Origin of the sequence: Microbacterium terrae, assembly GCF_017831975.1 — a bacterium.
Lineage (GTDB): Bacteria > Actinomycetota > Actinomycetes > Actinomycetales > Microbacteriaceae > Microbacterium > Microbacterium terrae.
Map to the genome: position 1 here is coordinate 1,133,429 of NZ_JAFDSS010000001.1, position 113,468 is coordinate 1,246,896.

Annotated in this window: 104 protein-coding genes and 3 tRNA genes (2 of these 107 running past the window's edge); 80 read left to right on the forward strand and 27 right to left on the reverse strand. The window is 70.7% G+C overall.

Features of this window, described 5'->3' with window-relative positions:
* Together JOD63_RS05210 and JOD63_RS05215 are read right to left on the reverse strand one after the other, a co-directional pair.
* Positions 1–964, reverse strand: the 5' portion of a protein-coding gene (locus JOD63_RS05210; protein WP_045276315.1) for an MFS transporter. The gene continues 263 nt to the left of window position 1, outside the view; the window shows 964 of its 1,227 coding nt (coding positions 1–964); the start codon lies at positions 962–964; its stop codon lies beyond the left edge, outside the window.
* On the reverse strand, positions 961–1,395 hold the full coding sequence (locus JOD63_RS05215; protein ID WP_045276314.1) for a MarR family winged helix-turn-helix transcriptional regulator: 435 nt from the start codon (positions 1,393–1,395) through the stop codon (positions 961–963). The genes JOD63_RS05210 and JOD63_RS05215 overlap by 4 nt, the downstream gene beginning before the upstream one ends.
* A 189-nt stretch (positions 1,396–1,584) precedes the next feature.
* Between JOD63_RS05215 and JOD63_RS05220 the strand changes: the two genes are divergently transcribed.
* The 9 genes from JOD63_RS05220 to JOD63_RS05260 are packed head-to-tail and all read left to right on the forward strand — an operon-like array spanning position 1,585 to position 10,137.
* On the forward strand, positions 1,585–2,787 hold the full coding sequence (locus JOD63_RS05220; RefSeq protein WP_045276345.1) for a substrate-binding domain-containing protein: 1,203 nt from the start codon (positions 1,585–1,587) through the stop codon (positions 2,785–2,787).
* 20 nt (positions 2,788–2,807) lie between these two features.
* Positions 2,808–3,608 (forward strand): ABC transporter ATP-binding protein, encoded by an 801-nt coding sequence (locus JOD63_RS05225; protein WP_045276313.1) that lies wholly within the window; start codon positions 2,808–2,810, stop codon positions 3,606–3,608.
* Positions 3,605–4,321 (forward strand): ABC transporter ATP-binding protein, encoded by a 717-nt coding sequence (locus JOD63_RS05230; protein WP_045276312.1) that lies wholly within the window; start codon positions 3,605–3,607, stop codon positions 4,319–4,321. Before JOD63_RS05225 ends, JOD63_RS05230 begins: the two co-directional genes overlap by 4 nt.
* Positions 4,318–5,193, forward strand: coding sequence for a branched-chain amino acid ABC transporter permease (locus JOD63_RS05235; RefSeq protein WP_045276311.1), 876 nt, complete (start codon positions 4,318–4,320; stop codon positions 5,191–5,193). The genes JOD63_RS05230 and JOD63_RS05235 overlap by 4 nt, the downstream gene beginning before the upstream one ends.
* Position 5,194: 1 nt before the next feature.
* Positions 5,195–6,295, forward strand: a complete 1,101-nt coding sequence (locus JOD63_RS05240; RefSeq protein WP_045276310.1) for a branched-chain amino acid ABC transporter permease — start codon at positions 5,195–5,197, stop codon at positions 6,293–6,295.
* The gene (locus JOD63_RS05245; protein WP_045276309.1) at positions 6,292–7,809 is read left to right on the forward strand and encodes a class I adenylate-forming enzyme family protein; all 1,518 of its coding nucleotides are present in this window, start codon (positions 6,292–6,294) and stop codon (positions 7,807–7,809) included. Before JOD63_RS05240 ends, JOD63_RS05245 begins: the two co-directional genes overlap by 4 nt.
* Positions 7,806–8,483: a TetR/AcrR family transcriptional regulator gene (locus JOD63_RS05250; protein ID WP_045276308.1), complete on the forward strand. Its 678-nt coding sequence runs from the start codon at positions 7,806–7,808 to the stop codon at positions 8,481–8,483. Before JOD63_RS05245 ends, JOD63_RS05250 begins: the two co-directional genes overlap by 4 nt.
* Entirely contained in the window at positions 8,480–9,232 is a 753-nt protein-coding gene (locus JOD63_RS05255) for a 3-hydroxybutyrate dehydrogenase (protein ID WP_045276307.1), read from the forward strand. Before JOD63_RS05250 ends, JOD63_RS05255 begins: the two co-directional genes overlap by 4 nt.
* On the forward strand, positions 9,229–10,137 hold the full coding sequence (locus JOD63_RS05260) for an alpha/beta fold hydrolase (protein WP_045276344.1): 909 nt from the start codon (positions 9,229–9,231) through the stop codon (positions 10,135–10,137). Before JOD63_RS05255 ends, JOD63_RS05260 begins: the two co-directional genes overlap by 4 nt.
* Positions 10,138–10,173: 36 nt before the next feature.
* On the opposite strand, the gene JOD63_RS05265 is transcribed toward JOD63_RS05260, so the two are convergent.
* Positions 10,174–10,962 carry an IclR family transcriptional regulator gene (locus JOD63_RS05265; protein WP_045276306.1) on the reverse strand — a complete coding sequence of 263 codons (789 nt, stop codon included), beginning with the start codon at positions 10,960–10,962 and terminating at the stop codon, positions 10,174–10,176.
* 104 nt (positions 10,963–11,066) lie between these two features.
* On the opposite strand from JOD63_RS05265, the gene JOD63_RS05270 reads away from it, so the two are divergent.
* From JOD63_RS05270 to JOD63_RS05280, 3 genes are read left to right on the forward strand one after another with little or no spacing between them, the layout of a single operon-like run.
* Positions 11,067–11,855 (forward strand): CoA transferase subunit A, encoded by a 789-nt coding sequence (locus JOD63_RS05270; protein ID WP_045276305.1) that lies wholly within the window; start codon positions 11,067–11,069, stop codon positions 11,853–11,855.
* A gap of 1 nt (position 11,856) precedes the next feature.
* Positions 11,857–12,513: a 3-oxoacid CoA-transferase subunit B gene (locus tag JOD63_RS05275; RefSeq protein WP_211088058.1), complete on the forward strand. Its 657-nt coding sequence runs from the start codon at positions 11,857–11,859 to the stop codon at positions 12,511–12,513.
* A complete protein-coding gene (locus tag JOD63_RS05280; RefSeq protein ID WP_045276304.1) occupies positions 12,510–13,694 on the forward strand; it encodes an acetyl-CoA C-acetyltransferase in 1,185 nt (394 codons plus the stop codon). The genes JOD63_RS05275 and JOD63_RS05280 overlap by 4 nt, the downstream gene beginning before the upstream one ends.
* 22 nt (positions 13,695–13,716) lie before the next feature.
* Here JOD63_RS05280 and JOD63_RS05285 read toward each other — a convergent pair whose 3' ends face one another.
* Positions 13,717–13,971 (reverse strand): hypothetical protein, encoded by a 255-nt coding sequence (locus tag JOD63_RS05285; protein ID WP_045276303.1) that lies wholly within the window; start codon positions 13,969–13,971, stop codon positions 13,717–13,719.
* Between the two features lie 81 nt (positions 13,972–14,052).
* Here JOD63_RS05285 and JOD63_RS05290 point away from each other — a divergent pair, with 81 nt between their 5' ends.
* From JOD63_RS05290 to JOD63_RS05320, 7 genes are all read left to right on the forward strand, one after another.
* Entirely contained in the window at positions 14,053–15,522 is a 1,470-nt protein-coding gene (locus JOD63_RS05290; RefSeq protein WP_169748413.1) for an alpha,alpha-trehalose-phosphate synthase (UDP-forming), read from the forward strand.
* A gap of 5 nt (positions 15,523–15,527) precedes the next feature.
* Entirely contained in the window at positions 15,528–16,316 is a 789-nt protein-coding gene (otsB, locus tag JOD63_RS05295) for a trehalose-phosphatase (protein WP_045276341.1), read from the forward strand.
* 26 nt (positions 16,317–16,342) lie between these two features.
* Complete coding sequence (ilvD, locus tag JOD63_RS05300) at positions 16,343–18,049, forward strand: dihydroxy-acid dehydratase (protein ID WP_045276302.1); 1,707 nt, start codon at positions 16,343–16,345, stop codon at positions 18,047–18,049.
* A 49-nt stretch (positions 18,050–18,098) separates the two neighbouring features.
* Complete coding sequence (locus JOD63_RS05305; protein ID WP_045276301.1) at positions 18,099–19,901, forward strand: acetolactate synthase large subunit; 1,803 nt, start codon at positions 18,099–18,101, stop codon at positions 19,899–19,901.
* A 4-nt stretch (positions 19,902–19,905) separates the two neighbouring features.
* A complete protein-coding gene (ilvN, locus tag JOD63_RS05310; RefSeq protein ID WP_045276300.1) occupies positions 19,906–20,415 on the forward strand; it encodes an acetolactate synthase small subunit in 510 nt (169 codons plus the stop codon).
* Positions 20,416–20,458: 43 nt separating this feature from the next.
* On the forward strand, positions 20,459–21,484 hold the full coding sequence (ilvC, locus tag JOD63_RS05315; RefSeq protein WP_045276299.1) for a ketol-acid reductoisomerase: 1,026 nt from the start codon (positions 20,459–20,461) through the stop codon (positions 21,482–21,484).
* 88 nt (positions 21,485–21,572) lie between these two features.
* Complete coding sequence (locus tag JOD63_RS05320; protein ID WP_045276298.1) at positions 21,573–22,289, forward strand: copper homeostasis protein CutC; 717 nt, start codon at positions 21,573–21,575, stop codon at positions 22,287–22,289.
* Positions 22,290–22,304: 15 nt separating this feature from the next.
* On the opposite strand, the gene JOD63_RS05325 is transcribed toward JOD63_RS05320, so the two are convergent.
* Complete coding sequence (locus JOD63_RS05325; RefSeq protein ID WP_045276297.1) at positions 22,305–26,498, reverse strand: nSTAND1 domain-containing NTPase; 4,194 nt, start codon at positions 26,496–26,498, stop codon at positions 22,305–22,307.
* Between the two features lie 34 nt (positions 26,499–26,532).
* Between JOD63_RS05325 and JOD63_RS05330 the strand changes: the two genes are divergently transcribed.
* The 3 genes from JOD63_RS05330 (at position 26,533) to JOD63_RS05340 (ending at position 30,683) form a co-directional block, all read left to right on the forward strand.
* Complete coding sequence (locus tag JOD63_RS05330) at positions 26,533–26,955, forward strand: hypothetical protein (RefSeq protein WP_169748412.1); 423 nt, start codon at positions 26,533–26,535, stop codon at positions 26,953–26,955.
* Between the two features lie 86 nt (positions 26,956–27,041).
* On the forward strand, positions 27,042–27,251 hold the full coding sequence (locus JOD63_RS05335) for a hypothetical protein (protein WP_052682540.1): 210 nt from the start codon (positions 27,042–27,044) through the stop codon (positions 27,249–27,251).
* A 111-nt stretch (positions 27,252–27,362) separates the two neighbouring features.
* A complete protein-coding gene (locus JOD63_RS05340; RefSeq protein WP_052682539.1) occupies positions 27,363–30,683 on the forward strand; it encodes a lamin tail domain-containing protein in 3,321 nt (1,106 codons plus the stop codon).
* Here JOD63_RS05340 and JOD63_RS05345 read toward each other — a convergent pair.
* Positions 30,629–34,858 (reverse strand): nSTAND1 domain-containing NTPase, encoded by a 4,230-nt coding sequence (locus JOD63_RS05345; RefSeq protein ID WP_052682538.1) that lies wholly within the window; start codon positions 34,856–34,858, stop codon positions 30,629–30,631. The two genes, JOD63_RS05340 and JOD63_RS05345, sit on opposite strands and share 55 nt — an antisense overlap.
* Positions 34,859–34,999: 141 nt before the next feature.
* Here JOD63_RS05345 and JOD63_RS05350 point away from each other — a divergent pair, with 141 nt between their 5' ends.
* The 4 genes from JOD63_RS05350 (at position 35,000) to serA (ending at position 37,878) form a co-directional block, all read left to right on the forward strand.
* Entirely contained in the window at positions 35,000–35,206 is a 207-nt protein-coding gene (locus JOD63_RS05350) for a hypothetical protein (protein WP_045276295.1), read from the forward strand.
* Positions 35,207–35,236: 30 nt separating this feature from the next.
* A complete protein-coding gene (locus JOD63_RS05355) occupies positions 35,237–35,767 on the forward strand; it encodes a hypothetical protein (protein WP_045276294.1) in 531 nt (176 codons plus the stop codon).
* Complete coding sequence (locus JOD63_RS05360) at positions 35,764–36,141, forward strand: bacitracin resistance protein (protein WP_245618023.1); 378 nt, start codon at positions 35,764–35,766, stop codon at positions 36,139–36,141. Before JOD63_RS05355 ends, JOD63_RS05360 begins: the two co-directional genes overlap by 4 nt.
* A gap of 132 nt (positions 36,142–36,273) precedes the next feature.
* Positions 36,274–37,878 carry a phosphoglycerate dehydrogenase gene (gene serA, locus JOD63_RS05365; protein ID WP_045276292.1) on the forward strand — a complete coding sequence of 535 codons (1,605 nt, stop codon included), beginning with the start codon at positions 36,274–36,276 and terminating at the stop codon, positions 37,876–37,878.
* A 6-nt stretch (positions 37,879–37,884) separates the two neighbouring features.
* On the opposite strand, the gene JOD63_RS05370 is transcribed toward serA, so the two are convergent.
* Positions 37,885–38,430: a TetR/AcrR family transcriptional regulator gene (locus JOD63_RS05370; RefSeq protein WP_045276291.1), complete on the reverse strand. Its 546-nt coding sequence runs from the start codon at positions 38,428–38,430 to the stop codon at positions 37,885–37,887.
* Between the two features lie 76 nt (positions 38,431–38,506).
* Here JOD63_RS05370 and JOD63_RS05375 point away from each other — a divergent pair, with 76 nt between their 5' ends.
* The 5 genes from JOD63_RS05375 to JOD63_RS05395 all read left to right on the forward strand — a co-directional run bounded on the left by JOD63_RS05375 (position 38,507) and on the right by JOD63_RS05395 (position 44,463).
* Positions 38,507–40,057: an MFS transporter gene (locus tag JOD63_RS05375; RefSeq protein WP_045276290.1), complete on the forward strand. Its 1,551-nt coding sequence runs from the start codon at positions 38,507–38,509 to the stop codon at positions 40,055–40,057.
* Between the two features lie 40 nt (positions 40,058–40,097).
* On the forward strand, positions 40,098–41,165 hold the full coding sequence (locus tag JOD63_RS05380; RefSeq protein WP_045276289.1) for a 3-isopropylmalate dehydrogenase: 1,068 nt from the start codon (positions 40,098–40,100) through the stop codon (positions 41,163–41,165).
* Between the two features lie 49 nt (positions 41,166–41,214).
* Positions 41,215–42,318, forward strand: coding sequence for a branched-chain amino acid aminotransferase (locus JOD63_RS05385; RefSeq protein ID WP_045276288.1), 1,104 nt, complete (start codon positions 41,215–41,217; stop codon positions 42,316–42,318).
* Positions 42,319–42,410: 92 nt separating this feature from the next.
* Complete coding sequence (locus JOD63_RS05390; RefSeq protein WP_045276287.1) at positions 42,411–43,181, forward strand: fumarylacetoacetate hydrolase family protein; 771 nt, start codon at positions 42,411–42,413, stop codon at positions 43,179–43,181.
* A 7-nt stretch (positions 43,182–43,188) separates the two neighbouring features.
* Complete coding sequence (locus tag JOD63_RS05395; protein WP_045276286.1) at positions 43,189–44,463, forward strand: MFS transporter; 1,275 nt, start codon at positions 43,189–43,191, stop codon at positions 44,461–44,463.
* 23 nt (positions 44,464–44,486) lie between these two features.
* On the opposite strand, the gene JOD63_RS05400 is transcribed toward JOD63_RS05395, so the two are convergent.
* Positions 44,487–45,548, reverse strand: coding sequence for an aminotransferase class V-fold PLP-dependent enzyme (locus JOD63_RS05400; RefSeq protein WP_045276285.1), 1,062 nt, complete (start codon positions 45,546–45,548; stop codon positions 44,487–44,489).
* A gap of 81 nt (positions 45,549–45,629) precedes the next feature.
* Between JOD63_RS05400 and JOD63_RS05405 the strand changes: the two genes are divergently transcribed.
* From JOD63_RS05405 to JOD63_RS05425, 5 genes are all read left to right on the forward strand, one after another.
* Entirely contained in the window at positions 45,630–46,580 is a 951-nt protein-coding gene (locus JOD63_RS05405) for a LysR family transcriptional regulator (protein ID WP_245618022.1), read from the forward strand.
* Positions 46,581–46,591: 11 nt separating this feature from the next.
* Positions 46,592–48,106, forward strand: coding sequence for a glutamate--tRNA ligase (gltX, locus tag JOD63_RS05410; protein WP_045276283.1), 1,515 nt, complete (start codon positions 46,592–46,594; stop codon positions 48,104–48,106).
* Positions 48,107–48,174: 68 nt separating this feature from the next.
* A tRNA-Gln gene (locus JOD63_RS05415) sits at positions 48,175–48,246 on the forward strand.
* 155 nt (positions 48,247–48,401) lie between these two features.
* A complete protein-coding gene (locus JOD63_RS05420; RefSeq protein ID WP_045276282.1) occupies positions 48,402–48,599 on the forward strand; it encodes a hypothetical protein in 198 nt (65 codons plus the stop codon).
* Positions 48,600–48,798: 199 nt separating this feature from the next.
* Complete coding sequence (locus tag JOD63_RS05425) at positions 48,799–49,512, forward strand: GAF and ANTAR domain-containing protein (protein WP_307803162.1); 714 nt, start codon at positions 48,799–48,801, stop codon at positions 49,510–49,512.
* On the opposite strand, the gene JOD63_RS05430 is transcribed toward JOD63_RS05425, so the two are convergent.
* Positions 49,487–50,647 (reverse strand): fatty acid desaturase family protein, encoded by a 1,161-nt coding sequence (locus JOD63_RS05430; RefSeq protein ID WP_084613594.1) that lies wholly within the window; start codon positions 50,645–50,647, stop codon positions 49,487–49,489. The genes JOD63_RS05425 and JOD63_RS05430 overlap by 26 nt on opposite strands.
* Before the next feature lie 269 nt (positions 50,648–50,916).
* On the opposite strand from JOD63_RS05430, the gene JOD63_RS05435 reads away from it, so the two are divergent.
* From JOD63_RS05435 to JOD63_RS05445, 3 genes are all read left to right on the forward strand, one after another.
* Positions 50,917–51,408 carry a hypothetical protein gene (locus JOD63_RS05435; protein ID WP_045276336.1) on the forward strand — a complete coding sequence of 164 codons (492 nt, stop codon included), beginning with the start codon at positions 50,917–50,919 and terminating at the stop codon, positions 51,406–51,408.
* Between the two features lie 8 nt (positions 51,409–51,416).
* Complete coding sequence (locus tag JOD63_RS05440) at positions 51,417–51,959, forward strand: HIRAN domain-containing protein (RefSeq protein ID WP_211088059.1); 543 nt, start codon at positions 51,417–51,419, stop codon at positions 51,957–51,959.
* A gap of 72 nt (positions 51,960–52,031) precedes the next feature.
* Positions 52,032–52,868: a hypothetical protein gene (locus JOD63_RS05445; protein ID WP_045276281.1), complete on the forward strand. Its 837-nt coding sequence runs from the start codon at positions 52,032–52,034 to the stop codon at positions 52,866–52,868.
* Here the strand turns inward: JOD63_RS05445 and JOD63_RS05450 are convergent.
* Complete coding sequence (locus JOD63_RS05450) at positions 52,799–53,728, reverse strand: aminoglycoside phosphotransferase family protein (RefSeq protein WP_245244297.1); 930 nt, start codon at positions 53,726–53,728, stop codon at positions 52,799–52,801. The two genes, JOD63_RS05445 and JOD63_RS05450, sit on opposite strands and share 70 nt — an antisense overlap.
* 100 nt (positions 53,729–53,828) lie before the next feature.
* On the opposite strand from JOD63_RS05450, the gene JOD63_RS05455 reads away from it, so the two are divergent.
* From JOD63_RS05455 to JOD63_RS05470, 4 genes are read left to right on the forward strand one after another with little or no spacing between them, the layout of a single operon-like run.
* On the forward strand, positions 53,829–54,608 hold the full coding sequence (locus JOD63_RS05455; protein ID WP_045276279.1) for a DeoR/GlpR family DNA-binding transcription regulator: 780 nt from the start codon (positions 53,829–53,831) through the stop codon (positions 54,606–54,608).
* On the forward strand, positions 54,605–55,546 hold the full coding sequence (locus JOD63_RS05460; protein ID WP_045276278.1) for a 1-phosphofructokinase family hexose kinase: 942 nt from the start codon (positions 54,605–54,607) through the stop codon (positions 55,544–55,546). The genes JOD63_RS05455 and JOD63_RS05460 overlap by 4 nt, the downstream gene beginning before the upstream one ends.
* A 28-nt stretch (positions 55,547–55,574) precedes the next feature.
* Positions 55,575–57,611 (forward strand): PTS fructose transporter subunit IIABC, encoded by a 2,037-nt coding sequence (locus JOD63_RS05465; protein WP_045276277.1) that lies wholly within the window; start codon positions 55,575–55,577, stop codon positions 57,609–57,611.
* 4 nt (positions 57,612–57,615) lie between these two features.
* Positions 57,616–57,750 (forward strand): HPr family phosphocarrier protein, encoded by a 135-nt coding sequence (locus tag JOD63_RS05470; protein WP_407664972.1) that lies wholly within the window; start codon positions 57,616–57,618, stop codon positions 57,748–57,750.
* Positions 57,751–57,803: 53 nt separating this feature from the next.
* On the opposite strand, the gene JOD63_RS05475 is transcribed toward JOD63_RS05470, so the two are convergent.
* Positions 57,804–58,439 (reverse strand): MBL fold metallo-hydrolase, encoded by a 636-nt coding sequence (locus tag JOD63_RS05475; RefSeq protein WP_045276276.1) that lies wholly within the window; start codon positions 58,437–58,439, stop codon positions 57,804–57,806.
* Positions 58,440–58,547: 108 nt separating this feature from the next.
* Here JOD63_RS05475 and JOD63_RS05480 point away from each other — a divergent pair.
* Together JOD63_RS05480 and JOD63_RS05485 are read left to right on the forward strand one after the other, a co-directional pair.
* A tRNA-Glu gene (locus tag JOD63_RS05480) sits at positions 58,548–58,623 on the forward strand.
* Positions 58,624–58,677: 54 nt separating this feature from the next.
* A tRNA-Glu gene (locus tag JOD63_RS05485) sits at positions 58,678–58,750 on the forward strand.
* 56 nt (positions 58,751–58,806) lie between these two features.
* Here JOD63_RS05485 and JOD63_RS05490 read toward each other — a convergent pair.
* Together JOD63_RS05490 and JOD63_RS05495 are read right to left on the reverse strand one after the other, a co-directional pair.
* On the reverse strand, positions 58,807–59,931 hold the full coding sequence (locus JOD63_RS05490; protein WP_045276275.1) for a DUF4349 domain-containing protein: 1,125 nt from the start codon (positions 59,929–59,931) through the stop codon (positions 58,807–58,809).
* The gene (locus JOD63_RS05495; protein WP_045276274.1) at positions 59,928–60,485 is read right to left on the reverse strand and encodes an RNA polymerase sigma factor; all 558 of its coding nucleotides are present in this window, start codon (positions 60,483–60,485) and stop codon (positions 59,928–59,930) included. Before JOD63_RS05495 ends, JOD63_RS05490 begins: the two co-directional genes overlap by 4 nt.
* Before the next feature lie 323 nt (positions 60,486–60,808).
* Here JOD63_RS05495 and JOD63_RS05500 point away from each other — a divergent pair, with 323 nt between their 5' ends.
* From JOD63_RS05500 to JOD63_RS05530, 7 genes are all read left to right on the forward strand, one after another.
* Positions 60,809–61,855 carry a TerC family protein gene (locus tag JOD63_RS05500; RefSeq protein WP_045276273.1) on the forward strand — a complete coding sequence of 349 codons (1,047 nt, stop codon included), beginning with the start codon at positions 60,809–60,811 and terminating at the stop codon, positions 61,853–61,855.
* A 156-nt stretch (positions 61,856–62,011) separates the two neighbouring features.
* The gene (gene leuC / locus JOD63_RS05505; RefSeq protein WP_045276272.1) at positions 62,012–63,469 is read left to right on the forward strand and encodes a 3-isopropylmalate dehydratase large subunit; all 1,458 of its coding nucleotides are present in this window, start codon (positions 62,012–62,014) and stop codon (positions 63,467–63,469) included.
* Between the two features lies 1 nt (position 63,470).
* On the forward strand, positions 63,471–64,082 hold the full coding sequence (leuD, locus tag JOD63_RS05510) for a 3-isopropylmalate dehydratase small subunit (protein WP_045276271.1): 612 nt from the start codon (positions 63,471–63,473) through the stop codon (positions 64,080–64,082).
* Between the two features lie 71 nt (positions 64,083–64,153).
* Positions 64,154–65,524 carry a UDP-N-acetylglucosamine 1-carboxyvinyltransferase gene (murA, locus tag JOD63_RS05515; RefSeq protein WP_045276270.1) on the forward strand — a complete coding sequence of 457 codons (1,371 nt, stop codon included), beginning with the start codon at positions 64,154–64,156 and terminating at the stop codon, positions 65,522–65,524.
* Complete coding sequence (locus JOD63_RS05520) at positions 65,521–66,291, forward strand: lysophospholipid acyltransferase family protein (protein WP_045276334.1); 771 nt, start codon at positions 65,521–65,523, stop codon at positions 66,289–66,291. Before murA ends, JOD63_RS05520 begins: the two co-directional genes overlap by 4 nt.
* Positions 66,281–67,417, forward strand: a complete 1,137-nt coding sequence (locus tag JOD63_RS05525; protein ID WP_045276269.1) for an NAD(P)H-dependent glycerol-3-phosphate dehydrogenase — start codon at positions 66,281–66,283, stop codon at positions 67,415–67,417. The genes JOD63_RS05520 and JOD63_RS05525 overlap by 11 nt, the downstream gene beginning before the upstream one ends.
* Positions 67,317–68,405 carry a D-alanine--D-alanine ligase family protein gene (locus JOD63_RS05530; RefSeq protein ID WP_084613592.1) on the forward strand — a complete coding sequence of 363 codons (1,089 nt, stop codon included), beginning with the start codon at positions 67,317–67,319 and terminating at the stop codon, positions 68,403–68,405. The genes JOD63_RS05525 and JOD63_RS05530 overlap by 101 nt, the downstream gene beginning before the upstream one ends.
* A 33-nt stretch (positions 68,406–68,438) precedes the next feature.
* Here the strand turns inward: JOD63_RS05530 and JOD63_RS05535 are convergent, their stop codons facing one another.
* A complete protein-coding gene (locus tag JOD63_RS05535; RefSeq protein WP_045276267.1) occupies positions 68,439–68,930 on the reverse strand; it encodes a DUF3515 family protein in 492 nt (163 codons plus the stop codon).
* A gap of 22 nt (positions 68,931–68,952) precedes the next feature.
* Here JOD63_RS05535 and thiL point away from each other — a divergent pair, with 22 nt between their 5' ends.
* Positions 68,953–69,945, forward strand: coding sequence for a thiamine-phosphate kinase (thiL, locus tag JOD63_RS05540; protein ID WP_045276266.1), 993 nt, complete (start codon positions 68,953–68,955; stop codon positions 69,943–69,945).
* Positions 69,946–69,990: 45 nt separating this feature from the next.
* Positions 69,991–71,412: a serine hydrolase domain-containing protein gene (locus JOD63_RS05545; protein WP_052682537.1), complete on the forward strand. Its 1,422-nt coding sequence runs from the start codon at positions 69,991–69,993 to the stop codon at positions 71,410–71,412.
* On the opposite strand, the gene rsmD is transcribed toward JOD63_RS05545, so the two are convergent.
* Positions 71,361–71,933, reverse strand: a complete 573-nt coding sequence (rsmD, locus tag JOD63_RS05550; RefSeq protein WP_045276265.1) for a 16S rRNA (guanine(966)-N(2))-methyltransferase RsmD — start codon at positions 71,931–71,933, stop codon at positions 71,361–71,363. The two genes, JOD63_RS05545 and rsmD, sit on opposite strands and share 52 nt — an antisense overlap.
* A gap of 54 nt (positions 71,934–71,987) precedes the next feature.
* On the opposite strand from rsmD, the gene JOD63_RS05555 reads away from it, so the two are divergent.
* The 6 genes from JOD63_RS05555 (at position 71,988) to mutM (ending at position 77,155) form a co-directional block, all read left to right on the forward strand.
* Entirely contained in the window at positions 71,988–74,150 is a 2,163-nt protein-coding gene (locus JOD63_RS05555) for an ATP-dependent DNA helicase RecG (protein ID WP_045276264.1), read from the forward strand.
* 25 nt (positions 74,151–74,175) lie between these two features.
* Positions 74,176–74,673 (forward strand): pantetheine-phosphate adenylyltransferase, encoded by a 498-nt coding sequence (coaD, locus tag JOD63_RS05560; RefSeq protein ID WP_045276263.1) that lies wholly within the window; start codon positions 74,176–74,178, stop codon positions 74,671–74,673.
* Between the two features lie 63 nt (positions 74,674–74,736).
* Entirely contained in the window at positions 74,737–75,291 is a 555-nt protein-coding gene (locus JOD63_RS05565; protein WP_045276262.1) for a YceD family protein, read from the forward strand.
* Between the two features lie 2 nt (positions 75,292–75,293).
* Positions 75,294–75,503 (forward strand): 50S ribosomal protein L32, encoded by a 210-nt coding sequence (gene rpmF / locus JOD63_RS05570; RefSeq protein ID WP_045276261.1) that lies wholly within the window; start codon positions 75,294–75,296, stop codon positions 75,501–75,503.
* A 16-nt stretch (positions 75,504–75,519) separates the two neighbouring features.
* Entirely contained in the window at positions 75,520–76,221 is a 702-nt protein-coding gene (gene rnc / locus JOD63_RS05575) for a ribonuclease III (RefSeq protein ID WP_211088060.1), read from the forward strand.
* Positions 76,214–77,155 carry a bifunctional DNA-formamidopyrimidine glycosylase/DNA-(apurinic or apyrimidinic site) lyase gene (mutM, locus tag JOD63_RS05580; RefSeq protein ID WP_045276260.1) on the forward strand — a complete coding sequence of 314 codons (942 nt, stop codon included), beginning with the start codon at positions 76,214–76,216 and terminating at the stop codon, positions 77,153–77,155. The genes rnc and mutM overlap by 8 nt, the downstream gene beginning before the upstream one ends.
* 21 nt (positions 77,156–77,176) lie before the next feature.
* On the opposite strand, the gene JOD63_RS05585 is transcribed toward mutM, so the two are convergent.
* The 3 genes from JOD63_RS05585 to JOD63_RS05595 form a co-directional block, all read right to left on the reverse strand.
* Positions 77,177–78,277, reverse strand: coding sequence for a GNAT family N-acetyltransferase (locus JOD63_RS05585; protein WP_045276259.1), 1,101 nt, complete (start codon positions 78,275–78,277; stop codon positions 77,177–77,179).
* Entirely contained in the window at positions 78,274–79,350 is a 1,077-nt protein-coding gene (locus tag JOD63_RS05590; RefSeq protein WP_045276258.1) for a GNAT family N-acetyltransferase, read from the reverse strand. The genes JOD63_RS05585 and JOD63_RS05590 overlap by 4 nt, the downstream gene beginning before the upstream one ends.
* A gap of 148 nt (positions 79,351–79,498) precedes the next feature.
* Entirely contained in the window at positions 79,499–79,744 is a 246-nt protein-coding gene (locus tag JOD63_RS05595; protein WP_045276257.1) for a hypothetical protein, read from the reverse strand.
* Between the two features lie 505 nt (positions 79,745–80,249).
* Here JOD63_RS05595 and smc point away from each other — a divergent pair.
* The 3 genes from smc to JOD63_RS05610 all read left to right on the forward strand — a co-directional run bounded on the left by smc (position 80,250) and on the right by JOD63_RS05610 (position 85,228).
* Positions 80,250–83,768: a chromosome segregation protein SMC gene (smc, locus tag JOD63_RS05600; RefSeq protein WP_045276256.1), complete on the forward strand. Its 3,519-nt coding sequence runs from the start codon at positions 80,250–80,252 to the stop codon at positions 83,766–83,768.
* 20 nt (positions 83,769–83,788) lie between these two features.
* Positions 83,789–84,658: a signal recognition particle-docking protein FtsY gene (gene ftsY, locus JOD63_RS05605; RefSeq protein ID WP_045276255.1), complete on the forward strand. Its 870-nt coding sequence runs from the start codon at positions 83,789–83,791 to the stop codon at positions 84,656–84,658.
* A 69-nt stretch (positions 84,659–84,727) separates the two neighbouring features.
* Entirely contained in the window at positions 84,728–85,228 is a 501-nt protein-coding gene (locus JOD63_RS05610; protein WP_045276254.1) for a DUF2004 domain-containing protein, read from the forward strand.
* A 46-nt stretch (positions 85,229–85,274) separates the two neighbouring features.
* Here the strand turns inward: JOD63_RS05610 and lipA are convergent, their stop codons facing one another.
* Together lipA and lipB are read right to left on the reverse strand one after the other, a co-directional pair.
* Entirely contained in the window at positions 85,275–86,297 is a 1,023-nt protein-coding gene (gene lipA / locus JOD63_RS05615) for a lipoyl synthase (protein ID WP_045276253.1), read from the reverse strand.
* The gene (gene lipB, locus JOD63_RS05620; protein ID WP_045276252.1) at positions 86,294–86,944 is read right to left on the reverse strand and encodes a lipoyl(octanoyl) transferase LipB; all 651 of its coding nucleotides are present in this window, start codon (positions 86,942–86,944) and stop codon (positions 86,294–86,296) included. The genes lipA and lipB overlap by 4 nt, the downstream gene beginning before the upstream one ends.
* An 89-nt stretch (positions 86,945–87,033) precedes the next feature.
* Here lipB and JOD63_RS05625 point away from each other — a divergent pair, with 89 nt between their 5' ends.
* The 4 genes from JOD63_RS05625 to ffh all read left to right on the forward strand — a co-directional run bounded on the left by JOD63_RS05625 (position 87,034) and on the right by ffh (position 90,989).
* Entirely contained in the window at positions 87,034–88,020 is a 987-nt protein-coding gene (locus tag JOD63_RS05625) for a TetR family transcriptional regulator (protein WP_045276251.1), read from the forward strand.
* 216 nt (positions 88,021–88,236) lie between these two features.
* Positions 88,237–88,842 carry a hypothetical protein gene (locus JOD63_RS05630; RefSeq protein WP_045276250.1) on the forward strand — a complete coding sequence of 202 codons (606 nt, stop codon included), beginning with the start codon at positions 88,237–88,239 and terminating at the stop codon, positions 88,840–88,842.
* Positions 88,839–89,333 carry an RNA polymerase sigma factor gene (locus JOD63_RS05635; RefSeq protein ID WP_045276331.1) on the forward strand — a complete coding sequence of 165 codons (495 nt, stop codon included), beginning with the start codon at positions 88,839–88,841 and terminating at the stop codon, positions 89,331–89,333. The genes JOD63_RS05630 and JOD63_RS05635 overlap by 4 nt, the downstream gene beginning before the upstream one ends.
* A 99-nt stretch (positions 89,334–89,432) precedes the next feature.
* Positions 89,433–90,989 carry a signal recognition particle protein gene (gene ffh, locus JOD63_RS05640; protein WP_045276249.1) on the forward strand — a complete coding sequence of 519 codons (1,557 nt, stop codon included), beginning with the start codon at positions 89,433–89,435 and terminating at the stop codon, positions 90,987–90,989.
* Positions 90,990–91,011: 22 nt separating this feature from the next.
* Here the strand turns inward: ffh and JOD63_RS05645 are convergent, their stop codons facing one another.
* Complete coding sequence (locus JOD63_RS05645) at positions 91,012–92,175, reverse strand: glutamate--cysteine ligase (protein ID WP_045276248.1); 1,164 nt, start codon at positions 92,173–92,175, stop codon at positions 91,012–91,014.
* A 193-nt stretch (positions 92,176–92,368) separates the two neighbouring features.
* Between JOD63_RS05645 and rpsP the strand changes: the two genes are divergently transcribed.
* From rpsP to JOD63_RS05665, 4 genes are all read left to right on the forward strand, one after another.
* Positions 92,369–92,791, forward strand: coding sequence for a 30S ribosomal protein S16 (gene rpsP, locus JOD63_RS05650; RefSeq protein ID WP_045276247.1), 423 nt, complete (start codon positions 92,369–92,371; stop codon positions 92,789–92,791).
* Positions 92,792–92,795: 4 nt separating this feature from the next.
* On the forward strand, positions 92,796–93,026 hold the full coding sequence (locus JOD63_RS05655; protein ID WP_045276246.1) for an RNA-binding protein: 231 nt from the start codon (positions 92,796–92,798) through the stop codon (positions 93,024–93,026).
* Position 93,027: 1 nt separating this feature from the next.
* Positions 93,028–93,708, forward strand: a complete 681-nt coding sequence (gene rimM / locus JOD63_RS05660; protein WP_084613588.1) for a ribosome maturation factor RimM — start codon at positions 93,028–93,030, stop codon at positions 93,706–93,708.
* 98 nt (positions 93,709–93,806) lie between these two features.
* Complete coding sequence (locus tag JOD63_RS05665; RefSeq protein WP_045276245.1) at positions 93,807–97,883, forward strand: bifunctional nitrate reductase/sulfite reductase flavoprotein subunit alpha; 4,077 nt, start codon at positions 93,807–93,809, stop codon at positions 97,881–97,883.
* Between the two features lie 128 nt (positions 97,884–98,011).
* Here the strand turns inward: JOD63_RS05665 and JOD63_RS05670 are convergent, their stop codons facing one another.
* Complete coding sequence (locus JOD63_RS05670) at positions 98,012–99,439, reverse strand: MFS transporter (protein WP_045276244.1); 1,428 nt, start codon at positions 99,437–99,439, stop codon at positions 98,012–98,014.
* A 170-nt stretch (positions 99,440–99,609) separates the two neighbouring features.
* On the opposite strand from JOD63_RS05670, the gene trmD reads away from it, so the two are divergent.
* Positions 99,610–100,296 carry a tRNA (guanosine(37)-N1)-methyltransferase TrmD gene (gene trmD / locus JOD63_RS05675; protein WP_045276243.1) on the forward strand — a complete coding sequence of 229 codons (687 nt, stop codon included), beginning with the start codon at positions 99,610–99,612 and terminating at the stop codon, positions 100,294–100,296.
* A gap of 24 nt (positions 100,297–100,320) precedes the next feature.
* On the opposite strand, the gene JOD63_RS05680 is transcribed toward trmD, so the two are convergent.
* From JOD63_RS05680 to nirB, 4 genes are read right to left on the reverse strand one after another with little or no spacing between them, the layout of a single operon-like run.
* Complete coding sequence (locus JOD63_RS05680) at positions 100,321–101,469, reverse strand: uroporphyrinogen-III synthase (RefSeq protein WP_045276242.1); 1,149 nt, start codon at positions 101,467–101,469, stop codon at positions 100,321–100,323.
* Positions 101,466–102,698: a uroporphyrinogen-III C-methyltransferase gene (cobA, locus tag JOD63_RS05685; RefSeq protein ID WP_045276241.1), complete on the reverse strand. Its 1,233-nt coding sequence runs from the start codon at positions 102,696–102,698 to the stop codon at positions 101,466–101,468. Before cobA ends, JOD63_RS05680 begins: the two co-directional genes overlap by 4 nt.
* On the reverse strand, positions 102,695–103,090 hold the full coding sequence (gene nirD / locus JOD63_RS05690) for a nitrite reductase small subunit NirD (protein ID WP_045276240.1): 396 nt from the start codon (positions 103,088–103,090) through the stop codon (positions 102,695–102,697). Before nirD ends, cobA begins: the two co-directional genes overlap by 4 nt.
* Positions 103,087–105,678 carry a nitrite reductase large subunit NirB gene (gene nirB, locus JOD63_RS05695; RefSeq protein WP_245243877.1) on the reverse strand — a complete coding sequence of 864 codons (2,592 nt, stop codon included), beginning with the start codon at positions 105,676–105,678 and terminating at the stop codon, positions 103,087–103,089. Before nirB ends, nirD begins: the two co-directional genes overlap by 4 nt.
* A 272-nt stretch (positions 105,679–105,950) precedes the next feature.
* Between nirB and glgX the strand changes: the two genes are divergently transcribed.
* On the forward strand, positions 105,951–108,179 hold the full coding sequence (gene glgX / locus JOD63_RS05700) for a glycogen debranching protein GlgX (RefSeq protein ID WP_045276239.1): 2,229 nt from the start codon (positions 105,951–105,953) through the stop codon (positions 108,177–108,179).
* A gap of 12 nt (positions 108,180–108,191) precedes the next feature.
* Here glgX and map read toward each other — a convergent pair whose 3' ends face one another.
* Positions 108,192–108,974, reverse strand: a complete 783-nt coding sequence (gene map, locus JOD63_RS05705) for a type I methionyl aminopeptidase (protein ID WP_045276328.1) — start codon at positions 108,972–108,974, stop codon at positions 108,192–108,194.
* A gap of 116 nt (positions 108,975–109,090) precedes the next feature.
* Between map and JOD63_RS05710 the strand changes: the two genes are divergently transcribed.
* The 7 genes from JOD63_RS05710 to JOD63_RS05740 form a co-directional block, all read left to right on the forward strand.
* Entirely contained in the window at positions 109,091–109,597 is a 507-nt protein-coding gene (locus JOD63_RS05710; protein ID WP_045276238.1) for an MFS transporter permease, read from the forward strand.
* A gap of 168 nt (positions 109,598–109,765) precedes the next feature.
* On the forward strand, positions 109,766–110,113 hold the full coding sequence (gene rplS / locus JOD63_RS05715) for a 50S ribosomal protein L19 (RefSeq protein WP_045276327.1): 348 nt from the start codon (positions 109,766–109,768) through the stop codon (positions 110,111–110,113).
* A gap of 132 nt (positions 110,114–110,245) precedes the next feature.
* Positions 110,246–111,025, forward strand: a complete 780-nt coding sequence (gene lepB, locus JOD63_RS05720; protein ID WP_045276237.1) for a signal peptidase I — start codon at positions 110,246–110,248, stop codon at positions 111,023–111,025.
* Positions 111,022–111,681 carry a ribonuclease HII gene (locus tag JOD63_RS05725; RefSeq protein ID WP_045276236.1) on the forward strand — a complete coding sequence of 220 codons (660 nt, stop codon included), beginning with the start codon at positions 111,022–111,024 and terminating at the stop codon, positions 111,679–111,681. Before lepB ends, JOD63_RS05725 begins: the two co-directional genes overlap by 4 nt.
* Positions 111,682–111,732: 51 nt before the next feature.
* Positions 111,733–112,056 (forward strand): DUF2469 family protein, encoded by a 324-nt coding sequence (locus JOD63_RS05730; RefSeq protein ID WP_045276235.1) that lies wholly within the window; start codon positions 111,733–111,735, stop codon positions 112,054–112,056.
* 111 nt (positions 112,057–112,167) lie between these two features.
* Complete coding sequence (locus JOD63_RS05735; RefSeq protein ID WP_045276234.1) at positions 112,168–112,536, forward strand: YraN family protein; 369 nt, start codon at positions 112,168–112,170, stop codon at positions 112,534–112,536.
* Positions 112,533–113,468: the 5' portion of a YifB family Mg chelatase-like AAA ATPase gene (locus tag JOD63_RS05740; RefSeq protein ID WP_045276233.1), read on the forward strand. Its footprint extends 591 nt past the window's final position; only the first 936 of its 1,527 coding nucleotides appear in the window; it begins with the start codon at positions 112,533–112,535; its stop codon lies beyond the right edge, outside the window. The genes JOD63_RS05735 and JOD63_RS05740 overlap by 4 nt, the downstream gene beginning before the upstream one ends.

A 113,468-nucleotide genomic window follows, 5' to 3' on the forward strand; every position in this document is an offset into this window, starting at 1 on the left:
TGACCGACTCGGTCAGCACGGTGTTCATCACGCCGAGCAGCAGTCCGCCCACGACGATGAAGGCGACGAGCGCGGCAGGAGACCACACGAAGACGCCGGCGGCGATCAGGTCGGCCGCGAGCAGCGGCAGGACCGCGATCATCACGCCGGTGCGGGTGAAGCGGCGCAGGAGCAGTGGCGCCACCCACACGCTCGTGACGGCGAGCGCGACGCCCCATCCGAAGAACGTGAGGCCGATGCCGAGCGCGCCGAAGCCGAGGGGGAACGGCGAGAACGCCAGGAGCACGAAGAAGCCGATGTTGTAGAACAGCGCGGTGATCGCGAGGATCGCGAGCGTCGGGTGCCGCAGCGCACGCAGCGGCGCCGACAGCGGCGTGGGCGTGCGCTTCTCGTTCGGTGTGCGCAGCAGCACCAGCACCGCGACGAAGGCGATCGCCATGAGCGCGACGACGCCGAAGAAGGGGCCGCGCCAGCTCACCTCGCCGAGGATGCCGCCGAGCAGCGGGCCGATGGCGATGCCGAGTCCGAGCGCGGCCTCGTAGAGCACGATCGCCGCGCCGCTTCCGCCGCTCGCGGCGCCGACGATGGTCGCGAGCGCCGTCGAGATGAAGAGCGCGTTGCCGAGCCCCCACCCCGCGCGGAACCCGATGATCGCGTCGACCGAGCCGCTGAGCGCGCAGAGCAGGGCGAACACCACGATCAGCGCGAGTCCGATGAGCAGGGTGGCCTTCGCTCCGATGCGGCTCGAGATCCAGCTCGTGACGAGCATCGCGAGACCGGTCACGAGCAGGTAGCTCGTGAAGAGCAGCTCGGTCTGCACCGCGCTCGCCTCGAGCGACTCGGCGATCGCGGGCAGGATCGGGTCGACGAGACCGATCCCCATGAAGGCGACGACGCACGCGAAAGCGACGGCCCACACCTGCGAGGGTTGACGCCAGACGCTCGCACCCGTGGCCGCGCTCACTCGGCCACCTCCACGACGAGGGAGGTCTTGCGCGCGAGGACTCCGGCCGTGATGCGCAGCGCATCCCACTCAGTCGGTTCGAGGTCGTCGAAATGGGGCGAGAGCGCGGCGGTCAGTCGGAGCAGCCAGGTCTGCAGGGCCTCGAGGCCGAGGGGCGTCGCTGCGACCACGGAGGCGCGCGAGTCGGCGGCATCCGTCGCCTTCTCGACGAGCCCCGCCGCATGCATCTGCCGGACGAGGCGCGTCATGCCGGGCTGGGTCACCCGGCTGAGGCGCGCGAGCTCGCCGACGCGCAGCGCGCCGTGATCGCGGAGGATCGTGAGGGTGCGCCATTGCGCGGCGGGGGTGTCGCTCGTCGTCTCGAGCGCGGCGATGCGCGTGAGCGCGTGCGCGGCGACGATCAGGGTCTCGATGTCTTCGTCATGTGTCACGCGAAGAACATACCAGAGATATATATCATCGGTATCGAATCTGCCTCGATCGCGATTCGGTAACGAAACGCGTGTGCGACCGCGTCGACTTGACCAGACCGGCTCGGACTTCCTACATTGCAAATACCTGAATCAGATTTCAGGTTTTCCTTCCGGACACACGACCTTCCAATGGTGAAAGGCACGCGCATGCGGGTTACGAAGAAGTTGCTCCTGGGGTCCGTGGTCGCCACGGCCGCCCTCGTCCTGGCGGCGTGCGCGCCGCAGACCGACGCCCCGAGCGGGGGCGACTCCGGCGACGCCGGGCCCGCAGAGATCACTGTGGGAGTCGTCACGAGCGAGACGGGTCCGCTCGCCGGCTACGGCAAGCAGTACCTCGACGCCTTCCGGGCAGGCCTCGACTACGTCACCGACGGCACCGGCGAGGTGGGCGGAACCGCGATCACCGTCGAGTACCGCGATGACGCCGGCGACCCCGACAAGGCGGTCACCGTGGTCAAGGAGCTCATCGGCTCAGGCGTGAACATCATCGCCGGCACGGCATCGTCGGGCGTCGCGCTCGCCGTCGCCGAGCAGGCGGAGCAGAACGAGGTGCTCTACATCGCGGGCCCGGCGGCAGCCGACGCGATCACCGGCATTAACGACTACACGTTCCGCTCCGGACGCCAGAGTGCGCAGGACGTCGCTACCGCCGGAACCTTCCTCGACGACATCGAGGGCAAGAAGATCACCGTGTTCGCACAGGACACGGCGTTCGGACAGGGCAACGCCGCCGCCGTCGAGGCGATCCTCGGCGCGCAGGGCGCGACCGTCGACTCCGTGCTCGTCGCCGAAGACGTGACCGAGTTCACGCCGTTCGCGCAGCAGGTGCTCACCGGTGCCCCCGACCTGGTGTTCGTGGCGTGGGCCGGCGCGACCTCGGGAGCGATGTGGCAGGCGATGAGCCAGCAGGGCGTGCTCGACGCGATCCCCGTCGTCACCGGTCTCGGCGACGCCGCCACGTTCGGCGCCTACGGCGAGGCATCCGAGAAGATCGACTTCCTCAACCACTACTTCCCGGGCGCAGCCGACAACGAGGTGAACACCGCGATGATCGAGGCGATCGAGGCGGCTGGCGGCACGGCAGACCTGTTCAGCCCCGACGGCTTCAACGCGGCGATCATGATCGCCCACGCGGTCGAAGAGGGCCAGGGCGACGTCGATGCCATGGTCTCGGCCCTCGAGGGGTTCGAGTTCGAGGGTCCGAAGGGCACCATGACGGTGCGTGAAGGCGACCACGCGCTCCTGCAGGAGATGTACCAGGCGAAGCTCGTCGCCGACGGCGACTCGTTCGTGGCCGAGTTGGTCGACACCGTCGACGCCGACGCCGTCGCGCCGGCCGAGGCCCAGTGATCGGGCCGGTCTGACACACGATGAGCACCCCTCTCCCGTCCGCGCCCGAGGAACGGACCGCGCGCGGCGCGCGCCTGACGATCGACGGCCTCGGCCTGCGGATCGGCGGCGCGACCATCCTGAAGGACGTCGCCCTCGATGTCGCCGCGGGCTCGCTCGTGGGCGTCATCGGGCCGAACGGCGCCGGCAAGACCACGCTCTTCAACGCGGTCTCCGGGCTCGTCCGGCCGACGTCCGGGCGCATCGCCCTCGACGGACGCGACGTCACGACGGCGTCCGTGCCCGCACGGGCGCGGGCGGGACTGGGGCGCACCTTCCAGACCTCGAGCCTGTTCCCGCGCCTGAGCGTGCTCGAGAACGTCCGCCTGGCCGCACAGGTCGGCTACGGCGGCTCGGCGTCGCTGCTGCGGTTCCCCTCGCGGACGGATGCCGCCACCGAGGCGGCGCTCGCGCACCTCGACGCCGTGGGTCTCACCCACAAGGCGGCGACCGCCGCCGGCGACATCTCGCACGGCGACAAGCGCAAGCTCGAGATCGCGGTGCTGCTGGCGACGGATGCCCGCATCGTGCTCCTCGACGAGCCGATGGCGGGAGTCGCCTCCGGCGACGTCGCCGGCCTCGTCGAGAACATCCGCGCGATGCAGCGTGAGAAGGGATGCACCGTGCTCATGGTCGAGCACCACATCGACGTGCTCATGGGACTGGTCGAGAAGGTCGCCGTGATGTACTTCGGCAGCATCATCGCCTACGACACCCCGCAGCGCGTGATGGACGACCCGATCGTGCAGAGTGCGTACCTGGGCACCGGGACTGCGGCATGAGCGCGAAAGAGCCGATCCTGAGCATCGGCGGGCTCCGCTGCTCGATCGCAGGCCAGCAGGTGGTCGAAGACGTGACGTTCGATGTGCCCGCGACGGGCATCACCGCGGTACTCGGCCGCAACGGCGTGGGCAAGACCTCGACGCTGCGGGGCATCCTGGGCCTCATCGCGAGGCGGGGCGAAGTGATCTTCGCGGGCGAGCGTATCGATGCGCTTCCGACTCACCGCATCGTCCGCCGCGGTGTCGGCTACGTGCCCGAGGACCGGGAAGTGTTCGCGCGGCTCACCGTCGCCGAGAACCTCGCACTCGCCGAACGGCAGCGCAAACCGCGCCGTGACTTCGTCGATGCGCTCTTCCCCGACCTCGTGGCGCGCCGCGACCAGGCCGCCGGCACGCTTTCGGGCGGTCAGCAGCAGATGGTGTCGGTCGCGCGCGCCCTCCTCAACGACAACCGGCTGCTTCTGGTCGACGAGCCGACGAAGGGACTGGCGCCCAAGATCGTGACCGAAGTGGCCGATGCCCTCGCCGAGGCGTCGAAGACCGTGCCCATCCTGCTCGTGGAGCAGAACCTCGAGGTCGTGCGCCGCCTCGCCGACGAGGCGGTCGTGATCGGCGGCGGTCGCGTCGTGCACACCGGGAAGGCCGCCGACATCCTCGCCGACGACGATCTCACCCGGCGCCTCCTCGGCGTCCACGCGGAGGCCCACCGATGAGCACCCTCGTCCTCACCCTGATCATCGGCGTCGGTCTCGGCGCCCTGTACTTCCTCGTCGCGAGCGGCCTGAGCCTCATCTACGGGCTCATGCACGTGCTCAACTTCGCGCACGGCGCATTCCTCACCCTGAGCGCCTTCATCGGCTGGACTGTCGCGCAGGCGCTCGGCACCGACTCCTGGTGGTCGTTCCTGCTGTCGATCCTCGTCGGTGCGGCGGTGGGAGCGGTGTTCGCGACACTCACCGAGCTCGTCCTCATCCGGCCGCTGTACGAGCGGCACATCGAGCAGGTGCTCGTGACGGTCGGACTCTCGTTCGCCGCGGTCGCCCTGTTCGAGGGGATCTGGGGCACCGACCCCATCCACGTGTCGGGTCCGCAGTGGCTCACCCAGACGACCGATGTGCTGGGGGCGAACGTGCCCAACCGCTATTGGGTGCTCATCGTCGCCGCTGCGCTCGTGCTGATGGGGCTCGTGCTGTTCCTCCAGAAGACGCGCTACGGCATGATCATCCGTGCGGGGGTGGAGAACCGCGCGATGGTGACGGCGCTCGGCATCGACGTGCGACGCTCGTTCACCCTGGTTTTCGCGATCGGCGGGGCGGCCGCCGGCATCGGCGGGGTGCTCGCCATGCACGCCAGCACATACGTGTCGGCCCATCTCGGTGCCACCCTGCTGATCTTCGCGTTCATCGTGACCGTCGTCGGAGGCCTCGGCTCGCTCACGGGTGCGGCCATCGCCTCGGTGCTCGTCGCCGTGCTCCAGCAGGTGGCGAACACCTACCTCAACGGCACCGGCGACTTCATCGTCGTGATCCTCCTCGCCCTGGTGCTGCTGCTGCGGCCCTCCGGTCTCCTCGGGAAGAAGGCCTGACATGAAGCGCTTCGTCCCCGCCGGTCTCGGCATCGCCCTCGTGGTCTTCCTGGCGCTGCTGCCGATGCTGAACATCTCTCTTCCCGGCATCCTGCCGACGCCCACCTATCAGCCCGGCACCCTGGCACTGCTGTCGCTGTGCATGGTGTTCGCCGCGCTCGCGCTGTCGTACAACCTGCTGCTCGGCTCTGCCGGGATGCTCTCGTTCGGGCATGCGCTGTACTTCGGGGCGGGCGCCTACGGTCTCGGCATCGCGCTCGAGCACTTCGGGGTGCCGCTCTGGCCCGGTGTGCTCATCGCCCTCCTCGGCGGCATGGTCATCGCCGTCGTCACCGGCGCGGTGTCGATGCGCGTCTCGGGCATCCCGTTCGCGATGGTGACGCTCGCCTTCGCCCAGGCGGGCTCCGTGCTCGTCCGGCGCAACTCGCAGGTCACCGGCGGCGAGGAGGGGCTGAGCCTCGACACCTCGCAGGTGCCTGACGCGCTCGTCGGGGTCGTGAACACCCGCAACCTGTACTGGCTCACCCTCGCGGTGCTCGTCGTGGTCTACCTCGTCACCCTGTGGGTCGATCGGTCGCGCCTCGGCCACCTCGTCCGTGCGACGCGGGAGAACGAGCAGCGCGTGCAGGTGCTGGGGCTCCACCCGTACCGCGTGCGGCTGGTCGTCTTCGTGATCGCCGGCGTGCTCGCGAGCCTGGCAGGAATCGCGTACATGCTGCTGCAGTCCGGCACCGTGCCGCGCGCGGTATCGGCGGATCTCACGATCACCATCCTCGTGATGGTGGTGCTCGGTGGCGTCGGGTTCCGGTGGGGTGCCATCGTTGGCGGTGTGCTCTACACGCTCCTCGATCAGCGACTCACGGTGCTCGCGGGCTCCGAGGCCGTCGCCGGTCTTCCCGAGCTGCTCCGCGTGCCGCTGTCGGAGCCGCTCTTCATCCTCGGAGTGCTCTTCATCGTGGTGGTCATGTTCCTCCCCGGCGGCATCGCCGGGACCATCGACGCCTGGATGCGCCGCCGCCGCGGCGATCGCGCCCACGGGGCTCTGGATAGCCTCGACGACGTCGCCGTGCAGACGGATGCTCCGATCGAGGTGCGCACATGACGGCGGAGTTCGCCCTCGACGACGAGCCGCACACGGTCGGACGGTGGCTCACCGACCGGGCCGAGGGGAGCCCCGGGAGGATCGCGGTGGACGACCGCGGCGTCACCACCGACTACGCCGCGCTCGCGGCGCGGGCGGTCGAGCTCGCCGAGGGACTTCGCGCGGCGGGCTACGGCCCCGGCCACCGCATCGCCACGGTCTCGGGCAATTCCACCGACCACGTGGTGGCGTTCTTCGCGTGCGCGATGACAGGGGTCGCGTTCGTACCCCTGTCGTGGCGGCTCACGCCGCGCGAACTCGCCGACCTGCTCGTGCGAGCAGCTCCCGCCCTCGTACTCGTCGAGGACGACTACGCCGCGCTCGCCGGTGAGGCGCTGCCGGCCTGCAGCCCTGTCCCGACCGTGGCCGTCCTCGGCACGACGGGGGTCGAGGCATCCGTGCCGCGTGCGGCACAGCCGGTCGCCACCCGGCACGTGCGCGACGACGACCCGCTGCTGGTGATCTTCACATCGGGGAGCGAAGCGGCGCCGAAGGGCGTCGTGCTGACCCACGCGAACTGCTTCTGGAACAACCTCGCCCTCGCCCAGGCGCAGCCCCTCACCGCAGACGACGTGGTGCTGGCCATGCTGCCGCAGTTCCACGTCGCGGCCTGGAACTGCCAGCCGCTGCTCGCGTGGTGGACCGGCGCGGCCGTTGTGCTCGAGCGCACGTTCCAGCCCGAGCGCGCCCTGCAGCTCATCGAGGAGCGGGGCGTGACGGCGATGATGGGCGTGCCGACCCAGTACGCGCTGCTGGCCGCCGACCGGCGCTGGCCCGACGCCGACCTGGGTTCGCTCCGGGTCGCGCTCGTGGGCGGGGCCACCACCCCCGACGACGTGAGCGCGGCGTGGGAGCGGCGCGGCGTCGCCCTCACGCAGGGCTATGGGCTGACCGAGGCTGCGCCGAACGTGCTGTACCGCGGTCGTCCGTACCCGCACGTGACGACGGCGGTCGTGGAGCCCGATACGGGGCTGGCGCTCGAGGGGGAGGCGACGGGCGAGCTGTGGGTGCGGGGGCCGAGCGTGTTCGCCGGCTACCTCGGCGACGACGCCGCGACCGTGCGCGCGATGCGGGACGGGTGGCTGCGCACCGGTGACCTGGTGCACCGATCGGCCGACGGCCGGCACCGGGTGGTCGACCGGCTGAAGGACATCTTCATCTCGGGCGGCGAGAACGTCGCGCCCGCTGAGGTCGAGGCAGCACTCATGCTGCATCCGCTCATCGAGGCGGCCGCGGTCGTGGGCGCGCCCGACCCGGTCTGGGGCGAACGCGGCGTCGCCTTCGTCGTCGCCGCCCCGGGCGCACCGGTGTCGGTCGACGAGGTGCTGGCGCACGCGCGTCACAACCTCGCGGGGTACAAGGTGCCCGTGCACGTGGAGTTCGTCGAGGCGCTGCCGCGCTCGACGTTCGAGAAGCTCGCCCGATCGCGCCTGCGCGACCGGGCTCGCCGACTGAGGGAAGGGGTGACGGCATGAACGCCGAGGATCTGCTGGACGACGATGCCCCGCCGGTGTCGCCGGCGACAGGACGCCCACTCACCAAGCGCGGCGAGGCGACCCGCCGACGCCTGCTCGAGGCCGCCGAGGCGGTGTTCGCCGCCCAGGGCTACCACGAGGCATCCATCGTCAAGATCACCGAGGGTGCCGGCATCGGCCTCGGCACGTTCTACCTGTACTTCGACAGCAAGCAGTCGATCTTCGAGGCGCTCGTGCTCGACCTGAACCGTCGCGTCCGCCACTCGATGACCGAGGCGATGGTCGGCGCGGGGTCGCGGATCGAGGCCGAGCGCGCCGGATTCGCCGGCTTCTTCCGCTTCACCGCGCAGCATCCTGCGCTGTACCGCGTCGTGCGCGAGGCCGAGTTCGTCTCGCCCGAGGTCCTGCGGCTGCACTACACCCGCATCGTCGAGGGATACGAGGCCGGTCTCCGCTCCGCCCAGGACAGCGGCGACGTCGACCGGGCGCTCGACCCCGAGACGACCGCCTGGGCCCTCATGGGCATGGGTGAGCTCATCGGCATGCGGTTCCTCCTGTGGGAGCGCGGCGCCGACGGCCGGCCGCCCGCGCAGCTCGACCCGCGCGTGTTCGCGGGGATGACCCGCATCATCGACAACGCGCTCGCGCCGCGGGCCGAGGAGGACGACGCATGACCGATCAGGATCTCGCGGGGCGCCGTGCGCTCGTCACCGGCGGGGCGAGCGGCATCGGACGCGCCTGCGCTCACGAGTTCGCCGGTCGCGGCGCGCACGTGATCGTCGCGGACCTGAACGCGGATGCCGCGACCGCGGCGGCGTCCGAGATCGGCGGCGAGCCCTGGGTGGTCGACCTGTCCGACACCGCGGCGCTCGACGACCTCACGCTCGACGTCGACATCCTGGTCAACAATGCGGGCATCCAGCGCGTCGCGCCCATCCCCGAGTACGACCCCGACACCTTCCGGCTGCTGCTGCGGCTGATGCTCGAGTCGCCGTTCCTCCTCATCCGGGCCGCGCTGCCGAGCATGTACGAGCGCGGGTGGGGACGGGTCATCAACATCTCCAGTGCGCACGGGCTGCGTGCGAGCGCGTTCAAATCGGCCTACGTCGCGGCCAAGCACGGGCTCGAGGGACTCTCGAAGGTCACGGCGCTCGAGGGCGGCGCCCACGGGGTGACGAGCAACTGCATCAACCCCGCCTACGTGCGCACGCCGCTCGTTGAGAAGCAGATCGCCGATCAGGCGCTCGTGCACGGCATCCCCGAAGACGAGGTCGTCGAGAGGATCATGCTGACCGAGACGGCGGTGAAGCGCCTCGTCGAGGCCGACGAGGTCGCCTCGCTCGCCGGGTGGCTCGCCTCGGACAAGGCCGGCATGGTGACGGGGGCGTCCTACACGATGGACGGGGGATGGACCGCGCGATGACGACCCACGACTACCGCACGATCGATGTCGCCGTCGCGGGCGGCGACCTGCGGGTGGCGGTCTGGGATCCGACGGATGCCCGCACCGACGACGCCCTGCTCATCCACGGGGTCACCAGCTCGCACCTGGCCTGGCCGTTCGTGGTCGGCAGGCTCCCCGGCGTGCGGGCGATCGCGCCCGACCTGCGCGGGCGCGGGGCGAGCAGCGCGTTGGCGGGCCCCGCAGGGATGGCCGCGCACGCCGACGATCTGGCGGCCGCGCTCGACGCCCTCGGGATCGCGCGCGTCACCGTGGTCGGCCACTCCATGGGCGCGTTCGTCGCTGTGGTGTTCGCTCACCGGCACCCGGAGCGTGTGTCGCGGCTGGTGCTCGTCGACGGCGGTCTGCCCCTCGATGTGCCCCAGGGGGTCGACACCGATGCGCTGGTGGCGGGCATCCTGGGGCCGACCGCAGCGCGGCTGTCGATGCGGTTCGCGAACACGGGGGAGTACCTCGACTTCTGGCGAGCGCATCCGGCGTTCGCCGAGGCGTGGACGCCCGAGCTCGAGCGCTACCTCGCCTACGACCTCGTCGACGACGGTGCGGGGTCGCTCCGCCCGGCGACCAGCTACCGCACGACCGCGGAGGACACCGTCGACATGAACGCGGGCGCCGCGCTGCCGGAGGCGCTCGGAGCACTGGCGCATCCGACACGCCTGATGACTGTTCCGCGCGGGCTGCAGGACGAGCCTCCCGGACTGTACGCGCCGGCGCACCTCGAGCGCATGCTGGCCGCCCACCCGTCCGTCGTCCACCAGCGCGTCGACGGGCTCAACCACTACACGGTCGTGATGTCGGATGCCGGTGCCGACGTGGTGGCAGCCGTCGTGCGGGAAGAGCTCGATCGCGCCGCACTCCTCGCGTAGCCGGCGCATCCGACGCCGCTCCCGGGAGCCGGGGTTTCAACGTGCGGCGGCGATGCGGGTCGTCAACTGGTGGGCGTGAGCGAGCAGCGTGCGCCCGAGCTCGGGCAGACGGTCGGGGCCGAAGCGGAACTCCACGCCGGTGAGGCTCAGTGCCCACTGCGGGTGGCCTTCGCGGGTGAACACGGCGGCGCCCATTCCCCAGCTGCCCTCGACGATGAGGCCCGGGTTGGTGGCGTAGCCGCGCGCCTGGGTCTCGGCGAGTCGTCTGCGCAGTCGCGCCTCGCCGTGCGCGGCACCCCAGCGCTCGCCCAGCCCCGGGTGGCGGTCGAAGTAGGCGTCCACATCGTGGGGTGGCAGGAAGGCGAGGATCGCCAGCCCGGCGGACGCCACGCCGAGAGGGAAGCGCACCCCCTCGGACAGCACGAAGGAGCGGATGGGGAAGCTTCCCTCCTCGCGCAGGAGGCACACCGTCTCGTCACCGCGCCGCACCGAGAGGAACGCGCTCTCCTCGGTGCGCACGGCGAGTGAGCGGACGATGTCGCGCGCGATCGCCGTGATGTCGTAGCGGGACGCGGCCACTTGGCCGAGCAGATACAGCTCGGGCCCCGGCATCCACGTCGCCGTCTTCTCGTCGAGATCGACCAGCCCCTCCTGGCGGAGTGCGGTCAGGAGGCGGTGCACGGTGGGGCGCGTGAGATCCGACCGTCGTGCCGCCTCGGCGACGGTGAGCCCGCCGTCGCCCGCCGCGGTGACGAGCCGGAGCAGGAGCGCCGCGCGCGCCACCGACTGGGCCCCGGGAACGCTGCGCTTCGCGATGCTGTCCACGATATGGACGCTACGACGTCACTCATCCACATCGCAAGAGCGGACTGCGCGCCGACCCACGACCGGCGCAGGATGGACCTGAACACACGAGCGAAGGAGCATGCGTGATCGACAAGACCTGGGGGTCGGCAGCAGAGGCCGTCGCCGACATCCCCGACGGGGCATCGCTCGCGGTCGGCGGGTTCGGCCTGTCTGGCAACCCCATCGCCCTCATCGAGGCGCTGCTCGCTCAGGGCACTGCCGACCTCAGCGTCGTGAGCAACAACTGCGGCGTCGACGACTGGGGCCTCGGTGTGCTCCTCGGCGCCCGGCGCATCCGCAAGATGACCTCGTCGTACGTCGGCGAGAACAAGGAGTTCGAGCGGCAGTTCCTCTCGGGCGAACTCGAGCTCGAGCTCACCCCGCAGGGCACGCTCGCCGAGAAGCTGCGCGCCGGGGGCGCGGGGATCGCGGCCTTCTACACCCAGACGGGAGTGGGCACCCAGGTCGCCGAAGGCGGACTGCCGCGGCGCTACGCGCCCGACGGTACGGTCGCCGTCGCATCACCGGTGAAGGACGTCCGCAGCTTCGCGCCGACGGGCGAGCCGCGCGACTACGTGCTCGAAGAGGCGATCGTCACCGACTTCGCCCTCGTCCACGCCCTGCGCGGCGACCGCCACGGCAACCTCGTCTTCAACAAGGCGGCACGCAACTTCAACCCGCTCGCGGCCATGGCGGGGCGCATCTGCATCGCCCAGGTCGAGGAGCTCGTCGAACCCGGTGAGCTCGACCCCGACGGCATCCACCTGCCCGGAATCTACGTCCACCGTGTGGTGGAGGTCGGCACCGGCATCGAGAAGCGCATCGAGCGGCGCACCGTGCGTGCGGCGACGACGGACGGAAGCGAGGCCTGACATGGCGCTGGACCGCACGCAGATGGCCGAACGCGCGGCGCGCGAGCTCGCCGACGGCGCGTACGTCAACCTCGGCATCGGGCTGCCCACGCTCGTGCCCAATCATGTGCCCGACGGGGTGACCGTGGTGCTGCAGTCCGAGAACGGGATCCTCGGCGTCGGACCGTACCCGACCGAGGCGAATGTCGATCCCGACCTCATCAACGCCGGCAAGGAGACCGTCACCACGCTCGACGGCGCCGCGTACTTCGATTCGGCGACGAGCTTCGGCATGATCCGCGGCGGCAAGATCGACGCGGCGATCCTCGGTGCGATGCAGGTGTCGGCCGGGGGAGACCTCGCGAACTGGATGATCCCCGGCAAGATGGTGAAGGGGCCGGGTGGTGCGATGGACCTCGTGCACGGCGCCGCGAAGGTGATCGTGCTCATGGAGCACGTCGCGAAGGACGGCTCGGCGAAGATCGTCGACACCTGCTCGCTGCCGCTCACCGGACGCGGCGTGGTCGACCGCATCATCACCGACCTCGCGGTGATCGACGTCACCGCCGACGGCCTCGTCCTCGTCGAGGTGGCGCCCGGCGTCACCGTCGACGAGGTGGTCGCCGCAACCGAACCGCCGCTCATCGTGGCCGAAGAACTCAAGGGAACGACAGCATGAACTCCGACGACATCGTCATCGTCGCGGCGGCCCGCACGCCGCAGGGCAGGCTCAAGGGGCAGCTCGCCCCGCTCACCGCGGTGCAGCTCGGGAGCATCGCGATCCGCGGTGCGCTCGAGAAGGGCGGCATCCCCGCCGACGCCGTCGACGCGGTGCTCGTCGGCCAGGTGCTCGCCGCCGGCTCCGGACAGAACCCGGCGCGCCAGGCGGCCGTCGGTGCCGGCATCCCGTGGAGCGTGCACGCGGGATCCGTCAACAAGGTGTGCCTCTCCGGTCTCACTGCGATCATCGACGGCGCACGGATGCTGCGCACCGGCGACGCGACGGTCGTCGTCGCCGCCGGCATGGAGTCGATGACCCGGGCGCCGCACCTGCTCACCGGATCGCGTGCCGGCTGGACGTACGGCTCGGTCGAGGTGCTCGACCACATGGCCTACGACGGCCTGACCGACGCCTACGACGCCGAGTCGATGGGTGCGTCGACGGAGCGGCACAACGACCGCTTCGGCATCAGCCGCGCGGCGCAGGACGCTGTGGCGGCGAGGTCGCATCAGCGGGCTGCGGCCGCGCAGGAGGCCGGGGTGTTCGACGCCGAGATCGTACCCGTCGGGATCCCGCAGCGAAAAGGCGACCCGGTGGTCGTCACGGCCGACGAGGGAGTCCGCCCCGACACGACGGTGGACACGCTCGCGGCGCTCCGACCCGCATTCGCCGAGGGAGGGTCGATCACGGCCGGCAACTCGTCGCAGATCTCCGACGGCGCATCAGCGGTCGTGCTGACCACCCGCAGCCACGCCGATGAGAACGGCTGGCCTGTGCTGGCCGTCGTCGGCTCCTCCGGTCAGGTCGCCGGCCCCGACAACTCGCTCCACGCCCAGCCGGCGCGGGCCATCGAGAAGGCGCTAGCCAAGCAGGGGATCAGCGTGGACGCCCTCGACGTCGTCGAGATCAACGAGGCGTTCGGAGCCGTCGTCGCCCGCTCGCAGGCCGAGCTCGGACTCGACGACGACGTGGTCAATCCGCACGGCGGCGGAATCGCCATCGGCCACCCGATCGGCGCATCCGGAAACCGCCTCGTCGTGCACGCGGTGCACGAGCTCGTCCGCCGGGGCGGCGGCACGGCCGCCGTGGCGCTGTGCGGCGGGGGAGGTCAGGGCGACGCGCTCATCCTGACCCGCTGACCCGCGGGCGACGCATCCGTCTCTAACGGCGGATGCGTCGCTTCAGCAGCTTCTCCTCGCTCCCGTGGATGGGGGAGTCGGTGTCGATGACGCGTCCGCGCGAGGCGTTGCGCACGTCGACGATGGCGCCGATGGCGAGGGCGAGCGTGATGCCCCAGCTCAGCCAGCCGAGCGCGGCGCGCCACGTGAACGGCGCGTCGTCGCGGAGTCCGCGGAGAAGCGTCAGCCCTCCGGTGATCGCGGTGAGGATGCCGGTGCCGAAGACATACGAGCGCATTCGTCCACGCTAGCGCGGACGGCCGCGATTCGTCTCGCGCTAGCCTGGGGTTGCCTCGTCCCCGCCACCGTCAGGAGCCCCGTGACCCAGGCTGAACTCGTCGTCGTAGCGAATCGACTCCCTGTCGACAGGGTGGTCGGGCCGGAAGGCGAGCTTTCGTGGCGCCGGTCGCCCGGCGGCCTGGTCACCGCGCTCGAGCCCGTCATGCGTCGTGCGGACGGCGCGTGGGTCGGCTGGCCCGGCCAGGCCGACATCGACGTCGATCCGTTCGAGTTCGAGGGCACCTACCTCGTTCCGGTGCGCCTCAGCGCCGAAGAGGTCGAGCTCTACTACGAGGGCATGTCGAACGACACCTTCTGGCCGCTGTACCACGACGTCATCTCCGAGCCGCGCTATCGGCGCGTGTGGTGGGACGCGTACGTGAAGGTCAACCGCCGATTCGCCGAGGCCGCGGCCGCGGCGGCGGCACCGGGTGCCACGGTCTGGGTGCAGGACTACCAGCTGCAGCTCGTGCCGCAGATGCTCCGCGAGCGCCGGCCCGACCTGACGATCGGCTACTTCCACCACATTCCCTTCCCCGCATACGGCCTGTACTCGCAGCTGCCGTGGCGCCGTCAGGTGCTCGAGGGACTGCTCGGCGCCGACGTGATCGGGTTCCAGCGGGTGGCGGATGCCGGCAACTTCGCCCGCGCGGTGAGGCGCCAGCTGCGCTACCCGACCAAGGCCAGCGGGATCACCGTCCCGAACCCCGACGGCACCACCCGCAACGCCCTCGCCAAGGCGTTCCCGATCTCGATCGACACGGCGTCGTACGTCGAGCTCGCCGAGCGCGAAGACATCCGAGCCCGCGCCCAGGAGATCCGCGAGAGCCTCGGCAACCCGAAGAAGATCCTGCTCGGCGTCGACCGGCTCGACTACACCAAGGGCATCCGCCACCGCATGAAGGCGTTCGGCGAGCTGCTCGCCGACGGGCGCGTCGACGTGGAGGACGTCACGCTCGTGCAGGTCGCGAGCCCGAGCCGGGAGCGCGTCGACGCGTACATGCAGCTGCGCGACGAGATCGAGCTCACCGTCGGGCGGATCAACGGCGACCACGACACGATGGGGCACACCGCGATCCGCTACCTGCATCAGGCCTATCCGCGCGAGGAGATGGTCGCCCTCTTCCTCGCGGCCGACGTGATGCTCGTGACGGCCCTGCGCGACGGCATGAATCTCGTCGCCAAGGAGTACGTCGCCTCGCGCATCGACAACCGCGGCGTGCTGGTGCTGAGCGAGTTCGCGGGGGCGGCCGACGAGCTGCCGAGCGCGGTGCGCATCAACCCCCACGACATCGACGGCATGAAAGACGCCATCATGCGGGCCATCGAGATGCCCGCCGCCGAGCAGGGGCGCCGCATGCGGGCCCTGCGCAAGAAGGTGCGCGAGAACGACGTCGCGACGTGGTCGCAGTCGTTCCTGCGGGCGATGGACCACGCCCAGACTCTGAACCACGCCAAGAGCGTCAACACCGGCACCATCCGGATCATCCCGAGCGAGGAGCAGCCGTGACCGGCATCACCGAGACCGAGGCCATCGCACGCGTCGCGGACACCGGCATCCTCCTCGTCGCCCTCGACTTCGACGGCACGCTCTCGCCCCTCGTCGACGAGCCGATGCAGGCGCGGATGCTGCCGGAGGCGCGCACGGCGCTCGACGCCCTCCTCGCCGCGCCCGACACGATCGTCGCACTGGTGTCGGGCCGCAGCCTCGGCGACCTGCGCGTCATCGCCGAGCACGACGACGCCTCGCCGATCCTGCTCGCGGGCTCGCATGGCGCCGAATTCTGGATCCCGGGCGAAGGCGACGTCACGCACGCCGATGCCCCGGAGGACGCGCGCCTGCGCGACGAGCTGCGCGCCCACGCCGAGGCGGCGACGGCGCACCTCGACGGCGTCTGGATCGAGCCCAAGACCTTCGGGTTCGGCGTCCACACGCGCAAGCTCTCACCCGCCGATGCGGAGGAGGCGAACCGCCTCGTCGACACGCTCGTGGCCGCCGAGGCACCGCACTGGCGCCGCCGCACCGGCCACAACATCATCGAGTACGCGTTCCGCCACGAAGGCAAGGACTCGGCTGTGGCCGAGCTGCGCGAGCGGGTCGGTGCGACTGCCGTCCTGTTCGCCGGCGACGACGTCACCGACGAGGACGCGCTGCGCAGCCTCGGACCGGCTGATCTCGGCGTGCTCGTGGGCGACCGCGACAGCGCGGCGTCGGTCAAGGTGGCCGACATCGCCGCCCTCGCAGAACTCCTCGAGCGACTCGCCGGGGCGCGCTCGGCACGGGCGTCATCGGCGGGGGAGTGACCCTCGCGCGGGAGTAGGCTCAAGGAATGCCACAGCCCGATAACGCCATCGACATCAAGCCCCGCAGTCGCGTCGTCACAGACGGCATCGAAGCCACGACATCCCGCGGGATGCTCCGGGCGGTCGGCATGGGCGACGAGGACTGGGACAAGCCGCAGATCGGCATCGCGTCGAGCTGGAACGAGATCACCCCCTGCAACCTGAGCCTCGACCGCCTGGCGCAGGGTGCGAAGGAGGGCGTGCACGCCGGCGGCGGCTACCCGCTGCAGTTCGGCACCATCTCCGTCTCCGACGGCATCTCGATGGGCCACGAGGGCATGCACTTCTCGCTCGTCAGCCGCGAGGTCATCGCCGACTCGGTCGAGACCGTGATCATGGCCGAGCGCCTCGACGGCTCGGTGCTCCTGGCCGGCTGCGACAAGTCGATCCCCGGCATGCTCATGGCCTCCGCCCGCCTCGACCTGTCGAGCGTCTTCCTCTACGCCGGGTCGATCGCACCGGGCTGGGTGAAGCTCAGCGACGGAACCGAGAAGGACGTCACGATCATCGACTCGTTCGAGGCGGTCGGCGCGTGCCTCGCGGGCAAGATGAGCGAGGCAGACCTCAAGCGCATCGAGTGCGCGATCGCCCCGGGCGAGGGCGCGTGCGGCGGCATGTACACCGCCAACACGATGGCCTCCGTCGCCGAGGCCCTCGGGCTCTCGCTTCCGGGGTCGGCCGCGCCGCCCTCGGCCGACCGCCGCCGCGACTACTTCGCCCACCGCTCGGGCGAGGCGGTGGTGAACCTGCTCAAGCTCGGCATCACGACGCGCGACATCCTCACCAAGGAGGCGTTCGAGAACGCCATCGCCCTCGCCATGGCGCTCGGCGGCTCGACCAACGTCGTGCTGCACCTGCTCGCGATCGCCCGCGAGGCGGACATCGACCTGACCCTCCACGACTTCAACCGCATCGGCGACAAGGTGCCGCACGTGGCCGACATGAAGCCGTTCGGCAAGTTCGTCATGAACGACGTCGACCGCCACGGCGGCATCCCGGTGATCATGAAGGCGATGCTCGACGAAGGCCTGCTCCACGGCGACGCGCTGACGGTCACGGGCAAGACGCTCGCCGAGAACCTCGCGGACCTCGATCCCGACCCGGTCGACGGCACCGTCATCCACACCTTCGACGACCCGATCCACGCGAAGGGCGGCATCACGATCCTCCACGGCTCGATCGCCCCCGAGGGCGCCGTGGTGAAGTCGGCCGGCTTCGATGCCGACGTGTTCGAGGGCCCTGCCCGCGTGTTCGAGCGCGAGCGCGCGGCCATGGATGCGCTCGAGGCCGGTGAGATCGCCGCGGGCGACGTCGTGGTGATCCGCTACGAGGGTCCCAAGGGCGGACCGGGTATGCGCGAGATGCTCGCGATCACGGCGGCCATCAAGGGCGCTGGGCTCGGAAAAGATGTACTACTCTTGACGGACGGCAGATTCTCAGGCGGCACAACCGGCCTGTGCATCGGCCACATAGCACCCGAAGCGGTGGACGCTGGTCCCATCGCCTTCGTGCGCGATGGTGATCTGATACGGGTCGATATCGCGGCTCGCACTCTCGACCTACTCGTCGATGACGCAGAGCTCGACTCCCGCCGCTCTGGCTGGGAGCCGCTTCCCCCGCGCTATACCCGTGGCGTCCTTGCCAAGTACTCCCGACTCGTGCGCTCCGCTGCAGAGGGCGCCACGACCGGCTGAGTCCGCGGCATCCGACTTCCTTCCGAACGACTCCCGAGGAATCACCACCATGCCCGCTGAAACCGCTGCCGCCCTGCCGCGGCCGCCCGCCCGCACCGCATCCGCGCCCGTGCTCACGGGTGCACAGGCGGTCGTCCGCTCGCTCGAACTGCTCGGCGTGACCGATGTGTTCGGCCTGCCGGGCGGCGCGATCCTGCCCGTGTACGACCCGCTGATGGATTCGACCGACCTCCGGCACATCCTGGTGCGCCACGAACAGGGCGCCGGTCACGCCGCCGAGGGCTATGCCGCCGCCTCCAACAAGGTCGGCGTCGCCATCGCCACCTCCGGCCCGGGCGCGACGAACCTCGTCACCGCCATCGCCGACGCCTACATGGACTCGGTGCCGATCGTCTGCATCACCGGCCAGGTCTTCTCTAACCTCATGGGGACGGATGCCTTCCAGGAGGCCGACATCGTCGGCATCACGATGCCGATCACGAAGCACTCCTTCCTGGTGAAGGACGCCGCCGAGATCCCCGCCGCGATCGCCGCGGCGTTCGAGATCGCCGGCACCGGCCGTCCCGGTCCCGTGCTCGTCGACATCACCAAGGACGCCCAGCAGGCCGAGGTGCCGTTCGTGTGGCCGCCGAAGATCGACCTGCCAGGCTACCGTCCCGTCACCAAGGCCCACGGCAAGCAGATCCAGGCTGCGGCGCAGCTGATCGCCGAGGCCAAGAAGCCCGTGCTGTACGTGGGTGGCGGCGTGATCCGTGCGCAGGCGTCGCCCGAGCTGCTCCAGCTCGCCGAGGCCACCGGCGCACCGGTCGTGACCACGCTCATGGCCCGCGGCGCGTTCCCCGACTCGCACCCGCAGCACCTCGGCATGCCCGGCATGCATGGCACCGTCCCCGCGGTGCTCGCGCTGCAGGAGGCCGACCTGCTGGTTTCGCTCGGCGCCCGCTTCGACGACCGGGTGACCGGCAAGGCGGCGCTGTTCGCCCCGCACGCGCAGGTCGTGCACGTCGACATCGACCCCGCCGAGATCTCGAAGATCCGCACGGCCGACGTGCCGATCGTGGGTGACCTCAAGGAGGTGCTCGTCGACCTCGAGGTGGCGTTCCGTGCGGCATCCGCCGAGGCGAAGCCCGACACGGCGGAGTGGTGGTCGTTCCTCGACGGCCTCCGTGACGAGTTCCCGCTCGGCTACACCCAGCCGACCGACGGGCTCATGTCGCCGCAGTACGTGATCCAGCGCATCGGCGAGCTGACCGGCCCCGAGGGCGTATACGCCGCGGGCGTCGGCCAGCACCAGATGTGGGCTGCGCAGTTCATCAAGTACGAGCGTCCGAACGCGTGGCTGAACTCGGGCGGCGCGGGCACGATGGGCTACTCGGTCCCGGCCGCCATGGGCGCGAAGGTCGCCGAGCCCGACCGCCACGTGTGGGCGATCGACGGCGACGGCTGCTTCCAGATGACCAATCAGGAGCTCGCCACCTGCGCGATCAACAACATCCCGATCAAGGTCGCGATCATCAACAACTCGTCGCTGGGCATGGTTCGCCAGTGGCAGACCCTCTTCTACGACGGTCGCTATTCGCACACGAACCTCAACACCGGCCACGGCACCGTGCGCATCCCCGACTTCGTGAAGCTCGCGGAGGCGTACGGCTGCCTCGCGATCCGCGTCGAGAAGGAGGAGGACGTGGATGCCGCGATCACGAAGGCGCTCGAGACGAACGACCGCCCGGTCGTGATCGACTTCGTCGTGAGCGCCGACGCGATGGTGTGGCCGATGGTTCCGCAGGGCGTCAGCAACAGCTTCGTCCAGTACGCGCGCGACCACGCGCCGGCGTTCGAGCAGGAGGACTGACGCCATGTCGACACACGTGCTGAGCCTCCTCGTCGAGGACAAGCCGGGTCTGCTGACCCGTGTGGCCGGGCTCTTCGCCCGCCGCGGCTTCAACATCAACTCGCTCGCCGTGGGCGTCACCGAGGTGCCGGGTCTCTCGCGCATCACGGTGGTCGTCGATGTCGAGGAGCTCCCGCTCGAGCAGGTGACGAAGCAGCTCAACAAGCTCGTCAACGTGCTCAAGATCGTCGAGCTCGACTTCAGCACCTCGGTGCAGCGCGAGCACATGCTCGTGAAGGTGCGCGCCGACAACACCACGCGGTCGAACGTGCTCGAGGTCGTGAACCTGTTCCGCGCCTCGGTCGTGGACTACGCCCCCGACTCGATCGTCGCGGAGATCACCGGCGACACCGGCAAGATCGACGCGTTCCTTCGCGCACTCGAGCCGTTCGGCATCAAGGAGCTCGCCCAGTCGGGCCTGCTCGCCATCGGCCGCGGCAGCAAGAGCATCACCGAGCGCGTCCTGCGCGGCTGACCGATACAACCCCAGACCAGCGATACACAAGGAGAACACGAAGATGGCTGAGATCTTCTACGACGACGATGCCGACCTGAGCATCGTCCAGGGCAAGAAGGTGGCGATCGTGGGCTACGGCTCGCAGGGCCACGCACACGCACAGAACCTGCGCGACTCGGGCGTCGAGGTCGTCATCGCCCTCAAGGACGGCTCGAAGTCGACCGAGAAGGCGCAGGAGGACGGCTTCGAGGTGAAGTCCGTCGCCGACGCCACCGCGTGGGCCGACCTGATCATGATCCTCGCGCCCGACCAGCACCAGCGCGGCATCTACAGCGACCACATCCAGCCGAACCTCGCGCCGGGCAAGACCCTCGCGTTCGCGCACGGGTTCAACATCCGCTTCGGCTACATCGACGCCCCCGAGGGTGTCGACGTGATCCTCGTCGCCCCGAAGGCGCCCGGTCACACGGTGCGTCGCGAGTACGTCGCCGGCCGCGGCATCCCCGACATCATCGCCGTCGAGCGCGACGCGTCGGGCTCGGCCTGGGCGACCGCGCTGTCGTACGCCAAGGCCATCGGCGGCACGCGTGCGGGCGTCATCAAGACGACGTTCACCGAAGAGACCGAGACCGACCTGTTCGGCGAGCAGGCCGTGCTCTGCGGCGGCGTCTCGCAGCTCGTCCAGTACGGCTTCGAGACCCTCACCGAGGCCGGCTACCAGCCGCAGATCGCCTACTTCGAGGTGCTCCACGAGCTGAAGCTCATCGTCGACCTCATGTGGGAGGGCGGCATCGCCAAGCAGCGCTGGTCGGTCTCCGACACCGCCGAGTACGGCGACTACGTCTCGGGCCCGCGCGTGATCGACCCGCACGTCAAGGAGAACATGCAGGCGGTTCTCGGCGACATCCAGTCGGGTGCCTTCGCGGAGCGCTTCATCGGCGACCAGGACAACGGTGCCGTCGAGTTCCAGGAGCTGCGTGCCAAGGCTGCGGCCCACCCGATCGAGGCCGTGGGCAAGGACCTGCGCGCACTGTTCGCGTGGAAGCAGCAGGACGCCGACTACGTCGAGGGCTCTGCCGCGCGCTGACCTTCGTCGTTCCCGGACGCCCGGTTCCCTCGCGGGGGCCGGGCGTCCGGCGTTCCGGGGGTGCTCCCTGCCGCTCTAGGCTGGGCGGATGCACCGAGAGATCGCCGTCGAGATCGCCGTCCAGGATGCTGCTGGGGCGCGGATCGCCGTCGGAGCGGGCGCCGACCGGCTCGAGCTCTGCCAGGGGCTCGAGATGGGCGGGATCACGCCGTCGCTCGGCATCCTGGAAGCGACTCTGGCAGCGGTCGATCCGGCGATCGTCCACGTGCTCATCCGGCCCCGGGGCGGAGGGTTCGCGTACGACTCCGACGAGATCGCGGTCGTGGCGGCGGACATCCGCGCAGCCGTCGCCCGTGGTGCGGGCGGCGTGGTGGTCGGGGCGCTCGACTCCGCAGGCGGGGTCGACGTCGAGGCCGTGCGCCGGTGGCAGGACGCGGCGGGGGAGTCATCGGTCACCTTTCACCGCGCCATCGACGCGGCAGCCGACCCCTCAGCCGTCTTCGACGCGCTCGTCACTGCCGGTGTCACCCGTGTTCTCACGAGCGGCGGCGCACCCCGATCGATCGACGGCCTCGCCGCGCTCGCGGGTTTCGCCGCGCAGGGCGGGATCGAGGTCATGGCGGGCGGTGGCGTGCGGCCGGAAGACGTCGGGGCGCTCCGCGCCGCGGGGGTCGACTCGGTGCACCTGTCGGCGCGCACGCGGGTCGGTCATTCAGCAGTCTCCGGCCCAGGTGGCGGCGCCCCCGGCCACGACGCGACAGATGCGGCGATCGTGGCCGCAGCCGTGGCCGCCGCACGGGGCTGACCGCCCTGCGACGGCTCAGGGGAGCACGTCGGCGCAGGTCGGCGTCTGCGGCTCGTCCCCGAAGTAGGTGCGCCACTCGAGTTCGGTGAGTTCCCTCCCGGCGATGCGGCATGCGGCGATGCGGAGAGCGAAGGGCGAGAGGTCCCAGAGCAGGACCCCGGTCTCGGATGGGGTCACCATGCTCTCGCCGTCGGGGCTGAGGAAGGCGGCCGGCACCGTGGGACGGTCGACATGCCCGACCTCGATGTCGCTCCCGAGCTTGCGTCCTCCTTCGAGGTCGTAGAGCGCGGCCTCCTTGCCGTAGGTCGTCAGGAGCAGCGTCCTGCCGTCGGCGGAGACCTCCATGTAGTCCGGAGCGGTGGAGGACCGCGCGAACGCGGAGACGGGAGCGAGATCAGCGGTGCTGCGGACCAGCCGCGACGCACTGGCGCTGACCAGCTCGTCGCCGGGGACGGCGACGACGAACACGTCGCCTTCCAGGCCGCTCGCCATCTCCCTTCCGGTCTCGCGGTCGTACACGACGGTCACCATGCCGACGCGTGTCTCGTCCCACCACGTGACGGCGTAGCGCCCGCCGTCGGAGAGCTCCGAGACCGACGCACCGCGCTCGAACAGATCGGAGTCGAACGGCCCGATCGTCGCACCCGCGACGGCGCCCGTGGTCGGATCGATCGGGGTGATCGTGGAGCGACCGATCGCGAAGGCGTGCGGACCGGCGCCGCCGTCGTGCACCCAGAACTCGTGTTCCGCGTCCGCGGCGCGCTCGACGCTCCAGGAGGCGCCCGTCGCCGCATCCTGGAGCGTCACACCGCCCTCCTCGGTGCCGTTCGCGATGACGCCGTCGTCGGCCCAGTACCAGTCCCCGGGACCGGAGACGGCGGCATCGGAGGCGATATCCCAGCGGTATCGGGTCGCCCTCTCTCCGTCGCGAGCGTCCGCGATCGACTGCGTGATGATCTGGGTGCCGCCCATGCCGAAGCCGTGCATCGGGACCTGTCCGTCGGCGATCGGGGTCGTGATCGACGGCGCGCCGTCCATCCGCCAGCGCTGGATGGACGGGTCGCTCCGGGCGATCGTGATGACGATCTCGTTCGTGTCGGGCAGGGCGTCGACCGCCCCCAGCCAGTCGCTGAGCACCGGGAACGGCTCACCGGTCACCACGCCGTCCGCCATGCGGAGCTTCACCGCGCCCTCGGTCCACGACGCGCAGACCAGGGCGGTGGCGTCGTCGACGGGCGCGGCGAGATCGCAGCGCACATCCTTTCCCTCCCGTCTCCAGCCGAGGCCGGGGGCGTCCGGAATCCAGCGGCCCACGGAGTCCCATCCGAGGACGAGGAGGCCGCCCGTCCCGTCGGGAACCAGCTGGAACGAGGTGGACTCCTCCTCGGCGACCTCGATCGTCTCGACACGCTCCAGGGTCTCGGGGTCGTAGACGGCGAGGCCGGTGCCGGTTCCGATGTAGACCCGTCCGTCGAGGAAGGCGACGCTGTTGTAGTGCCCCGACTTGCCGGCGTACGCAGCTGGGTCGCGCGGCGTCGGCGTCGTGACGGTGCCGGTCCGGACGTCGACGGCGATCGGATCCGCCTCGACCGTGTGGACGAGGTAGAGCGTGTCGCCGTCATCGCTGAAGGCCGGGAACTCGCCGGTGCGGCTGTCGAGGTCGAGCGTGTCTCCGATCCCCGCGCCCGTCTTGAGGTCGATGAACGTGAGCATGTTCGCGCAGCACGTCTCCGAGTCGTCCGCGTCACGCAGCCGTGGTGTCTGCACCACCGCCGTGTCGCCGTCGGGCGAGATCGCGACGTTGCGACCGTATTCGGTGGGCAGTTCCGGAAGGTCGACGGCCAGCGGCGGTGAGAGCGATCCGTCGTCGACGCCCATGACGCGCACGCGTGCGGGAGGGCGTGGTCCGGATGCGGGCAGTGCGAAGTCCTCGACCACCAGCATCGTGCGTGTGCCCGGGATCAGCCGGGCGTACGTCATCGAGGCCTCGGGGAGCACGATGCGGGAGGCGAGTCCATCGGACGCCGTCACCGCCCCGAGGAGCGCCGATCGACCGCGAGAGTCGTCGGGCCAGCGGCGGGCGACCTCGGCGGCCAGGAGCGCCGACACCTCCCGATCGGAGGTGGGCAGAGACATCGCGGTCGCCGTGAGTGCTTCGATGCGCTGGTCCTCGGCGGCTTCGGCGGCGCCTCTGCCCTGAACCAGTGCGGCGCCACCGGCGATCAGGGCGACGACGGCGAGCGAGGCGGCGACGGCCAGCGCGCCGCGCAGCACCCGGTTGCGCGTGCGCTCGAGGTCGGCCCTGTCACGCAGATCCCGCACCTCTGCCTCCTCGTGGGCGACTGAGGCCTCCACGAACGCGCGCTCCCGCGGCGTCAGTTCGGAGGAGGGTCCGTCGCGCCAGGGCGCCAAGGCCGAGAGGCGGGATCCGCGAAGCAGGTCGTCGTCAGACCGGCCGCCCCGCTCCCACGCCACGGCACCGGCTTCGATGACCCGGAGCGACTCGGCGCGCGACGCATCCTCCTGCAGCCACTGGTCGAGACGCGGCCAGGCCTGCGCGACGGCTTCGTGCGCGACCATGACGGTGTCGTCAGCGACGGTCAGGATCCGTTCGCGCACGAGGAGCTCGACGACGCGGCGCCGCGCGGGATCGCCGAGGATCGGCGCGGTCGCCACCTCACGGCGGTCGGCCATGCCGTCGGGCCGACGTTCGAGCAGCCGCTGCATGAGCGCGCGGCACACCGCCTGGTCGGCGGGGCCGAGTTCGCGGTAGACGCGCTCGGCAGAGAGGGCGATCGCCCCCGCGATCCCACCCGCAGCCTCGTATCCGGCGACCGTGAGGGTGGCCCCCTCTCTCCGCCGCCAGGTCTCACGCATCGCGTGAGAGAGGTGCGGGAGGGTCGAGGCGCGGTCGCCGGAATCGCGGAGGGCGAGCTCGGTGAGTCCGGGCTCGACGCGCAGTCCGGCCCGGTGCGCGGGCTCCTCGACGGCTTCGCGCCACGACTCGGCCGACATCGGACCCAGGAGGAACACCCCGCGACCCACGCTGTCGCCGATGAGCGGCAGCGCGCGCAGCGCATCGAGATCGCCCGAGCGGATCGTGACGACGACCGATCGGCCGTCGTGGATGGCCGCCGCGATGACGCGGTCGAGCTCGCCGGCATCGGCGTCTGCCGCGAAGGCCTCTTCGGCCTGGTCGATGACGAGGATCGCAGCGCTCGCCCGGTCGACACCCGTTCCGGGCCGCGCGATCGTCACGTCTCGTCCACGGGCGCGCAGCGCAGGAACCACACCCGCGAGCACGAGCGACGACTTGCCGGAGCCGGAGGGACCGGCCACGACGACGAGAGCACCGGGGCGGACGCGTTCGGCGAGAGCCTCCTCCTCGTCGGCGCGGCCGCAGAAGAACTCGTGGTCGTCGGGGCCGAACGCACGCAGGCCCGGGTACGGGCAGTCCTCGCTGGTCGGAGCCGAGACGACGGGCGGATCCAGAGTGGAGTCGCGCCGCAGGATCGCCGTCTCGAGCTCCCGCAGCCGATCACCGGGCTCGATGCCGAGCTCGTCGGCCAATCGCGCCTTCGCGGCGCGGATCACGGCGAGCGCCTCGGCCTGCCGCTCGGTGCGATAGTTGGCCAGCGCCAGGATCGCCCATCGGTCCTCGCGCAGCGGCTCGGCGCGCACCAGGCGCTCCGCTTCGGGGATCATCACGGAGTGCTCGCCGATGTGCAGACGCTCGTCGAGGAGCTCCTCCTCGGCGTCGGCGCGCAGCGACGCGAGGCGCTCCGCCTCGGCGAGACCCGGCTCCCAGGAGCCGAGATCGGGGTAGGCGGTGCCGCGCCAGAGGGAGAGCGCGCGGCGATAGGCATCGACCGACCGGTCGTGCTCTGCGCACAGGGCATGCCCGCGTGCCTCCGACACGAGGCGCTCGAATCGGACGGCGTCGATCGTCTCGCCGTCGAGGGCGAGGCGGTAGTCGGTCGCGACGGTCTCGACGGCATCGCGCCCCAGGCGGGTGCGGATACGGGCGACGGAGTTGCGCACCTGCTGCTGCCAGGTCGCCGGAGGTGTGTCGCCCCACCACGCCTCGGCGATCTCGTCCGGAGTCATGCTCGTGCCACGGCGGACGATGAGCGCCGACAGCACCGCGCGCTCGCGCGGGCCGAGACGCAGCTCGCCCGTGTCCATGGGCCCCAGCACCCGGATGGTCATGAGGTCAGTGTGCGAGCGCCTGCAGGCGGCGTCAATGGTGTCGCTCGCGCGCGGATATCGCCCGGATATCGGGCGAGACCGTCGGGATATCGGCGCGCGCAACGGTGGATCCATCGCCGGCGGTCAGCGCCGACCGAACAGGAGGCTGGACATGAACATCTCGCACTCGGGGCGGCCTGCCCCGCTTCACTTCGCCGCAGCCCTGATCGTCGCAGCCTTCGTGCTCGCGGGTTGTCAGACGGTCGGGGCCGGCGCCCCGGCCAGGACGTCGAACCCGGCACCGGGCGCCGGGACGATGAGACCGGCCGCGATCGATCCCGTCGTGCCGGCCGACCGGATCGCCGAGCAGCTGGAGCGGGAACGGTCCGCCCGCGGCTTCGAGGACGGGTGCCGCCAGTACGTGCTGATCGAGCACGCCGATTGGCGTGTGCTCTGCGTCGACGGCGCAGACGACTGAGCCCACCGCATGTATCTGCACCGCGCCGCCGCTCTCTCACTAACCACGAGTCGCCCACCGGCGATCGACACGAGGAAGGAAAGGCCATGGATCTGCACCAGACGACCGTGGCCGCGCGTCTGAACGAAGCTCGGGCGGCGGCCCTGGACCGCGAGATCGCGATGCTCGCCAGCATCGCCGACCGCGGCGCGACGCTCACTCCCGAGCGGCCCGCCGTGACGGCGATCGAGCGCATCGGGGTGTGGCTGCGGCGGCGCATCGCACCGCCTGCAGGCCGCATCCGGTTCTCGCACTGATCAGTCCCACGCGCCCGGCACGAGCATTCCAATCGTGCCGGGCGCTCACTGTTCACCCGCTCCTGCGGCGCCCGTCGCCGCCGGTTCACCTCGCCGGGGAACGCTCGAGCCGTGCGCGTCGCGACCCGCCGGGCGGGGATCATCGGGTCGGTGCTGGGATGCCTCCTCGTGGGGGTCGCCGCACCACCAGGGTCCGGCGCAGAGCGTCACTCCGGAGCCGTCGAGGCGGTGACCACTGCGGCCACCGCCTCTGTGGTCGTCTCCGAGATCACGAACGGCGGACCGGGCGGAGCATCCGACGCCTTCTTCGAACTGCGCAACGACGGTGACGAGCCCGTCTCGCTCACCGGCTGGGCGCTGTACCGCTGCGATGAGGCAGGACTCCGCGCACCGCGCACGGCTCCCGAGATCGACCTGACCGATGTCGTGCTCACCCCCGGCGGGGTGCTCACGGTCGGCTGGTCCGGCGGTGCCCGGGCAGCGGAGGCGTCGTTCGCGCGCCCGCTCTCGTCGACCGGGTTCGGCCTGATTCTTCTCGATCCTTCGGGTGCGACCGCCGACGCGGTGGCGGTGTATCCGGATGCTCCCGCCACGACGCAGAGCGAGTGCGGCGAGGAATCCAACCTGCCCGTCGCCCTCGCCTGGGCGCTCGACGAGAGTTGGCAGCGCGCGTCGAGCGGATGGGTGCGAGCGCGAGCCACGCCGGGGTCGCCACGACTGGGCGCGCCGACCGTCGCCCTGGACGCGGCGGTGCGCATCGAGGAGGTGGCGGCGGCGGGACCGGCAGGCCACGGCGACGACGTGATCGAACTGCGCAACACGACAGGCAGCGAGCAGCCCCTCACCGGCTGGCGCCTGTACCGCTGCACGGCAGCGGGCGTGGCGGATGCCGCGTCGCTGCAGCACGTCTTCGGTGCCGGCGACACACTCGCGGCGGGCGCGCGGCTCGTGATCGGCGGCCCCGGATTCTCGGATGATGCGGACGTGCGAACCGACACGTCGCTCGCGGACCTCGTCTCGGGCGTGCTGCTCGTGGATGCCGACGGGCGTCGAGTCGATGGCGTGTCCGTGTCGTCGCTCGGCGACACCGCGTGTCAGCGCGGACACGACAAGCTGCCGGCGACCCTCGACTACCGCACCGGCGAGAGCTGGCAGCGCACCACGGCCGGCGGGTGGGTCGTCGGGCCGCGCACCCCCGGAGATGCGAACATCGAGCAGTCGTCGGCGATCGATCGGGTCTCGAGCGGCGGTACGGCCTCGGTCGTGGTGACCGAGATCGCCGCAGATCCCGAGGTGCCGGGTCAACGTCGCCGCAACCTCGTCGAACTCGGCAACGTCGGCGACGACGCCGTCGACATCTCGGGGTGGCGGGTGATCGCCTGCGGGCGCGACGGCTTCCGGCGCTTCGACGATCTCGCCACCGTCCCCGCGGGGACCGTGCTCGATGCGGGCGACGCCTGGCTGCTGACACTCGCCGGAACGCCCGATGCCGGCGCGGCGGATGCGACCTTCCCCGAGGCCCTCGAGATGGCGGGCGCCGGTGTCTGGGTGGAGGATGCCGTCGGCCGGCGCAGGGACGGGGTCGGCATCTACCACCGAAACGAGATGGACGGCAGCGTCGATCGCGAGAGTCCCTGCACGAACGGGCTCGCGCTGCCGACATTCGGCGTAGACCGGCTCCGCGGCGAGACGTACCAGCGCACCGCATCGACCGGCGACGACACCCGCGACTTCCGGGCAGCGCCCGCGTCGCCCGGCGTGCTGACTCATCTCGCGCCCGTCGACGTGGGGCTGCTGGCCGCAGGCGCCGGGCGCGGAGACGGGGACGTCACGGGTTACACGGCGGTGCTGACGGCCGGATCCGCGCGGGTCGACGGTGTGGCGGACGTAGGTGATGCCGCGATCGAGTGGGCGTACACGGGTGCCTCCGCGGCACCCCTGTCGTCGCGGCGGGGAGTGGACGAGACGGCCTGGTCCGTCGAAGGACCGCCCGCGGCGTCCGACGACGGGTACGCCCTGCCGTACCTCCGCTTCGGCGTGCGCGCCGAGGCATCGGACCCGCTCACCTGGACCGGCCGCACGACCGGTCGCACCGCCCTGCGGCTGTCGGTGTGGAGTCCGGCGCGTGCCGCCTGGCGGGAACTCGACTCCGGCACCGGGACGGGGGCGGGGGATGCCGCCGTGGTGACGCTGACCGGGGCGCTGCGCGGCGGCGAGACGCCCGACGGCGTCGCCGAGATCCTGGTGCAGGTGGTGCCGTCGGATCCGTCCGCGATGACGGATGCCTCGGGGCTCGCCGATCCGGCCGACTACGACCTCGCGATCAGCCACCTCAGCGACACGCAGTACTACACCGAGGCGTACCCCGAGGTGTACGCGGCGCAGGTCGGGTGGATCGCGGCCAATTCGGCAGCCGGGAGGATCGCATTCTCGGTGCACACCGGAGACCTCGTGCAGAACTGGGTGGATCCCGATCAACGCGAGGAACGGGCGCGCCGCGAGTACGAGACGGCCTCGCAGATGCAGGCGGTGCTCGATGACGCCGGGGTCGCGAACAGCGTGCTGCCCGGCAACCACGACAACAAGCGCGGGGTCACGAACGAGCTGTTCAACGAGTTCTTCCCGCCGTCGCGGTACCGCGGCGAACGCTGGTACGGCGGCTCGATCGCCCCCGGCGACAACAGCGCGAACTGGTCGCGCTTCTCCGCAGCCGGCGCGGACTTCGTCGTCGTGTCGCTGCCGTACGCGTACGGCGAGGACGAGGTCGTCTGGGCGGAGGACGTGGTGCGCGCGCATCCCGATGCGAACGTGATCATCGCCACCCACGAGCACCTCACACCGCACGGCGGCGGCGTGGATGCGGAGCGGTCGACGACGTCGCGCTGGGTGTCGCACGGCGACCTGCTGTGGGAGCGGGTGGTCGCGCCGCACCGGAACGTCTTCCTCGTGCTGTCGGGTCACTTCCACGGTGTGGGGACGATCGTCACCGAAGACGCCGGCGGGATCGCCGGGCACACGGTGGTCGAGGCGCTCGCCGACTATCAGGAGTTCCGCACCCACACCGGAGAACGGGCGACGGGCTTCCAGCGACTGCTCCAGCTCGACCTGGCCGGCGGCGCCCTGGCCGTCGACACGCTCTCGGTGCCGCTCGAGGCATCCGCCAGCCACCCGTACGACTACGGGCAGTTCGTCGCCGACGACGGCGACCCGGCAGTGCTCTCGAACGAGCGACCGTGGAACGTCGTCGCAGCGGGGGTCCAGGGGCGTTACACGGCCGAGGACGACGCCTTCGCGGTCGACGTGGCGCTGCAGCACGAGAAGACGGTCGCGACGCAGTCGGTCACCGTCGATCACGGCACGCGGGACGAGGACGCAGATCAGCCCAGGACATCGGCGCAGGTGTCGACGCGCTTCCCGAGATCGCCGAGGTAGGTCGACCACTCGGCATCCGTCATGTCGCGCCCGGCGATGCGGCATGCGGCGGCGAAGTGCGCGTCGGGCTCGAGACTCATCGTCGCGGTGCCGAACCGCGTCGGGAGCAGGATCGCGCCCGCATCGGGCAGGAGCACGGGAGTACCGACATCCGATGCCCAGATCCGGCCGCCGAGTTGACGCTGCGATCGGACGTCGAAGAGCCCGACTTCGCCCCGTCCGCCCCACGACATGAGGATCTCTCCGGCGTCGTCGCCGCTGAGCATCTGCACCCCCGCGGCGTTGGCGACGGGACCGTTCGGCTCGAGGTCCTCCGCTGCCCGGCGCGTCACGCTGTAGTTGTCGGCCGTGTAGACGGTGCCGTCCGGCGTGATCCAGGCGGCATGGGCGGCATCCCGCGTCTCGGCGAGGAGATCTCCCGTCGCGGCGTCGTACAGCATCGTGCGCAGCGGCGGCTGCTCGGGACCCCACTGCTGAGCGAGCAGCTTGGTGCCGTCTGGCGACTCGAGGACCGTGAACGGCTCGCGTTCGCGCTCGAGCTGAATCGGCGCGGCGACCTCCCTGAACGAGCGGGGATCGAGCGTGTGGATCACCCCCGCCTGGGTGGTCACGTAGGCATGATCGCCGCGCGAACCGGGGTAGAACTCGTAGGCGGCCTCCGGCAGGTCGGGGTAGGTGACGGAGCCGTCGGCGAGCGAGATCACCGCCGCGCGCCACGTCTCCTCCTTCGTCTCATCGTCGATCGCCACCTGCCAGCCCAGCAGCCGGTCGAGATCGATGAACCGCACGTCGAAGATCGGATCGGCGGGCGGGGATGCGAGATCCTCCGGAACCCGGAAGGTGACGGCCCCGGAATCGAGGTCCCACACGCGGTAGGAGTGCTGCGCGAACGGGTCGTCGATGACGTCCTCACGCGCCTGCAGCACCACGCGACCTCCGTCGGTGTCGAGGGCGCCACCGGGAACGTTCCAGGGGATCCAGTCGTCGAGCATCGGCTCGGCGACTGTGCCGCCGCCGTCCACGCGCAGGGTGCCGACGACCGGCGCGATCGCCGTGAGCATGAGCAGGTCGGGCGTGCCGGACCGAAAGGCCAGGTCGCCGGCCCCGCTCGTCTCGTTCTCGAAGGGCGGGGCGATCTGGTCACCGGTCGTCAGCGACCAGCGCTGCACCATGCCGACTTCATCGCCGCACGCGGCGGTGTCCCAGCGGGACGACACGGCGATCCGGCTGCATTCCCAGTGACGCTGGAACCGGCGCTCCCAGAGGAGTGCCCCGTCCGGATCGAGGGCGCCGATCCCGACCGAACCGACGCCGAAGACCGATCCGTCCTCGGCCACCTTCAGCCCGGTGTCGAATCGACCCTCGGGCACGCTCACCCGACGGACTTCTTCGAGCGTGACCGGGTCGAGAGTGAGGACGGCACCGTCTGGGATGCCGACGATGATCTCGCCCTCGGGCGAGAATGCGGACGCCGCGATGGTCTGCTCGCCGGTGGTCACCGGACCCGTGACGACGCGCCGGCGGACCTCGCCGCGCTCCCGGTCGACCACGATGACCTCACCCTGCGTCGCCCATGTCGCGCGGTGCCCGTCTGCGCTCACCTCGACCGTCTCGGCGACCGTGCCATCGACGCGAACCCCCTCGCCGAGAGCATCGCCGGTGCTCGGGTCGAAGAACATCATCAGCTCGGCGTCGTCGTCGAGGGTCTCGCTCCCTCGCCCGTAGTGCTGGAGCACGCCGACCGTGCTGCCGTCCTCGCTCACACGGACCCACGGCCGGATCGACTGATCGGTTTCGGGGAGGTCGGTGCGGAGGTCGCGCACGACGACGCCGGTCGTCAGATCGCGGACCCGCAGGTTGACCTGACCCTCCACCGTGACGATCTCATCGGTGCCCGGGATCGGCCACATGCCCACCCGTTCCGGCGCGCCGTCGAGAGGAACCGAGCCGAGGTACGACCCCGCTTCGACGACGGTCGCCATGAGCGCGAAGCGCGTGCGTTGATCCGTGGGCCATCGGCGATACGCCTCTGCCGCCATGAGCGCGGCCATCGCGCGCTCGGTCGAGCGCAGCCCCGTGGCGGCCGCCGTGATCGCCTCGATCTGCCGATCGAGCGCTGCGGCGCCCGCTTCGCGCGCCTGCACCGCGGCGACACCGCCCAGCGCGACGGCCGCGACCAGCAGCACGCCGGCGCCAGTCAGGAGGGCGCGGAGGCGCCGGTTCTGCCGGCGTTCGGCGGCGCTGCGGCGCTCGAGGGTCCGCAGCTCGTCTTCGTCGCGCGCCGCGGACGCGGCCACGAGGGCGCGCTCGACGTCGGTGAGATCGGGGCGTGTGGTCTCGATCCACTCCTGTGTCGCACGCAGCCGCCCGCCGCGGAGCAGCGCGTCGTCGGGGCGCCCTTCCGCCTGCCAGTCCGCAGCGGCAGCCGACAGCCAGGCCATCAGGCGCGCGCCGACCGCGTCGTCTTCGAGCCAGCCGTCGAGTCGCGGCCACGCCGCTGCGACCGCCTCGTGCGCGATGACGATCGCGCCGTCGTCGACACTCACGAGGCGCACATCGACGAGCGCGTCGATGATGCGCCGTCGGTCCGCCGAGTCACGCAGGCTCGACGCGGCGACCCGCCGGCGCAGGGTGGTGCCGTCGCCGCTGCGCGAGACGAGCCGCAGGAGCACCGTGCGGCAGAGCTCCTGGTCTCCCGGGTCGAACGAGCGGAACACCTTCTCCGCGGTCTGCGCGATCGCCCCGGTGATTCCGCCGGAATCCTCGTATCCGGTGACGGTGAGCGTGGCGCCCTCACGGCGCAGCCACGTCTCGCGCAGGGCGTGCGACACGTAGGGGAGGGTGGACGCACGGTCGGCTGCGTCGCGGAGCACAACCTCGACGAGGCCCGGCTCCAGCCGCAGCCGGGCGTGCTGGGCAGGTTTGGTGACTGCGGCGCGCAGACCGTCAGCGCTGAGCGGCGGCACGACGAACACCCCGGCGCCGACTGCCGCGCCGATGTCGGGCAGGCGGGTCGCGTCGTCGAGGAAGTCGCTGCGGATGGTGAGCACGATCGTCCCGCCTCGGTCGAGGTGACCGCGGGCCAGCGCGCAGAACGCCGCGACGGCGCGAGCGTCGGAACGCAGCAGCTCCTCGGCCTGATCGATGGCGATGACACTCGCGCCCCGCTCGAGGGCGAGCCCGAGCTCCGCAGCCGCCGACCTCCCCGGCTCGATCAGCGAGGCTCCGCCGTGCTCGGCTCGCAGTCTCGGGAGGAGACCCGCGCGCAGGATCGACGACTTGCCCGATCCCGACGGCCCGGCCACAGCGACGATCGCACCCGGGACGATGCGCGCGAGCAGGGCATCGATCTCGGCATCGCGCCCGAAGAACAGTTCGGCATCCGCTGTGTCGAACGCGTCGAGGCCCGGATACGGGCAGTCCGGGCTCGCCTCCCACAGCACCGCCGACGCGGCGAGGGTCGGCTCCTGCCTCAGGATCGCGGTCTCGAGCACGCGCAGGCGATCGCCGAGCTCGATCCCGAGTTCGTCGAGGAAGCGTTCGCGGGCCGCGCGGATCGTGGCCAGAGCCTCCGCCTGCCGATCGCTGCGGTACAGCGCGAGTGCGAGGATCGCCCACCGGGCCTCGCGCAGGGGTTCTTCGCGCACCAGCCTCTCCGCCGCCGGAACGACCTCGCGGTGGCTGCCCGCGCTCAGCCGGGCTTCGAGGAGCTCCTCCTCGGCGGCGGAGCGGATCTCGGTGAGCCGCATCGCCTCGACCACGCCCGGATCCCAGGCCGCCAGCTCCGAGTAGGGGCGCCCCCGCCACAGGGCGAGGGCGCGTTCGTAGTGATCACCGGCGCGGTCGGCATCGCCGTGGAGCGCGTGCTGGCGGGCGCTCGAGACCAGGCGCTCGATGCTCACGGCATCGATCGCGTCGGTGCTGAGCCCGAGTGAGTACTCGCCGCCGGTGGTGATCACCGAATCGCGTCCGAGCTCGCCGCGGATGCGGTTGATCGCCGTCTTGACCTGCTGGCGCCACGTTGAGGGCGCGTCGTCGCCCCAGTAGGCGTCGGCGAGCTGAGCCGGTTCGAGCGCCGCGCCCATGCGCAGCACGAGTGCGCTGAGCATCGCGCGCTCCCGCGGACTCAGCTTCGCCCCGCCGGCATCCAGCGGCCCCAGAACCTTGACGGTCATGCGAGCAGTGTGATGACGCACCGATACCGCGTCAAGAGCGGCTCCGATACGCGAGTACCGCACGAGTACCGGGCGGCTCGGCGATGAGTACCGGCTGCCGCGAGTGTGGCCACAGCACACCGACGTCGAGAGGACGAGATCATGGACTTCATCAGCACCCTCGGGTACGACCTGGCCACGAGTCGCATCGAGGACGACCGACGTGCGCTCCGGGGCAGGATGCGGCGCAGTCGCGGAGCTGACGCCTCGATGGAGCCGTCACCGGCACCGCGCCCGGAGCCGGGCTGGCACCACCTGTTGGTCCGCGCGCACCTGGTGCACGCGGGGGGTCAGCCGGTCGCGCACTGAGCGGGCGCTGCGCGTCGCTACGCTGGGGGAGTGACTTCCGGCCGCGATGACGACGCCCTGACCTGGGACGGCGACGACGATCCCACTCTCGACGTCGGCGCCGATGCCGACGCATCTCGCTCGACGCCCGCGCCGGTCCGCCCGCTGCCCGCCGGCTTCACCGCCGTCGGCAGGGGAGCGGGTGCCCTCGACGACGTGCCGGAGCCTGCACCGGTCACAGGCGCCGACGACACCCCCGTCGCGGAGGCATCCGTCGACCGTGCGCCGATGGGCAACGCGACTCTGATCACCGTGGGTGTACTCGGCGGGGTCTATCTGCTGTACGCGATCGGGTGGCTGATCGGCGGACTGCGGCTGCAGGGCTGGCGGCCGTTCCTGGTGACGGATGCGATGTACCAGGGGAGTCTGTGGCTCGCGACCCTGGCACCGGTGCTGTGGTTCGCGACCGTGTTCCTCCTCACGCGCGGGTCCGCGGCGTGGGTGCGCATCGTGTGGCTGATCGCGGGCGTGGTGCTGCTGGTGCCGTGGCCGTTCGTGCTGATCGGGGCGGTGGGACAGTGAGCGAGACGACTCCGGATGCCGGTGCATCCGCCACTCCGGAACGCCGGGCCACCCCGATGTGGCTCGTCGCCACGATCGCAGGCTTCGTGGGGCTCTTCTACGCGTACGCCGTGTGGAACGCGATCGGCAACCTGATCCAGGCGGTCTCGTACTACGGGGAGGCCGGCTTCTCCTTGAATGCGCTCGGCTGGTTCGTGTGGATCTTCGCGGCGATCTTCCCGGCGATCGTCTTCGCCGGCGCGTTCGCGCTCGGATTCCGTCGCCCGCCGCACCACCTGCTCCTCGTGTTGATCACGGGCCTCGCCGTGGTGGCCGTCTTCTGGCTCAACGTGGTCGCGTACACGACGCTCAACACCACCTCGCTCGTCGGCTGACCTGCGGCGTCACACGGTCCGAGCCGTGACGGAGGCCGGGGTAGGCTGGCACAGGCCTCGCCCCCTCTGGCGTGCGGCGCGGCATCTCCGCATCGCTCTGCGCCCGTCGCGCTCCGCTCCGAAGGAACCACCGTGTCGAAGCCTGTCGTCCTGATCGCCGAAGAACTCTCTCCCGCCACGATCGACGCCCTGGGGCCCGACTTCGACGTGCGCAACGTCGACGGCACCGATCGTCCGGCGCTTCTGTCGGCTCTGGCCGACGCGAACGCGGTGCTCATCCGCTCGGCGACGAAGATCGACGCCGAGGCGATCGCCGCGGCTCCGGTGCTCAAGGTCGTCGCCCGCGCGGGTGTCGGCCTCGACAACGTCGACATCAAGACCGCGACCACCGCGGGCGTCATGGTCGTGAACGCCCCCACCTCGAACATCATCTCGGCGGCAGAGCTCACCGTGGGCCACATCCTCTCGCTGGCCCGCCACATCCCCGCCGCCCACGCCTCGCTCGCGGGCGGTGCCTGGAAGCGGAGCTCGTACACCGGCACCGAGCTGTTCGAGAAGACGGTGGGCATCATCGGCCTCGGCCGCATCGGCGCGCTCATCGCCGCCCGGGTGCAGGCGTTCGGCACCAAGGTCGTCGCGTACGACCCCTATGTCACGAGTGCCCGCGCGCAGCAGCTCGGCGTGCAGCTGCTGACTCTCGACGAGTTGCTCGAGCAGAGTGACTTCGTCACCATCCACATGCCGAAGACCCCCGAGACGACGGGCATGATCGGGGCCGAGCAGTTCAAGCTCATGAAGCCCACCTCGTACGTCGTCAACGTCGCCCGCGGCGGCCTCATCGACGAGGAGGCGCTGCGCGAGGCGCTCGTCGCCGGCGAGATCGCCGGTGCGGGTCTCGACGTCTTCACCTCCGAGCCGCCGGCTGCCGGCGGCACCGCCGCCGCCCTGCTCGACCTCCCCAATGTCGTCGTCACCCCGCACCTGGGTGCGTCGACGGAGGAGGCGCAGGAGAAGGCGGGCGTGTCGGTCGCGAACTCGGTGCGGCTGGCACTCGGCGGCGACCTCGTCCCCGACGCGGTGAACGTCGCCGGCGGTGTCATCGACCCGTACGTGCGTCCCGGCATCCCGCTCGTCGAGAAGCTCGGCCAGATCTTCGCCGCGCTGGCGCACTCGCCGCTGACGTCGCTCGACGTCGAGGTGCACGGCGAGCTCAACGCGTACGACGTGAGCGTGCTCAAGCTGGCCGCACTCAAGGGCGTCTTCACCAACATCGTCAGCGAGACCGTCTCGTACGTGAACGCACCGCTGCTCGCCGAGCAGCGCGGCGTCGAGGTTCGCCTCATCGTCGACGAGGACAGCCCCGAGTACCGCAACGTCATCACGCTGCGCGGCGCGCTCTCCGACGGCTCGCAGCTCTCGGTGTCGGGCACCCTCACGGGCACCAAGCAGGTCGAGAAGCTGGTCGCCATCAACGACTACGCCATCGAGCTGCCCATCGAGCAGCACCACATCGTGATGCTCTACACCGACCGCCCCGGCATCGTCGCGGTCTACGGCCAGAAGTTCGGCGAGGCGGGCATCAACATCGCCGGCATGCAGATCGCTCGCCGTGAGGCCGGCGGTCAGGCGCTGTCGGTGCTCACCGTCGATTCGCCGGTCGCCGACGGGCTGCTCGACGAGGTGAGCTCGGCGATCCAGGCGACCCTGTTCCGCCAGATCGAGATCACCGAGTCCTGAGCGGCCTCACTTCTTCGCGGCGCGCTCCACGAGTGCGATCAGGGCGTCCATCGCGGCGCCCTGCGGCACCGGTCCGGGGATCGACCCGCCCGAGAGAGCGTTGTTGAAGTACAGCCCGTCGCTCACCAGCATGACGAGGTCGAGCGCCGTCTCATCCTTGGCGTGGGGTCGCAGCGCGTCCGCCCACTGCTCGCGCACGCCCCGAAGCGCCTCGCCCGCGCCGGCGCGCCCCGCCTGAGCCAGGCGCGAGGTCGACAGGATGGCGCGGTCGAGCGGGTCGTTCTGCATGACCGACGTGCGCAGGAAGTAGGCGATCGGCCCCTCGGGCGACGCCGCCATCTCTGCGAGGTCGTCGGCCACCAGTGTCCGCAGCCGCTCGAGCACGCCTTCCTCGAGCGCATCCTTCGATCCGAAGTGGTAGAGCAGGCCGCCCTTGGAGACCCCGGCGGCGCGCGCGGTGGCGTCCATCGTCGCGGCGCGCTCACCGTCGTCGATGAGGATCGCCTCGAACGCGTCGAGCACCTTCTCTCGGGCGAGGGGAGGGCGGCTCATGTCGTCGATGGTATCGACCGGGCGGGTGGCATCCTGATACTATACCGGCTGGACGGTTAAGAAATTGGAGTTCAGAATGACCACCGCACTCACCCCCGTGATCGCCGACCAGCGCGCCGGGCGCGTCGGCTGGCGCGGCTGGGCGGCGTTGGTCGTGCTCATGCTCCCGGTGCTGCTCGTCTCGGTCGACAACACCGTGCTGAGCTTCGCGCTCCCCGCGATCGCGCTCGATCTCGAGCCGACCAGCGCCCAGCAGCTGTGGATCATCGACGCCTACCCCCTCGTGCTGGCAGGACTGCTGGTCACGATGGGCACGCTGGGCGACCGCTTCGGACGACGACGGATGCTCGTGATCGGCGCCACCGGCTTCGCTGCGGTGTCGGTGTTCGCGGCCTTCGCGCCGAGCGCCGAGTGGCTCATCGTCGCGCGCGCGGCCATGGGCGTGTTCGGGGCGATGCTGATGCCGTCGACCCTGTCGCTGCTGCGGAGCGTCTTCACCGACCGCGACCAGCGGCGCCTCGCGATCGCCGTCTGGGCGTCGATGTTCTCCGCGGGCGCCGCGCTCGGCCCCATCGTCGGGGGCATGCTCCTCGAGCACTTCGCGTGGGGATCGGTGTTCCTGATGTCGGTGCCGGTGCTGATCCCGCTCCTGATCCTCGCTCCGTTCCTGCTGCCCGAGAGTCGCGACCCGAAGCCGGGCCGGATCGATCCCGTGAGCATCCTGCTCTCGATGGCGACCCTCGTGCCCGTCGTCTACGGCATCAAGGAGGCGGCGGTGCACGGCATCGGCCTCCTGCCCGCGGCGCTGTTCGCGGTGGGCCTCGTCTGCGGCATCCTGTTCGTCCGCCGGCAGCTCGCCCGTCCGGAGCCCATGCTCGACATGCGGCTCTTCCGTCGGGGCACCTTCAGCGGCGCGCTGGCGGTGAACCTCCTGAGCGTGATCGCGCTCGTCGGGTTCCTGTTCTTCGTGTCGCAGCATCTGCAGCTCGTCCTCGGCTTCTCCGCGATGCAGTCCGGGTTCGCGCTCGTGCCGGGACTCGCCGCGATGATCGTCGCCGGGCTCGCCGTCGTGCCGATCGCGAAGCGGGTGTCGGCGCGCGTCGTGGTGCCCGTGGCGCTGCTGTTCTCGCTCGCCGGCTACCTGATGGTCGCCGTCACGGCCACGAGCGGCGACGTCGCGCTGCTCGTGCTGGCCTTCCTGCTGGTCGGCACCGGGATCGGCGCTGCCGAGACGGTCTCGAACGAACTCGTGCTCGCGAGCGCGCCGCCGGCGAAGGCCGGCGCGGCGAGTGCGGTCTCGGAGACCGCGTACGAACTGGGCGCGGTGCTCGGCACGACGTTGCTCGGTGGCCTGCTGACCGCGCAGTACCGCGCGCAGCTGGTCGTTCCGGTCGGGGTGGAGGCGGCGGTGGCGGATGCCGCGCGCGAGACGCTGGCGGGCGCGATGCACGCCGCCGAGGCCCTGAGCCCGGCGCTCGCGCAGGCCCTCAGTGACGCCGCGGCGACGGCGTTCGAGTCGGGCGTCGTTGTGACCGCGTGTATCGGCGCGGTGCTCGTCGTGATCGCCGGAGTCGTCGCGGCCGTTACCCTGGGAGGGTCCCGCACCGTGTCCGCGCCGGAGCACTGATCCCGCGGCCGGGCGTCACCCCCTGAGCACGAGGAGTGCGATGTCGCGCGCGCATGAGTCCACGGTCGCGAAGCTGGCCGTCATCCCCGGAGACGGCATCGGCCCCGAGGTGGTCGCCGAGGCGGAGAAGGTTCTGGATGCCGCGACCGCCGGCACCGGCATCCGCTTCGACAAGACCCGGTTCTCGCTCGGCGCGGCGCGCTACCTCGAGACCGGTGACACCCTCACCGATGACGACCTCGCCGCGATCGCCGCGCACGACGCGATCCTGCTCGGCGCCGTCGGGGGAGTGCCGGGCGACCCGCGCCTGAAGAACGCCAACATCGAGCGCGGACTGCTGTTGCGCCTGCGCTTCGCACTCGACCACTACGTGAACCTGCGGCCGTCCAAGCTCTACCCGGGCGTCCCGGGCCCCCTCGCCGCCCCCGGCGACATCGATTTCGTCGTGGTGCGCGAGGGCACCGAGGGCCCGTACGTCGGCAACGGCGGATCGATCCGCACCGGCACGCCGCAGGAGGTCGCCAACGAGACGTCGGTGAACACGGCCTTCGGCGTCGAGCGTGTCGTCCGCTATGCGTTCGACCTCGCCGAGCGCCGGTCGAAGAAGCTCACCCTCGTGCACAAGACGAACGTGCTCGTGCACGCCGGCGGCATCTATCAGCGGGTCGTGGACGCCGTTGCGCAGGAGCACCCGGAAGTGGCCGTAGACTACCTGCACGTCGACGCGGCAACCATCTTCCTGGTCACGAACCCGGGCCGATTCGACGTGATCGTCACCGACAACCTCTTCGGAGACATCCTGACTGACCTGGCCGGCGCCGTCACCGGTGGCATCGGCCTCGCCGCTTCGGGCAACATCAACCCCGACGGCGCGTTCCCCTCGATGTTCGAGCCCGTGCACGGGTCGGCGCCCGACATCGCAGGACAGCAGAAGGCCGACCCCACGGCCGCGATCCTCTCGGTCGCCCTGCTGCTCGATCACCTCGGGCTGCAGGACCAGGCCCAGCGCGTCACCCGCGCGGTAGAAGACGACATCGCGGAGCGTGACGGCGCCTCCCGCACCACCGCACAGATCGGCGACGCGATCGCCGGCCGGCTCCAGGCGTAACCTGGGGCAGAAGCCCGCGCGCCGCCCAACCCAGCCAGGACGTGATGACATGACCCTCCTCGACTCCGCCGACACCGATCTCGCCCCGCTCGAGTTCGCCGTCACCCGCAACCTCGCCGCGAAGTCGGCCGCCCAGCGCGAGGAGATCCTCGCGAACCCGGGCTTCGGCACGAGCTTCACCGACCACATGGTCGACATCTGCTGGTCCGCCGGCGGCGGCTGGCACCGCCCGCGCGTGCAGCCGTACGGGCCGATCGCGCTCGACCCGGCAGCCGCGGTGCTCCACTACGGCCAGGAGATCTTCGAGGGCATCAAGGCCTACCGTCACGCCGACGGCTCGGTGCACACCTTCCGCCCCGACCAGAACGGTCTGCGCCTCCAGCGCTCGGCACGACGCCTGGCGCTGCCGGAGCTGCCGGTGTCGTACTTCGTGCAGTCGCTGCGCGAGCTCGTCGCCGTCGACGGCGCCTGGGTGCCGTCGGGCGCCGATCAGAGCCTGTACCTGCGACCCTTCATGTTCGCCAAGGAAGCGTTCCTGGGTGTGCGCCCGGCGAAGAAGGTGGCGTACTACGTCATCGCCTCTCCCGCCGGCGCCTACTTCACCGGCGGCGTGAAGCCGGTGTCGATCTGGCTGAGCGAGGACTACGCGCGCGCCGGCAAGGGCGGCACGGGTGCGGCCAAGACCGGCGGCAACTACGCGTCGAGCCTGCTGCCGCAGTCGGAGGCGTACGACAGCGGCTGCGACCAGGTGGTGTTCCTCGATCAGGACGGAAACGTCGAGGAGCTCGGCGGCATGAACGTGATCTTCGTCCACAAGGACGGCACGATCGTGACCCCGCAGTCCGACTCGATCCTCGAGGGCATCACGCGCGACTCGATCCTGCAGCTCGCGCGCGACCGCGGGCACACGGTGGAGTCCCGTCCGGTGACGCTCGCCGAGTGGCGCGACGGCGTCGCATCCGGTGACATCGTCGAGGTGTTCGCCTGCGGAACCGCCGCCGTCGTCACCCCCATCGGCGTGCTCAAGGGCAAGGACTTCCTCGACGAGCAGCCGATCGGCGAGCTCGCGCTGTCGCTGCGCGAGGAGCTCACCGACATCCAGTACGGGCGTCGCGACGACAAGCACGGCTGGCTCGTCCGCCTCGACGCCTGATCCCTGCCATTCGTCTCCGTCGAACCGCCGGAGGTCACTGCGGAGACCCACGGTTCGACGGAGACGAAACGGGCGCGGGATAGGGTGAGCGGGTGAGGATCGCCCGCTTCAGCCACCAGGACGCCATCAAGTACGGAATCGTCGACGGCGGTGATCTGGTCGTCCTCGCGGGCGACCCGATGTTCGCCGGCTTCGACACGACCGGCGAGCGGGTGCCGCTCGCCGACGTCGCGCTGCTCGCCCCGGTGATCCCGCGCTCGAAGGTCGTCTGCGTCGGGCGGAACTACCGCGATCACGCGGCCGAGCTCGGCAACGACGTTCCGGATGCTCCGATGCTGTTCTTCAAGCCGAACACGTCGGTGATCGGCCCGAACGACGCCGTCGTGCTGCCGCACGGCTCCGAGTTCATCAGCTTCGAAGGCGAGCTCGCCGCTGTCATCGGCCGGATCGCAAAGAACGTGCCCGCGGAACGCGCCCTCGACTACGTGTTCGGGTACACGATCGCCAACGACCTCACGGCGCGCGATTGGCAGAAGACCGACGGACAGTGGGCCCGCGCCAAGGGGTTCGACACGTCGTGTCCGCTCGGACCGGCGATCGAGACCGAATTCGATCTCGACGGCGGCGCGACCATCACCACGCGGCTCAACGGCGAAGTCCGTCAGCAGGGTCCGATCAGCGACATGATCTTCTCCCTCGCCGACGTGATCGCGTACGCCTCGGCGGCCTTCACGCTGCTTCCCGGAGACGTCATCCTCACCGGCACACCGGCGGGCGTCGGCCAGATCGCGGCCGGAGACGTCGTCGAGGTGGAGATCTCCGGGCTCGGCATCCTCCGCAACCCCGCCCGCGACGCCGCGTGACCAGCACGTGACCGCCGCGCCGCCGCCCGTCGCCGTCGATCCGGCGGCGGTCGCGAGCGTCCAGCGGCGCACCGTGTGGGTGCTCTCGCTCGGTCAGGTGCTCGGCGGGCTCGGATTCGGCGCGACGCTGTCGCTCGGAGCCGTGCTTGCTGCAGAGATCTCGGGCAACGACTCGCTGTCGGGCCTCGCCGCGGCATCCCTCACCTTCGGCACCGCTCTGACGGCCATCCCGCTCGCGCGCCTGGCGCGCACGCGCGGACGGCGACTCGCTCTCACGTCGGGGATGGTTCTCGCGCTCATCGGCGTGGCGCTCGTCGTGTTCGCCGTGAGCATCGGGGCTTTCCCGCTGCTGCTCGTATCGTTCCTGCTCGTCGGCGCGGGGCAAGCGGCGAACCTGCAGTCGCGGTTCGCCGCGGTCGACCTCGCCACCGACACGACGCGCGGGCGCGACCTCTCGATCGTGGTGTGGGCGACGACGATCGGCGCGGTGCTCGGACCCAACCTGACCGGTCCGGGCGAAGCGCTCGGAGACCTGGTCGGCATGCCGCCGCTCACCGGGCCGTACCTGTTCACCGTGGTCGCGCAGCTGCTCGCCATCGCGCTGTACCTCACGATGCTCCGCCCCGACCCGCTGGTGCTCGCGCAGCAGGTGGTCGCATCGGCGCCCCGCACGGGGGAGCAGATCGCCAAACCCGATCACGCGACCGCCGCGCGCTACGCGGTGTTCGCGATCGCGGCCGCCCACGGCACGATGGTGTCGATCATGGCGATGACGCCGGTGCACCTGACGCACATCATGCACGGCTCCGCCGACGCGGCGACGCTGACGGTCATCGGGCTCACGATCAGCCTCCACATCGCGGGCATGTACGCACTCGCGCCGGTGTTCGGCATCCTCGCCGACCGGCTCGGGCGTGTTCCGACGATCCTGGTGGGACAGGTGCTTCTGGTCGCCGCGCTGCTGACCGCGTCGTTCGGTCAGGAGTCGACTGTCGCGGTCACCGTCGCCCTCGTGCTGCTCGGACTGGGCTGGAGCGCATCGACCGTCGCCGGCTCGACGCTGCTGACGGAGGCGTCGTCCGAGGAACGACGCACCCGGCGCCAGGGCATGAGCGACTTCACGATGAGCATGGTCGGCGCCGTGGGTGCGGTGCTCGCCGGGATCGTCCTCGGCTGGATCGGCTACGGCGGACTCGCTCTCGTGGTGTCGGCACTCGTCATCGCCACGATGCTGCTCTCGCCGCTCGGGCGTGTGGCGCAGGGGCTGAGGTCCGGCGTCTGACGGCCGGTCGGCAGACCGCGGGATCAGCGCAGCGCCGCGAGCGCGGCGTCGACGTCGGCTTCGTCGTTGAACAGGTGGAACGCGATGCGCGCCCGCCCGGCACGGCCCGAGGCTGCCAGTCCCGCCGCGGACAGGCGGGCGAGGTCGCCTCCGGCGAGGTCGTCCCAGGTGACGATCGCGGACGGGCGGACCGGCTCGGTGAGCCCGAAACCATCACGGAATCTGCTCGCCAGCGCGGTGGTGTGCGCGTGCACCTCGGCGATGTCGGTCGCGGCGAAGAGCGCGAGGGCCGGCGCGGCGCCGACGAACGCCTGCCATGCCGGCGAGACGTCGAATCGACGGGCGTCGGACGCGAGCGACGCCTCGCCGCCGTAGCACGACGACCAGGGGTCGGCGCCCGCGTACCAGCCGGCGTGCACCGGGGTGAGCGTGGCGGCGAGCGACTCCGACACGGTGAGGAACGCCACTCCGCGCGGGGAGCACAGCCACTTGTATGCGTGGCAGACGACGGCGTCGAACATCGTGGCGTCGATCGGCAGCCAGCCGACAGCCTGGGTCGCGTCGCAGAACGTGCGGGCGTCGTGGTGCGATGCGGCGGCTGCGACCGCGCCGAGGTCGGCGACCTCTCCCGTGGCCGACTGCACCGCCGAGAACGACACGAGCGCGGTGTCGGGCCTGATCGCCTCCGCGAGACCGGCGAGGGGCGCGGTGCGCACGCGGAGCCCGCGGCCGGCGTGCACGAACGGCAGCACGATCGATGAGAAGTCGCCGGCCGGCACGAGCACCTCGGCGCAGTGGGGGAGCGATGCGGCGATGAGCGAGGCCGCGACGGATGCCTGCGAAGCGATGGCGACCCGGTCGGGTGCGGCGCCGACGAGTGCCGCGAACAGCCCGCGCGATCGCTCCACGGCATCGCTGTATGTCGTGATGTCGATGCGCCCGGCGCCGGCGGCGTCGAGATCCGCCCGCACCGCCTCGCGCGACGCGCGCGGCGGGATGCCCGTCGTGCACGCTGCCAGGTACCCGCGCCCTCCGTCGAACTCGGCGCGGGCGGCGTCGAGGGAGAGGGCGGCGGTTGCGGGCATGCATCCAGCCTGCGCTCATCGATCTCTTCCGTCTACGGCAGGTGTCGTATGCAACCGATAACTCTGCGTTATGTTTTCAGGGTGCCCAGCGACACCGCGCCGCCGTTCGACGCATCCGACCTCCGCGTGATCAAGGCGATCGCCGACACCGGCTCGATCACCTCGGCAGCCGCGCGTCTCGGCTTCAGCCAGCCCGCGGTGAGCCAGCAGCTCAGACGCCTCGAGACCAGGATCGGCGTGGCAGTGGTGGAGCGGGCCGGTCGGACGGTGCGGCTCACCGAGGCCGGTCGCGTGCTGGCGCGTCACGCCTCCGCGGTCGCGACGGCGCTGGATGCCGCGGCCGCCGAGTTGGCGGAGCTGAGCGGACTGCACGCGGCACGCGTGCGGCTGGTCGCGTTCCCCTCCGCCTCGCCCACGCTGGTGCCCCGGCTGCTCGCCGACCTCGCCCACCGGCATCCGGGCATCTCGGTAACGTACGTCGAGGCGGAGCCGCCCGAGGCTGTCGAGGCGGTGCGGGAGGACCGCGCCGACATCGCCCTCACCTTCAGCTACCCGGGCGATCGCGACGACCCGCACGGGCTCAGCGCCCGCGGGCTCGACGTGAGCACGGTCGGGTCGGACGACCTGCTCGTCGTGCTGCCTGTCGATCACCACGCGGCAGACGCCGCGGAGGTGTCGGTCGCCGGCCTCGCCGACGAGGAGTGGATCGCCGGATGCCCGCGCTGTCGCGGTCACCTGCTCGAGCTGTGCGGCCGCGCCGGGTTCTCGCCGCGCATCGCCTTCGAGACCGACAACGTCGTCGCCGTCGAGAGTCTCGTCGCCCAGGGGATCGGGGTGGCGACGCTCCCGCGCATGGCGGCCGAGTCGTTCCCGACGCTTCCCGGGGTGGCTTTTGCGCCGTTGCCGCGCTCCGATGCGCGCACGCTCCACTCCGTCACCGCGCGCGGGGCCGACCGCGTGCCCGCGGTGCGCGTCACGCTCGGGGCGATCGCGCGGCTGCTCGCACCCGTGGCGGAAGTCGCCCGCAACTAGACTTGTCGGCGATGTCTTCTTCACCCGATCCCCGCACCACGACCGCCGCCGGCGCCGACGTGCGCGTGCGCTTCTGCCCCTCGCCGACCGGCCTCCCGCACGTCGGCCTCATCCGCACTGTGCTGTTCAACTGGGCGTACGCGCGTCACAACGGCGGAAAGCTCGTCTTCCGCATCGAGGACACCGACGCCGCCCGTGACAGCGAGGAGAGCTACCAGCAGCTGCTGGATGCGCTGCGCTGGCTGGAGATCGACTGGGACGAGGGCGTCGAGGTCGGCGGACCGCACGCCCCGTACCGCCAGTCGCAGCGTCACGAGCTGTACCGCGAGGTGCTCGACAAGCTCATCTCCGCCGGCGCGGTGTACGAGTCGTACTCGACGGCCGAGGAGATCGACGCCCGCAACGAGGCGGCCGGCCGCGCCAAGCAGCTCGGATACGACAACTACGACCGCGACCTCACCGACGAGCAGAAGGCCGCCTTCCGTGCGGAGGGGCGCCAGCCCGCCTACCGCCTGCGCGTGCCCGACGAAGACCTCACCTACGTCGACCTCATCCGCGGCGAGGTGACCTTCCCGGCCGGCTCGTTCCCCGATTTCGTCCTGGTGCGCGCCGGGGGAGTCCCGCTCTACCCGTTCGTGAACCCGGTCGACGACGCGCTCATGGGCATTACCCACGTCATCCGCGGCGAAGACCTCATGCCCTCGACCGCCCGACAGCTGGCGCTCTACAGCGCGCTCGTCGACGCCGGGGTCACCACGTTCATCCCGCGCTTCGCGCACATGCCGCTCGTCCTCGGTGAGACCGGCAACAAGAAGCTGTCCAAGCGCGACCCGAAGGCCGACCTGTTCCTGCAGCGCGAGAAGGGCTTCATCCACGAGGGCCTGCTCAACTACCTCTCGCTGCTGGGATGGTCGCTCAGCCACGACCGCGACGTGTTCTCGCTCGACGAGCTCATCGCCGCGTTCGACATCGTCGACGTGAACCCCAACCCCGCCCGCTTCGACCAGAAGAAGGCCGAGTCGATCAACGGCGACCACATCCGCCTGCTCGATCCCGACGACTTCGCGGCGCGGCTGGTTCCGTACCTCGTGGCCGCCGGGGTCGTCGCCGATCCGCTGACTGCCGAGCAGTCCGCGCTGCTCGCCGCCGCTGCGCCCCTCGTGCAGGAGCGGATGCAGCTGCTCGGCGATGCTCCCGGATTGCTGGGGTTCCTCTTCCGCGACGAGGTCGTGTACGACGAGGACGCTCTGGCCTCGCTGCCGGCGAACGCCGTCGAGGTTCTGGCGGCGTCGGTCAGCGCGGTCGAGGCGGTGCCCGCCGACGGCTTCACGGCCGCCGCGCTGCAGGACGCGCTCACCGCTGCGCTCATCGACGGACTCGAGCTCAAGCCGCGCGTCGCGTACGGCCCGCTCCGCGTCGCCGTGAGCGGTCGTCGCGTGTCGCCGCCGCTGTTCGAGTCGATGGAGCTCCTGGGGAAAGAGGCGTCGGTCGCGCGCCTGGCGGCCCTGCGCGACGCGCGCGGGTGACGCTCGGTTTGGCAGTCGTGCCCGTGTCGCGTAGACTCAATCCTCGGCACGGCTTCGGCTGACAGCCTTGGGGTATGGTGTAATTGGCAACACGGCGGTTTCTGGTTCCGTTGTTCTTGGTTCGAGTCCAGGTACCCCAGCAAGACGAAAAACCCCCGCTCAGGCGGGGGTTTTCGTTTGTTGCAGGATTCACCAGCAGAACCCACTCTCCTTCAGAGGCCCTCTCACCCGTCTGACTCGGGCCCGGGATCAGCGACGGGACACGTCCGCTATGTCTGCGGCGTACGCTCGGTGTATGGATCCGCCGAACGTGTGCACCGCCAGGTTCGACGAGGTGGTCACCGGCGGACGCCGCTGGGCTACTGTCGGCATCGAAATCCTCGCCCGGGAGTCCGACGGATCGGTTCCCACCGCCGCGTGGTTCCGCGGCGAGGAGTATCGCCTGGAGATCGAGGATGAAGAGGGCGTGGCGATCTATGTGAGACGCCGCTAGGAGATGACGGAACCGATCATCTCCGACCGGACGTGCGTTGCGTCCTGGCGCTGAAGACGGGGCGCCTTGGCTGTGGGCCGCGTTCATCGGCACCGGGACCCGATCGCCCTTCCGGCGACGGCGACAGCCTCGGTCACGCCATCCGACTACCCGCGCTCTCGACCTCGGCCTGTGACAGGGCACCGCCTAGGATGACGTCATGATGGCGCCGACACGCGAGCTTCAGCTGCTGGAGCTCTTCGTCGCCCTGGCCGACTCCCTTGTCGACGACTTCGACGTCGTCGACCTCCTCCAGCGGCTCGTTGACGAGTGCATCTCGCTCTTCGATGCGGCGGCGGCAGGCATCCTCCTCCTCGGTCCGTCGGATGAGCTTGAGGTGATCGTCTCGACGAGCGAGCGGAGCGAGCTCGTGGAGCTGATGCAGCTGAGGGTGGGGGAGGGTCCGTGCGTCGAGGCGGTGACGACCGGGGCGGTGGTCTCCGTCGACGACATCGACGCGATCGCCGACCGCTGGCCGGCTTTCGCGGCTGATGCCCGCGCCTCCGGATTCGCAGCGATCCACGCGATTCCGCTGCGGTTGCGCGACTCGACGCTCGGATCATTGAACCTCTTACGGGATGAACCGGGTGCGCTCAATGCGGCCGATGCCGCGGCCGCCCGGGCGCTGGCGGACATCGCCACGATCAGCATCCTGCAGCAGCGGCTGGTCGAGGAGTCCGAGCTCACGCAGGCGCAGCTCCAGCGGGCGCTGGACAGCCGGGTGGTGATCGAGCAGGCCAAAGGATATCTCGCTCAGCGACAGCACATCGACATGGACGAGGCGTTCGCGCGAATCCGGAGTCAGGCGCGCTCGACGCAGGCTCGAATCGGCGTCATCGCCGCCGACATCATCGCGGGGCGACTGCTCCTGTGACCGCGCCCGGGCGCCGCCCGCTGGCGGGTTCCGGCTCAGGGGTCTGCCGCTGCTGGAGGAGCGGACACTCGAAGGGGTCACGCTCGCCGAGCCCCACTCTGTTGATGTAGCGGACGACGATTCCGTAGGACTGCCAGAGGCCCGTCTCCGTGTAGGCGACGCCGTGCTCCCGGCAGTAGGCGCTGATCATCGCCGACGCCTCGCGGAGGTGCGGCCGGGGCATCGACGGGAACAGGTGATGCTCGATCTGGTAGTTGAGCCCTCCCATGACGGTGTCCAGCAGCCGGCCGCCTCGGATGTTCCGGCTCATCAGAACCTGACGACGGAGGAAGTCCACCTTCCGGTCGGCGGGGACGAGCGGCATCCCCTTGTGGTTCGGGGCGAACACCATACCCATGTAGAGGCCGAACACCCCGAGTTGAACGCCGATGAAGGCGAGGGCGACCCCCGGTGACAGCACCAAGAACACCAGCGCGACCAACCCGACGATCCGGACGGTGAGAAAGGCGATCTCGATCGGACGGCGACGCAGCGGTTCTCGCGAGAACACTCGACGCACGCTCGATGCGTGCAGCGACAGCCCTTCCAGCAGCAGAATCGGGAAGAACAGCACCCCCTGGTGTGCGATGAGCCAGCGCAGGGGTCCGCTGCGGCTCGCGCGCCGACGGTCCGCCTGCTCAGACGTGAACGCGATGACGGGCAGTTCGATGTCGGGGTCGCTGCCGATCTTGTTCGGGTTGGCGTGATGTCGCGTGTGCTTGTGCTGCCACCACCCGTAGCTCATTCCCACGAGCAGATCTGCGATCACCAAGGTGGTCCAGTCGTTCCACCGGCCGGAGCGGAAGATCTGCCGGTGTGCAGCATCGTGCCCGAGCATGGCAACCTGCGTGAGCACGACGGCCAGCACGGTCGCAGTCACCAGCTGCCACCAGGTGTCGCCGATGAGGATGAACCCGGTGAGCACGCCCGCGATGGCGATCGGGGCCGCGACGAGCTTCGTCCAGTAATAGCCGTAACGACGACGCATGAAGCCGCTTCGGTTCACGATCTGCGCAAGCTCCGTGTAGGGAATCGGCGCCTTCGGGGTCGCGGACCGCACGGATGCGGCGATCGATCCGGACGGGGAGATGGTCATCTTGGTGCTCCTGTCATGTGAAGCGCGCACAGATCGTGTCGCATCAATGACGAAGTCCGGGCCATCTGTGCTCAGGATATCCCCGTAGCGCGGTCCCCTCGCGGGGTCACGGTGAACGCACAGGTAGGCGACCGGAGGCGAGATCGCGGACGCCGGCGGGCGCGATCGAGAGACGCTGGATGGGCGCAGCCAGATCCGGCGCCGCCGACGACGCGCGCGAGGTTCGCGGAACCTGTATGCCGCACATGTTGGGGGCGTACCGTCAGGTCATGAAGACGCAGACAGGAACGAGCGGTGCAGACGCCGCGGCGCTGGGCCTGGGATCGGTGCTGGTGGGCTCCTTGCCTGCAGCGCTGATGACAGAGGGTGCCCCCGATCGTTACACGGTGGAGGCGGTGTTCAGCCGCCGTCCCGAGCAGGAAGAGGTGACGGCGATCCTCGGCGACGAGACTCGCGACTACCTCACCAAGTGGGGATACCGCAATGTCGAGGTGACAGTCTCCGATCGCCGCTTGGAGATCGCGAACACGAACCTGGAAGAGTTGCGGGACGGGCTGGCGGGTGTGCTCGCTGATCGGCTGGCCGACATCAGCGCGGGCGTTCGCACGACGCGGGAGATCGCCGCCGCCCGGTTCGCCGATGCAATCGCCAGTGAGCATGATCGCGCGACGGCGGTGACAGCACTGGCGGAGTCGGTGGCGTTCACGACCACGGGGAGCACGCAAGCGCATGCGCCTGACGATGGCCGAGTCCACGCCTGACCGACCAGGTGCACGTCAGCGCGCGTTTGCAATCGCCGGCCCGACGAGAGGTGCTCATGTCCGCATGGTGGGAAGAGCTCGTCCATGCGGTCACGGGGCGTGTCCAACGCCACGATGACCTGCCAGACCTGCGACGGTTGGCGGCGCGGCCCGTCGCATTGGAGCGGACGCAGTACCTCGTCAACGATCGCGAGCGCCAGGGGCGTGAGCGTCGCGCCTACGTCCTTCGGCGCGAACCGGACAACTCGCGAGGGTCGGTCGACATCGCCGTGTTCTCCAACGGGCGCAACGTGGGCTACCTGCCGACGGATGTGGCGGGGGAAGTGCGGCCGTTCCTCGACCGTATCGGAGGCGCCGCCATCGTCAACGGTGCCGGAATGAAGGCCGGAAGTATCCGGCTCTGGGTCGATCTGCCCACGCGGCGCGCGCTCCACGGGTTCGTCGCCGCGGAGGCGGCGCACGTGGCGGACACCACCGAACGACTGGAGACAGCGGGAGGGAGCGAATCGGACCGGCAGAAGTTCGCCCGCTTCAGTCGAGCGGAGCAGTGAAGCCGGACTCGCGGACCGCGACCACAATCACCGCCGGTCCGACCGAGCGGCGTGCTGTGGATAATGAGTCCCATGGATGCCGCGGCTCGCACGCCGGAACGCTCCGACGACGACTCGGCGCGCGAGCTCGATCGACTGAGGCGTCGTGCGTACGGCCCCGACGCGGACATCACCGCTGACGCCGCGGCGCAGTTCCGGCTCGCACAGCTCGAGGCCGCCCGGCGTGCGCCTCCCGGCCCGCTCGAGGATGACCGGTCGGCGTCGCCCCCACCGACGACGGCCGCCCCGAGTGAGGGGGCGGCACCGAGCGCGGGTCACGTCGACTCGACGGCATCTCCGGACGCCGCACCACAGGCGCGCGGTCCGCATGCGGCAGCGCCGCACAGGTCCCGGAAGCGCGCCAGGGTGGGCATGCTCATCGCGGCGGGCGCTGTCCTCTTCACCCTCGGAATCACGATCGGCGTCTTCTGGCCGACCTCGTCCGACAACCCCGACGACACGCCGGACGCGGTGCTGGACATCTCCAGCGATCCACAGCCCTGGCGTGACCAGTGGGATCGCGCACTCGACTTCTGGGGCCTCACCGCGGGATCGATGGTCCCGTACGAGCAGTTCGCGGGTCTCGGCGTCTGGACGGGGCACGCCGCAGGCGATGCCCGGTGCCTCGTGCTCACGCAGGAGGAGGCGATCGTGACCGCGACGTGTGCGAGCGCGGGCCTCGACCCGATCTTCGACCTCACGGTCGGGCGCGATGTCGCCGCCGACTCGGGCACCGGTCTGCCGGAGGGCACCGTGCTGCGCTTCCGCGCCGACGACGGTGAGGTCGCGGTCTGGGTGCGTCAGCCGGCGGGCCAGGTGGGGGAATCCGCCCCGAGCTCCTCCGCGGTCTCGGTGCCCAGCCGCGCATAGTCGGGATTGTCGTCGCTGTGGGCGAGGAGGATCACGGCCACCGCGGACGCCCAGGCCTTCGCGCGGACGAGCGTCGCACGGTCGTACGCCCCGTCGAGCGCACGGTCGAAGTCCCGCCGCCCGTCGGCGTCGAAGGCCAGCCATCCGACGGCGAGGTCGTATGCGGGGTCTCCGGCGGTCACGTCGCCGAAGTCGATCACGCCGCGCAGCACCGGCCCTGACGCGACGAGGTTCCCCGGGTGGAGGTCGCCGTGGATCCACACCGGCCGCCCGGGCCACGCGGATGCGCGCAGCCCTGCATCCCAGTGAGCGGTGAGCGTCTGCACAGTCGGGCCGGTTAGTGCCTGGACCGCGATCAACCCGTCCAGGCGCTCGCGGAACGCCGCGTCGCGCTGCACCAGAGGAACGCCGCGGACCGGGTTCACCGGATGGTCCGCGGGTGCCGGCACGTGGAGAGCCCGCAGCGCATGCGCGAGGGGCCGCGCCCACCCACGACGGCGGGCGCGTGGGATGTCGAGGCCGCGGTCGCCGTCTGCCCAGGCGACCACCGACCAGTGCCAGAGGAAGGTGTCGTCGGGACGCCCGGCCACCACAGGCACGGGGAGCGACAGTCCCGAGCCTGCGAGCAGTGCCGCCAGCGTGGGGAGCACGCGCTGCTCGTTCACGATCAGGGGAGCCGCGAGGCCGCGGCGCGGCAGGCGCACGGCGAAGGCCTCGCCGAGGCGCCACACCTCGTTGTCCCACCCTTGCGCGACCTTGCGGAGCGGATCGTCGACGGCGTCGCCGAGAGTCTCCCGAGCCTGGGTCCGCAGCAGATGCCGGATCGATCCCGTGGTGATCTCGACCTCGGCGGCGGGCATGTCAGGCACCGTCCGACAGTACCCGCGGCGTCCCGATGTTGGAAAAGTGTTGCCTAATGTTGGAATGAGTTGTATCTTGTGGATAAGCCAAGGAGGGTCCATGTACGCGACGGAGCGCCAGCAGCAGATTCAGCGCCTGCTCACCCAGGATGGGCGCGTCAGCGTGATCGACCTCGCACGTGTCTTCGACGTCACGACCGAGACCGTGCGCCGTGACCTCGGGCAGCTCGAGTCCGAGGGGGCTCTCCTCCGCGTTCACGGCGGCGCGGTGCCGCGCACAGCCGCGAGCACGGTCGAGCCGTCGCTTCCCGAGCGCCGCCGCCAGCACGGCGCAGCGAAGGCGGCCATCGCGGCCCGCGCGCTCGCTGCCCTCGGCGACGCCTATCGAGGCTCCGTGTTCCTCGACGCGGGCACCACGACCGCCGCCGTCGCCGCGCAGCTCCCGACACGTCTCGCGGCCACGGGCGCCGAGGTCGTCACGCACTCGCTGGCGCTGGCGCAGTCGCTGTCGGCGACGGCATCGGTTCCCCTCACGATCCTCGGGGGACGCGTGCGCGGTGTGACCGCCGCCGCTGTGGGCGCCGACACGGTCCGCGCCATCGAGGGTCTTCGTCCCGACGTGGCGTTCGTCGGCACCAACGGCGTGTCTGCGGCGTTCGGGCTGAGCACTCCCGACCCCGAGGAGGCTGCCGTCAAGCGCGCGATCGTCCGTTCTGCGCGCCGCGTCGTGGTGCTCGCCGACGCGGCGAAGTTCGAGCGGGAGCTGCTCGTCGGCTTCGCGGCACTGCGCGACATCGATGTCCTCGTGACCGAGACAGCGCCGCCGCCGGTGCTGGAAGAGGCGCTCGCCGACGCCGACGTGGAGGTGTGGATCGCATGATCGTCACGCTGACGGCGCATCCGTCGCTCGATCGCGCCATCGAACTCGACACCGCTCTGCAGGCCGGTGGCGTGCAGAGCGCGTCATCCGGGCGGGAGGATGCCGGGGGCAAGGGCGTCAACGTCGCCCGGGTGATCGCGGCCGCCGGGGTGCCCGTGCGTGCGGTGCTGCCGCTCGCGGAGGACGACCCGTTCCGGGCGCCGCTTCATTCGACGGGACTCGATGCGCTGACCGTGCCCGTCGCAGGCCGCGTCCGCACGAACCTCACCCTCGTCGATCCGGCGGGCGTCACCACCAAGATCAACCTGCCGGGCGCAGCCCTCGATCCGGCCGAGCGCGACGCGATCGTCGCCGCCGTCGTCGTGGCCTCCGAAGGCGCGCGCTGGCTGGTTCTCGCGGGCTCGCTGCCCCCGGGCGCCCCGAGCGACTTCTACGTGCGCGTGATCGAGGCGGTGCGCAGCGGCCTCGGCACCGGGGCCCCGCGCATCGCGGTCGACACGTCGGGCGATGCGCTCGCCCGCACGGTGGCGGAGGGTCACCCCGACCTCATCAAACCCAATGACGACGAGCTCGCCGAACTGGTGGGCGAACCTCTCACCGGAGGCGACCGGGTCGCAGACGCCGTGCGTCTGGCCCGGAGCATCGTGCCGTCCCGCGCGGCAGCGGCCCTCGTGACCCTCGGGTCGGCGGGTGCTGCGCTGGTCACCGCGGATGCGGCGTGGGCGGCGCCCACACCCCGCATCCGGGTCCGCAGCACCGTCGGAGCGGGGGACAGCTCGCTCGCGGGCTACCTGCTCGCAGACACTGCGGGCGCGTCAGCCGAGGACAGTCTGCGTCACGCGATCCGGTACGGCGCCGCTGCGGCGTCGCTCCCGGGGACGCAGGCGCCCGCGCCCACCGATCTTCCCGGTGACGACCTGCCCGTCGCCACCTTCTGAGCACCACACCCACGACAAGGAGGTCATCATGGCCGACACCATCACCACCGGGCTCGTCAGTCTCGACGTCGGACTCGGAGAAGACAAGGCGGCGGTGCTGCGCGCACTCGCCGACCGCGTCGCGGCGCAGGGACGCGCCACCGACGGCGAGGCGCTCTTCGCCGATGCCTGGGCTCGCGAGCAGAAGGACGAGACCGGGCTGCCGGGCGGCATCGCCATCCCGCACGCGAAGTCCGCGGCCGTGACGACGCCGTCGCTGGCGTTCGCCCGACTCAGCCCCGGCGTGGAGTTCGGGGCAGACGACGGCCCGGCCGATCTCGTCTTCCTCATCGCAGCGCCCGCAGACGCCGCCGAAGCCCACCTCGCCGTGCTGTCGAAGCTCGCCCGCAGCCTCATGCAGGAGGACTTCACCGGCGCGCTCCGTGCCGCCGGCACGGAAGCCGATGTCGTCGCGATCGTCCGCGCGGCGATCGGCGAGGGCGAGCAGCCGGCGGCGACAGAGCCCGCCGCGGCGGCAGCGCCGGCCGCAGCAGCGCCGGCCGCAGCTGCACCGGGCGTGACGCGCATCGTCGCGGTCACCTCGTGCGCCACCGGCATCGCTCACACGTTCATGGCTGCCGATGCGCTGACCGCTGCCGGCAAACGGACGGATGCCGTCGACCTCGCGGTCGAGCCGCAGGGATCGAGCGGCTACCAGGCCCTGCCCCAGCAGGTGATCGACGATGCGGATGCCGTGATCTTCGCCACCGACGTCGATGTGCGCGAGATCCAGCGCTTCGCCGGCAAGCCGGTCGTGCGGTCGGGGGTGAAGCGGGGCATCGAGGAGCCCGACGCGCTCATCTCCGAAGCGGTCGCCGCAGCGGGCGATCCCGGGGCGCCGCGCGTCGCGGCATCGGCGGCGGCTACCACGCGCGCCGCGGCGGGGGAGTCGCTGTCGTGGGGGGCTCGCATCCAGCGCATCCTCCTCACCGGCGTGAGCTACATGATCCCCTTCGTCGCGGGCGGCGGTCTGCTCATCGCGCTGGGCTTCCTGTTCTTCGGTGACGACTACTCCGCTCCGGGGAACGCCACCAACGTGATCGTCGAGAACTCGCTGTGGGATCTCCCCGACGGGGGCCTCGGCATCTACCTCGGCTCGGTGGCGTTCGCGATCGGCGCGGCGTCGATGGGATTCCTCGTCTCGGCGCTGGCGGGCTACATCGCATTCGCGATCGCCGACCGGCCCGGGATCGCGCCCGGATTCGTCGCCGGTGCGATGGCGGTCGTCATGAACGCCGGCTTCATCGGCGGAATCGTCGGGGGCCTGCTCGCCGGTGTGGTCGCCTGGTGGATCGGAACCTGGAACGTCCCGCGGTGGCTGCGCGGACTGATGCCCGTCGCGATCATCCCGCTCCTCGCGTCGATCGTCGCCTCCGGTGCGATGGTGCTGTTCCTCGGCCGCCCGATCGCGACGCTGATGGTGTGGCTGACGGACTGGCTCAACGCGCTGGCCGACACATCGGGCATCGTCGTCGTCGGCGTCGTGCTGGGCCTCATGATGTGCTTCGACCTGGGCGGCCCGGTCAACAAGGTGGCGTACGCTTTCGCCGTCGCGGGTCTCGCCGCAGGCTCGCCCGAGAACACGACGCCGTATCTCATCATGGCCGCGGTGATGGCGGCCGGCATGGTGCCGCCGCTCGCGATGGCGCTGGCCTCGACCGTGCTCGCCCGCGACCTCTTCCCGCCGGTCGAGCGCGAGAACGGCAAGGCCGCATGGCTCCTCGGGGCCGCGTTCATCAGCGAGGGTGCGATCCCGTTCGCGGCGGCCGACCCGCTGCGGGTCATCCCGGCGTCGCTCGTCGGCGGTGCGGTGACCGGCGGGCTGAGCATGCTGTTCGCCGTCCAGTCGCTGGCACCCCACGGCGGCATCTTCGTGTTCTTCGCGATCACGCCGATCTGGGGCTTCGTCGCCGCGATCGCGGCGGGGACCGTCGTGTCGGCACTGCTGGTGGTGGCGCTCAAGCGCTGGGTCGGCCGTGCCGAGCTGGAGCAGGCCGAGGCGCCGATGCAGACGGTCGCCGCGTGACCGGATGCGGACGACGCGGCCCGGAGGTGCGGCATCGGCCCGTGGTACCGTCGTGACACTCACGGCGGAGGGAGAGGGTGCCGATCAGGCCCTCGGCGAGTTCGTCGAACTCCTCGAGACCGACCTCGACGCCGCATGAGGATGACGGATGCCGCGACCGAAGCTGCGCGGCATCCGTCACCACCGTCTCCGCTAGAGATCGGTGCCGTCGCCCGGATCGAGCACGACGAACTCGCCGCCACCCTGCTCGACCGCCCAGGTCAGACGAGAGCGGCCCATGTCGCGGCCGATCACGGACAGCGTCATGTCGTGCGTGCCGAAGGCGCGACGCGGGGCGACGGCCAGCACGAAGTCCATCGCCTCGCCGATCTTCAGCCAGGGCGCACCCACAGGGGCGGCGAGCAGCTGCACGGGCTTGCCGGCGGGCACGGCGTACGAGTCGCCCGGGTAGTAGAACTCGTCGTTCACGAGCACGCCCACGTTGTCGATCACGGGGATCGACTCGTGGATCACGGCGTGCCGCCCACCGAAGAACTCGAGGGTGAACGGATCGGCCTCCACACGGTCGCCCGGGTGGACGACGGTGATCGCGAAGTCCGACGCGGCTCGGGCTACGCCCTCGGGGGCGAAGATCGGGGTGTCGGGGAACGCGGAGAGGATGCGCGTGAGGTGGGCGGGCGTCCAGTGGTCGGGATGCTCGTGGGTGATCACCACCGCGACGACGCGCTCGAGCCCGAGCGGCGACGTGAAGTTCCCGGGGTCGATGACGAGCGTGCGGTCCGCTTCGACGAGGGTGAGGGCGGCGTGCTCGAACTTGGTGACTCGCATGGCACGAGTCAACCGCGCACACCGCGCGGGCGGCAAGCGGATCGCCGACGGCGCGCTCGATTTGGTCGGGCATGACCGGGCATGGCATAATCGAACGGTTGCCTGAACGGCCCCATCGTATAGCGGCCTAGTACGCCGCCCTCTCACGGCGGTAACGCGGGTTCGAATCCCGCTGGGGTCACCAGTCAGGCAAATGCAACACCATGCAGGCTCCGGCAGTCCACTGTCGGAGGCGTGCGGCCCCATCGTATAGCGGCCTAGTACGCCGCCCTCTCACGGCGGTAACGCGGGTTCGAATCCCGCTGGGGTCACAGATGAGAATGGCCCGGTCCGTCAGGACCGGGCCATTTCGCTGTCACGTCTCGGTTCAGTCCGCGTCGTCCGTGGGGGGCGCGACAGCGGTGCGGCGACGACGACGCAGCCGCACGACGCCCCAGACGATGAGGGCGGCGGCGGCGGCGACGGCGAGCCAGGGGAGCAGGAAGCCGAGCGCGATCACGATGCCGTTCAGGGTCGCGACCAGTCCGTTCCAACCGGCCTCGAGGCCATCGGTGAAGCCGGCGGGGTCGGCCTCGACGGGATCGGTCTCGGCAACGAGCGACACCGTGAGAGTCGACATCGCGACCTGGTCGTCGAGCCTCTCCAGCTCCATCTGGTACGCCTCGAGCGTCGCCTGGCGCTCCGCGAGCGCCGCCTCGGCGGCGATCAGGTCGGACAGGTCGCCCGCTTCGCCCATGAGCTCGGTGAGGCGGTCGACCGAGGCCTGGGACGCGTCGACCCGCGCCTGCAGATCGACAGTCTGCTGCGACACGTCCTGGCGGGTGATCGACGATGCCGTTACCTCGCCCACCTCGCCGAGGTCGGCGACGACATCGGGGAGCGCGTCTGCGGGGACGCGCACCGTGATCCAGGCGCCCGAGCCGGGATACGGATACGGGTAGGTGTCGGAGACGACCCCGTCGCCCTCGATCGGGGCCGAGGTCGTCGCCGTCGTGTCGACGTTCATCGACTCGACGTACCCGCCCGCGGCGGTGGCCGCATCGCCGACCGCCTCGGCGGCGGCGGCCGTGTCGGCGACGACGACCGAGGCGGACGCGGTGGTGATGATGTCGCGCCCGGCCATGCCGTCGGCGGGCTCGCTCATGGCGCCGGCGTCGTCGCGTCCCGCGGACTCCTCGGAGCCGGTGAAGTCGGTCGCCGAGTCGGGGGCGACGCCCGGCTCCATCGCCGGCGCCACCGCCGCGCTGTCGGAGCCGCTCGATGTGCCGGTCACGAGGCCGGTGACCGCCGGGGCGATGACGGCTGCGACGGCGATCACCGCGGCGGCGGCCGCGCCGCCCATCCAGAGTCGTCCTCGACGCGTGCGCCGGGTGGTCTCGGACGCGCGTTCGCGGGCGATGTCGGCGAAGACGGCGTCTTCGATGGCGTCGATGCGCGCGTCGTCGAGCTCGGGGAGCGATGCCTCGAGCGGCGGGTTCTGCGTGGCGTTCATGTGCTCTCCTTCACGACCGTCCGCAGTCTCGTGCGGATGCGGGAGAGACGGTTGCGGACGACTCCGTGCGCCACGCCGAGCTCGTCGGCTGCCGCCTGGTAGCCGTACCCCTCGGTCGCGCACAGCCGGAAGATGTCGCGGTCGAGGGCCGAGAGGCCCTCCACGGCGTGCAGGATCCGGTCTGCGAGGTCGGCGCCGATCACCTGATCCTCGACGTCGACGGTCGCGGGCAGCGTGTCGTCGACCCCGTGGGTCGTGTTCTCGCGATCGCGCTTCTGGCGCCGCATCCGGTTCGCCGCCTGAAGGCGGCACACCGTCACGAGCCAGGGGAGCAGCGACTCTCCGGCGAGCTCGAACCCCGGGAGCCGGCGCCACGCGACCAGGAACGTCTCCTGGGTGACGTCCTCGGCGTCCGCGGCGTCGCCGAGGAGGCCGTGGGCGAGCCAGTAGACCGGCCGCACGTACGCGCGGTAGAGCGCGCGGAACGCGCGTTCGCTGCCGCCGGCGGCCTGAGCCACCAGCAGGGCGTCGCCTGTCGGTCCGTCGTCGGTCATCGGTGTGTCCTCCGCTCCGCGGGCGGGCGCAGGACGCTGCGTCGTCGCGGAGCACCATTGTCTCTCACGGTGTGAGTGTCAGCGGAGCGCGGATCGTCTCGTGGGCGGTGCGAAGGATGCGTCGACCGCTGCCGGGGGCGGCGGGAGCGGCATCCGGAGCCTGTATCCTGTTCCGAGCGAGAGGGAGTATCCCGTTCTTCGCGCATCCGTCATCACGGGTCCCGACTACGCGACCCCGGGTGTGCGACGCAGGCCGATCGGCCCGCGGGGAGAGACTTTCGGCACCGACCGACCCCTCGTACGTCCCCTTCGAAAGGCCCTCCATGGACCTCGAACTCCCGCTGTGGTTCGAAATCGGATCCCTCGTGATCCTCACCCTGATCCTGATCGCCGATCTGCTGCTGATCCTCAAGCGCCCGCACATCCCGTCGACGAAGGAGTCCACCCTCTGGGTGGTGTTCTACGTCACGCTGGCGCTCATCTTCGCCGGCCTCATGTGGCTGTTCGCCGGGCCCGAGTACGCCGGCCAGTTCGTGGCCGGCTGGCTGACCGAGTACAGCCTGTCGATCGACAACCTCTTCGTCTTCGTGCTGATCATGACGCAGTTCGCGGTGCCGCGCCGCTATCAGCAGGAGGTGCTGATGGTCGGCATCATCATCGCGCTGGTGCTGCGCGGCCTGTTCATCCTGGCCGGCGCCGCGATCATCGAGCAGTTCAGCTGGGTGTTCTACATCTTCGGCGCCTTCCTGGTGTGGACCGCGATCCGCCAGGCGTTTCCGGGCGGCGACCACGACGACGACGTGAAGCAGGAGAACTTCGTCGTGCGTCTGCTGCGCCGCACCATCGACATCAGCGACCACTACGACGGCGCGAAGATCCGCACGATCGTCGACGGCAAGAAGATGTTCACGCCGATGATCATCGTCTTCGCGGCGATCGGCGTCACCGACCTGCTGTTCGCGATCGACTCGATCCCGGCGATCTTCGGGATCACCCAGAGCCCGTTCATCGTGTTCACGGCGAACCTCTTCGCGCTGATGGGTCTGCGCCAGCTCTACTTCCTGCTGGGCGACCTCCTCGACCGCCTCCGATACCTCCACTACGGCATCGCGTTCATCCTCGCCTTCATCGGCGTGAAGCTCGTGTTCCACGCGATGCACGTCAACGAGCTGCCGTTCATCAACAACGGCGAGCACATCGAATGGGCGCCCGAGATCTCGACGTGGACCTCGCTCGCGGTCATCGTGATCGCGATGACCGTGGCCACGGTCGCCAGCCTCATCGCGGCCGGCCGTGAGAAGCGCGCCGCGACGCCGCTGGAGGCCGCCGAGGCCGTCGCCGAGGAGAAGGGCACGCCGCCGACGGTCTGACGCATCGGGCCGGGCTGCCGCGAGCCGGTGGTAGCCTTGGCCCGTGCTGATCGCTCGCCTCCTCCTTAGCGGCCGCGACGAGTCCTAGTCCCCAGGCCTTCTCGTCGCGGAGTCTTTCGCGGGCTTGATCCCCCTCTCGAGGAGAACGACAGAGCAATGACCACAACCGACGTGCCCGGCATCCCCGACCGCCCCCGTACCCTCGCCGAGAAGGTGTGGGACGACCATCTGGTCGTCAAGGGCGTGGACGGACAGCCGGATCTGATCTACATCGACCTGCACCTGGTTCACGAGGTGACGAGCCCGCAGGCTTTCGACGGCCTCCGCGCCGAGGGGCGCCCGGTGCGCCGCCTCGACCTCACGATCGCCACAGAGGACCACAACACCCCGACGCTCGACATCGACAAGCCGATCGCCGATCTCACCAGCCGGACCCAGATCGAGACGCTGCGTCGCAATGCCGAGGAGTTCGGGGTGCGTCTGCACTCCCTGGGCGACAAGGAGCAGGGGATCGTCCACGTCGTGGGCCCGCAGCTCGGTCTCACGATGCCCGGCATCACCGTCGTGTGCGGCGACAGCCACACCTCGACCCACGGCGCCTTCGGCGCGATGGCGTTCGGCATCGGCACGAGCGAGGTCGAGCACGTGCTGGCCACGCAGACGCTGCCGCTGAAGCCGTTCAAGACGATGGCCATCACCGTGGAGGGTGACCTGCGGCCCGGCGTGACCGCCAAGGACGTGGTGCTCGCCATCATCGCCAAGATCGGCGCCAACGGCGGACAGGGCTACGTGCTCGAGTTCCGCGGGAGCGCGATCCGCAGCCTCTCGATGGAGGGGCGCATGACGGTGTGCAACATGTCGATCGAGGCCGGCGCCCGCGCGGGCATGGTCGCCCCCGACGAGACCACGTTCGCCTATGTCAAGGGCCGCGATCACGCGCCGACCGGCCAGGACTGGGACGACGCCGTCGCCTACTGGCGCACGCTTCCGAGCGACGAGGGCGCCGTTTATGACGCCGAGGTGTTCCTGGATGCCGCCGAGCTCGAGCCGTTCGTGACGTGGGGCACCAACCCGGGGCAGGGCGTGTCGCTCTCGGGCACCGTCCCGACCCCCGCCGACTTCGCCGACCCCAACGAGCGCGCCGCCGCCGAGCGGGCGCTGGAGTACATGGACCTCGTGCCTGGCACGCCGCTCAAGGACGTCCCCGTCGACGCCGTGTTCATGGGCTCGTGCACCAACAGCCGCATCGAGGACCTGCGCGCGTTCGCCTCGGTCATCGAGGGCCGCACCAAGGCCGACGGCGTGCGCGTCATGGTCGTGCCCGGTTCGGCACGCGTGCGCCTCGAGGCCGAGGCCGAGGGTCTCGACAAGGTCATCGAAGCCTTCGGCGCCGAGTGGCGGTTCGCCGGGTGCTCGATGTGCCTGGGCATGAACCCCGACCAGCTGGCGCCGGGGGAGCGGTGCGCCTCCACGAGCAACCGCAACTTCGAGGGTCGCCAGGGCAAGGGCGGGCGCACGCACCTCGTCTCACCGCTGGTCGCCGCGGCCACGGCGGTGCTCGGCCACCTCGCCAGCCCGTCCGATCTGCCCGCGCGCGAGAAGGTCGAGGCCTGACATGGAGAAGTTCACAACCCACACCGGTGTCGCCGCGGCACTGAAGCGCTCGGCCGTCGACACCGATCAGATCATCCCCGCCGTCTACCTCAAGCGGGTCACGAAGACGGGCTTCGAGGATGCCCTGTTCGCGAACTGGCGGCAGGATCCCGAGTTCGTGCTCAACCAGCCGGCGTTCGCGGGCGCGAGCATCCTCGTCACCGGCCCCGACTTCGGCACCGGATCGAGCCGGGAGCACGCCGTCTGGGCGCTGCGCGACTACGGATTCGCGGTCGTGCTGAGCACCAAGTTCGCCGACATCTTCCGTGGCAACTCGGGCAAGCAGGGCCTGGTGACGGGCGTCATCTCCGAGGCAGACCTCGAAGCGATCTGGGCGGCGATCGACGCCGAGCCCGGAATCTCGATGACGGTCGATCTCGAGGCGCGACGCGCACGGATCGGCGAGCTCGAGGTCGGCTTCGACATCGATGATTACACTAGGTGGCGGCTTCTCGAAGGGCTCGACGACATCGGGCTCACGCTGCGCGAGGAAGACAAGATCGCGCAGTTCGAGGCACGTCGCGAGGCATGGCGGCCCCGCACCCTCCCGGTTCCGGCCGCGAGCGCCACGTAAGAATGCAGACGCGCCCCACCCGGGCGCCGCTCTGCCAGCCACCCTCGAAAGACACAAGTGAGGTCCACCGGATGAAGTCGCTTCTCAGTGAGACGCCGAACGCACAGGCAGGAGAGAAGGGGATGACCGGTGAAACGCTCGCCATCCGCGGCGGACGACCGCTGACCGGACGCGTCGAGGTCAAGGGCGCGAAGAACCTGGTCACCAAGGCGATGGTGGCCGCTCTCCTCGGTGAGACGGCCAGCACCCTGCGCGACGTCCCCGACATCAGCGACGTGCAGGTCGTCCGCTCCCTCCTCGAGGTGCACGGCGTCACCGTGGTCGACGGCGAGGAGGAAGGCACCTTCCACCTCGATCCGAGCGGGGCCGTCGCCGCGCACTTCGAGGAGATCGACGCGCACGCCGGTGCATCGCGCATCCCGATCCTGTTCTGCGGCCCGCTGCTGCACCTGCTCGGCGAGGCGCTCATCCCCGATCTCGGCGGTTGCCGCATCGGCGACCGGCCGATCAACTTCCACATGGACGCGCTGCGCGCCTTCGGTGCGGTCGTCGACAAGAGCTATGAGGGGATCCGCATCACCGCCCCGGGCGGGCTCCACGGTGCGAACATCGACCTGCCGTACCCGAGCGTCGGGGCCACCGAGCAGGTGCTTCTCACGGCCGTGAAGGCGCGCGGCACGACCGAGCTTCGCAACGCCGCGATCGAGCCCGAGATCATGGACCTCATCGCGGTGCTGCAGAAGATGGGCGCGATCATCTCCTACGAGCCGAACCGCGTCATCCTCATCGAGGGTGTCGACACGCTCCAGGGGTACGACCACCGCGCGATCTTCGATCGCAACGAGGCGGCTTCGTGGGCGTGCGCCGCGCTGGCCACCGACGGCGACATCTTCGTCGGCGGCGCTCGTCAGCAGGAGATGCTGACGTTCCTCAACGTCTTCCGCAAGGCGGGCGGGTGGTTCGACGTGCGCGAGGACGGCATCCAGTTCCGTCGCGGCGGCGCGCTCAAGCCCGTCGTCGTCGAGACCGACGTGCACCCCGGCTTCATGACCGACTGGCAGCAGCCGCTCATCGTCGCGCTCACTCAGGCCGAAGGCCGCTCGACGGTGCACGAGACGGTGTACGAGAACCGCCTCGGGTTCACCCAGGCCCTCAACCAGATGGGCGCCGACATCGTCGTGCATCCGCAGGGCATCGACGCGCCGGATCGCCGCGTTCCCCGTCGGGCGCTCGAGCAGGCCGCCGTCATCACGGGGCCGACCCCGCTGCACGCTGCCGACGTCGAGGTGCCCGACCTGCGCGGCGGATACAGCTATGTGATCGCGGCTCTCGCGGCCGAGGGCGAGTCGACCGTGCGCAACGTCGGCATCATCCGCCGCGGCTACGAGAAGTTCTTCGCCAAGCTCGACGCCCTCGGCGCCGACTTCGACGTCGTCGACTGACCGTGGCGCGAAACCGGGTCCGCGCCTCCGCCGAGAAGACGAAGCCCAGCGTCTTCTGGGCGCTGGCTGCCGTCGTCGTGCCGCTGGTCGGGATCATCTTCAAGATCGAGGTCGAGGGCGCCGAGAAGCTGCCCCGCGAGGGCGCGTACGTCGTGGCACCCAACCACGCGAGCGAGATCGACCCGCTCGTCGTCGCCGTCGCCGTGTGGCGGGCCGGCCGCGCCCCGCGCTTCATGGCGAAGGAGAGCCTGTTCCGCGTTCCGGTGCTCGGCTGGGCGCTCCGCGTCACCGGCATGGTGCCCGTCGCCCGCTCGACCTCCGCTTCGGCGGCCCGCGCGACCCTCGAGGCCTCCGAGACGCTCGTGCGCCACGGCCGCGGGGTCATCGTCTATCCCGAGGGCACGCTCACCCGCGACCCCGACCTCTGGCCCATGCGCGGCAAGACCGGCGCCGTTCGCCTGGCGGCGGCGGGCGGCATCCCGCTCATCCCGATGGCGCAGTGGGGCGCGCAGCAGGTGCTCCCGCGCTACGGCAAGCTCAAGCTCTGGCCGCTGCGCCGCCGCGTGCGGGTGCTCATTGGCGATCCCATCGACCTCTCCGGTCGCTTCGGGACGTCGCCGTCGCCGGCGGCCCTCGTCTCGGCGACCGATGAGCTGATGGCCGACGTGTCGGGGCTCCTCGGGCAGCTCCGCGGCGAGGCCGCTCCGGCCGAGCGCTGGAACCCGGCCGACCACGGCCAGAGAGAGACGGGGCGCCTTGAGTCGTAGACAGGAACCAGCTCGTCCCCGCGTCGCCGTCGTCGGAGCCGGCAGCTGGGGCACCACGTTCGGCAAGATCCTCGCCGACGGCGGCGCCGATGTCGTCATGTGGGCCCGCCGCCCCGAGCTCGCGAACGAGATCCACCAGGCCAAGCGCAACAGCGAGTACCTCCCCGGCATCAACCTGCCGCGCGGCATGTCGGCGACGCATCACCTCTCCGAGGCGCTCGAGGGAGCGGACCAGGTCTTCCTGTCGATCCCGAGCCAGGCGGTCCGGGAGAACCTCAAGGCGGTCCGGCCGCTCGTCTCGGCGTCGGAGGTTCCCATCGTCTCGCTGATGAAGGGCGTCGAACGTCGCACCGGCCTGCGGATGAGCCAGGTCATCGAGCAGGAGCTGCACTGCGATCCGGCGCGCATCGCCGTGGCGTCGGGCCCGAACCTCGCGCTCGAGATCGCGCGCGAGCAGCCCACTGCCGCGGTCATCTCGTCGACGAGCCAGGAGACGGCGGAGGCGGTCGCGCGCCTCGCACGCAACCGCTACTTCCGCACGTTCGTCAACACCGACGTGATCGGCACGGAGTTCGGCGGGGTGCTGAAGAACCTGATCGCCGTCGCGATCGGCATCGTCGACGGCGTCGGCTACGGCGAGAACACCAAGGCGTCGATCATCACGCGCGGACTCGTCGAGATGACCGACTTCGCCGTCGCGTTCGGCGCCCAGCCCGAGACGCTGCAGGGACTCGCGGGCCTCGGAGACCTCATCGCGACGTGCCAGTCGCCGCTCAGTCGCAACAACACCGCCGGGCGGCTGCTCGGCCAGGGATACCGCTTCGACGACGTCGTCAAGCAGATGAACCAGACAGCCGAGGGGCTGGCGTCGGTGGCGCCGATCCTGCAGCTCGCGCGGGAGGTGGACGTCGAGATGCCCATCGTTCAGCAGGTGAAGATGGTGCTCGACGGCACGATGGACCCGCGCGACATCGCCCCGCATCTCACGACGGACGACGACACCCCCCAGGGGGAGAGGACGAACAATGGACAGGCCGGCGGTGGCGGTGCTCTTTGGCGGTCGATCCAGCGAGCACTCGATCAGTTCCGCAACGGCGGGCGGGGTGCTGCGGGCGATCGACCGTGACCGCTATCGGGTGATCCCGATCGGCATCACCCGCGACGGTGCGTTCGTCCTCGAGGACGACGACCCCGACAAGTTCGCCCTCGATGCCGAGCGTCTTCCCGAGGTGGTCGACAACGGCACCCGCGTGCTCTGGCCGGACTCGACGCTCACGCGCGAGCTGCGCGTCTCCGACGCCGACGGCGTGCGCTCGCTCGGCGACGTCGACGTGGTCCTGCCGATCCTGCACGGGCGGTTCGGCGAGGACGGGACGATACAGGGGATGCTGGAGCTCCTCGGCATCCCGTATGCAGGCGCCGGGGTGCTCATGTCGGCGATCGGCATGGACAAGCACGCGACGAAGAGCGTGCTCAAGGCGGCCGGAGTGCCCGTCGTGCCGTGGGTGACCGTGACGCGCGCCGATCTCGACCGGGATCGTCAGCTCTGGGATCGCCGGATGCGGGGACTCGGTCTGCCCGTGTTCGTCAAGCCGAACCGTGCAGGGTCGAGCGTCGGCGTGTCGAAGGTGTCGGACTGGGCGGAGCTCGACACTGCGCTCGACGTCGCCTTCGCGGAGGACTCGTCGGTGCTCGTCGAGCAGGGCGTGGTCGGGCGCGAGGTCGAGTGCGGCGTGCTCCCCGGTCGGGGCGGCGCTGAGCCGCGCGTGAGCGTGGCCGGCGAGATCGTCGTCACCGGGCGCGAGTTCTACGACTTCGAGGCGAAGTATCTCGGTGCGCCGGGGATCGACCTGGTGTGCCCCGCCGAGCTGCACGACGGCGAGCTCGCGGAGATGCAGCGGATCGCCGCCCGCGCGTTCGAGGCGGTCGGCGGCGAAGGCCTGTCGCGCGTGGACTTCTTCTTCACCGGCACCGAGTTCTTCGTCAACGAGATCAACACGATGCCGGGGTTCACCCCGATCTCGATGTTCCCGAAGTGCTGGATCGCGTCGGGGATGACCTACCCCGAGCTGATCTCCGAGCTCGTCGATACGGCGCTCGAGCAGGCCGCCTGACCCGGCGCCGCCGCGGCGAGGAACGCGGGCGGCTCAGTCGCCCGCAGCGGCGTCGGCGTCTGCGCGGTCGAGGCAGGCCGAGCCGTCCTCGGGGAGCAGCGACACGAGTCGCGAGAGGGAGTCGAGCACCGCGGCGCTCGAGACCACGTCGTTGTCGAGGTACAGCTCGACCGCGGGCTCACGCCCGTAGGTGGTGACCCGATACCGGGGCGCTTCGGCGTCGTCGATCACCCAGTCCACCCCGCCGACGCTCTGGCAGGGGAGCTCCGTCGGACCCAGGGGATCGATCCCGCAGGTGAACAGGACGGCGGCGGGGTCGCCCCAGGCGCCGGTCGACTGAGCGTCGGTCCAGCGTCGGGCCTGGCCGTCGACCTCGTCGGGGAGCCGCACCATGACGTCGGCGCAGGCCGGGTCGTTCGACGCGGGCGCCGCCTGCATGCCGGTGACCGTGGACGTGCACCCGGTGAGGGCGGCGAGGGCGGTTCCGGCGAGCAGGACGGCGAGGATGCGGCGGGCTCGGGACACCCCTCCAGGCTACCGTGGAGGGATGAGCGCTCCTGATCCCACGGTCGGCGAACTGTCCGAGGGTCGGATCCTCGCCGGCATCCTCGCGCGTGTCGGCCCGTCGCACGCCGCGGTGGGCCCGGGTGACGACGCGGCGGTGCTCGCAGCCCCGGGCGGACGCGTGGTCGCGACGGTCGACACCCTCGTGCACGGTCCGGATTTCCGTCTCGCCTGGTCGAGCGCGTTCGACCTCGGCTGGAAGGCCGCGGCGGTGAATCTCGCCGACGTCGCAGCGATGGGCGCACGCCCGACGGCGCTCCTCGTGGCCCTCGCGATGCCGGACGACACGCGGATGTCGTTCGTCGAGGGGATCGCCGACGGACTGCGTGCGGCGTGCGACGCCCTCGCGCCCGGCTGCGCAGTCGAAGGAGGCGACCTCACCGTGTCGGACACGCTCACGCTCGCCGTGACGGCGCTCGGCGCGCTCGATGCGGACGTCTCACCCGTGCTGCGCTCCGGCGCCCGCCCGGGAGACGTCGTCGCCGTCGCCGGTGCGCTCGGCGCCGCGGGCCGGGGGCTCGGACTGCTGTTCTCGCGCTTCACCGATGCGGACGGCTCGCCGGTCGCGGTCGACCATTCCGCGCTGTCGGCTGCGGAGCGCGTCGACCTCGCCGCGCAGCTGCGACCGGAGCCTCCTGTGGCGCTGGGCGCCGATGCCGGTCGCCACGGAGCGACGGCGATGATGGACGTCTCGGACGGACTGGTGCTCGATGCGACGCGTCTCGCCGACGCCTCGGGTGTCAGCGTCGCCCTGACGTCCGCGTCTCTCGGCGCCGACCCGGCGTCGGCCCTCACCGGCGGCGAGGACCATGCGCTGCTCGCGACCTTCGGCGCTGCCGAGTCGCTTCCCGCCGGGTTCCGGGTGATCGGCGAGGTGCGCGCCCGGGGCGAGGCGTCCGTCCTCGTCGACGATCGGCCGTTCACCGGTCGGGGCGGGTGGGATCCGTACCGGGACTGGGATGCCGGCACCGGCTGAGCCCGTGCAGGGCGGCGGAGTCGGGGCCCGGCGTAGGGTGATCGCGTGACCGACCTGCTGCCGCGCGCCGCTCCCGAATCGCAGGGTGTTCCTCCCGAGGCCCTCGACCGACTCACCGGTGCGCTCGACGCCCTCGGGGGCACGCACACGCTCATGGTGCTCCGACGCGGTGACGTGATCGCCGAGACGACGTGGCACCCCTACGAGCGCGGGTCCGCCCACGCGCTGTACTCGGTGAGCAAGAGCTTCACGGCGGTGGCGGTCGGCCTCGCGATCGACGAGGGTGCGTTCGGCCTCGACGACACCGTGCTCGACCTGCTGCCGGGCGCCGCGCCGCAGCATCCGTCGTCGCGTCTCTCGGCGATGCGCGTTCGGCACCTGCTGACGATGTCGACCGGGCACGAGACGGAGCCCGAATTCGACGGCGGCGACTGGGCGCGCGAGACGCTGGCCGTCGACACGCAGCTCGAGCCGGGTTCGAGGTTCGTGTACAACACCGCGGCGACCTACCTCCTGTCCGAGATCGTGCAGCGCACGACCGGCAGCACGCTCACTGAGTACCTCTGGCCGCGCCTGTTCGAGCCGCTCGGCTTCGCGCGGCCGTTCTGGCTGCAGAGCCCCACTGGCGTCGATGCCGGAGGCTTCGGGCTGATGCTCCGCCCCGAGGAGCTTGCCGTGTTCGGCGAACTGCTGCGTGCCGGCGGGGTCTGGCGGGGGCGCCGACTGGTGTCCGCCGAGTGGATCGCCGCCGCCACCTCGAAGCAGATCGCGAACCGCAGCGACGACGACGACGGCGACTGGGCCCAGGGGTACGGCTTCCAGTTCTGGCGGTGCCGGCACGGCGCGTACCGCGCCGACGGTGCCTTCGGCCAGTTCGTCGTGATCATGCCCGAGCAGGAGTGCGTCGTCGTCGTCACCGGAGGAACCGCAGACATGGGGGCGGTGCTCGATGCGATCTGGCAGGTGCTCCTGCCCGCCCTCGGACCGGGCGACCCCGGCGACCCCGGCGGCCCCGGCGCCTCGCCGATCCCGTCGGCTGCGCCGCGGCGATCGATCCCGACGCCGGGTGGGGAACGGGTCGCGGGTGATGTCGAGTACGCGTACGCGGGACCGATCGCGCGGCTGCGCCTCGCACCCGGCGCCATGTGGGTCGACGGCGTGCGCTTCGACTGCGAGCCCGACCGCTGGTCGACGGGTGCTTTGACGGTCACCGACGCCGACGGGTATCCGGCGTGGTTCGGCGACCGGGTCGCGATTGCGGGCGGGAAGCACGGCGACGAGATCCGCATCGACGTGCGGCCCCTTCAGGACGCACCCACGTTCACGCTGCGGATCGGCGCGTCCGGGCGGCTGACGATCACGCAGGACGTCGGATTCGACGGCCCCGACGTCTGGCAGGGCGATCCGCTCGACCCTCAGGCGTCCGACGACTCCGCACGTGCCCACCAGAGCACGGTGTCGCCGTAGCGCTTCGTGCGGGTGGCGACCAGTCCCTCCGGCAGCGCCGGTTCGGGGGAGCGGTGGGCCCGCTCGATGATGACATGCGCGCCGTCGGCGAGGAGCGGACCCAGGAGGGCGAGCGTCGCCGCGAGCTCGTCGTCGCCGAGGTCGTAGGGCGGGTCGAGGAACACCAGGTCGTAGGGCCCGCGCGCCGTGCGCAGGAAGGCGTCGGCGCTCGCCTTGTGCACCCGCACCGTCGCCTGCGGTCCGACCGAACGCGCCACCTTGTCGGAGTTGCGCTGCACGATCGCGGCGGCCTTCGGCGCGCGCTCGACGAGGTCCGCGGAAGCGGCGCCCCGGCTGAGCGCCTCGAGACCGAGCGCACCCGACCCGGCGTACAGGTCGAGGACGACCGCACCGCGGAGGGCGTCGGCCGACTCGAGGGCGCCGAACAGCGACTCGCGCACGCGGTCGCTCGTCGGACGTGTTCCGGCATCCGGAACCTGCAGCGGGATGGAGCCCGCCCGCCCTGCGATGATGCGCGTCACACGCCCACGATACTGGCCGCGTCGAGCGTCGGCGCGCGCTCATAGACTCGTCGCATGTCTTCGCTCACGCTCGAATCGCGCCTGACGGCGGCTGTGGGCGACAAGACCGCCAAGGTGCTCGAGCGGGCGTTCGGCATGCAGACGGTCGGCGACGCGGTCTCGCACTATCCGCGGCGCTACGCCCGCCGCGGAGAGCTCACGCAGATCTCGTCGCTGCCGATCGGCGAAGCGGTGACCATCGTCGCCGAGGTCAAACGGGCGAGCGAGCGACGGATGCAGAACCGCCGCGGTTCGCTCCTCGAGGTGGTCATCAGCGACGGCAACGGCGACCTCTCGCTCACGTTCTTCAATCAGCCGTGGCGCCTCAAAGACCTGCAGCCCGGGCGCCGCGGCATCTTCGCGGGGAAGGTGGGCGAGTATCGCGGCGCGAAGCAGCTCGCGAACCCCGACTACGAGCTGTTCGACGACGAGGCGACCGCACGGCTGACCGCCGAGGCGAACGCGAACCTCCCGATCCCGATCTATCCCGCCACGAGCACCGTGGCGAGCTGGCAGTTCACCAAGATCATCGCGATCGTGCTCGATGTGCTCGGCGAGGTACCCGACCCCCTTCCCGACGACCTCCGGCAGAGCGAGGGCCTGCTCGACGCGCGTGCGGCCATCGAGCGCATCCATCGGCCGGACTACTTCGAGCAGATCGATCAGGCGCGCTCCACGCTGCGCATGCACGAGGCGTTCGTGCTGCAGGCCGCGCTGCTGCAGCAGCGCGCGTTCGTGCGCTCGCTGTCGGCGACCCGCCGGGCTCCGGGCACCCTCCTCGAGGAGTTCGACGCGGCACTTCCGTTCTCGCTCACACCCGACCAGCAGTCGGTCGGTGCGCAGGTCGCCGCAGATCTGCAGGCCGACTGGCCGATGAACCGCCTCGTCCAGGGCGAGGTGGGCTCGGGCAAGACGCTCGTCGCGCTCCGCGCGATGCTGCAGGTCGCGCAGAGCGGCGGGCAGTCCGCCCTCATCGCGCCGACCGAGGTGCTCGCCGCCCAGCACCTGCGCTCGATCGCACGGATGCTCGGGCCGAAGCTCGCGCCCGAGCTCATGCCGACGCTCCTCACCGGGCAGCTCTCCGCTGCGGAGCGGCGCAAGGCGGCGCTGCGCGCGGCGTCCGGCCAGGCGCGCATCGTCGTGGGCACCCACGCGCTCCTCAGCGACAGCACGACCTTCGCCGACCTCGGGCTCGTGGTCGTCGACGAGCAGCACCGCTTCGGGGTCGAGCAGCGCGAGGCGCTCCGGGCGAAGGGCACGTCGCCGCACGCGCTCGTGCTCACGGCCACTCCGATCCCGCGCACGGTCGCGATGACGGTGTTCGGCGACCTCGACGTGTCGACGATCCGCACGATGCCGAGCGGACGCGCGGGGATCGAGACCTTCGTCGCACCGGTGGCCGAGCGTCCGGCCTGGTTCGCCCGGGTGTGGGACCGCATCGCCGAGGAGGTGGCTCTCGGCCGCCAGGCATTCGTCGTGTGCGCGGCGATCGACGCCGAGGCGCTCACGAAGGACGACACCGCCGACGAGCCGCCCACCGACGACGGCGCCGCCCCGCCGCGGACGCGGTGGGGGGTCGTGCAGGTCGCCGAGATGCTCTCGCGGATGCCGTCGTACGAGAGCATCCGGGTCGAGATGCTGCACGGCAAGATGCCGTCGGATCAGAAGGATGCCGTGATGCAGGCCTTCGCCCGCGGCGAGGTCGACGTGCTGGTGGCGACCACGGTCGTCGAGGTCGGTGTCGACGTGCCGAACGCCTCGACGATGGCGATCCTCGAAGCCGACCGGTTCGGCGTCTCGCAGCTGCACCAGCTGCGCGGGCGTGTCGGCCGCGGCGGGGTGCCGGGCCTCTGCCTGCTCGTCACCGAGACGCTCCCCGGCAGCTCGGCGCGCGAGCGCGTCGACGCGGTCGCCGCGACCCTCGACGGCTTCGCCCTCGCGGAAGTCGACCTCGAGCTGCGCGGCGAGGGAGACGTGCTCGGCGACGCGCAGTCGGGAGCGCGCACGTCGCTGCGACTGCTCCGGGTGGTGACCGACGCCGACCTCATCGCCGGCGCCCGGGTGGCGGCCGAGGCGGTGCTCGACGCCGACCCGGCGCTCACCCGTCACCCGGGTCTCGCAGCCGCGATCGAGCGGCGCGTCGGCACCGACGAGCGCGCGGCTCTCGGCCGGAGCTGACCGACCCGGCCGATAGGCTGGCGGCATGAGCAGCAGAGTCGCCGTCGTGCCCGGGTCGTTCGACCCGCCGACCCTCGGTCACCTCGATGTCATCCGCCGCGCCGCGGCGCTGTACGACCAGCTCCACGTGCTCGTCGTGCACAACCCCGGCAAGGAGGCGATGCTCCCCATCGCCCAGCGGCTGACGCTTCTGGAGCAGTCGATCGCCGAGGGCGGGATCGAGGGGGATGTCGTCGTGGCGTCGTGGAGCGTGGGGCTCCTCGTCGACTACGCGACCGACGTCGGAGCAGGGGTGCTCGTCAAGGGGATCCGCTCGCAGGTCGACGTCGCGTACGAGACGCCGATGGCGATCGTGAACCGTCACCTCGCGCACGTCGAGACTGTGTTCCTGCTCCCCGATCCCGCGCATGCGCTCGTGTCGAGCTCGCTCGTGCGCCAGGTCGCCGCCCTCGGCGGCGACGTCTCGCCGTTCGTGCCGGCGCCCGTGGCCCGCTTCCTCGACACCGGCGCCCGCGACATCTGATCTCCGCTGCGGCGCCGGGGCATCGTGCGGCGACTAGCATGGGGGATCGTGGCCAGGAAGCATGTGACGGGACCCTTCGTCATCCCCGTGATCGATATCGTCCGCCGCGCCGGCGAGATGCGCGAGTTCGAGATCGACGCGCCCGCACCCGACAAGTGGGGCGAGGGCCTCGTTTCGGTCCCGGCCGGCGAGAACATCGGGATCGACGTGCGTCTCGAGTCCGTCCACGAGGGCATCCTCGCGTCGGGATCGGTCGAGACGGCGTACTCCGGGGTCTGCGGGCGATGCCTCACAGACATCGCGGAGGGTGTCGAAGTCGAGTTTCAGGAGCTTTTCGCGTATCCTGGTGACGAAACATCTGACTTCGAGGTTCAAGACGACCACGTGGATCTTGAAACTCTGGTCAGGGATGCGATCGTCCTGTCGCTCCCGTTTCAGCCGGTGTGTCAGCCGGATTGCCCCGGCCTTGATCCGGTCACGGGTGAGCGGCTGGCCGAAAGCACCGGGGCGCAGCAGCGCGAAGCCCTCGATCCACGCTGGGCAGCGCTACAGGACTTCACCACAGACCACGACGACGATGCGCCGCGCCTCGGCGTCGAGAACACAGAAGAGAGCTAGTCATGGCAGGTAACCCCCCCAAGCGGAAGGTCTCCCGTTCGAACACCCGCTCGCGCCGCGCGCAGTGGAAGGCGGAGCCCACCACTCTGGTGAAGACCGTCGAGAACGGCAAGACCGTCTACAGCCGTCCGCACCAGGCGAAGGTCGTCACCGACTCGCAGGGCACCGAGCTGTTCCTCGAGTACAAGGGCCGCAAGGTCGCTGACGTCTGAGCCTCCACGGCTTGATGTGACAGACATCGCTGACGAGCGCACTGCGCTCGATGCACTCGCACAGAAGCTCGGGGTCGATATCGACCCCGAGCTTCTGTCGCTCGCGCTCACCCACCGTTCGTGGGCCTATGAGCACGGCCAGGGCCCGCACAACGAGCGCCTCGAGTTCCTCGGGGACTCGGTGCTCGGGCAGGCCGTGACCGTGCGCCTGTACACGGCGAACCCGAACCTCGATGAGGGCGCCCTCGCCAAGCGGCGCGCCGGCGTCGTGTCGACCGTCGCACTCGCGGAGATCGCGCGCACGATCGGGCTCGGCGAGTACCTCAAGCTCGGCCGCGGTGAAGACCTCACCGGCGGACGCGACAAGGACTCGATCCTCGCCGACACGATGGAGGCGATCTTCGGGGCGACCTACCTCGCGAGCGGTCCGGATGCCGCGACCGCGCTCGTGCTGCGCCTGGTCGAGCCGCTCCTCGCCGACCCCGACCGCTACGGTGCCGCGATGGACCCGAAGACGGCGCTGCAGGAGCTCGCGGCGCGCGCCGGCGAGCAGCCTCCCCGGTACTCGGTGGTCGCGACCGGCCCCGACCACGACCGCACCTTCACCGCGACGGTCATGGTCGGCGAACTCGCCGCCGACGGCGTCGGAACCAGCAAGAAGCAGGCCGAGATGGCGGCGGCCCTCGGCGCCTGGCACCAGCTCAGCGCCGGTGCCTGAACTTCCCGAGGTCGAGGTCGTCCGCTCCGGCCTCGCAACCGCCGTCACGGGGGCGACCGTGCTGGGCGTCACCGTCGCCGACGAACGCGCGCTCACCCGCCACCTCGGCGACGGCGTCGACTTCGAGCGGAGACTGACCGGTCGCACCATCACCGCAGCGGTCCGCCGAGGCAAGTTCCTCTGGCTGCCGCTCGACGGCGCATCGCTCGAGTCGGCGCGCCTCGACGCGGCGCAGCGACCGGAGGCCGTCGTCGGACACCTCGGCATGAGCGGGCAGATGCTGCTGCGCGCGCCGGGGGCGCCGGCCGAGCGCCACGAGCGGGTGCGGCTGGATCTGTCGCATCCCGTCCACGGCGAACTCGCCGTCGTGTTCGCCGATCAGCGCACGTTCGGCTCCCTCGCGCTCGATGACCTGCAGCCGACCCACGACGGCGCTGCCGGCGGATTCGGGAGCAGCGATCCGCGCGTTCCCTCGCAGGTCGCGCACATCGCACGCGATCCGCTCGACCCGGCGTTCTCGGATGCCGTGTTCGTCGCACTGCTCGATCGCAAGGACTCGGCCGTCAAGCGCGTGCTGCTCGACCAGACCGTGGCGAGCGGCATCGGCAACATCTACGCCGACGAGGCGCTGTGGGCTGCCCGCATCCATCCCGAGACTCCGGCACGCGCACTCTCGGCGCGTGCCGCTCACCGGCTGCTCGCCGAGGTGCGGCACGTGCTCGAGAAGGCTCTGGCCGAGGGCGGCACGAGTTTCGATGCCCAGTACGTGAACGTCAACGGCCAGGCGGGCTACTTCGCGCACTCTCTGAACGCCTACGGCCGCACCGGTGAAGCGTGCCCGCGCTGCGGGCGTCCGATCGTCCGGGTGTCGTTCACCAACAGGTCGAGCCACTTCTGCGCGTACTGCCAGCGGAGGCGGGGACGCGCGGTCTGAACCGGCCGCGCGTCCGCGCCCTCACCCGTCGAGCGTCTTCTTCCAGGCGCCTGCGTAGGTCACCGGCACGAAGCCGATCGTCTCGTTGATCCCGAGCATGTGGCGGTTCTCCTCGGCGTTGAACGTCGACACCTTCGGCGACCGGGGTGCGACGGTGCGCCAGCGGAGCAGGTTGGCGCACTTCACGATCGTCCCGAGACGCCGGCCCCGGTGCTCCTTGAGCACGAGGGTGCCGTACTGGTGCGTCGTCGCCTCGGGATCCTCGCCGATGACGAGCTCGTTGTACGCCGCCACCTGACCGGTGCTCCGATGCACGACGACCGCCACCGAGACGGTCAGACCCTGGCGGGCGAGTCGCGCATCGCGGCGCTCGACCCGCTCGGCGTCCCAGTGCTGCTCGTCGACGACGGTGTCACCGGTGGGGGCGTCCGTCGACATGCGCGAGATCGCGTATGCGAACCCGTCGCGGTACTCGGGCGGTGTCGGCGCCGTCCAGGTGACGAGCTCGTACTCGTCTCCGGCGACGGCGAGAGCCCCAGCGAGCATCTCCTCGACGATCGAGAAGTCGCCCTGCAGGTCGAAGGCGCTGTTGCGCTCGACCTGCCCGAGGGTGAAACCCGATCGCACGAGGAACCGCGTCTGCGAATCGTCGGCGGGGACCGAGCCGAACCCCGTGGGCGGAGCGAGCTGCTCCCCGCCGGCATCCGGGCGATGCAGCGTCCAGGTCTGGATGATGCTGCGCCCGCGTTCGCGTGCTTCGCGTTCGACCTCGGCGAGGAGGGCCTCTTCGATGCCGCCACCCCGGTGCTCGGGCTCGACCATCAGGTCGAACTCGATCGTGGTGGAATCGCCCTGGGCGCCCGTCATGAGCTTCACCGCGCCGACGACGTCGTCACCGCGCTGCGCGACGAAGCCGAGCTGCGTCCAGTCGGTCTGGTCCTGCCAGAACCCGAGCATCTCGCCCGGCTCCTCGTACAGGTCGTTGTGGCCCGACTCGGCGAGACAGACGGCATTCGCGATGCGGACCATCTCGAGGAACAGCGCCGCGTCGGGGGAGTCGAGCGTCTCGGGCACCGGGATGCGGGTGATCCGCAGCGCGCTCTGCGTGAGGATGTCGGTCATGACAGCACCTTCTTCCACGCGCCGTTGTACGCGATCGGGGCGAAGCCGATCGCCTCGTTGATGTCGAGCATGGGGCGGTTCTCCTCTGCGTTGTAGGTGATGACACGGGGCGAGTCGGGTACGAGGGCCCGCCACGAGATGAGCCCGGCGCACTTGACGAGGGTGCCGAGCTTGTGACCGCGGTGGTCTTTCAGCACCAGGGTGTCCTCCTGGTGACTCGCCGTCGTGCGGTCCTTGCCGACGACCAGTTCGTTGAACGCGCACAGCTCGCCGGTGGCGATGTGCTGCGCGGCGGTGACCTGAAGGGTCTGGCCGACGTCGGTGTAGCGGGCGTCGTGCTCGGCGATGCGCGCGGCATCCCACGTCTCCTCGTCGAACTCCATCGCGGCCGCCGGTGCGTCGGTGGCCATGCGCGACTTCATCCACGCGTAGCCGTCGGCGTACTCGGCCGGTGTCGGGGCGAACCACTGCAGCACGCGGTAGTCGGACGAGGCCGCCTCGGCCTGCGCGAGCAGGGACTCGACCGCGCCGAACCCGGCGAGCAGATCGAAGGCGCTCTCACGCTCGATCTGCTCGAGCGAGTAGCCGTGACGCAGATAGAAGCGGGCCGCGTGGTCTTCGGGGATCTCGCCGAAGCCCGTCGGCGGGGTGAGCCGGGGACCGTCGGCGGTGGGATGCTGCGCCCACGACTGCAGCACGCTCCGACCGTTCTCGCGGGCGTAGGACTCGACGATCTCGTAGGCGGCTGAGCCGATACCGCGACCCCAGGCTTCGCGGAGGAGCTCGATGAGCCAGAAGGCCACCTTCGACCCCTCTTCGAGCGGCAGGTCCACGCCGACCCGGCCGATGACGCGGCCGTGCTCGAGCACGATCCACATCTTCCGGGTCTCGTACTCGCTGCTGCGCAGGTGCGGGAGCAGCTCGTCGGCCGGCATGGCGTCGTCGTCATGGCCGGTGATCTCGCGATAGACGAGGTTGCGCACGTGCACCATCTCGAGGAGGTCGCCGGCATCGGGGGAGTCGACCGATTCCGGGAGTGCGAGCGGCCGGAATTCGACGTCGGGAGTGGTCATGATGGAGCCTTCTGTTCGTTGCGTCTTCGGTTCAGGGTGGGGGTCCGCCGGCGTGTGGACGGCGCCGGCGGACCCCGGGTGAGGAGCCGCCGACGTGTGGACGTCGTCGGCGGCCCCCGCTGTGGAAGTCGATGCGGTCATCGGGGACTCATCGACTGGGCGTGAGGATGGCCTCACGCAGGTAGGCGTGCTCACGCGCGGAGCGCGCTGCCTCGGTGTGCACGATGCGCGACTGGCGCTCGTGGTCGAACGGGCGGGTGCTCCAGATCAGCAGCCGCAGACCCACGTTGAGGGCGATGCGGTCGGTGATCGTGGTGCGCGGGGCGCGGCTGGGCAGCCGCAGCGTATCGGGGATCCCCGAGGTGCGCTGCGGCGCGAGGAGAGAGTGCTCCATGGCAGTTCTCGCTTTCACATGGTGGAGGAGGTGCCCGACGCGGTTGCTCGGGCGGGAGGCCGTGCCGCAGCACAGCGGGAGGTGGCAGGATCGTGCGCGATGCCCGGGAGACGGGCGGCACAGGAGGGTCATGCCCGGAAGCGGGCAGAGTCCTTCCCTGCGGGGATCAGACGGCGGTGTGAACGCGAGCGTTCTGGCCTGCGCCGAAGGAGACGATCCCCGGTGCGAACGCGCGCACAGCGCCGCCGGCAAGAGCGGCGGTACCAGTGGTGGTCATGTGCATCATCGGGGATCTCCTTTCTCAAACTTCGGACGCGGAGAGTGACGCTATCCCCTCGACTGGGGTGACGTCAAGTGATTTCCCAGAATCGGGTGACTTCCCGGCGTGTCGCGCCGGCCGGGTCGATGGCGGACGGGCTCATCCGCGCGCGGCCCGCCTGCGCGGAAAGACGCGGAATCTCGGGTAGCGTATGGGCGTCTGTCGAACCGTGCGGAGGCTGCATCCATGCACCTGAAGAGCCTGACGCTCAAAGGGTTCAAGTCGTTCGCCCAACCGACGACCTTCGCTCTCGAACCCGGGGTGACGTGCATCGTCGGCCCGAACGGCTCGGGCAAGTCGAACGTCGTCGACGCCCTCGCCTGGGTGATGGGCGAGCAGGGTGCCAAGACTCTCCGCGGCGGCAAGATGGAAGACGTCATCTTCGCCGGTACGGCGACACGTGGGCCCCTCGGCCGCGCCGAGGTGCAGCTCACGATCGACAACAGCGACGGCGCACTGCCCATCGAGTACTCCGAGGTGAGCATCAGTCGCACGCTCTTCCGCAACGGGTCGAGCGAGTACGCCATCAACGGCGAGACCTGCCGGCTCCTCGACGTGCAGGAGCTCCTCAGCGATTCCGGCCTCGGCCGCGAGATGCACGTGATCGTCGGGCAGGGCCGCCTCGACGCCGTGCTGCAGGCGACTCCCGAGGACCGCCGCGGTTTCATCGAAGAGGCCGCCGGCATCCTCAAGCATCGCCGGCGCAAGGAGAAGACGCTCCGCAAGCTCGAGGCGATGGAAGCCAACCTCATGCGCCTGAGCGACCTCGCGGGCGAACTGCGCCGTCAGCTCAAGCCCCTCGGAAGACAGGCCGAGATCGCACGCGAAGCGGCCACGATCGCGGCGGTCGTCCGCGACGCCAAGGCGCGGCTGCTGGCCGATGAGCTGGTGGCGCTGCGCACCGAGCTCGCCGATCACGCGCGCAACGAGCAGGAGCGTCACACCGAGCGACTGGTGCTGCAGGATCAGCTCGACAACGTCCGGGCGCGGGTGGAGCAGCTCGAGAACGACCAGAGATCCGAGGTCGTCGACGATGCCCGGCGCACCGCGTTCGGCCTGGAGCGGGTGCAGGAGCGCGTGCGCTCGCTGTACTCGCTCGCCGGTCAGCGGCTGGCCCTGCTCGCAGAGTCCGACGCCGACGAGCGGCTCGAGCTCACCACCGTGTCGCAGGCGATGATCGACGAGGCCCGCGGTGAGATCGACGAGATCTCCGACGGCCTCGGAGAGATGCAGGATGCGGCGGCCGAGGCCTCCCGCGAGGTCATCCGCGCGCGCGCCGAGCTCGACGCGCTCGACTCCGACATCGCTGCGCAGAGTGCGCTCGTATCGGAGCACGACATGAAGCTCACGGCTCTGCGCGGTTCGGCGGAGGCCGCCGACTCGGCGCTGGCCGCCGTGCGCGCGGCAGTCGAGCGCCAGCAGCGGGCGCTCGACGCTGCGCTCGCGCGGCGGGCCGAGACGGAGGAGACCCTGCGAGGCGTCGACCCCGATCTCGTGCCCGAGGGCACGTCGGCCGAGCACGCCGCCGCGTACGAGCGTGCTCAGCGCGAGGCGACCGACGCAGAGTCGTCCGTCGGCTCGCTCCGCGAGCGCCTGCATGCCGCCGAGCGCGAGCGGGAGGCGCTGACCGCGCAGACCTCGGCGCTCGGCCGGGCCCTCGAGGTGAAGAACGCCGCCGCCGAGATCGTCGCGCAGGGTGCGCTGGGCGTGCGTGGCCTCATCGGCGACGCGATCAAGGTCACCGCAGGCTACGAATCGGCCATCGCAGCGGCGCTCGGCCCACTGGCGGAGGGTGTGCTCGTCGGGTCGCGCGACGAGGCGTACGCCATCGCCGCCTCGGCGCGAGAGGGCGACCTCGGCGTCGTCGACATCGCGATCGCCGACGCGGGCGCCATGCGTCCGCGCCAGTCGCCGCCTGCGGGAGTCGTCGCAGCGCAGGACGTCGTGACCGCCCCGGAGGGCGTGCTCGGCATCCTCGCCTTCGTCTTCATCGCCGACGACCTCGACGCCGCCGCAGCCGCGGGACCCGCTCTCGCCGCGGCCGACCTGGGCGGCCCGGTGACCGTGGTCACCCGTGCCGGCGAGGTCGTCACCGAGTACACCGTGCGCGCCGGATCGGGGGAGGGCCGCTCCCGTCTCGAGCTCGCCGCGGAGCGCGACGGCGCGGCCGAGCGCAGGGACGAGATCATCGTCGTCGCCGACTCGCTGCGCGAGGCGCTGACCGATGCCACGACCGCGCTCGAAGGCGCCCGCCGTCGCACCAAGGACGCATTGACCGCACTGCGCGAGCACGACGCCGCGCTCGCGGCCCACACCGAGCAGGTCAACCGGGCGACGGTGCGCCACGAGGCCGCGGTCGCGGAGTGCGACCGCCTCGCCGCCGGGCTCGCACAGGCGGAGTCGGCTGTGGAGGATGCCGAGGCGGCAGCGCGTTCAGCGGGCGATCAGCTGACGACGGCGCTGGAGGCGCCGCGTCCGATCCTCGACGCCTCCGCGCGCGACGGCATGCTCGCCGCGCTCGAGGAGGCTCGCGACGGTGAGATGCGCTCCCGGCTCGACGTCGAGACGTTGCGCGAGCGCATCCGCGCCGGCGAGGCGCGCGTGGCCGGGCTGATGCGTCAGCGCGAACGCGAGAAGGAGGCAGCGGCGGAGGCCGCGCGCCGGGCAGTGGTGCGCCGAGCGCAGCGCGACATCGCCGCCGGCGTGTCGTCCCAGCTGCCGGCGCTGCTCGATTCGATCGACCGCTCGGTGTCGCAGGCGCGGGTCGATCTCGCCGCGGCCGAGTCCGCGCGCATCGCGCTCACCGAGGAGCTCGGCGCGCTCCGCACGACCGAGTCGTCGCTGCGCGAGCGTCTCGCCGGTCTCACCGAGAGCGTGCACGGCATCGAGCTGCAGATCCATGAGAAGCGGCTTCACGTCACGGGGCTCCTCGAGCGGGTCGCCTCCGAGCTGGGGCTCGATGAGAACATTCTCGTTTCGGAATATGGACCGGATCAGGCCGTTCCCGCTGACGTGGGTGGCGACGACGCCACAGTGCCGTACGAGCGCAGCGCCCAGCGCCGGCGGCTCCAGGAGGCCGAGCGGAAGCTGACCCAGCTCGGCCGTGTGAACCCGCTCGCCCTCGAGGAGTTCGCCGCCCTGGAGCAGCGGCACAAGTTCATGACCGAGCAGCTGGCCGACCTGACCCAGACGCGCACCGACCTCCTCACGATCATCGAAGAGCTCGACGAGCGCATGCAGGTGATCTTCCTCGCCGCGTTCGAAGACACGAAGGTCGCCTTCGGGGAGGTGTTCCCGATCCTGTTCCCCGGCGGCACCGGATCGATCTCGCTGACCGATCCCGAGTCGCCGCTGACGACCGGCATCGAGGTGGCGGTGCGCCCCGTCGGCAAGAAGATTGAGCGGCTCTCGCTGCTGTCGGGCGGGGAGCGGTCGCTGGCTGCGGTGGCGCTGCTCACCGCGATATTCAAGGCGCGGCCGAGTCCCTTCTACATCCTGGACGAGGTCGAGGCGGCACTCGACGATGCGAACCTCGGGCGGCTCCTCGGGGTGTTCGAGCAGCTGCGGGAGTCGAGCCAGCTCATCGTCATCACCCACCAGAAGCGCACGATGGAGATCGCCGACGCCCTGTACGGGGTGTCGATGCGGCAGGACGGCGTCTCGGCCGTCGTCGGCCAGCGCGTGGGCGAGCGCGTGGCGAGCTGACCGAACCGTAGGCTGGACCCATGGCAGAGAAGTGGTCCCTCGGCAGCGCGCTGCGCGGCATGTTCGTCAAGCCCACCATCGACGAGACGACCTGGGACGACCTCGAGACCGCGATGCTGACCGCCGACTTCGGGCCGGATGTCACCGAGCGGATCGTCGACGAGCTGCGCGACAAGGTCGAGCGCTACCGCACGACCGACCCGAAGGACCTCCAGCGCATGCTTAAGGAGACTCTCGAGGAGCACTTCGCGAAGTTCGACACGACCCTCAAGCTCACCGAGCGTCCGGCCGTGGTCCTCGTCGTGGGGGTGAACGGCGTCGGCAAGACCACGACCATCGGCAAGTTCGCCAAGTTCCTCGGCAGATACGGCCGCTCGGTGGTGGTCGGCGCGGCCGACACGTTCCGCGCGGCCGCCGTCGACCAGCTCGCGACCTGGGCGGAGCGCGGGGGAGCGCAGATCGTGCGTCCGCAGCAGGAAGGCCAGGACCCGGCATCCGTCGCCTTCCAGACCATCGAGTACGCCAAGCGGACCGGCACCGAGATCGTGCTCGTCGACACCGCCGGTCGCCTCCACACCAAGGGCGGGCTCATGGACGAGCTCACCAAGATCCGGCGCGTCATCGAGAAGCAGGCACCCATCAGCGAGGTGCTGCTCGTGCTCGACGCGACCACCGGCCAGAACGGCGTGATGCAGGCGGAGGCGTTCCTGCAGCACGCCGCCGTCACCGGCCTTGTCATCACCAAGCTCGACGGCTCGGCCCGCGGCGGCTTCGTGTTGGCCGTGCAGGAGCGCACCGGCATCCCGGTGAAGCTGCTCGGTCAGGGCGAGGGCATCGACGACCTCACGGGCTTCACGCCGCACGTGTTCGCCGCCGCCCTGGTCGATTGATGTCGGTCCGGTTCGCGCGACATCCGCGCAGGTCTACCGTCCTCGCGCGGGTTGCGGTTTCATAGGGCCATGGCGATCGAGCACGATTACTTCGGACTCCTCGAATCAGGTCCCGACGGATCGATCTTCTGGTCCGAGACTGTGGAGCTCGGTGACCAGGCGGTGACCGTCGACCTCACCGCGCCCGATCAGGACGATGTCTCGGAAGCGGCGCTCGACGTCGCGGCAGCGCTCATCTCGGCGCTCGAGGATCTCGACCTCAGCGCCCGCAACGCCATGGTGAACGAGCTCAGCGACCGCACCAGCGAAGTGACCGAGTACATCCTGCAGCAGCAGGAGGCGCTCGGCGAAGAGATCGAGGACCTGCTGGTCGACATCTCCGGCGACACCCACATGGACGTCATCCGCTCGCTCCAGCTGATGAGCATGACGATCCTCGCCGACGAGCACGGGGGCGCTGACCCGTTCGCCGTGCTCGAGTACGCGCTCGATCCCGACGCCACCGACGAGGTGCTGCTGGTGAACCTCGGCACCGACGGCTCGGTGCTCTCGGTCACCTCGGCCGACTGACGCCGGCGCACGGCCGACCGACGCCGGCGCACGCCGGGCCCCCGGGTCAGACGGCCTGGGCGAAGCCCTGTTCGGCGCCTTCTGCGATGTGGGCGAGGTGCGGGGGGATCTCGCGACCCTTCGACACCATGGACTGGGCCCACAGGCGTCCGGCTCGATACGAGGAGCGCACGAGGGGTCCGGCGAGCACCCCGAGGAATCCGATGCGCTCCGCCTCGTCCTTGAACTCCACGAACTCCTGAGGCTTCACCCAGCGGGCGACCGGCAGGTGCCGCGGCGTCGGACGCAGGTACTGCGTGATCGTCACGATGTCGGTGCCGGCGTCATGAAGATCGCGCAGCGCCTGCACGACCTCCTCCGGCTCCTCGCCCATGCCGAGGATGAGGTTCGACTTCGTGATGAGGCCGGCCGCGCGGGCCTGGGTGAGCACGTCGAGGGACCGCTCGTAGCGGAACGCGGGACGGATGCGCTTGAAGATGCGGGGCACCGTCTCGACGTTGTGGGCGAACACCTCGGGCCGGGCATCGAACACCTCGCCGAGGAGCGCGGGGTCGCCGTTGAAGTCCGTGGCGAGCAGCTCGACTCCGGTGTTCGGGTTGAGCGCGTGGATCTGCCGGATCGTCTCGGCGTTGAGCCACGCACCGCCGTCGGGAAGGTCGTCGCGCGCGACGCAGGTGACTGTCGCGTAGCGCAGATTCATCCGCACGACGCTCTCGGCAACGCGCCGGGGCTCGTCGACGTCGTAGTCGGCGGGTTTGCCGGTGTCGATCTGGCAGAAGTCGCAGCGCCGGGTGCACTGCGAGCCGCCGATGAGGAAGGTCGCCTCGCGGTCCTCCCAGCATTCGTAGATGTTCGGGCACCCGGCCTCCTGACAGACCGTATGGAGCTCCTCGGTCTTCACGAGAGCGTGCAGGGCCTGATACTCCGGCCCCATCTTCGCTTTCGTCTTGATCCACTCGGGTTTGCGCTCGATCGGCGTCTGGGCGTTGCGCACCTCGAGGCGGAGGAGCTTGCGTCCGTCCGGGGCGGACGACGGACCGGCTGCCGCGGGCGTGCCGCAGCCGCTCATGCGTTCACCGCCGAGAGCTCGGTGGCGTACTCGTCCTGGAAGGCGCGGGAGACGGCGCCGAGGATGTCGCTCGGAGCGATGTCTTCGCCGATGATCTCGCTCACCGTCGTGACACCGGCATCCGTGATCCCGCACGGGACGATGCCGCGGAAGCCGGCGAGCGTGTTGTCGCAGTTGAGGGCGAAGCCGTGCATGGTCACACCCTTCTGCACGCGCACGCCGATCGCCGCGACCTTGTCCTCGCCGAGCGGTCGATGCACCCAGACGCCGCTGCGACCCTCGACCCGGTAGCCGACCACGTCGAACTCGCGCAGCACGCCGATGAGCACGTGCTCGAGGCGGCGCACGTGTGCGACCACGTCCATGGGCTCGGGCAGCCGCACGATCGGATAGCCGACCAGCTGTCCGGGCCCGTGCCAGGTGATCTTGCCGCCGCGGTCGACGTCGACGACCGGCGTTCCGTCGGTGGGACGCTCGTGCCTCGCTGTGCGCGCCCCCGCGGTGTAGACGGGCTCGTGCTCGAGGAGGAGCAGCGTGTCGGGCCGCTCTCCGCTCACGACCTCGGCATGCACCTGGCGTTGCAGGGCCCAGGCCTCGAGGTAGGGGACGTAGTCGGGGGCGAGCCCCACCGTCTGGATGTCGAGCATCGGTTCCTCCGCTTGTGGCGACGTCGCTGCAGATTTCTGGATCGCGTCCAACAATACGTCACCGACGACTCGCGCCCTACGCTGGGGCCATGGCATCGGCAATCGGACGCCCGCGGGCGTCGTCGCGCGAGACCCTCGCCGAGGCGGCGACCGAGCTCTTCCTCGAGCAGGGCTTCGAGGCGACCTCGATCGTCGACATCACCACGCGAGCGGGGGTGAGCCGGTCAAGCTTCTTCAATTACTTCGGATCGAAATCCGACATCCTCTGGGCAGGTCTCGACGAGCAGATCGGCGTGCTCCAAGAGCGGCTCGCCGCAGACGAAGACACGGATGCCGCGCGGGCAGTGCTCGCCGCCGTGCGGGCGATCGGCGACGGATTCATCCCCGACAGCCTCGCCCTCGGCATCGTGAGCGCGACCGCGATGGGCATCGTCGACGAGCTCGAGCGCGAGGCGGCGCTGCGGCGGGCGCGCATCGCGCGCGTCGTCGCCGAGCGTCTCGCCCGCGGCGGAGCCGACCGCCTCCACGCCGACGTGGCTGGGGCCGCCTGGGGCGGCGCGGTGCTCGCGGCGATCGACGCGTGGGCGCACGACGGCGCGGGTCGCACGTCGCTCGCACGATTCCTGGCGCTGGCCGCGGACGCGGCCGCGCCGGTGTCGTCGCCGGTGCCGGTCGGCGAGGTTGCTCAGCTGCGCGTCGTGGTGCAGGCGGCGGCGTTCGAGCAGACGCTGGCGTTCTATCGCGACGTCGTCGGGATGCCGCAGGCCGAGGCGTACGAGGCGGACGGCGGGGCGCGGGTCGCCATCCTCGCCGCGGGCCGCGCCACGCTCGAGATCGCCAATCCGGCGCAGGTCGACTTCATCGATCGGGTCGAGACCGACGGCGATGCGCCGAGCGACCGCATCCGCATCGCCCTCGAGGTCGCCGACACCGACGCGGCGGTCGCCCGGCTCGACGCCGGCGGCGCCGAGGTCGAGGCATCCGCCCGGGTGACGCCGTGGAACTCGCGCAACGCACGCCTCCGCGGCCCCGGCGGCCTGCAGCTCACCCTCTTCCAGGAGCTCGGTCCGGCGTAGCGCGGTGGAACCTGCTCGCCTGTCGCGAATGGATGCCGTGGGCTGCCACTTGTGACGGGCGAGCCGAGCGCGCTTCGTCATGCCTTCACTCAGCTGTCGCGAATGGATGCCGCGCCCGGTCACCCTCGACAGGCGAGCGCGAGTTCGGGCGGTGCGGACGAAACGGATCGAGGCGGACACGTCGAAGATGACGGCATCCCCGACGATGGAGGAACGATGACCCCCGACAGCCTCGACGACCTGCTCGACCGCTCGGCTCCCGCGACCCGCGCGATCGACGACCGAGCACTCACCGCGATGATCGCGGATGCTCGCAGGGAGGTTCCGCGCGGGCGCAAGCGCCGCGGCGCGCTCCTGGCCGGCTCGCTCGCGATCGTGATGCTCGGCGGAGCGGGCCTCGCCACCGCCGATTCGGACTGGCTCTGGGGCGCGGGCATGGACGACCCCCGGCGGAGCGTCACGTACACGTCGCCGACGTGGGGTGCGTGCGAGCTTCGCCTGGGCGAGCTGCGGGCGGCGAATCCGCTGGCGCAGGCGGGCATCGATCGGGTCGTCGACGCCTGGTTCGCCGAGACTGATATCGAGAGCGAGATGGCGCCCCTCATCGGGAAGTACCTCGCGGTGCTCGAGGACTCGCAGGCCGGGGATCCGGAGTCTCTCGCAGACCCTCGCCGCCCCGATCTGAACTACTGGGGCGCGGTGGATCTGTCGGTCGCCGAGCTGCTGCACGATGAGCTCACGGAGCACGGGTACACCGGCCCCGGTGCCGGCCTTGCGTCCGGGGCGAGTCAGGTGCACTGCGAAGGGGAGCAGTGGCGATGACCGGCCGCGGCGACGCCCGCCTGACCGCGGCGCTCACCGCGGCGTCGCCCGACCTGCTCGCGTACCTCCAGCGCCGCGTCGGCGTCGACGATGCCCCCGACCTCCTCGGCGAGACGATGGTCGTCGCCTGGCGGCGGGCATCCGACCTCCCCGGCGACCCCGAGCGCGCGCGGATGTGGCTGTTCGGCATCGCCCGCAAGACGCTCCTCAACCACGCGCGCGGCGAGCGCCGGCGGTGGGCGCTGGCCGACCGCATCCGCTCCCACACGACGGATGCCGCGGCGCCGGCCGCCGACGAGGGCGCCGAGGTGCGCGACGCCCTGGACCGCCTCGACGCCGACCTGGCGGAGCTGGTGCGGCTCGTGCACTGGGAGCGGTTGTCGCTGGTGCAGGCGGCCGAGCTCCTCGGCATCCCCGATTCGACGGCGCGCACCCGGTACGCCCGTGCGAAGGATCAGCTGCGTGCAGCGCTCGGGGTGCGCACGGCGTGAGATGCGCCCGACGCTGAACCGGCCGGCGCGCGCCGTGACGCGCGGCGGCGCGCACAGGAGGCCGGGGTGGGGCATCCGCTCGCGTAGAATCAGGGCATCATGGCGACTTTCGGCACACTCTCCGACCGGCTCACCGAGACCTTCCGCAACCTCCGCACCAAGGGCAAGCTCACGCCCGCGGACGTCGACGGCACGGTCCGCGAGATCCGGCGCGCTCTGCTGGACGCCGACGTCGCGCTGGTCGTGGTCAAGGACTTCACCGCGAAGGTGCGCGAGCGTGCCCTCGGCGACGAGGTCAACAAGGCCCTCAACCCGGCGCAGCAGGTCGTGCAGATCGTCAACGAGGAGCTCATCGCCATCCTCGGCGGCGAGCAGCGCCGCCTGCAGTTCGCCAAGAACCCGCCGACCGTGATCATGCTCGCGGGCCTGCAGGGATCCGGAAAGACCACGTTCGCCGGCAAGCTCGCCAAGCAGCTCGAGAAGGACGGCCACACCCCGCTCCTCGTCGCCTGCGACCTGCAGCGCCCGAACGCCGTCAACCAGCTCCAGGTGGTCGCCGAGCGCGCCGGGGCGGCCATATACGCGCCCGAGCCCGGCAACGGAGTCGGCGACCCGGTGAAGGTCGCGCGCGACGGCGTCGAGGTCGCTCGCCGCCAGCAGCACGACATCGTCATCATCGACACCGCCGGCCGCCTCGGCGTCGACGCCGAGCTGATGAAGCAGGCCGCCGACATCCGCAAGGCCACCGACCCCGACGAGGTGCTCTTCGTCATCGACTCGCTGACCGGCCAGGATGCCGTCAACACCGCGAAGGCGTTCCAGGACGGCGTCGACTTCACCGGCGTCGTGCTCTCGAAGCTCGACGGCGACTCGCGCGGCGGCGCGGCGCTCTCGGTCGCGAGTGTCACCGGACGCCCGATCATCTTCGCGTCCACGGGTGAGGGCCTCGACGACCTCGAGGCGTTCCACCCCGACCGTATGGCCAGCCGCATCCTCGACCTCGGCGACATCCTCACCCTCATCGAGCAGGCTCAGCAGGCGTTCGACGAGGAAGAGGCGCTCAAGGTCGCTGAGAAGCTCGCGACCGAGCAGTTCACGCTCGAGGACTTCCTCGAGCAGATGCAGCAGATGCGCAAGATGGGCTCGATGAAGAAGATGCTCGGGATGCTCCCGGGCATGGGCCAGATGAAGCAGCAGCTCGACGACTTCGACGAGCGCGAGATCGACCGCACCGAGGCGATCATCCGCTCGATGACGCCGGCCGAGCGCCGCAACACCAAGCTGCTCAACGGGTCGCGCCGCCTCCGCATCGCGCGAGGCTCGGGCATGACCGTCACCGACGTCAACCAGCTCGTGCAGCGCTTCGAGCAGGCGGCCAAGATGATGAAGACCGTCGCGAAGGGCGGCATGCCGAACATCCCCGGCATGGGTCCGATGCCCGGTGCACGACCCGGAGCGTCGGCCAAGCGCGGCAAGCAGCCCAAGGCGAAGGGCTCGCGCTCGGGCAATCCGGCGAAGCGCGCCGCCGAGAACGCGGGCATCGCCGCTGCGGCGCCGAGCGCGCCGACGGGCTCGGGCTTCGGGCTCGGCGGAGCGAAGGGCGCGCCGACCGAGGCCGACCTCGCCGAGCTGCAGAAGATGCTCGGCCGCGGCTGACCCGATTCCTGCCGGTGCCGGCTCAGCCGTCGGCGAGGGCGAGGTGCTCGCGCAGCGACGGACCCTGGCGGAACTCGCGGATGAGGTGCATCACGACCTCGCGCAGGTCGCCGTCGGCCGCATCCGCCACCGTGAGCTGGCGTGAGTAGCTCGCACCCTGGGCGAGGATGCGCTCGACCCCGGCGAGCTCGCGGGCGCACTTGAGCTCGGCCGCGATGTCGGCGACCTGCTCGAGGGTCTCGGCGAGATGCTCGGCGACCGGGCGCTGCGTGCCCTCATGATCGACGATCACGCGGGCGTCGAGTCCGTAGCGCGCTGCGCGCCACTTGTTCTCGCGGATGAACCACGGCTGGATCGTCTCCAGCGGCAGGCCCTCGTCGATGCGGCGGGAGAAGTACTCGACGAGCGTCTGCACGAGCGCTGCGACGGCGGCGAGCTCGGGGAGGGTCGACATGCCGTCGCACGCGCGCACCTCGATGGTGCCCCACCGCGGTGCCGGGCGGATGTCCCATCTCACCTCGGTCGCGTCCTCCATGACCCCGGTGGCGGCCATGTCGGCGAGGTATCCCTCGAACTGGCTCCAGTCCTGCAGCGGCCACGGAAGCCCGGCCGTGGGCAGCTGCTGGAACACGAGGGCGCGGTTCGAGGCGTATCCCGTGCGCTCACCGGCCCAGAACGGGCTCGACGCCGACAGCGCCTGCAGGTGGGGGAGGTAGACCGACAGCGCGTTGATGATGGGGAAGACCTTGTTGACGTCCTCGACGCCCACGTGCACGTGGATGCCCCAGATCATCATGTTGCGCCCCCACCACTGCGTGCGCTCGATGAGCTTGTGGTACCGCGTCTTGTCGGTCACCTCCTGCTCGTACCATTGCGCGAACGGATGGCTTCCCGCGCACAGCAGCTCGATCCCGCGGGGGTCGCCGAAGGTGCGGACCGCCGCGATGGCGTCGGCGATGTCGTCGACGGCTGCGGCGACGGTGTCTCCGATGCCGCTCGTCAGCTCGATCGTGTTGGTGAGCAGCTCGCCCGTCACGGTGTACCGCTCGAGCGCGGACGCCTCCTCGAGCGACTCCAGCACCTCGGGTGCGCGGGGCACGAGTTCGCCGGTCTGGCCGTCGGCGAGCATCAGCTCCCACTCCAGGCCGACGGACGCTCGGGCTGATGTCGCGAAGGGCACCGTCATGCGCACAGTCTGGCACGCCGACACGCGGAGGCCACCGGTTCGCGGCATCCGGGGTCATCTGGCAGAATAGAGGGCTGGTGGCCGCGCTCGACCCTCTATCCAGCGCCGGCATCCTCCCTCAGAGCTTCCGCCGGGTGTGCACCCCACTCTCCAGGCGATCGGTTCAATCACTTTCCACACATTCAGGAGAATCGTGGCTGTCAAGATCCGTCTCAAGCGGCTCGGCAAGATCCGTGCCCCGTACTACCGCATCGTCGTCGCCGACTCGCGCACCAAGCGCGATGGTCGTGTCATCGAGGAGATCGGCAAGTACCACCCCACCGAGAACCCCTCGTTCATCGAGGTCGACACCGACCGTGCGCAGTACTGGCTGTCGGTGGGCGCTCAGCCGACCGAGCAGGTGCTCGCCATCCTCAAGCTGACCGGCGACTGGGGCAAGTTCCAGGGCGACGCGAACGCCGTCTCGACCGTGAAGACCGCTGAGCCCAAGGCCGCGTTCGAGGTCGACTCCGCCAAGAAGTCGGTCATCAAGCCCAAGGCTGAGAAGAAGGCCGAGGCCGCTCCGGCAGCCGACGCTGAGGCCGAGGCTTCCGCCGACCAGGCCGACGCAGAGTAATCCGTTGCTGGCCGCCGCGCTCGAGCACGTCGTCAAGGGGATCGTCGATCACCCCGACGACGTGCGTATCGACTCCTCCACGTCGCCCCGCGGCGACGTGCTCGAGGTGCACGTCCACCCCGATGACCGGGGTCGTGTGATCGGGCGCGGCGGCCGTACGGCCAAAGCCCTGCGCACCCTCATCAGCGCCCTCGCCGACGGACGCCGTGTGCGCGTCGACGTCGCGGACGACTGAGGTGTCAGACGCAGGAAAGGATGCCGGCGCACCCGCGCCCGCATCCGAGAAGACCAAGGTCGGCGCTGCGCCGACCGGCCGCACCCAGCTGCGGGTGGGGCGCCTCGTCAAGGCCCACGGCCTGAAGGGCGCCCTCAAGCTGGAGCTGTACACCGACGACCCCGACGGCCGTTTCACGGCCGGCGCGACGTTCACCCTCCAGGTGCCCGAGTCGTCGCCGTGGCACGGCAAGCCGCTCACGGTGCGCGAGTTCCGCTGGATGAACAGCCACCCCGTCGCCTTCTTCGAGGGTGTGGACGACCGCGACACCGCCGAAGAGCTCGTCCGTGCGATCCTCTGGATCGACGAGGACCCGCGTGCGGTCAGCACCGAACCCGATGCCTGGTACGACCACCAGCTCGTCGGTCTCGACGTCGTCCGCGACGAGGTCGTGATCGGCCGGATCGTCCGCGTGGAGCACCTGCCCGCACAGGACCTGCTCGTCATCCGGGCAGCCGGCGCTGCATCCGACGACGAGGTCCTCGTTCCGTTCGTCAAGGCCATCGTCCCCGAGGTCGACCTCGCGGCCGGACGCGTGGTCGTCACCCCGCCCGCGGGCCTGTTCGAGCCGCTCCCCGAGAGCGATGCCGAGGGCGACAGCGACTCGGCCGATGCGGCCGCCGCGGACGACGACGCATCCTGACGTCCTCACACCGTCTCCCGGGTGACCGTGAGGTCGGTGTGATCGTTCGGTAACACGCCGCGCGTGCCCGTGGAACATCGGTCGGCGACCATGGGGGGATGAGCCTCACCGCGCAGTCATCCGCCGCGCGCGCCGACGCACCCACGTCGACGACTCGCACGGTGTGCTCGTACTGCGGCGTCGGCTGCGGCATCTCGGTGACGTCGACGCGTGACGGCGACGGCGCCCTCACGGTGGCGAAGACCGTGGGCGACCGCATCCACCCGACGAACGCCGGCCGTCTGTGCACCAAGGGCGCGACCCACGTCGAGCTGATGGCGGCTCCGGGTCGCATGGTCTCGGCCCACATCCGGCAGGACCGCGGCGATGCCCCCGAGCCGGTCGCGCTCGACGAGGCAGTCGCGGTCGCGGGGGCGCGGCTGCGCGCGATCGTCGACGAGCACGGGCCCGACGCGATCGCCCTGTACGTGTCGGGGCAGATGTCGATCGAAGCGCAGTACCTGTCGAACAAGCTCGTGAAGGGGTACCTCCGGGGCCTGCACATCGAGTCGAACTCGCGCCTGTGCATGGCCTCGGCGGGCACGGGCTACAAGCAGTCGCTCGGCGCGGACGGCCCTCCCGGATCGTACGAGGACTTCGACCGCACCCACCTGTTCTTCGTGATCGGGTCGAACATCGCCGACTGCCACCCGATCCTGTTCCTCCGGATGGCCGACCGGCTCAAGCAGGGCGCACGGCTCATCGTCGTCGACCCGCGCCGCACCGCGTCGGCCGATCGGGCCGACCTCTTCCTGCAGATCCGGCCCGGCACCGACCTGGCGCTCCTCAACGGCCTCCTCCACCTGCTGACGGTCGCGGGAGCGATCGACGCCGACTTCATCGCCGCGCACACCGAGGGCTGGGACGCGATGCCCGCCTTCCTGGCGGACTACACGCCCGAGCGGGTGGCGGAGACCACCGGCCTCGCCGAAGAGGACATCCGCACGGCCGCGCGCTGGATCGCGGAGTCGGGGGAGTGGATGACCCTCTGGACGATGGGTCTCAATCAGTCCACCCAGGGCACGTGGCACACCAATGCGATCTGCAACCTCCACCTCGCGACGGGCGCGATCTGCCGGCCGGGCAGCGGCCCCTTCTCGCTCACCGGGCAGCCCAACGCCATGGGCGGGCGCGAGATGGGCTACATGGGCCCGGGCCTTCCCGGACAGCGCGCCGTGTTCAGCGCGGCCGACCGCGCGTTCGTCGAAGGCGTGTGGGGCATCGAGCCGGGGAGCATCCGTGCCGAGGCGGGCGGCGGCACGATCGAGATGTACCGGGCGATGGCGGAGGGCGACATCAAGGCGGCCTGGATCATCTGCACCAACCCGGTCGCGTCGGTCGCCAACCGCAAGAGTGTGATCGCCGGCCTCGAGCAGGCCGAACTGGTGATCGCGCAGGACGTCTACACCGAGACCGCCACGAACGCGTACGCCGACATCCTGCTCCCCGCGACCCTGTGGGTCGAGTCCGAGGGCGTGATGGTCGGCAGCGATCGCACGATGACCCTCGTCCCGCGGGCGGCGACGGCCCCCGGCGACGCCCAGCCCGACTGGCTGCTGATCTGCCGGGTGGCGCAGGCGATGGGCTTCGTCGAGGGATTCTCCTTCGGAAGCTCCGCAGAGGTGTTCGACGAGATCCGCCGCTTCTGGAACCCGCAGACGGGTTGGGACGTGCGCGGCGTCGACTACGAGCGCCTGCGCCAGGGGCCGGTGCAGTGGCCGGCGCCGCCCGACGACGCCGAGACGCGGCATCCGATCCGCTATCTCAACGACGGGGTCAGCCAGTCGCTCCACTCCGAAGACGACGGCACCGTGCCGCGTCTGGCTTTCGCGACGCCGAGCCGGCGTGCGCAGTTCTTCGCTCGGCCGCACCTCGGCCCTGCTGAGCTTCCTGACGACGACTATCCGCTCGTGCTCACCACCGGTCGCCTGCAGCACCAGTGGCACACGATGACGAAGACGGGCAAGGTCGCCAAGCTGATGAAGCTCAACGCCGAGCCGTTCGTCGAGGTGCACCCGACGGATGCCGCGGTGCTCGAGATCGCCGACGGCGACATCGTCGAAGTGTCGTCACGGCGGGGGCGTGTGGTGCTGCCGGCGGTCGTCACCGAACGGATGCGTCCGGGGGCGATGTTCGCGCCGTTCCACTGGAACGACGAGCACGGCGAGTACCTGACGGTGAACGCCGTGACGAGCGACGCCGTAGACGCGGCCTCGCTGCAGCCCGAGTTCAAGCACGCCGCAGTGGCGCTGCGGCGCGTGGGGTCGGCCCCGGCGCCTGCGGCCCCGACCGCTGCCGGGGCGGTGCGTGCACTGCTGGAGGCCGCCGGCACCGCGCCGGTGCTCACCGATGCCGAGGCGGCGTACGTCGCCGGCTTCGTTCAAGCCCTCGATGCAGTTCCCCTCGCCCCGGGCGCGGTCGCGGTGCTGCCGGATGCCGCGCCGCTGGGCGACCTCGCACGCGGCTGGTTCGGGGGAGTGCTCGCGGGCATCGCAGCCCGGATCGAGGCCGCCCCGGCGACCGAGACGCCCGTCGGCGGCGACGCCGTCACCGTGCTGTGGGGCTCGCAGACGGGCAACGCCGAGGAGCTCGCACTCGGATGCGCGGCTACGCTCATCGCCCGGGGCATCGAAGCGCGCTCGGTGAGCATGCTCGACATCGATGCCGCGGCGCTCACGGGCATCGGGCGGCTCCTCGTCGTCACCTCGACCTTCGGCGACGGCGGTCCGCCCGACAACGCCGCCGACCTGTGGGCGCAGCTCGCAGCCGATACGGCGCCGCGTCTGGACGACCTCGAGTACGCGGTGTTCGCGATCGGCGACCCGAGCTACGACGACTTCTGCGGCCACGGCCGCGAGATCCACGACCGCCTCGCGGCGCTCGGTGCGACGGCCTTCCTTCCGCGCGTGGACGCCGAACCCGAGTACGAGGGCCCGGCGGCGACGTGGATCGAGCAGGTCGTGGCGGCCTTCGGCGGTGTCGCCGCAGCCGTGCCGGCCGCACCGGCGACCCGACGACTGTTCACCCGCGCGAACCCGGTCACGGCGCCGCTCGTGACGAACCGACTGCTGAGCGCCCCCGGGTCGGCCAAAGAGGTGCGCCAGTTCGGGTTCGACCTGCGTCACACCGGTGCGACCTACGAGGCGGGCGACTCGCTCGGCGTGGTCGTCGCGAACTCCGCAGCAGTCGCCGATGAGTGGCTCGGCCTGACCGGGCTGTCGCCGCACACGGTGATCGAACTCGACGGACAGGAGCGCTTCCTCGGCGACGCCGCGCGCCGCAAGCTCGACGTCACCCGGGTGACCCCGGCCCTGCTGGAGTTCCTCGGTGAGCGCAGCTCCGACCCGCACCTGGCGACGCTGCTGCGTCGCGACAGCAGGCAGCGACTGGAGCAGTACCTGTGGAGCATGCAGGCGATGGACCTGCTCCGCCGCTTCCCGGTGCGCGCCGATGCGTCCGAATGGGTGGACGTGCTCGGCCGGCTGCAGCCCCGGCAGTACTCGATCTCGTCGAGCCCGAAGAACTCGCCCGACGAGGTGCAGCTGACGGTGTCGGTCGTGCGGTTCGACACCGAGGACGGTGTCGGGCGCGGCGGCGTCGGATCGACGTACCTCGCCGACGGGTCCGCGGCCTCCGGCGTGCCGGTGTACCTGCAGCGCTCGGCGCACTTCCGTCCGCCGGTCGATCCCGACGCCCGCATGATCATGATCGGCCCCGGCACCGGCATCGCGCCCTTCCGCGCGTTCCTCCACGACCGGCGGGCGGACGGGCACACCGGCCGCAACTGGCTGTTCTTCGGCGAGCAGCACGAGGCCACCGACTTCTACTACCGCGACGAGCTGCTCGAGATGCGAGACGACGGCTTCCTCACGCGACTCGACGTCGCCTTCTCGCGCGACCAGCGCCAGAAGGTGTACGTGCAGGACCGCATGATCGAGCACGGCGCCCTGCTGTGGCGCTGGCTCGAAGAGGGAGCATCCGTCTTCGTCTGCGGCGATGCCAGCCGCATGGCGACCGACGTCGACAACACCCTCACCGCCGTCGTGCGCCAGCACGGCGGCATGAGCGAGGAGGATGCGCTGGAGTACAAGCGCACCCTCACCGCGCAGAAGCGCTACGTGCGCGACGTCTACTGACGCGGCATCCGTCCACCTGCCGGCGCGGATCACCCGCGGCCGGACACGACGGAAGCGGGGCCGGACACCACGAGAGCGGGGCCGCATCCGATGTGGATGCGGCCCCGCTCTCGTGGTGGGTCTGCCGGTCAGATGCGCTGCTTGGCGAATGCCGCACGGGGGATCACGTACACGGTGAACGTGATGACGAGGAGCGCGACGTACGCCGCGACGAAGCCGTAGAACGCCGCGATGTACGAACCGGTCGCGAGCTGCGACGCGTTCAGCACCTGCGGGATCACGAAGCCGCCGTACGCGCCGATGCCGGAGATGATGCCGAGCGCAGCCGCGGACTTGCGGAGCTGCTTCTTCGCGGCGTCGGTGTCGGGCTCGATGCCCTTCGCGATCGCCCGGGCGGCGAAGATGTTCGGGATCATGCGGTAGGTCGACCCGTTGCCGACGCCCGTGGCTGCGAACAGCACGAGGAAGCAGAGCAGGAACACCCAGAAGTTCTGCAGCGGCAGCGTCCAGATGAGCGCCAGCGCCCCGAGAGCCATCAGTGCGAAGGCGATGACGGTCATCCGCGCGCCGCCGATACGGTCGGCGAGCTTGCCGCCGTACGGCCGGGCCAGCGAGCCGACGAGGGCGCCGAGGAAGGCGAGCGTGATCGCCGTCTGGCCGATCTGGATGGTGCTGAAGTCGGGGAACAGGTCGGCGATGAGCTTCGGGAAGACGCTCGCGAAGCCGATGAACGAGCCGAACGTGCCGATGTACAGCAGCGACATGAGCCACAGGTGCGGTTCGCGCAGCGCCGCGGCCGATCCGGCGAAGTCGGCCTTCGCCGACGACAGGTTGTCCATGTAGCGCCATGCGCCCCACATCGCCACGAGGATGAGGGGGATCCACATCCAGCCGGCGAGCGAGATGTTCGTCACCGCGCCGGCGCCGATGGTCACCGCGATCGGCACGGCGAACTGGGCGACCGAGGTGCCGAGGTTGCCTCCGGCGGCATTGAGCCCGAGCGCCCAGCCCTTCTCCTTCTGCGGGAAGAAGTAGGTGATGTTCGCCATGGAACTGGCGAAGTTGCCGCCGCCGAAGCCGCCGAGAGCGGCGACGAGCAGGAGGACGCCGAACGGCGTCTCGGGGTTCTGCACGACGAAGCCGAGCAGCGTCGCCGGGATGAGCAGCAGACCGGCCGAGACGATCGTCCAGTTGCGGCCGCCGAAGATCGCGACCATGAAGGTGTAGGGGAAGCGCAGCGTCGCGCCGACGAGGCTCGGCACCGAGATGAGCCAGAACAGCTCCGAGCTCGTGAGGGTGAACCCGGCCGCAGGGAGCATCACGACCACGATGCTCCACAGCTGCCAGATGATGAAGCCGAGGAACTCGGCGAAGATCGACCAGCCGAGGTTGCGCCGCGCGATGCCGCGCCCCTCGGCCTTCCAGAACGCGGTGTCCTCGGGGTTCCAGCCGTCGATCCAGCGGCCGGAACGGTGGGTGAGGGTGGTGGTGCTGACCGACGACGCGGCGGGTGATGCCGCGTCATCCGTCGTCGACGGGGTGACGGTGCTGGTCATGACGCCTCCAGAGGTGGGGGTGATTATGACCCCAGGCTAGAAAGCTCGTGTTTCAGCCCTCACCCCTGCGCGGTTACTTCTCGATCACACCTCAGTCACGCCGGGGGGCGGCAGGCGGTTAGCGTCTCGTCACACGTCGGAAACACGGGTCGGATGCCTAGACTCGAAGGATGCGCGTCGACATCGTCACGATCTTCCCTGGATTCTTCGACGTGCTCGACGTCTCTCTCATCGGCAAGGCCCGCGACCGCGGCATCCTGTCGATGCACGTGCACGATCTGCGGGAGTGGACCCACGACCGCCACCGCACCGTCGACGACACCCCGTACGGCGGCGGTGCCGGCATGGTGATGAAGCCCGAGCCCTGGGGGGAGGCGCTCGACGCCGTGCTCGGCGAGGACGCCGTGCTCATCGTGCCCTCGCCCGCCGGCGAGCGGTTCACGCAGGCCATGGCGCGCGAACTCGCGGGCGAAAGCCAGCTGGTGTTCGCGTGCGGTCGATACGAGGGGATCGACCAGCGGGTCGTCGACCACTACTCGGCGCGCGGACGGGTGCGCCTGGTGAGCCTCGGCGACTACGTCCTCAACGGCGGCGAGGTCGCCGCGATGGCGGTGATCGAAGCGGTATCTCGACTGGTCCCCGGCGTGGTCGGCAACCCCGACAGCCTCGTCGAGGAGTCGCACGAGGACGGGCTGCTCGAATACCCCAGCTACACCAAGCCGGCCGTGTGGCGCGGCCACGAGGTGCCGCCGGTGCTGCTCAGCGGCAACCACGGCGCGATCGCCGCGTGGCGACGCGAGCAGAGCCTCGAGCGCACCCGCACCACGCGTCCCGACCTGCTCCCGGATGCCGGGTGACCGGCGCCCGAGACGCGGCGGCGATCAGGCGGGGGCCTCGGCGGGATCGAGCACATTGAGGCGGTAGCCGCGCTTGACGACCGTCTTGATGAGGTCGGGCTCGCCGATCGCCTCGCGAACGCGCGCGACGGCCATCTCGACCGCATGAGTGTTCGCGCCCGAGCGGGGGAGCGCGTCCTGCAGCCGCGTCCGCGACACCACTGCGCCCCCGGCCGCGAACAGCGCGGCGAGGATGTCTACGCCGGTCCGCGACAGGGGCACGTGCCGACCGTCGATGACGGCGCCGGTGCTGCGCAGTTCGAGCCGCCCGGCGGAGGTCGGAAGGGATGCCGCGTGTCCGCCGCCGAAGTGGGTGACGACGGCACGCACCAGGGAGCCGAGGCGCCCCCGCTCGGCGATGAGCGGCTCGATGCCCACGTCGGTGAGGGGCGCTGCGGTGATCGGACCGACCGACGCCATGAGCACGCGGTGCGTCTCGCAGCGGCGGATGATCTCGGGGAGCACGCCCTCGCGGGCAGCGGCGTCGAGCCACTCCGCCGCGCCGGGAGCCGAGGTGAAGATGACGGCGTCGACCTCGCCCTGGGCAGTGGCGATCACCGAGCGGCTCACCGCGGCGGGGTCGGGCGGCGGCCCCCAGCGATACACGGTGAGGCTGACGACGTCGGCGTGCGCCTGGGCGAAGAGCTCGTCGAGCCCGTCCGCGCCCGAGCCGTGGTGCTGGACCGCGACGCGGCGGCCGGCGACGCCTTCGGCGAGGAGGTACTCGCCGAGCTCGGTCGACGTCTCGGACTCCGCCACCCAGTCGGCGGTGAGGCCGGACTGCTGGATCGCACCGCGGGCCTTGGGGCCGCGCGCGACGATCTGCGCGCGCGAGAGCGCGTGGTGGAGGTCGTCGAGCAGCCCCGCCTCGTCGGCGGCCTCGATCCAGCCGCGGAACCCCACACCGGTCGTGGCGACGACGATCTCCGGCGGATTCGCGATCAGCTCGCGGGTCGCGGCGATGAGCGCGTCGTCGTCGATGTGCGGCACGATCGTCAAGGCCGGTGCGTGGCGGACCGTCGCGCCGTGGCGCTCGAGCGCAGCGGCGAGTTCGCCGGATCGCCGATCGACGGCGATGACGATCGTGCATCCGTCCAGTGCGGCTGACAGGACGGGGCGGTTCGGAGCTGTCACCGGGTTCGGTCACCTGTCAGTTCGGGTACGGGGAGCAGAAGGTCGGCACGGGCGACGTCGCCGATCACGACGACGGCGGGATTGGTCACACCCGCACCCCGCGCGTCGGAGACGGCGGTGGCGAGCGTGGTGCGGGTCGTGCGCTGGTCGGGCGTGTGCCCACTCTCGACGATAGCGACTGGACGGGTCGTCGGTGCGCCGGCGGCGAGTGCCGCAGCGACGATCGACGGCAGTGCTGCGACGCCCATGAGCACGACGGTGGTGACCGTGTCGTCGGCGAGGGCCGCGAGCGTCGACGAGGTCAACTCGCCCTGGCCGTTGACCACGTGCAGACCCGCCGCGGTTCCGCGATGGGTGACGGGGATGCCGGCGGACTGGGGCACCGAGACGACACTGGTGAGGCCGGGCACGACCTCGACCGCGACACCGGCGGCCAGGCACGCGGCGACTTCTTCGCCGCCGCGCCCGAAGACGAACGGGTCGCCGCCCTTGAGACGCACGACGCGCTTGCCGGCCCGCGCGTGACGCACGATGATCGCGTTGATCTCGTCCTGCGGCACAGGGTGGTGTCCGGGCCGCTTGCCCACGTCGACGACCTCGACCTCGGGGTCGAGCTCGGCCAGCACGTGCGTGGGGCCGAGGCGATCGGCGACGACGACATCGGCCTCCGCGAGGAGACGGCGTCCGCGCACGGTCATGAGGTCGGCGGGCCCGGGACCGCCGCCGACGAGGTCGACGCGACCCACCGCGGTCGCCCGACGGCGACGCAGCGGGAGGGAGCCGTCGCGCAGGAGCGCGCCGATGGCGTCGCGCAGGCGCGCGGCGCGGCGCGGGTCGACGCTCGCGTCGGAGACGACTCCGACGACCACGTCTCCGGAGCGGGTCTCGGCAGCGAGCCGCGCCGAGCCGTGAGCGCCGTCGGCCGCGTTGACGCACGGGGTCTGCCGGCGCTCGCACGCCGCGAAGACCGCGTCGTCGGTCCGCGGGTCGCCCGTGGCCGTGTGCACGAGCCACGCGCCCGTCACGTCGGCCGCGCGGAACCGCCGGCGGGTCCAGACGAGCCGGTGCTCGGCGATGAGCCGAGCGACGTCGCCGCCGACCTCGGGCGCGACGACGCGCACACGCGCCCCGTCGGCGAGGAACCGCTCGAGCCGCCGTGCGGTCACCGCCCCGCCGCCGACCATCACCACGGAGCGGCCGCTCAGCGAGAGGCCGATCATGGTCGTCATCGTGGCACGTCCCAGCGCACCAGCACATCGTCGCCGTCGACGGCGACGGGCCACACGTGCAGGCCGATTGGGTCCTTGCCCTGTGCGTCGAGGCAGACGCCGGTGCGCAGGTCGAAGACCTGCTTGTACATGGGCGAGGCCACCGTGGGCGCGTCGCCGCGCGTTCCGACGATGCCCCGTGAGATCACGTTCGCCCGGCTGTACGGGTCGAAATTCGACACCGCATGCACGCGGCCGTCGGCGCCGTCCGCGCCGCGCAGCAGGAAGAGCGCGATCTGCGTGCCGCCGAGCAGGGCGGCTCGGCCGCGCTCCACCTCGAGGTCGCCGAGCGCGCACACGCGCACCCAACCGGGTCGAACGGTCTCGGTCTCGGGCTGGTCCACGAGAGTCATCGACGCACCTCCAGGGTCGTTCCGGCGATGAGCACGCCGCCGGCGCGCTCCTCCTCGGTCGCGGGCCGCACCTGACCGCGTTCGCCGACATACGCCAGCGACGGGTCGGGAGTGTCCGGAGCGTTCACGAACGACGCGAACCGGCGGAGCTTCTCAGGGTCCTGCAGCGTCGCGGCCCATTCGTCCTCGTACGAGTCGACGTGTGCGGCCATCGCGGCGTCGAGGTCGGCGCAGATGCCGAGGCTGTCGTCGAACACGACCGCCTTCAGCGCCTCCAGCCCGCCTTCGAGGTCTTCGAACCACGGGGCGGTCCGCTGCAGCCGGTCGGCGGTGAAGATGTAGTACATCAGGAACCGGTCGATGGCCTGGAGCAGCTCGGCGTCGCTCAGTCCCTCCGCGAACAGCACGGCGTGGCGCGGGGTGAATCCGCCGTTGCCGCCGACGTACATGTTCCAGCCCGCTTCGGTCGCGATGACGCCGACGTCCTTGCCGCGCGCCTCCGCGCACTCACGGGCGCAGCCCGACACGCCCAGCTTGATCTTGTGGGGCGAGCGCAGCCCGCGGTAGCGCAGCTCGAGCTGCACGGCCATGCCGACGGAGTCCTGCACGCCGTACCGGCACCAGGTGGATCCGACGCACGACTTCACTGTGCGCAGCGACTTGCCGTACGCGTGACCCGACTCCATCCCGGCGTCGACGAGGCGCTTCCAGATCTCGGGAAGCTGCTCGAGGCGGGCTCCGAACAGGTCGATGCGCTGGCCGCCGGTGATCTTCGTGTACAGCCCGAAGTCCTGGGCCACCTGCCCGATCACGAGCAGGCCCTCGGGGGTGATCTCGCCGCCCGGGATGCGCGGGACGACGGAGTAGCTGCCGTCCTTCTGCATGTTCGCCATGACGTGGTCGTTGGTGTCCTGCAGCGTGGCGTTCTCGCCGTCGAGCACGTGGCCGCGCACGAGGGTCGAGAGGATGCTGGCGAGCGCCGGCTTGCAGATGTCGCAGCCCCGGCCCTGGCCGAACCGCTCGATGACCGAGCTGAACGTCGTGAGTCCCGAGACGCGGACCGCGTCGAACAGCTGGCGGCGCGACATGTCGAAGTGCTCGCAGATCGCGTTGCTGAGGGTCGCGCCGGCCTTCGCGAGCTCGGTGCCGACGATCTTCTTGACCATCATCACGCACGACCCGCAGGCGGCGCCGGCCTTGGTGCACGCCTTCACGGCGGCGACATCGGTGCAGCCCTCGTCGTGCACCGCGCCGCGGATGGTGCCGGCGGTCACGCTGTTGCACGAGCAGACGAGGGCGGCGTCGGGCAGGTCGCCGGTCGGCGCCTCGACGCCTCCCTCGGGCATGAGGTACGCGGCGGGGTCGCCGCCCAGGGCGCTGCCGACGAGGGGACGGAGCGAGCCGTAGGCCGATGCGTCGCCGACGAGGATGCCGCCGAGCAGCGTCTTCGCGTCGTCCGAGAGCACGAGCTTCTTGTAGACGCCCGCCACCGGGTCGGAGTAGACCACGTCGAGCGCGCCCGGCGTCTCGGCGAAGGCGTCGCCGAAGCTCGCGACATCCACGCCTGACAGCTTCAGCTTGGTCGACAGGTCGTAGCCGGGGAAGGATGCCGAGGCGTCGCCCGCCTCCGAGCCGAGGAGACGGGAGGCGGCGACCTCTGCCATGGCGTAGCCGGGGGCGACGAGGCCGACGCACATCCCGTCGAAGTTCGCGACCTCGCCGATCGCGAGGATGCGGGGGTCGGAGGTCTGGCAGCCGTCGTCGATGAGGACGCCGCCGCGCGGGTGCACGTCGAGGTCGGCCGCACGGGCCAGTTCGTCGCGCGGGCGCACGCCGACGGTGAAAACGACGACGTCGGTGCGCTCGTACGCGCCGTCGCGGAACTCGAGCCCGGCGACCTGTCCGGAGCGGTCGGGGTCGAGGCGGGTCGTGACCGTTCCGGTCTTCACGGTGATCCCGCGCGACTCGATGAGGCGGCGCAGGGAGTTGCCGGCGGGCAGATCGAGCTGCGCCGACATCAGGCGGTCGGAGGACTGCACGACGGTGCACAGGACATCGAGTCCCTGGAGCGCCCCGGCGGCTTCGAGGCCGAGGAGACCGCCGCCGATCACCGTGCCGGTGAGCGGACGGCCGAGCTCGGCGGAGCGGGCGGTGACGAAGGCGCGCAGGCTCTCGACGTCGTCGAGCGTGCGGTACACGAAGCAGCCCGGCAGTCCGAAGCCCTCGACGGCGAGGCGGGCCGCATACGAGCCGGTCGCGAGGACCAGTCGGTCGTAGCCGATGCTCAGGCCGCTGCGCGTCGTGACGCGGCGTGCGTCGCGGTCGATGCGCGCGACGGCATCGCCGCGCACGAACCGCAGGCGCTCGTCGTCGAACACGCTGCGGTCGAGGGTGAGGTCATCCGTGCTGGCGCCTCCGAAGAATCCGGTGAGGCCGACGCGGTCGTACGGGTGCCGGTCCTCCTCGCCGATGATCGTCACGCGCCACTGCTCGCCGGCGCGGCTGAGGAGGCTCTCCGCGAACCGGTGCGCGACCATGCCGGCGCCGACGACGACCACGTGGGGTCCGGGCGCGGCGGCGGTGTGCATGTCGTCACGGTACGCGGGGGTTGTTGCCGCGACGTCAGTCCCGTGTTTCGGGCTCTTGACGGAACGCCGTGTCTTCGGCGCGGGCGTGCGGGGCGTTTCCTCGGTCATGACGTCTCCTACCAGGCGCTCTGCTTCGGTTTCCCTCACGGTAGGAGCGCGGTGTTCCCGCCCGATTCGGCGCCGGTTACTCCGAGCGAACGTTTCTCTCACACGGGTTCGCGGCGCGATGTGAGATCGGATGCCGTCGCCCGCGCGGCCGGTACGGTGAGAGCGTGGCGCGCGACGCATCCGAGAATCCTGCTGTCTGGCCCGGCTCGCCGTACCCGCTCGGTGCGACCTATGACGGTGGAGGGACGAACTTCGCGCTCTATAGCGAGGTCGCCGAGCGGGTCGAGCTGTGCCTCTTCGATGACGACGGCGTGGAGTCGCGCATCGCGCTGGTCGAGGTCGACGCCTTCGTCTGGCACGCGTACATCCCGACCGTCGAACCGGGGCAGCGCTACGGCTACCGGGTGCACGGTCCCTACGACCCCGCGAACGGGCAGCGGTGCAATCCGTCGAAGCTGCTGCTCGATCCGTACGCGAAGGCCGTCGACGGCGAGATCGCCTGGGGACAGGCGGTGTACGGCTACACCTTCGGCGACCCCGACTCCCGCGACGACTCCGACTCCGCCGCCGCCATGATCACGGGCGTCGTCGTCAACCCCTACTTCGACTGGGCGGGCGACCGGCGCCCGGGCACCCCGTACGCCGAGACGCTCGTCTACGAAGCGCATGTGCGGGGCCTGACGCTGCGGCATCCGGCGGTCCCCGCGCACCTGCGAGGCACGTACAGCGCCATCGCGCATCCCGCGATCATCGAGCATCTGCACAAACTCGGGGTCACCGCGATCGAACTCATGCCGGTGCACCAGTTCGTCGACGACGACGTGCTGCAGCAGAAGGGCCTGCGCAACTACTGGGGCTACAACACGATCTCGTTCTTCGCGCCGCACAACGGCTACTCGGCGTCGGGACGCCGAGGGCAGCAGGTGCAGGAGTTCAAGGGGATGGTGAAGGCGCTCCACGCCGCCGGCATCGAGGTCATCCTCGACGTCGTGTACAACCACACCGCCGAGGGCAACGGCCTCGGCCCCACGCTCTCGATGCGCGGCATCGACAACGCCGCGTACTACAAGCTCGACGATGACGACCGGCGGCAGTACACCGACTACACCGGCACCGGGAACAGTCTCAACGTGCGCAATCCGCACGCTCTGCAGCTGGTCATGGATTCGCTCCGCTACTGGGTGCTCGAGATGCACGTCGACGGCTTCCGCTTCGACCTCGCATCCGCGCTCGCCCGCGAGTTCTACGCCGTCGACCGGCTCTCCTCGTTCTTCGAGCTCGTCCAGCAGGACCCCGTGGTCTCGCAGGTGAAGCTCATCGCCGAGCCCTGGGACGTCGGACCGGGCGGCTACCAGGTCGGCAACTTCCCCCCGCAGTGGACCGAGTGGAACGGGCGCTACCGCGACACCGTCCGCGACTTCTGGCGCGGCGAGCCCCAGGCGCTCGGCGAGTTCGCCTCACGCCTCACCGGGTCGGCCGACCTGTACGAGCACTCCGGGCGCCGGCCCGTGGCATCCGTCAACTTCGTCACCGCACACGACGGCTTCACTCTCCGAGATCTCGTCTCGTACGAGCGCAAGCACAACGAGGCGAACGGAGAGGACGGCCGGGACGGTGCCGACGACAACCGGTCGAGGAACTTCGGCGTCGAGGGTCCGACCGACGACCCGGCGATCCTCGCGCTCCGCGCGCGTCAGCAGCGCAACTTCATCGCCACCCTGCTGCTCAGTCAGGGGGTGCCGATGCTGCTGCACGGCGATGAGCTCGGGCGCACCCAGGGCGGCAACAACAACGGGTATGCGCAAGACGACGAGACGACGTGGGTGGACTGGGATGCCGCCGATCAGCCGCTGCTCGAGTTCACGGCAGCTCTGGCCCGGCTGCGACGCGATCATCCGACCTTTCGCCGGCGGCGCTTCTTCGAAGGCCGACCCGTGCGGCGGGCCGTGGGGGAGCCGGTCCAGGACATCGCCTGGCTCCGCCCCGACGGCTCGCTCATGGAGTCCGAGGACTGGGACTCGGGGTTCGGCAGGGCGATCGGCGTCTTCCTCAACGGGGCGGGCATCCGCGAGCGCGACCGGCGCGGCGAGCCCATCCGGGACCGCCACTTCATCGTGCTGTTCAACGCGGGCGACGACATCATCGACTTCCATATCCCCGTCGTGGAATACAGCCCCGACTGGGAGGTCGTCGTCGACACCGCGGGTGCGCAGGCCGACTCGGCGCCGCTCGGCCCGGGATCGACGGTTCGCCTCGAGGCGACCTCGCTGATCGTGCTGAGGGAGCACGACCCGCGCGCATCGGTCGTCGATCACTCCGTGGCGGGCGCGCTGGCGGTCCTCGCCGGCGCGCCCGCCACGACGCACGCGCCGCGGGCGGAACTGCGGGTCTGAAGCCGTTCGGCGTCAGGAGACGCCGAGCCAGGAGCGGTCGGTGAGCACGATCGGGCCGTCGGCGGTCACCGCGATGGTGTGCTCGGAGTGGGCCCCGCGCGAGCCGTCGGCCGAGCGCAGGGTCCAGCCGTCGGGGTCGGTGATCAGCTCGTCGGTGGTCTGCAGGAACCACGGCTCGAGGGCGACGACGAGACCGGCCCGGAGCGGGTAGCCGCGTGCCGGCTTGCCGTCGTTGGGCACGTGGGGGTCGCCGTGCATGATGCGGCCGACGCCGTGCCCGCCGAAGTCGGTGTTGATCGAGTACCCGTCGCCGTGGCCGACGCCGGCGATCGCATGGGAGATGTCGCCGATGCGGTTGCCGACCGTGGCCGCGGCGATCGCGGCGTCGAGCGCGCGCTCAGTGGAGTCGATCAGGGCGAGGTCCTCGTCGCGGGCCGTGCCGACGACGAACGACACCGCGGAGTCGGCGACCCAGCCGTCGATCGAGACCGCGAAGTCGAGCGAGACGAGGTCGCCGTCGCGCAGTGCGTAGTCGTGGGGGAGGCCGTGCAGCACGGCGTCGTTGACCGACGTGCAGATGACCTTGCCGAACGGGCTGGCGCCGAACGAGGGGTGGTAGTCGATGTAGCACGACTCGGCGCCCGCCTTGCGGATGAGCTCGTGCGCCCGGCGGTCGATCGAGAGCAGATTCGTCCCGATCCGGGTCTCGTCCCTCAGGGTGGCCAGGGTCTCGGCCACGAAGCGGCCGGCCGGTCGCATCGCCTCGATCTCGGCGGGCGTGCGCAGTTCGATCATCGACATTCCTCTCGTCTCGTTCATTCTCGCCGACGGTCGGAGCGTGCGCTGGGAGGTCGCCACGAAGCCACGCCGTCCGCACCCGTCGACGGGGCGACCGGCGTACCATCGACAACATGTGGCTGCGTCGTGCTCTCTTCGGCTGGCTGATCCCGTCTGCCTTCGTGCTGCCGCTGTGGCTGCTCGTCGGCTGGGGCGTCTTCAACGCCGGCGGCTGGGCGTTCCTGTGGGTGATCTTCCTCGCGATCCCCGGGGTCTTCCTGTGGCAGCTGCTGCTGACCCTCCTCGTCCGGGCGCGCGGCACGGTGCGGGCGCACCGCGCGGTGTCATGGCCGGACGCAGGAGGCTTCGTGCTCTGGCACGCGATGGTGATCTCGCTGGGCTTCTTCGTGCAGTCGTGGTGGGCGCCGATGCTCGCCCTCACGATCCTGGTCGGCATCGGCGTGTTCTGGCTGGCGCTGTGGCAGCTGTGGCGGGAGGCCCGGCCGTCGGGCCTCGTGATGCGCACGACCGAAGGCGTCGCCTACATCCCGGCCTCCGCCGAGGGGCGGGAGTCCGCGGCCGGATCGGCCGGCGCCCCCGAGGTCATCGTCCTGAGCGAGAAGCGCGCACCCACGGACTGAGCCGGTTTGGCCCGAGGTGCCTTCCATGGCAGAATGGTTCCTTGTGCCCTGACAGGTTCTGCCTCAGGGGAACCGGCCGTGCGACCTCGTGTCCACTGCCACGGGCGCACACAATCATTTTCCTTCCTTCCCGTGGTCGACCTGTGGCGGCCTCAGAGAGACACGATCATGCAGATCCTCGACGCAGTCGACGCGGCTTCGCTCCGCTCCGACATCCCCGCCTTCGGCCCCGGTGACACCGTCAAGGTGCACGTCAACATCACCGAGGGCAACCGCTCCCGCATCCAGGTCTTCCAGGGCGTCGTCATCCGCCGCCAGGGCGACAGCGTTCGCGAGACCTTCACGGTGCGCAAGATCAGCTTCCAGGTCGGTGTCGAGCGCACCTTCCCCGTGCACTCCCCGGTGATCGACCACATCGAGGTCGTCACCCGCGGTGACGTGCGTCGCGCGAAGCTCTACTACCTGCGCAACCTCCGCGGCAAGAAGGCCAAGATCAAGGAGAAGCGCGACCGCTGAGCGTCGCCTCCCTCCGAAAGCCCCGACCGATCGGTCGGGGCTTTCGTCGTCTCCGGCGGATGACGGCGACGGAATGTGGGAACCTTGAGGGGGTTCCGCCGCAGCGACGGCGAGCCCGCGAAGGGAACACGAATGACGACCGAGAAGGCGGCATCGGCCGAGCCGGCACCCACCGCCGACGGCGGCGATTCGGTGATCCACCGTCGCCGACGGGGCTGGCTCACCTTCCTGCGCGACGTGCTGGTGATCGTGCTGATCGCCGTGCTGGTCTCCTTCCTCGTCAAGACCTTCCTGGTGCGCTCGTTCTACATCCCGTCGGGATCGATGGAGGACACGCTCCTCATCAACGACCGCATCCTCGTCGATGAGATCACTCCCCGCTTCGGCGGGTACGACCACGGCGACATCGTCGTCTTCGAGGATCCGGGCGGATGGCTGCCGCCGAGCACCACGCCCGATCGTCCTCCCGTGGTCGAGGCCGTCGACTGGGCGCTGTCGCTCGTCGGACTCTCGGCACCCGACAGCGACGACCACCTCGTCAAGCGGATCATCGGACTCCCGGGCGATCACGTGGTCTGCTGCAACGCGCTCGGACAGATCACCATCAACGGCATCCCGATCGACGAGACGTCGTATGTGAAGCTGCCCGACGGCGCGTCGGCGGTGTCGGAGGACTCATTCGACGTCGTGGTGCCCGACGACCGCCTGTGGGTGCTCGGCGACAACCGCTACCGATCCAAGGATTCCCGCTACAACACCGACCAGCCCGGTGACGGGTTCGTCCCGGTCGGGAACGTCGTCGGGCGCGCGTTCCTCGTGACCTGGCCGCTCGACCGGTTCGGACTGCTCGACTTCCACCACGAGGTGTTCGCGGGCGTCCCCGATCCCGGCGCGGAGGAATCCGCGAAGTGACCGTGGTCGAGCCGAAGCTCACGCTGGAGCGTCGCCTCCTGCGCGAGCATGCGCTCGTCATCGCGTGCGACGAGGTCGGGCGCGGTGCGCTCGCGGGTCCCGTCGCCGTCGGGGCGGCGGTGGTGGATGCTCCGCGTTCGCGCAAGCGCGTCCCGCAGGGACTGCGCGACTCGAAGCTGATCCCCGAGGCACGTCGCGACGATGTCGCCGCGAGAGCTGCGATGTGGGTCGCCGCGAGTTCCGTCGGGTGGGCGAGCTCGATCGAGATCGACGAGATCGGCATCATGCGCGCGCTCGGACTCGCGACGCTGCGCGCGATCGCCGACCTGCGCACGCAGGGCGTCGTGCCCGAGGAGGCGATCATCGTGCTCGACGGCAACTACGACTACATCACTCCCGCCGGCGGCCGGGGGCTGCTCGTCCGCCCGGTGATCAAGGCCGACCGCGACTGCGCATCCGCGTCCGCCGCGTCGGTGATCGCCAAAGTCGCGCGCGACCACCTGATGGTGGGCCTGCACGACGAGCATCCCGCATACGGCTGGTCGAGCAACAAGGGCTACGCGAGCCCCGACCACCGGGCGGCCATCCGCGAGCACGGCATCAGCCGTCATCACCGGGCGTCCTGGTCGATCGCGGACGCGCCGACCCTGTTCTGAGACGTCGCGCAGGCACGCCACCCGCTGCGGCGACCGTAGGATGGAGTCATCATGGACGACGAGGTGTTCGACGACTACGACCGCGAGCTCGAACTGGCACTGTACAAGGAGTACCGCGACGTCGTGTCGCAGTTCCAGTACGTGATCGAGACCGAGCGGCGCTTCTATCTCGCCAACGAGGTGAACGTCGTCCGGAGAGACACCGAGCACGATTTCTACTTCGAGATCTCGATGACCGATGTGTGGGTCTGGGACATCTATCGCGCCGACCGGTTCGTGAAGGCCGTGCGGGTGCTGACGTTCAAGGACGTCAACGTCGAAGAGCTGCAGCGACGGGATTTCCACCTGCCCGAGGAGCTCTCGCTCGACAATTGACCCCGCCGCGAGGCGACATCCGCTCCTCCCCAGGCGCGGCCACGTCGGCTGCGGCTGACAGATGCCCCGCGGCGCCGGTGGGCTCGGTGCGCGCCGCGTCACGATCGTGGCATGGCAGACAAGGATGCGCTCGGTCGCGCAGGAGAAGATCGGGCGGCGGAGCACCTGGTGGCGTCAGGCTATCGCGTGCTCGATCGCAACTGGCGGTGCCGCGAGGGTGAGATCGACATCGTCGTGGCCGACGAGGCGAACCTCGTCGTGGTGGAGGTCAAGACCCGTCGCTCCGACGGGTTCGGGCATCCGTTCGAGGCGATCGACGTGCGAAAGCGCGCACGGCTGTGGCGCCTGGCGATCGCCTGGGTGGCCGCGCATCGGGCGGAGGCGCAGGGCCGCCGCCTGCGCATCGACGCGATCGGCCTGATCGGGCCGGAGCCCGCGCTCGCGACGGTCGAGCACCTCGTCGACATCGAGGTCCCGTGACCGTCGCACGCACGTGGGCCGTCGCGATCGTCGGCGCTCGGGGAGAGCCGGTCGAGATCGAGGCGGATCTGTCGAACCAGACGCCCGAGTTCCGCATCATCGGCCTGGCCGACAAGGCGCTGGCCGAGGCCGGTCAGCGGGTGCGCAACGCCTGCGCGAACAGCGCTCTGCCGCTGCCGCGGCGGCGCCTGACGGTCAACCTGTCACCCGCCGCCCTGCCCAAGCAGGGGTCGGGCTTCGATGTCGGAATCGCCATCGCGGCGGTGGCCACCGAGATGGAGCTGGATGCCGCGTCGCTGGCATCGACCGTGCACATCGGCGAACTCGGACTCGACGGACGACTGCGGCCGGTGCCCGGCGTCCTGCCGGCGGTGATCGCGGCCGCCCAGAGCGGGAGGACGCGCGTGATCGTGCCATGGGCCAACCGCGAGGAGGCGGCGCTCGTCGCTGGGGTCGAGGTGATCGGTGCGGTCAACCTCGCGCAGGTCGCCGCGTCGCACGGGGCGCGCATCGAGCCGGTCGTGGAGGACCCCGTCGAGCTCGATGACGAGCCGGCGGCGACGGTGACGCCGCCGGATCTCGCGGAGGTGCTCGGGCAGCGCGAAGCGGTCGACGCCCTGGTCACCGCTGCCGCGGGAGGCCACCACCTGATGATGTGCGGACCGCCCGGCGCCGGGAAGACCATGCTCGCGCGGCGTCTGCCGGGGGTGCTCCCCGATCTCGACGACGCCGCCGCGCTGGAGGTCGCTTCGATCCGAAGCCTCACCGGCTCGCGCGTCGCCGAACTCGCCCGGACGCCGCCGTTCGAGGCTCCGCACCACAGCGCGAGCATCGCGGCTCTGGTCGGCGGCGGCACCCGCACCGTGCGCCCCGGTGCGATCGCGCGTGCGTCACGGGGCGTGCTGTTCCTCGACGAAGCGGGCGAGTTCCCG

What these genes read in the sequence shown, in the direction of transcription:
- rplS (WP_045276327.1), top strand. Translation starts at nt 109,766, where the DNA reads ATGCAGATCCTCGACGCAGTCGACGCGGCTTCGCTCCGCTCCGACATC.
- trmD (WP_045276243.1), top strand. Translation starts at nt 99,610, where the DNA reads ATGCGCGTCGACATCGTCACGATCTTCCCTGGATTCTTCGACGTGCTC.
- JOD63_RS05230 (WP_045276312.1), top strand. Translation starts at nt 3,605, where the DNA reads ATGAGCGCGAAAGAGCCGATCCTGAGCATCGGCGGGCTCCGCTGCTCG.
- JOD63_RS05305 (WP_045276301.1), top strand. Translation starts at nt 18,099, where the DNA reads ATGCCCGCTGAAACCGCTGCCGCCCTGCCGCGGCCGCCCGCCCGCACC.
- JOD63_RS05590 (WP_045276258.1), bottom strand. Translation starts at nt 79,350, where the DNA reads ATGACCACTCCCGACGTCGAATTCCGGCCGCTCGCACTCCCGGAATCG.
- JOD63_RS05630 (WP_045276250.1), top strand. Translation starts at nt 88,237, where the DNA reads ATGACCCCCGACAGCCTCGACGACCTGCTCGACCGCTCGGCTCCCGCG.
- rpmF (WP_045276261.1), top strand. Translation starts at nt 75,294, where the DNA reads ATGGCAGGTAACCCCCCCAAGCGGAAGGTCTCCCGTTCGAACACCCGC.
- JOD63_RS05370 (WP_045276291.1), bottom strand. Translation starts at nt 38,430, where the DNA reads ATGAGCCGCCCTCCCCTCGCCCGAGAGAAGGTGCTCGACGCGTTCGAG.
- JOD63_RS05465 (WP_045276277.1), top strand. Translation starts at nt 55,575, where the DNA reads ATGGCCGACACCATCACCACCGGGCTCGTCAGTCTCGACGTCGGACTC.
- JOD63_RS05330 (WP_169748412.1), top strand. Translation starts at nt 26,533, where the DNA reads ATGGTGTCGCTCGCGCGCGGATATCGCCCGGATATCGGGCGAGACCGT.
- JOD63_RS05260 (WP_045276344.1), top strand. Translation starts at nt 9,229, where the DNA reads ATGACGACCCACGACTACCGCACGATCGATGTCGCCGTCGCGGGCGGC.
- JOD63_RS05555 (WP_045276264.1), top strand. Translation starts at nt 71,988, where the DNA reads ATGTCTTCGCTCACGCTCGAATCGCGCCTGACGGCGGCTGTGGGCGAC.
- JOD63_RS05425 (WP_307803162.1), top strand. Translation starts at nt 48,799, where the DNA reads ATGATGGCGCCGACACGCGAGCTTCAGCTGCTGGAGCTCTTCGTCGCC.
- JOD63_RS05530 (WP_084613592.1), top strand. Translation starts at nt 67,317, where the DNA reads ATGGACAGGCCGGCGGTGGCGGTGCTCTTTGGCGGTCGATCCAGCGAG.
- thiL (WP_045276266.1), top strand. Translation starts at nt 68,953, where the DNA reads ATGAGCGCTCCTGATCCCACGGTCGGCGAACTGTCCGAGGGTCGGATC.
- nirD (WP_045276240.1), bottom strand. Translation starts at nt 103,090, where the DNA reads ATGACTCTCGTGGACCAGCCCGAGACCGAGACCGTTCGACCCGGTTGG.
- ilvD (WP_045276302.1), top strand. Translation starts at nt 16,343, where the DNA reads ATGCCACAGCCCGATAACGCCATCGACATCAAGCCCCGCAGTCGCGTC.
- JOD63_RS05240 (WP_045276310.1), top strand. Translation starts at nt 5,195, where the DNA reads ATGAAGCGCTTCGTCCCCGCCGGTCTCGGCATCGCCCTCGTGGTCTTC.
- JOD63_RS05490 (WP_045276275.1), bottom strand. Translation starts at nt 59,931, where the DNA reads ATGAACGCCACGCAGAACCCGCCGCTCGAGGCATCGCTCCCCGAGCTC.
- coaD (WP_045276263.1), top strand. Translation starts at nt 74,176, where the DNA reads ATGAGCAGCAGAGTCGCCGTCGTGCCCGGGTCGTTCGACCCGCCGACC.
- JOD63_RS05380 (WP_045276289.1), top strand. Translation starts at nt 40,098, where the DNA reads ATGTCGCGCGCGCATGAGTCCACGGTCGCGAAGCTGGCCGTCATCCCC.
- ffh (WP_045276249.1), top strand. Translation starts at nt 89,433, where the DNA reads ATGGCGACTTTCGGCACACTCTCCGACCGGCTCACCGAGACCTTCCGC.
- JOD63_RS05275 (WP_211088058.1), top strand. Translation starts at nt 11,857, where the DNA reads ATGGCGCTGGACCGCACGCAGATGGCCGAACGCGCGGCGCGCGAGCTC.
- JOD63_RS05255 (WP_045276307.1), top strand. Translation starts at nt 8,480, where the DNA reads ATGACCGATCAGGATCTCGCGGGGCGCCGTGCGCTCGTCACCGGCGGG.
- JOD63_RS05400 (WP_045276285.1), bottom strand. Translation starts at nt 45,548, where the DNA reads ATGCCCGCAACCGCCGCCCTCTCCCTCGACGCCGCCCGCGCCGAGTTC.
- JOD63_RS05320 (WP_045276298.1), top strand. Translation starts at nt 21,573, where the DNA reads ATGCACCGAGAGATCGCCGTCGAGATCGCCGTCCAGGATGCTGCTGGG.
- JOD63_RS05455 (WP_045276279.1), top strand. Translation starts at nt 53,829, where the DNA reads ATGTACGCGACGGAGCGCCAGCAGCAGATTCAGCGCCTGCTCACCCAG.
- leuD (WP_045276271.1), top strand. Translation starts at nt 63,471, where the DNA reads ATGGAGAAGTTCACAACCCACACCGGTGTCGCCGCGGCACTGAAGCGC.
- cobA (WP_045276241.1), bottom strand. Translation starts at nt 102,698, where the DNA reads ATGACGACCATGATCGGCCTCTCGCTGAGCGGCCGCTCCGTGGTGATG.
- JOD63_RS05350 (WP_045276295.1), top strand. Translation starts at nt 35,000, where the DNA reads ATGGACTTCATCAGCACCCTCGGGTACGACCTGGCCACGAGTCGCATC.
- JOD63_RS05430 (WP_084613594.1), bottom strand. Translation starts at nt 50,647, where the DNA reads ATGACCATCTCCCCGTCCGGATCGATCGCCGCATCCGTGCGGTCCGCG.
- ilvC (WP_045276299.1), top strand. Translation starts at nt 20,459, where the DNA reads ATGGCTGAGATCTTCTACGACGACGATGCCGACCTGAGCATCGTCCAG.
- JOD63_RS05460 (WP_045276278.1), top strand. Translation starts at nt 54,605, where the DNA reads ATGATCGTCACGCTGACGGCGCATCCGTCGCTCGATCGCGCCATCGAA.
- JOD63_RS05325 (WP_045276297.1), bottom strand. Translation starts at nt 26,498, where the DNA reads ATGACCATCCGGGTGCTGGGGCCCATGGACACGGGCGAGCTGCGTCTC.
- leuC (WP_045276272.1), top strand. Translation starts at nt 62,012, where the DNA reads ATGACCACAACCGACGTGCCCGGCATCCCCGACCGCCCCCGTACCCTC.
- JOD63_RS05345 (WP_052682538.1), bottom strand. Translation starts at nt 34,858, where the DNA reads ATGACCGTCAAGGTTCTGGGGCCGCTGGATGCCGGCGGGGCGAAGCTG.
- JOD63_RS05385 (WP_045276288.1), top strand. Translation starts at nt 41,215, where the DNA reads ATGACCCTCCTCGACTCCGCCGACACCGATCTCGCCCCGCTCGAGTTC.
- JOD63_RS05500 (WP_045276273.1), top strand. Translation starts at nt 60,809, where the DNA reads ATGGACCTCGAACTCCCGCTGTGGTTCGAAATCGGATCCCTCGTGATC.
- JOD63_RS05285 (WP_045276303.1), bottom strand. Translation starts at nt 13,971, where the DNA reads ATGCGCTCGTATGTCTTCGGCACCGGCATCCTCACCGCGATCACCGGA.
- JOD63_RS05670 (WP_045276244.1), bottom strand. Translation starts at nt 99,439, where the DNA reads ATGACCAGCACCGTCACCCCGTCGACGACGGATGACGCGGCATCACCC.
- JOD63_RS05495 (WP_045276274.1), bottom strand. Translation starts at nt 60,485, where the DNA reads ATGACCGACGACGGACCGACAGGCGACGCCCTGCTGGTGGCTCAGGCC.
- JOD63_RS05250 (WP_045276308.1), top strand. Translation starts at nt 7,806, where the DNA reads ATGAACGCCGAGGATCTGCTGGACGACGATGCCCCGCCGGTGTCGCCG.
- JOD63_RS05245 (WP_045276309.1), top strand. Translation starts at nt 6,292, where the DNA reads ATGACGGCGGAGTTCGCCCTCGACGACGAGCCGCACACGGTCGGACGG.
- JOD63_RS05445 (WP_045276281.1), top strand. Translation starts at nt 52,032, where the DNA reads ATGGATGCCGCGGCTCGCACGCCGGAACGCTCCGACGACGACTCGGCG.
- JOD63_RS05645 (WP_045276248.1), bottom strand. Translation starts at nt 92,175, where the DNA reads ATGACGGTGCCCTTCGCGACATCAGCCCGAGCGTCCGTCGGCCTGGAG.
- JOD63_RS05730 (WP_045276235.1), top strand. Translation starts at nt 111,733, where the DNA reads ATGGACGACGAGGTGTTCGACGACTACGACCGCGAGCTCGAACTGGCA.
- map (WP_045276328.1), bottom strand. Translation starts at nt 108,974, where the DNA reads ATGATCGAACTGCGCACGCCCGCCGAGATCGAGGCGATGCGACCGGCC.
- JOD63_RS05220 (WP_045276345.1), top strand. Translation starts at nt 1,585, where the DNA reads ATGCGGGTTACGAAGAAGTTGCTCCTGGGGTCCGTGGTCGCCACGGCC.
- ilvN (WP_045276300.1), top strand. Translation starts at nt 19,906, where the DNA reads ATGTCGACACACGTGCTGAGCCTCCTCGTCGAGGACAAGCCGGGTCTG.
- JOD63_RS05735 (WP_045276234.1), top strand. Translation starts at nt 112,168, where the DNA reads ATGGCAGACAAGGATGCGCTCGGTCGCGCAGGAGAAGATCGGGCGGCG.
- JOD63_RS05585 (WP_045276259.1), bottom strand. Translation starts at nt 78,277, where the DNA reads ATGACCGACATCCTCACGCAGAGCGCGCTGCGGATCACCCGCATCCCG.
- JOD63_RS05225 (WP_045276313.1), top strand. Translation starts at nt 2,808, where the DNA reads ATGAGCACCCCTCTCCCGTCCGCGCCCGAGGAACGGACCGCGCGCGGC.
- JOD63_RS05665 (WP_045276245.1), top strand. Translation starts at nt 93,807, where the DNA reads ATGAGCCTCACCGCGCAGTCATCCGCCGCGCGCGCCGACGCACCCACG.
- lepB (WP_045276237.1), top strand. Translation starts at nt 110,246, where the DNA reads ATGACGACCGAGAAGGCGGCATCGGCCGAGCCGGCACCCACCGCCGAC.
- JOD63_RS05450 (WP_245244297.1), bottom strand. Translation starts at nt 53,728, where the DNA reads ATGCCCGCCGCCGAGGTCGAGATCACCACGGGATCGATCCGGCATCTG.
- gltX (WP_045276283.1), top strand. Translation starts at nt 46,592, where the DNA reads ATGTCTTCTTCACCCGATCCCCGCACCACGACCGCCGCCGGCGCCGAC.
- JOD63_RS05470 (WP_407664972.1), top strand. Translation starts at nt 57,616, where the DNA reads ATGCGGACGACGCGGCCCGGAGGTGCGGCATCGGCCCGTGGTACCGTC.
- murA (WP_045276270.1), top strand. Translation starts at nt 64,154, where the DNA reads ATGAAGTCGCTTCTCAGTGAGACGCCGAACGCACAGGCAGGAGAGAAG.
- JOD63_RS05435 (WP_045276336.1), top strand. Translation starts at nt 50,917, where the DNA reads ATGAAGACGCAGACAGGAACGAGCGGTGCAGACGCCGCGGCGCTGGGC.
- JOD63_RS05595 (WP_045276257.1), bottom strand. Translation starts at nt 79,744, where the DNA reads ATGGAGCACTCTCTCCTCGCGCCGCAGCGCACCTCGGGGATCCCCGAT.
- lipA (WP_045276253.1), bottom strand. Translation starts at nt 86,297, where the DNA reads ATGAGCGGCTGCGGCACGCCCGCGGCAGCCGGTCCGTCGTCCGCCCCG.
- JOD63_RS05375 (WP_045276290.1), top strand. Translation starts at nt 38,507, where the DNA reads ATGACCACCGCACTCACCCCCGTGATCGCCGACCAGCGCGCCGGGCGC.
- smc (WP_045276256.1), top strand. Translation starts at nt 80,250, where the DNA reads ATGCACCTGAAGAGCCTGACGCTCAAAGGGTTCAAGTCGTTCGCCCAA.
- JOD63_RS05280 (WP_045276304.1), top strand. Translation starts at nt 12,510, where the DNA reads ATGAACTCCGACGACATCGTCATCGTCGCGGCGGCCCGCACGCCGCAG.
- ftsY (WP_045276255.1), top strand. Translation starts at nt 83,789, where the DNA reads ATGGCAGAGAAGTGGTCCCTCGGCAGCGCGCTGCGCGGCATGTTCGTC.
- JOD63_RS05235 (WP_045276311.1), top strand. Translation starts at nt 4,318, where the DNA reads ATGAGCACCCTCGTCCTCACCCTGATCATCGGCGTCGGTCTCGGCGCC.
- JOD63_RS05420 (WP_045276282.1), top strand. Translation starts at nt 48,402, where the DNA reads ATGGATCCGCCGAACGTGTGCACCGCCAGGTTCGACGAGGTGGTCACC.
- JOD63_RS05710 (WP_045276238.1), top strand. Translation starts at nt 109,091, where the DNA reads ATGTGGCTGCGTCGTGCTCTCTTCGGCTGGCTGATCCCGTCTGCCTTC.
- JOD63_RS05635 (WP_045276331.1), top strand. Translation starts at nt 88,839, where the DNA reads ATGACCGGCCGCGGCGACGCCCGCCTGACCGCGGCGCTCACCGCGGCG.
- JOD63_RS05610 (WP_045276254.1), top strand. Translation starts at nt 84,728, where the DNA reads ATGGCGATCGAGCACGATTACTTCGGACTCCTCGAATCAGGTCCCGAC.
- lipB (WP_045276252.1), bottom strand. Translation starts at nt 86,944, where the DNA reads ATGCTCGACATCCAGACGGTGGGGCTCGCCCCCGACTACGTCCCCTAC.
- JOD63_RS05475 (WP_045276276.1), bottom strand. Translation starts at nt 58,439, where the DNA reads ATGCGAGTCACCAAGTTCGAGCACGCCGCCCTCACCCTCGTCGAAGCG.
- JOD63_RS05335 (WP_052682540.1), top strand. Translation starts at nt 27,042, where the DNA reads ATGGATCTGCACCAGACGACCGTGGCCGCGCGTCTGAACGAAGCTCGG.
- JOD63_RS05625 (WP_045276251.1), top strand. Translation starts at nt 87,034, where the DNA reads ATGGCATCGGCAATCGGACGCCCGCGGGCGTCGTCGCGCGAGACCCTC.
- nirB (WP_245243877.1), bottom strand. Translation starts at nt 105,678, where the DNA reads ATGCACACCGCCGCCGCGCCCGGACCCCACGTGGTCGTCGTCGGCGCC.